This window comes from Catellatospora methionotrophica, assembly GCF_011297335.1.
Lineage (GTDB): Bacteria > Actinomycetota > Actinomycetes > Mycobacteriales > Micromonosporaceae > Catellatospora > Catellatospora methionotrophica.
Genome location: NZ_JAAOTJ010000013.1, coordinates 1 through 112102, shown reverse-complemented (window position 1 = coordinate 112102; position 112102 = coordinate 1). Strand labels below are relative to the sequence as shown.

The 112102-nt window shown below is 72.4% G+C and carries 104 protein-coding genes, 5 tRNA genes and 1 pseudogene (1 of these 110 cut by a window edge); 40 read left to right on the top strand and 70 right to left on the bottom strand.

Features of this window, described 5'->3' with window-relative positions:
- Nucleotides 1–364 carry the 5' portion of a DUF4236 domain-containing protein gene (locus HAV40_RS25660; protein WP_166385538.1) on the bottom strand. The gene continues 770 nt to the left of window position 1, outside the view, so the window shows 364 of its 1134 coding nt (coding positions 1–364); its start codon is at nucleotides 362–364; its stop codon lies off the left edge, out of view.
- Nucleotides 365–1361: 997 nt separating this feature from the next.
- Here HAV40_RS25660 and HAV40_RS25655 point away from each other — a divergent pair.
- Nucleotides 1362–3572, top strand: a complete 2211-nt coding sequence (locus tag HAV40_RS25655) for a LamG-like jellyroll fold domain-containing protein (protein ID WP_166385536.1) — start codon at nucleotides 1362–1364, stop codon at nucleotides 3570–3572.
- 321 nt (nucleotides 3573–3893) lie between these two features.
- Here HAV40_RS25655 and HAV40_RS25650 read toward each other — a convergent pair.
- Nucleotides 3894–3968: transfer RNA gene (locus HAV40_RS25650), tRNA-Val, on the bottom strand.
- 206 nt (nucleotides 3969–4174) lie between these two features.
- Nucleotides 4175–4606 carry an SsgA family sporulation/cell division regulator gene (locus tag HAV40_RS25645; protein WP_120318938.1) on the bottom strand — a complete coding sequence of 144 codons (432 nt, stop codon included), beginning with the start codon at nucleotides 4604–4606 and terminating at the stop codon, nucleotides 4175–4177.
- Between the two features lie 291 nt (nucleotides 4607–4897).
- Here HAV40_RS25645 and HAV40_RS25640 point away from each other — a divergent pair, with 291 nt between their 5' ends.
- Nucleotides 4898–5326: a TIGR02611 family protein gene (locus tag HAV40_RS25640; protein ID WP_166385534.1), complete on the top strand. Its 429-nt coding sequence runs from the start codon at nucleotides 4898–4900 to the stop codon at nucleotides 5324–5326.
- Nucleotides 5327–5525: 199 nt separating this feature from the next.
- Here the strand turns inward: HAV40_RS25640 and HAV40_RS25635 are convergent, their stop codons facing one another.
- From HAV40_RS25635 to HAV40_RS25610, 6 genes are all read right to left on the bottom strand, one after another.
- Nucleotides 5526–6677, bottom strand: coding sequence for a VWA domain-containing protein (locus HAV40_RS25635; protein WP_166385532.1), 1152 nt, complete (start codon nucleotides 6675–6677; stop codon nucleotides 5526–5528).
- The gene (locus HAV40_RS25630) at nucleotides 6674–8956 is read right to left on the bottom strand and encodes a DUF5682 family protein (protein ID WP_203671587.1); all 2283 of its coding nucleotides are present in this window, start codon (nucleotides 8954–8956) and stop codon (nucleotides 6674–6676) included. Before HAV40_RS25630 ends, HAV40_RS25635 begins: the two co-directional genes overlap by 4 nt.
- Nucleotides 8953–10041, bottom strand: coding sequence for an ATP-binding protein (locus HAV40_RS25625; RefSeq protein ID WP_166385530.1), 1089 nt, complete (start codon nucleotides 10039–10041; stop codon nucleotides 8953–8955). The genes HAV40_RS25630 and HAV40_RS25625 overlap by 4 nt, the downstream gene beginning before the upstream one ends.
- Entirely contained in the window at nucleotides 10038–11525 is a 1488-nt protein-coding gene (locus tag HAV40_RS25620) for a DUF5691 domain-containing protein (RefSeq protein WP_166385528.1), read from the bottom strand. The genes HAV40_RS25625 and HAV40_RS25620 overlap by 4 nt, the downstream gene beginning before the upstream one ends.
- A 37-nt stretch (nucleotides 11526–11562) precedes the next feature.
- Entirely contained in the window at nucleotides 11563–12888 is a 1326-nt protein-coding gene (locus HAV40_RS25615) for an SWIM zinc finger family protein (RefSeq protein WP_166385526.1), read from the bottom strand.
- Nucleotides 12889–12949: 61 nt separating this feature from the next.
- Nucleotides 12950–13750 (bottom strand): hypothetical protein, encoded by an 801-nt coding sequence (locus HAV40_RS25610; protein WP_166385524.1) that lies wholly within the window; start codon nucleotides 13748–13750, stop codon nucleotides 12950–12952.
- Nucleotides 13751–14086: 336 nt separating this feature from the next.
- Between HAV40_RS25610 and HAV40_RS25605 the strand changes: the two genes are divergently transcribed.
- Genes HAV40_RS25605 through HAV40_RS25590 form a run of 4 tightly spaced genes read left to right on the top strand, consistent with a single transcriptional unit; the run spans nucleotide 14087 to nucleotide 17686 of the window.
- A complete protein-coding gene (locus tag HAV40_RS25605) occupies nucleotides 14087–16327 on the top strand; it encodes a sensor histidine kinase (RefSeq protein ID WP_166385522.1) in 2241 nt (746 codons plus the stop codon).
- A gap of 1 nt (nucleotide 16328) precedes the next feature.
- Nucleotides 16329–16739, top strand: coding sequence for a roadblock/LC7 domain-containing protein (locus HAV40_RS25600; RefSeq protein ID WP_166385713.1), 411 nt, complete (start codon nucleotides 16329–16331; stop codon nucleotides 16737–16739).
- A complete protein-coding gene (locus tag HAV40_RS25595; RefSeq protein ID WP_166385520.1) occupies nucleotides 16729–17118 on the top strand; it encodes a DUF742 domain-containing protein in 390 nt (129 codons plus the stop codon). Before HAV40_RS25600 ends, HAV40_RS25595 begins: the two co-directional genes overlap by 11 nt.
- The gene (locus HAV40_RS25590) at nucleotides 17099–17686 is read left to right on the top strand and encodes a GTP-binding protein (protein WP_166385518.1); all 588 of its coding nucleotides are present in this window, start codon (nucleotides 17099–17101) and stop codon (nucleotides 17684–17686) included. The genes HAV40_RS25595 and HAV40_RS25590 overlap by 20 nt, the downstream gene beginning before the upstream one ends.
- A gap of 57 nt (nucleotides 17687–17743) precedes the next feature.
- Here HAV40_RS25590 and HAV40_RS25585 read toward each other — a convergent pair whose 3' ends face one another.
- The gene (locus tag HAV40_RS25585; protein ID WP_166385516.1) at nucleotides 17744–17968 is read right to left on the bottom strand and encodes a hypothetical protein; all 225 of its coding nucleotides are present in this window, start codon (nucleotides 17966–17968) and stop codon (nucleotides 17744–17746) included.
- A gap of 69 nt (nucleotides 17969–18037) precedes the next feature.
- Here HAV40_RS25585 and HAV40_RS25580 point away from each other — a divergent pair, with 69 nt between their 5' ends.
- Nucleotides 18038–18490 carry a GNAT family N-acetyltransferase gene (locus tag HAV40_RS25580; RefSeq protein WP_166385514.1) on the top strand — a complete coding sequence of 151 codons (453 nt, stop codon included), beginning with the start codon at nucleotides 18038–18040 and terminating at the stop codon, nucleotides 18488–18490.
- A complete protein-coding gene (locus HAV40_RS25575) occupies nucleotides 18487–18876 on the top strand; it encodes a PIN domain-containing protein (RefSeq protein ID WP_166385512.1) in 390 nt (129 codons plus the stop codon). Before HAV40_RS25580 ends, HAV40_RS25575 begins: the two co-directional genes overlap by 4 nt.
- Here the strand turns inward: HAV40_RS25575 and HAV40_RS25570 are convergent.
- Together HAV40_RS25570 and HAV40_RS25565 are read right to left on the bottom strand one after the other, a co-directional pair.
- Nucleotides 18811–20145, bottom strand: a complete 1335-nt coding sequence (locus HAV40_RS25570; RefSeq protein WP_166385510.1) for a PD40 domain-containing protein — start codon at nucleotides 20143–20145, stop codon at nucleotides 18811–18813. The two genes, HAV40_RS25575 and HAV40_RS25570, sit on opposite strands and share 66 nt — an antisense overlap.
- Complete coding sequence (locus HAV40_RS25565; RefSeq protein WP_166385508.1) at nucleotides 20142–20651, bottom strand: SigE family RNA polymerase sigma factor; 510 nt, start codon at nucleotides 20649–20651, stop codon at nucleotides 20142–20144. The genes HAV40_RS25570 and HAV40_RS25565 overlap by 4 nt, the downstream gene beginning before the upstream one ends.
- A 105-nt stretch (nucleotides 20652–20756) precedes the next feature.
- On the opposite strand from HAV40_RS25565, the gene HAV40_RS25560 reads away from it, so the two are divergent.
- Nucleotides 20757–21299, top strand: coding sequence for an RNA 2'-phosphotransferase (locus HAV40_RS25560; RefSeq protein ID WP_166385506.1), 543 nt, complete (start codon nucleotides 20757–20759; stop codon nucleotides 21297–21299).
- Nucleotides 21300–21484: 185 nt separating this feature from the next.
- Here the strand turns inward: HAV40_RS25560 and HAV40_RS25555 are convergent.
- Nucleotides 21485–21557, bottom strand: a tRNA-Gly gene (locus HAV40_RS25555).
- Nucleotides 21558–21710: 153 nt separating this feature from the next.
- Between HAV40_RS25555 and HAV40_RS25550 the strand changes: the two genes are divergently transcribed.
- The 5 genes from HAV40_RS25550 to HAV40_RS25530 all read left to right on the top strand — a co-directional run bounded on the left by HAV40_RS25550 (nucleotide 21711) and on the right by HAV40_RS25530 (nucleotide 23704).
- Complete coding sequence (locus HAV40_RS25550) at nucleotides 21711–22805, top strand: CapA family protein (protein ID WP_166385504.1); 1095 nt, start codon at nucleotides 21711–21713, stop codon at nucleotides 22803–22805.
- Between the two features lie 95 nt (nucleotides 22806–22900).
- A tRNA-Gly gene (locus HAV40_RS25545) sits at nucleotides 22901–22973 on the top strand.
- Nucleotides 22974–23000: 27 nt separating this feature from the next.
- Nucleotides 23001–23071, top strand: a tRNA-Cys gene (locus HAV40_RS25540).
- A gap of 21 nt (nucleotides 23072–23092) precedes the next feature.
- Nucleotides 23093–23167 (top strand) — tRNA-Val (locus HAV40_RS25535).
- A gap of 216 nt (nucleotides 23168–23383) precedes the next feature.
- Entirely contained in the window at nucleotides 23384–23704 is a 321-nt protein-coding gene (locus HAV40_RS25530) for a hypothetical protein (RefSeq protein ID WP_166385502.1), read from the top strand.
- A 160-nt stretch (nucleotides 23705–23864) separates the two neighbouring features.
- Here the strand turns inward: HAV40_RS25530 and HAV40_RS25525 are convergent, their stop codons facing one another.
- From HAV40_RS25525 to HAV40_RS25510, 4 genes are all read right to left on the bottom strand, one after another.
- Nucleotides 23865–25070 (bottom strand): vWA domain-containing protein, encoded by a 1206-nt coding sequence (locus HAV40_RS25525; RefSeq protein WP_166385500.1) that lies wholly within the window; start codon nucleotides 25068–25070, stop codon nucleotides 23865–23867.
- A gap of 1 nt (nucleotide 25071) precedes the next feature.
- Nucleotides 25072–26301, bottom strand: coding sequence for an AAA family ATPase (locus tag HAV40_RS25520; protein ID WP_166385498.1), 1230 nt, complete (start codon nucleotides 26299–26301; stop codon nucleotides 25072–25074).
- Nucleotides 26302–26544: 243 nt separating this feature from the next.
- Nucleotides 26545–27924 carry a hypothetical protein gene (locus HAV40_RS25515; RefSeq protein WP_166385496.1) on the bottom strand — a complete coding sequence of 460 codons (1380 nt, stop codon included), beginning with the start codon at nucleotides 27922–27924 and terminating at the stop codon, nucleotides 26545–26547.
- 120 nt (nucleotides 27925–28044) lie between these two features.
- A complete protein-coding gene (locus HAV40_RS25510) occupies nucleotides 28045–29244 on the bottom strand; it encodes an MFS transporter (RefSeq protein WP_166385494.1) in 1200 nt (399 codons plus the stop codon).
- Between the two features lie 255 nt (nucleotides 29245–29499).
- Between HAV40_RS25510 and HAV40_RS25505 the strand changes: the two genes are divergently transcribed.
- Together HAV40_RS25505 and manD are read left to right on the top strand one after the other, a co-directional pair.
- Nucleotides 29500–30465: an alpha/beta hydrolase gene (locus HAV40_RS25505; RefSeq protein WP_166385492.1), complete on the top strand. Its 966-nt coding sequence runs from the start codon at nucleotides 29500–29502 to the stop codon at nucleotides 30463–30465.
- 110 nt (nucleotides 30466–30575) lie between these two features.
- The gene (gene manD / locus HAV40_RS25500; protein WP_166385490.1) at nucleotides 30576–31799 is read left to right on the top strand and encodes a D-mannonate dehydratase ManD; all 1224 of its coding nucleotides are present in this window, start codon (nucleotides 30576–30578) and stop codon (nucleotides 31797–31799) included.
- Nucleotides 31800–31831: 32 nt separating this feature from the next.
- On the opposite strand, the gene HAV40_RS25495 is transcribed toward manD, so the two are convergent.
- Complete coding sequence (locus HAV40_RS25495; RefSeq protein ID WP_166385488.1) at nucleotides 31832–32413, bottom strand: DUF305 domain-containing protein; 582 nt, start codon at nucleotides 32411–32413, stop codon at nucleotides 31832–31834.
- 94 nt (nucleotides 32414–32507) lie between these two features.
- Nucleotides 32508–33323 (bottom strand): lytic polysaccharide monooxygenase, encoded by an 816-nt coding sequence (locus HAV40_RS25490; protein WP_166385486.1) that lies wholly within the window; start codon nucleotides 33321–33323, stop codon nucleotides 32508–32510.
- A gap of 217 nt (nucleotides 33324–33540) precedes the next feature.
- On the opposite strand from HAV40_RS25490, the gene HAV40_RS25485 reads away from it, so the two are divergent.
- The gene (locus tag HAV40_RS25485) at nucleotides 33541–34941 is read left to right on the top strand and encodes a serine/threonine-protein kinase (RefSeq protein WP_166385484.1); all 1401 of its coding nucleotides are present in this window, start codon (nucleotides 33541–33543) and stop codon (nucleotides 34939–34941) included.
- An 8-nt stretch (nucleotides 34942–34949) separates the two neighbouring features.
- On the opposite strand, the gene HAV40_RS25480 is transcribed toward HAV40_RS25485, so the two are convergent.
- Nucleotides 34950–35852: a LysR family transcriptional regulator gene (locus HAV40_RS25480; protein ID WP_166385482.1), complete on the bottom strand. Its 903-nt coding sequence runs from the start codon at nucleotides 35850–35852 to the stop codon at nucleotides 34950–34952.
- A 72-nt stretch (nucleotides 35853–35924) separates the two neighbouring features.
- Here HAV40_RS25480 and HAV40_RS25475 point away from each other — a divergent pair, with 72 nt between their 5' ends.
- Nucleotides 35925–36833, top strand: coding sequence for a cyclase family protein (locus tag HAV40_RS25475; protein WP_166385480.1), 909 nt, complete (start codon nucleotides 35925–35927; stop codon nucleotides 36831–36833).
- A gap of 13 nt (nucleotides 36834–36846) precedes the next feature.
- Nucleotides 36847–37140: a CBU_0592 family membrane protein gene (locus HAV40_RS25470; RefSeq protein WP_166385478.1), complete on the top strand. Its 294-nt coding sequence runs from the start codon at nucleotides 36847–36849 to the stop codon at nucleotides 37138–37140.
- Nucleotides 37141–37161: 21 nt separating this feature from the next.
- Here the strand turns inward: HAV40_RS25470 and HAV40_RS25465 are convergent, their stop codons facing one another.
- From HAV40_RS25465 to HAV40_RS25450, 4 genes are all read right to left on the bottom strand, one after another.
- The gene (locus HAV40_RS25465) at nucleotides 37162–38427 is read right to left on the bottom strand and encodes an RNA polymerase sigma factor (protein ID WP_203671586.1); all 1266 of its coding nucleotides are present in this window, start codon (nucleotides 38425–38427) and stop codon (nucleotides 37162–37164) included.
- Nucleotides 38424–38789: a YciI family protein gene (locus HAV40_RS25460; protein ID WP_166385476.1), complete on the bottom strand. Its 366-nt coding sequence runs from the start codon at nucleotides 38787–38789 to the stop codon at nucleotides 38424–38426. Before HAV40_RS25460 ends, HAV40_RS25465 begins: the two co-directional genes overlap by 4 nt.
- 124 nt (nucleotides 38790–38913) lie before the next feature.
- Complete coding sequence (locus HAV40_RS25455; protein ID WP_239086663.1) at nucleotides 38914–39417, bottom strand: GNAT family N-acetyltransferase; 504 nt, start codon at nucleotides 39415–39417, stop codon at nucleotides 38914–38916.
- A 33-nt stretch (nucleotides 39418–39450) separates the two neighbouring features.
- Nucleotides 39451–40170: a sulfite exporter TauE/SafE family protein gene (locus HAV40_RS25450; protein WP_166385471.1), complete on the bottom strand. Its 720-nt coding sequence runs from the start codon at nucleotides 40168–40170 to the stop codon at nucleotides 39451–39453.
- 136 nt (nucleotides 40171–40306) lie between these two features.
- On the opposite strand from HAV40_RS25450, the gene HAV40_RS25445 reads away from it, so the two are divergent.
- Nucleotides 40307–40525, top strand: a complete 219-nt coding sequence (locus tag HAV40_RS25445) for a hypothetical protein (protein WP_166385469.1) — start codon at nucleotides 40307–40309, stop codon at nucleotides 40523–40525.
- 138 nt (nucleotides 40526–40663) lie between these two features.
- Here the strand turns inward: HAV40_RS25445 and HAV40_RS25440 are convergent, their stop codons facing one another.
- From HAV40_RS25440 to HAV40_RS25415, 6 genes are all read right to left on the bottom strand, one after another.
- The gene (locus HAV40_RS25440) at nucleotides 40664–41731 is read right to left on the bottom strand and encodes a hypothetical protein (protein WP_166385467.1); all 1068 of its coding nucleotides are present in this window, start codon (nucleotides 41729–41731) and stop codon (nucleotides 40664–40666) included.
- An 86-nt stretch (nucleotides 41732–41817) separates the two neighbouring features.
- Nucleotides 41818–43575 (bottom strand): aldehyde ferredoxin oxidoreductase C-terminal domain-containing protein, encoded by a 1758-nt coding sequence (locus tag HAV40_RS25435; protein ID WP_166385465.1) that lies wholly within the window; start codon nucleotides 43573–43575, stop codon nucleotides 41818–41820.
- Nucleotides 43572–44567, bottom strand: coding sequence for an aldo/keto reductase (locus tag HAV40_RS25430; protein WP_166385463.1), 996 nt, complete (start codon nucleotides 44565–44567; stop codon nucleotides 43572–43574). Before HAV40_RS25430 ends, HAV40_RS25435 begins: the two co-directional genes overlap by 4 nt.
- 14 nt (nucleotides 44568–44581) lie before the next feature.
- The gene (locus HAV40_RS25425) at nucleotides 44582–45127 is read right to left on the bottom strand and encodes a LutC/YkgG family protein (RefSeq protein WP_166385461.1); all 546 of its coding nucleotides are present in this window, start codon (nucleotides 45125–45127) and stop codon (nucleotides 44582–44584) included.
- Nucleotides 45114–46547 carry a lactate utilization protein B gene (locus tag HAV40_RS25420; RefSeq protein ID WP_166385459.1) on the bottom strand — a complete coding sequence of 478 codons (1434 nt, stop codon included), beginning with the start codon at nucleotides 46545–46547 and terminating at the stop codon, nucleotides 45114–45116. Before HAV40_RS25420 ends, HAV40_RS25425 begins: the two co-directional genes overlap by 14 nt.
- Entirely contained in the window at nucleotides 46540–47223 is a 684-nt protein-coding gene (locus HAV40_RS25415; RefSeq protein ID WP_166385457.1) for a (Fe-S)-binding protein, read from the bottom strand. Before HAV40_RS25415 ends, HAV40_RS25420 begins: the two co-directional genes overlap by 8 nt.
- A gap of 124 nt (nucleotides 47224–47347) precedes the next feature.
- Between HAV40_RS25415 and HAV40_RS25410 the strand changes: the two genes are divergently transcribed.
- Both HAV40_RS25410 and HAV40_RS25405 read left to right on the top strand, forming a co-directional pair.
- Entirely contained in the window at nucleotides 47348–48655 is a 1308-nt protein-coding gene (locus HAV40_RS25410) for an enolase C-terminal domain-like protein (protein WP_166385455.1), read from the top strand.
- Nucleotides 48648–49385, top strand: a complete 738-nt coding sequence (locus HAV40_RS25405; protein ID WP_166385453.1) for an SDR family NAD(P)-dependent oxidoreductase — start codon at nucleotides 48648–48650, stop codon at nucleotides 49383–49385. Before HAV40_RS25410 ends, HAV40_RS25405 begins: the two co-directional genes overlap by 8 nt.
- Nucleotides 49386–49627: 242 nt before the next feature.
- On the opposite strand, the gene HAV40_RS25400 is transcribed toward HAV40_RS25405, so the two are convergent.
- Entirely contained in the window at nucleotides 49628–50470 is an 843-nt protein-coding gene (locus tag HAV40_RS25400; RefSeq protein WP_166385451.1) for a fumarylacetoacetate hydrolase family protein, read from the bottom strand.
- Nucleotides 50467–51309 (bottom strand): amidohydrolase family protein, encoded by an 843-nt coding sequence (locus HAV40_RS25395; protein WP_239086661.1) that lies wholly within the window; start codon nucleotides 51307–51309, stop codon nucleotides 50467–50469. The genes HAV40_RS25400 and HAV40_RS25395 overlap by 4 nt, the downstream gene beginning before the upstream one ends.
- A 101-nt stretch (nucleotides 51310–51410) precedes the next feature.
- Here HAV40_RS25395 and HAV40_RS25390 point away from each other — a divergent pair, with 101 nt between their 5' ends.
- Entirely contained in the window at nucleotides 51411–52094 is a 684-nt protein-coding gene (locus HAV40_RS25390; protein ID WP_166385447.1) for a GntR family transcriptional regulator, read from the top strand.
- Between the two features lie 149 nt (nucleotides 52095–52243).
- On the opposite strand, the gene HAV40_RS25385 is transcribed toward HAV40_RS25390, so the two are convergent.
- The gene (locus tag HAV40_RS25385; protein WP_166385445.1) at nucleotides 52244–52798 is read right to left on the bottom strand and encodes an NADAR family protein; all 555 of its coding nucleotides are present in this window, start codon (nucleotides 52796–52798) and stop codon (nucleotides 52244–52246) included.
- A 36-nt stretch (nucleotides 52799–52834) separates the two neighbouring features.
- The gene (locus HAV40_RS25380; RefSeq protein WP_166385443.1) at nucleotides 52835–53443 is read right to left on the bottom strand and encodes a DUF4291 domain-containing protein; all 609 of its coding nucleotides are present in this window, start codon (nucleotides 53441–53443) and stop codon (nucleotides 52835–52837) included.
- Between the two features lie 108 nt (nucleotides 53444–53551).
- Here HAV40_RS25380 and HAV40_RS25375 point away from each other — a divergent pair, with 108 nt between their 5' ends.
- A complete protein-coding gene (locus tag HAV40_RS25375) occupies nucleotides 53552–54241 on the top strand; it encodes a nucleotidyltransferase domain-containing protein (RefSeq protein ID WP_166385441.1) in 690 nt (229 codons plus the stop codon).
- Nucleotides 54242–54290: 49 nt separating this feature from the next.
- On the opposite strand, the gene ssuE is transcribed toward HAV40_RS25375, so the two are convergent.
- Nucleotides 54291–54824, bottom strand: coding sequence for an NADPH-dependent FMN reductase (gene ssuE, locus HAV40_RS25370; RefSeq protein ID WP_166385439.1), 534 nt, complete (start codon nucleotides 54822–54824; stop codon nucleotides 54291–54293).
- Between the two features lie 133 nt (nucleotides 54825–54957).
- Here ssuE and HAV40_RS25365 point away from each other — a divergent pair, with 133 nt between their 5' ends.
- From HAV40_RS25365 to HAV40_RS25350, 4 genes are read left to right on the top strand one after another with little or no spacing between them, the layout of a single operon-like run.
- Nucleotides 54958–55542: a winged helix-turn-helix domain-containing protein gene (locus HAV40_RS25365; RefSeq protein ID WP_166385437.1), complete on the top strand. Its 585-nt coding sequence runs from the start codon at nucleotides 54958–54960 to the stop codon at nucleotides 55540–55542.
- Nucleotides 55539–56900: an MFS transporter gene (locus HAV40_RS25360; RefSeq protein WP_203671583.1), complete on the top strand. Its 1362-nt coding sequence runs from the start codon at nucleotides 55539–55541 to the stop codon at nucleotides 56898–56900. The genes HAV40_RS25365 and HAV40_RS25360 overlap by 4 nt, the downstream gene beginning before the upstream one ends.
- The gene (locus HAV40_RS25355; RefSeq protein WP_166385435.1) at nucleotides 56839–57570 is read left to right on the top strand and encodes a lysophospholipid acyltransferase family protein; all 732 of its coding nucleotides are present in this window, start codon (nucleotides 56839–56841) and stop codon (nucleotides 57568–57570) included. Before HAV40_RS25360 ends, HAV40_RS25355 begins: the two co-directional genes overlap by 62 nt.
- Before the next feature lie 56 nt (nucleotides 57571–57626).
- Entirely contained in the window at nucleotides 57627–58568 is a 942-nt protein-coding gene (locus HAV40_RS25350) for an acyl-ACP desaturase (protein ID WP_239086658.1), read from the top strand.
- A 194-nt stretch (nucleotides 58569–58762) separates the two neighbouring features.
- Here HAV40_RS25350 and HAV40_RS25340 read toward each other — a convergent pair whose 3' ends face one another.
- The 4 genes and pseudogenes from HAV40_RS25340 to HAV40_RS38630 all read right to left on the bottom strand — a co-directional run.
- Nucleotides 58763–61519 (bottom strand): PQQ-dependent sugar dehydrogenase, encoded by a 2757-nt coding sequence (locus HAV40_RS25340; RefSeq protein ID WP_166385433.1) that lies wholly within the window; start codon nucleotides 61517–61519, stop codon nucleotides 58763–58765.
- A 205-nt stretch (nucleotides 61520–61724) separates the two neighbouring features.
- On the bottom strand, nucleotides 61725–63611 hold the full coding sequence (locus HAV40_RS25335; RefSeq protein WP_166385431.1) for a cellulase family glycosylhydrolase: 1887 nt from the start codon (nucleotides 63609–63611) through the stop codon (nucleotides 61725–61727).
- Between the two features lie 275 nt (nucleotides 63612–63886).
- Nucleotides 63887–65044 carry a saccharopine dehydrogenase family protein gene (locus HAV40_RS25330; RefSeq protein ID WP_166385709.1) on the bottom strand — a complete coding sequence of 386 codons (1158 nt, stop codon included), beginning with the start codon at nucleotides 65042–65044 and terminating at the stop codon, nucleotides 63887–63889.
- A gap of 654 nt (nucleotides 65045–65698) precedes the next feature.
- A pseudogene (locus tag HAV40_RS38630) lies at nucleotides 65699–66082 on the bottom strand (metallophosphoesterase); the annotation flags it as partial.
- Nucleotides 66083–66254: 172 nt separating this feature from the next.
- Between HAV40_RS38630 and HAV40_RS25320 the strand changes: the two are divergent.
- On the top strand, nucleotides 66255–69092 hold the full coding sequence (locus HAV40_RS25320; RefSeq protein WP_166385429.1) for an ATP-binding protein: 2838 nt from the start codon (nucleotides 66255–66257) through the stop codon (nucleotides 69090–69092).
- Between the two features lie 467 nt (nucleotides 69093–69559).
- Here the strand turns inward: HAV40_RS25320 and HAV40_RS25315 are convergent, their stop codons facing one another.
- From HAV40_RS25315 to HAV40_RS25305, 3 genes are all read right to left on the bottom strand, one after another.
- On the bottom strand, nucleotides 69560–70402 hold the full coding sequence (locus HAV40_RS25315) for an AbfB domain-containing protein (protein WP_166385427.1): 843 nt from the start codon (nucleotides 70400–70402) through the stop codon (nucleotides 69560–69562).
- A 53-nt stretch (nucleotides 70403–70455) separates the two neighbouring features.
- Nucleotides 70456–71193 carry a YidC/Oxa1 family membrane protein insertase gene (locus tag HAV40_RS25310; protein WP_166385425.1) on the bottom strand — a complete coding sequence of 246 codons (738 nt, stop codon included), beginning with the start codon at nucleotides 71191–71193 and terminating at the stop codon, nucleotides 70456–70458.
- Nucleotides 71194–71294: 101 nt separating this feature from the next.
- Nucleotides 71295–71597, bottom strand: a complete 303-nt coding sequence (locus tag HAV40_RS25305; protein WP_239086654.1) for a DUF6412 domain-containing protein — start codon at nucleotides 71595–71597, stop codon at nucleotides 71295–71297.
- Between the two features lie 340 nt (nucleotides 71598–71937).
- Between HAV40_RS25305 and HAV40_RS25300 the strand changes: the two genes are divergently transcribed.
- The gene (locus HAV40_RS25300) at nucleotides 71938–72078 is read left to right on the top strand and encodes a hypothetical protein (protein ID WP_166385423.1); all 141 of its coding nucleotides are present in this window, start codon (nucleotides 71938–71940) and stop codon (nucleotides 72076–72078) included.
- A gap of 114 nt (nucleotides 72079–72192) precedes the next feature.
- Here HAV40_RS25300 and HAV40_RS25295 read toward each other — a convergent pair whose 3' ends face one another.
- The 16 genes from HAV40_RS25295 to HAV40_RS25220 all read right to left on the bottom strand — a co-directional run bounded on the left by HAV40_RS25295 (nucleotide 72193) and on the right by HAV40_RS25220 (nucleotide 85825).
- Nucleotides 72193–72954: a putative protein N(5)-glutamine methyltransferase gene (locus tag HAV40_RS25295; protein ID WP_166385420.1), complete on the bottom strand. Its 762-nt coding sequence runs from the start codon at nucleotides 72952–72954 to the stop codon at nucleotides 72193–72195.
- Nucleotides 72955–72974: 20 nt separating this feature from the next.
- Nucleotides 72975–73517, bottom strand: a complete 543-nt coding sequence (locus HAV40_RS25290) for a hypothetical protein (RefSeq protein ID WP_166385417.1) — start codon at nucleotides 73515–73517, stop codon at nucleotides 72975–72977.
- On the bottom strand, nucleotides 73514–74677 hold the full coding sequence (locus HAV40_RS25285; RefSeq protein WP_166385415.1) for an ImmA/IrrE family metallo-endopeptidase: 1164 nt from the start codon (nucleotides 74675–74677) through the stop codon (nucleotides 73514–73516). Before HAV40_RS25285 ends, HAV40_RS25290 begins: the two co-directional genes overlap by 4 nt.
- Nucleotides 74678–74793: 116 nt before the next feature.
- Complete coding sequence (locus HAV40_RS25280; RefSeq protein ID WP_166385413.1) at nucleotides 74794–75735, bottom strand: S41 family peptidase; 942 nt, start codon at nucleotides 75733–75735, stop codon at nucleotides 74794–74796.
- A gap of 44 nt (nucleotides 75736–75779) precedes the next feature.
- Nucleotides 75780–77969, bottom strand: coding sequence for a LysM peptidoglycan-binding domain-containing protein (locus tag HAV40_RS25275; RefSeq protein WP_166385411.1), 2190 nt, complete (start codon nucleotides 77967–77969; stop codon nucleotides 75780–75782).
- Between the two features lie 41 nt (nucleotides 77970–78010).
- The gene (locus tag HAV40_RS25270) at nucleotides 78011–78421 is read right to left on the bottom strand and encodes a hypothetical protein (protein WP_166385409.1); all 411 of its coding nucleotides are present in this window, start codon (nucleotides 78419–78421) and stop codon (nucleotides 78011–78013) included.
- On the bottom strand, nucleotides 78418–78843 hold the full coding sequence (locus HAV40_RS25265; RefSeq protein ID WP_166385407.1) for a TadE family protein: 426 nt from the start codon (nucleotides 78841–78843) through the stop codon (nucleotides 78418–78420). Before HAV40_RS25265 ends, HAV40_RS25270 begins: the two co-directional genes overlap by 4 nt.
- A 2-nt stretch (nucleotides 78844–78845) precedes the next feature.
- A complete protein-coding gene (locus HAV40_RS25260) occupies nucleotides 78846–79271 on the bottom strand; it encodes a TadE/TadG family type IV pilus assembly protein (protein ID WP_166385405.1) in 426 nt (141 codons plus the stop codon).
- Nucleotides 79268–79489: a hypothetical protein gene (locus HAV40_RS25255; protein WP_166385403.1), complete on the bottom strand. Its 222-nt coding sequence runs from the start codon at nucleotides 79487–79489 to the stop codon at nucleotides 79268–79270. The genes HAV40_RS25260 and HAV40_RS25255 overlap by 4 nt, the downstream gene beginning before the upstream one ends.
- Before the next feature lie 14 nt (nucleotides 79490–79503).
- Nucleotides 79504–80385, bottom strand: coding sequence for a type II secretion system F family protein (locus HAV40_RS25250; RefSeq protein ID WP_166385401.1), 882 nt, complete (start codon nucleotides 80383–80385; stop codon nucleotides 79504–79506).
- On the bottom strand, nucleotides 80382–81278 hold the full coding sequence (locus tag HAV40_RS25245; RefSeq protein ID WP_166385399.1) for a type II secretion system F family protein: 897 nt from the start codon (nucleotides 81276–81278) through the stop codon (nucleotides 80382–80384). The genes HAV40_RS25250 and HAV40_RS25245 overlap by 4 nt, the downstream gene beginning before the upstream one ends.
- Nucleotides 81275–82777 (bottom strand): TadA family conjugal transfer-associated ATPase, encoded by a 1503-nt coding sequence (locus tag HAV40_RS25240; RefSeq protein ID WP_166385397.1) that lies wholly within the window; start codon nucleotides 82775–82777, stop codon nucleotides 81275–81277. Before HAV40_RS25240 ends, HAV40_RS25245 begins: the two co-directional genes overlap by 4 nt.
- A complete protein-coding gene (locus tag HAV40_RS25235) occupies nucleotides 82774–83568 on the bottom strand; it encodes a CpaE/TadZ family protein (RefSeq protein WP_166385395.1) in 795 nt (264 codons plus the stop codon). The genes HAV40_RS25240 and HAV40_RS25235 overlap by 4 nt, the downstream gene beginning before the upstream one ends.
- Before the next feature lie 10 nt (nucleotides 83569–83578).
- Nucleotides 83579–84244 carry an SAF domain-containing protein gene (locus HAV40_RS25230; RefSeq protein WP_166385393.1) on the bottom strand — a complete coding sequence of 222 codons (666 nt, stop codon included), beginning with the start codon at nucleotides 84242–84244 and terminating at the stop codon, nucleotides 83579–83581.
- Nucleotides 84245–84290: 46 nt separating this feature from the next.
- On the bottom strand, nucleotides 84291–85238 hold the full coding sequence (locus tag HAV40_RS25225; RefSeq protein WP_166385391.1) for a hypothetical protein: 948 nt from the start codon (nucleotides 85236–85238) through the stop codon (nucleotides 84291–84293).
- On the bottom strand, nucleotides 85232–85825 hold the full coding sequence (locus HAV40_RS25220) for a hypothetical protein (RefSeq protein ID WP_166385389.1): 594 nt from the start codon (nucleotides 85823–85825) through the stop codon (nucleotides 85232–85234). Before HAV40_RS25220 ends, HAV40_RS25225 begins: the two co-directional genes overlap by 7 nt.
- 438 nt (nucleotides 85826–86263) lie before the next feature.
- Between HAV40_RS25220 and HAV40_RS25215 the strand changes: the two genes are divergently transcribed.
- The gene (locus HAV40_RS25215) at nucleotides 86264–87466 is read left to right on the top strand and encodes a cytochrome P450 (RefSeq protein ID WP_203671579.1); all 1203 of its coding nucleotides are present in this window, start codon (nucleotides 86264–86266) and stop codon (nucleotides 87464–87466) included.
- Here HAV40_RS25215 and HAV40_RS25210 read toward each other — a convergent pair.
- From HAV40_RS25210 to HAV40_RS25195, 4 genes are all read right to left on the bottom strand, one after another.
- On the bottom strand, nucleotides 87446–90274 hold the full coding sequence (locus HAV40_RS25210; RefSeq protein WP_166385387.1) for a helix-turn-helix transcriptional regulator: 2829 nt from the start codon (nucleotides 90272–90274) through the stop codon (nucleotides 87446–87448). The two genes, HAV40_RS25215 and HAV40_RS25210, sit on opposite strands and share 21 nt — an antisense overlap.
- A 131-nt stretch (nucleotides 90275–90405) precedes the next feature.
- Entirely contained in the window at nucleotides 90406–90609 is a 204-nt protein-coding gene (locus tag HAV40_RS25205) for a hypothetical protein (protein WP_166385385.1), read from the bottom strand.
- A 246-nt stretch (nucleotides 90610–90855) separates the two neighbouring features.
- Nucleotides 90856–91116, bottom strand: coding sequence for a Prokaryotic metallothionein (locus tag HAV40_RS25200; RefSeq protein ID WP_155372406.1), 261 nt, complete (start codon nucleotides 91114–91116; stop codon nucleotides 90856–90858).
- Nucleotides 91117–91255: 139 nt separating this feature from the next.
- The gene (locus tag HAV40_RS25195) at nucleotides 91256–92356 is read right to left on the bottom strand and encodes a sulfite oxidase (RefSeq protein ID WP_166385703.1); all 1101 of its coding nucleotides are present in this window, start codon (nucleotides 92354–92356) and stop codon (nucleotides 91256–91258) included.
- A 112-nt stretch (nucleotides 92357–92468) separates the two neighbouring features.
- Between HAV40_RS25195 and HAV40_RS25190 the strand changes: the two genes are divergently transcribed.
- Nucleotides 92469–93365 (top strand): ADP-ribosylglycohydrolase family protein, encoded by an 897-nt coding sequence (locus HAV40_RS25190; RefSeq protein ID WP_239086651.1) that lies wholly within the window; start codon nucleotides 92469–92471, stop codon nucleotides 93363–93365.
- 68 nt (nucleotides 93366–93433) lie between these two features.
- Here HAV40_RS25190 and HAV40_RS25185 read toward each other — a convergent pair whose 3' ends face one another.
- The gene (locus tag HAV40_RS25185) at nucleotides 93434–94105 is read right to left on the bottom strand and encodes a hypothetical protein (protein WP_166385381.1); all 672 of its coding nucleotides are present in this window, start codon (nucleotides 94103–94105) and stop codon (nucleotides 93434–93436) included.
- Between the two features lie 199 nt (nucleotides 94106–94304).
- On the opposite strand from HAV40_RS25185, the gene HAV40_RS25180 reads away from it, so the two are divergent.
- From HAV40_RS25180 to HAV40_RS25160, 5 genes are all read left to right on the top strand, one after another.
- The gene (locus tag HAV40_RS25180; protein WP_239086646.1) at nucleotides 94305–96047 is read left to right on the top strand and encodes a VWA domain-containing protein; all 1743 of its coding nucleotides are present in this window, start codon (nucleotides 94305–94307) and stop codon (nucleotides 96045–96047) included.
- Between the two features lie 274 nt (nucleotides 96048–96321).
- Complete coding sequence (locus HAV40_RS25175; protein WP_166385379.1) at nucleotides 96322–96810, top strand: hypothetical protein; 489 nt, start codon at nucleotides 96322–96324, stop codon at nucleotides 96808–96810.
- A 44-nt stretch (nucleotides 96811–96854) separates the two neighbouring features.
- On the top strand, nucleotides 96855–98546 hold the full coding sequence (gene aspT, locus HAV40_RS25170; RefSeq protein ID WP_239086645.1) for an aspartate-alanine antiporter: 1692 nt from the start codon (nucleotides 96855–96857) through the stop codon (nucleotides 98544–98546).
- A gap of 90 nt (nucleotides 98547–98636) precedes the next feature.
- Nucleotides 98637–99857, top strand: a complete 1221-nt coding sequence (locus tag HAV40_RS25165; RefSeq protein WP_166385377.1) for an FIST signal transduction protein — start codon at nucleotides 98637–98639, stop codon at nucleotides 99855–99857.
- On the top strand, nucleotides 99854–102163 hold the full coding sequence (locus HAV40_RS25160; RefSeq protein WP_166385375.1) for a putative bifunctional diguanylate cyclase/phosphodiesterase: 2310 nt from the start codon (nucleotides 99854–99856) through the stop codon (nucleotides 102161–102163). Before HAV40_RS25165 ends, HAV40_RS25160 begins: the two co-directional genes overlap by 4 nt.
- Before the next feature lie 21 nt (nucleotides 102164–102184).
- Here HAV40_RS25160 and HAV40_RS25155 read toward each other — a convergent pair whose 3' ends face one another.
- Nucleotides 102185–102535 carry a DUF2203 domain-containing protein gene (locus HAV40_RS25155; RefSeq protein ID WP_166385373.1) on the bottom strand — a complete coding sequence of 117 codons (351 nt, stop codon included), beginning with the start codon at nucleotides 102533–102535 and terminating at the stop codon, nucleotides 102185–102187.
- Between the two features lie 220 nt (nucleotides 102536–102755).
- Between HAV40_RS25155 and HAV40_RS25150 the strand changes: the two genes are divergently transcribed.
- A complete protein-coding gene (locus HAV40_RS25150) occupies nucleotides 102756–103253 on the top strand; it encodes a DUF6232 family protein (protein WP_166385371.1) in 498 nt (165 codons plus the stop codon).
- Between the two features lie 38 nt (nucleotides 103254–103291).
- Here the strand turns inward: HAV40_RS25150 and egtD are convergent, their stop codons facing one another.
- From egtD to HAV40_RS25130, 4 genes are read right to left on the bottom strand one after another with little or no spacing between them, the layout of a single operon-like run.
- On the bottom strand, nucleotides 103292–104257 hold the full coding sequence (gene egtD, locus HAV40_RS25145) for an L-histidine N(alpha)-methyltransferase (protein WP_166385370.1): 966 nt from the start codon (nucleotides 104255–104257) through the stop codon (nucleotides 103292–103294).
- Nucleotides 104254–104988, bottom strand: a complete 735-nt coding sequence (egtC, locus tag HAV40_RS25140; protein WP_166385368.1) for an ergothioneine biosynthesis protein EgtC — start codon at nucleotides 104986–104988, stop codon at nucleotides 104254–104256. The genes egtD and egtC overlap by 4 nt, the downstream gene beginning before the upstream one ends.
- Nucleotides 104988–106289 carry an ergothioneine biosynthesis protein EgtB gene (egtB, locus tag HAV40_RS25135; protein WP_166385366.1) on the bottom strand — a complete coding sequence of 434 codons (1302 nt, stop codon included), beginning with the start codon at nucleotides 106287–106289 and terminating at the stop codon, nucleotides 104988–104990. The genes egtC and egtB overlap by 1 nt, the downstream gene beginning before the upstream one ends.
- A 31-nt stretch (nucleotides 106290–106320) precedes the next feature.
- Nucleotides 106321–107538: a glutamate-cysteine ligase family protein gene (locus tag HAV40_RS25130; RefSeq protein WP_239086638.1), complete on the bottom strand. Its 1218-nt coding sequence runs from the start codon at nucleotides 107536–107538 to the stop codon at nucleotides 106321–106323.
- Nucleotides 107539–107766: 228 nt separating this feature from the next.
- Here HAV40_RS25130 and HAV40_RS25125 point away from each other — a divergent pair, with 228 nt between their 5' ends.
- A complete protein-coding gene (locus HAV40_RS25125) occupies nucleotides 107767–107958 on the top strand; it encodes a hypothetical protein (RefSeq protein WP_166385365.1) in 192 nt (63 codons plus the stop codon).
- 68 nt (nucleotides 107959–108026) lie between these two features.
- Here HAV40_RS25125 and HAV40_RS39240 read toward each other — a convergent pair whose 3' ends face one another.
- Nucleotides 108027–110327, bottom strand: coding sequence for a glycoside hydrolase family 18 protein (locus HAV40_RS39240; protein ID WP_239086635.1), 2301 nt, complete (start codon nucleotides 110325–110327; stop codon nucleotides 108027–108029).
- A gap of 89 nt (nucleotides 110328–110416) precedes the next feature.
- On the bottom strand, nucleotides 110417–111298 hold the full coding sequence (locus tag HAV40_RS25115; RefSeq protein ID WP_166385363.1) for an urease accessory protein UreH domain-containing protein: 882 nt from the start codon (nucleotides 111296–111298) through the stop codon (nucleotides 110417–110419).
- Nucleotides 111299–111507: 209 nt separating this feature from the next.
- Between HAV40_RS25115 and HAV40_RS25110 the strand changes: the two genes are divergently transcribed.
- Entirely contained in the window at nucleotides 111508–112041 is a 534-nt protein-coding gene (locus HAV40_RS25110) for a hypothetical protein (protein WP_166385361.1), read from the top strand.
- The last annotated feature ends 61 nt before the right edge of the window (nucleotides 112042–112102 follow it).

Below are 112102 nucleotides of genomic sequence, written 5' to 3'. Positions count from 1 at the left end.
GTGCTGGCGCCACAGGACGTGCCGCGGGAGTGAAATCGGCACGGTGCAGGTTGAGGATGCGCAGGAACGCGTCAGCCAGACCACGCGCCCGATCGGCGCGCTCAACCTGGACTGCATGCCGTTGCTGAGCCGCGAGCTGTCGCTGATAGCCGGCTGCCGCAGAGACCCCGCTGCTGGTGCCTCCCCCTCGCCGGCGGCCGCCGCCCAGCGACGTGTAGAACCCGACCGGGCCAAGACCCGTGGAGACGCCGGTACGTCCCGCACCAACGTGAACCCGCGCGATCCGCGGTCCCACGCTCGTACGGATACCTCGGGACGACGCGCGGATCCGCACACCCGGCGCTAGCTTGATCGAGAACCCCATCATGCGAGCGTAGGACCGGCGATAGCTTGTCGTCGCCCTCCCAACAACCGCCGAGCGGGGCGAAATGGTGGATTACACGCAGCACGGTTGCCCACTGAGTTCGTACAACTGGTCACCCCGTCGCTACCGACTGACGCCTTCGGAGTCCCCACACGCACGAGCTCCACGGCACCTGCAGAGCAGCCGAACTCAACAGCCCTCCTTGCTGCCAGGTTGCCACCACTGGCAGCAAGGAGGTCAATTGCTTCGTCTAGCCGGGCCATCTCGCTTTGGCTGCAGCAGTGGTTCGCGCTGAGCTAATCGGGCGTTGCAACGCTATAGCCACTTACCGGACCCGAAGAACGGACGAAGTCCCAGCTCAACGAGCTTGGACTTCAAACGGCCATATGTCCGCATTGTATGGGTCGACCATGCCCCGAACAATCCGAACCGCGTCCCCGAGCTCAGGGGCCGGTTGTGACCGTCACCGCGGTGCGATCCCGGCGAATGTAGTCCGTCGGTGCCCGGCGTGCCGTGTATTGGTGTCGGAGGGGCCACACGACCCAAACAACGACGTCGATCGCACGACCTCGCGCAGGTCCCCGTCGCCGCCACGGTCATGGCCGGGCGGGTCACCCACGATCGCGCGGCAGCTGCCGGGCCTGCCGTCCGGCTGACGCAGACAACCGGCCCCGGCCCCGGCCACGACGCGTACGCCGCTGGAGCGTGCTGCTGCTCCATGAGCAGGGCGCTGCGTGGCGGAACCGACCTCAACACCAAGGAGTTCACATGAAGGCACGAACACTACCGCGCCGGTGAGACCGCCCGGGTCGTGACTCCATCGGCCGGTGCGGGGCACGCCTCCCGCAATACGGATTCGGGATTCGATTCACATATACGAACCTGTCGCAGTGATGTTCGAGTATATGGACGAGGTTCACTTACTTGTGTTAAGAAGTGTTTACGTTCAATCCCTCCGGTGGTGGTATCCGCCATGCCGAACCCCAAAGGACGTCTCATGAAGGTGCCCCGGTACTCCCCGCTCCCCGTCCTCGCACGTGCCGTTCGATGGCGGGTGTTCGCCCCGGCGTTCGTCGCGCTGGCGCTGGTCGCCGGGACGACGGCCTCCATCGCCGCCCCCACCGCAGCCCTCGCGGCACCCGGCGACGACGGTCGGCTCGCCGTACTGCTGTTCTACAAGTCCAATTTCCACGCCTCCCACGTGCAGGCCCGGCAGGCCGTGCGTGACCTGGCCACCCAGCTCGGCACGCAGTACAACCTGCCGGTGGACATCCAGGAGACCGAGGACCCCGCAGCCTTCACCACCGTGAACCTCGCCACCAAGGACGCCGTGGTCTTCGCGCAGACCGGTGGCGTGCTGTTCGACGCGGCCCAGCGCTCCGCCCTGGAGGCCTACATCCGCGGTGGCGGCGGCTACATGGGCATGCACTACGCCGGCTGGTCGGTCGGGCAGAGCGAGCACGACGTCAACCCGTTCTACTACCGCCTCGTCGGCGCCGTCTCCGAGGGACATCCGGAGAACCCCGGCGTTCGGCCCGGTCGCGTGTTCGTGCCGGACACCAGCCACCCGCTGACCCAGGGCGTGACCGCCTCGATCACCCGCAGCGACGAATGGTACGACTGGGTGGTCAACCCCGCACCCAACGTCCGCACCCTGATCGAGGCCGACGAGTCGTCCTACGGCGGTGGCGCCAACGGTTCCCCCCACCCGATCACCTGGTGCCAGAAGATCGACTCCGGCCGGTCCTGGTACACCGCGATGGGCCACGAGGGCTCTGCCTACTCCGAGGCCTACATGCGGGCCCAGATGAAGAACGGCCTCGCCTACGCCGCCGGGCTGCTGAGCGCCGACTGCTCACCGCCGCCGCCCCCGGCCGGTGTCCCGGTCCGCTATGAGTTCGAGGAGGGCACCGGCACCGTCGGCGCCAACTCCGGCAGCCTCGGCAGCATCGGCTCGGCCGTGCTGACCGGGACCACCGGCTGGTCAACCAACGGCATCCTCGGCAAGGCGGTCAACCTGCCCGGCGGCAGCACCGCCAACGCGGTCGACCTGCCGGACAACCTGCTGCAGAACGCGGCGAACTTCACCGTCGGGTTCTGGGTGCGTCCCGACACCAAGAGCAACTGGACCAGCATGTTCCACATCGGTGACGGCCTCGGCGGCACCGGGAGCTACTTCCACATCCAGATGCAGACCCAGGTCAGCGGCAACACCGGACTCGCCGCCAGCTTCAAGGCGAAGACCGGTCCCGAGGAGCGGGTGTACGCCAATCCCGTCCGGGACGTGGTCGCCAACCAGTGGAACCACGTCGCGTTCACCCGGCAGGGCTCGACCGGCACGCTGTACCTCAACGGCGCGGCGATCGCGAGCCGTTCCGACCTGACCGTCACCATGACCGGCATCGGCTCGACGGCCAACAACTGGCTGGGCCGCAACGGCTACGGCGACGCCGCCTTCGACGGGCTGATCGACGACGTCCGGGTGTACACGTCGTCGGCGCTGAACGGTTCGCAGGTGACGGCGATGTACAACGAGGGCAGCGCCGTGCGCTACACCTTCAACGAGAACACCGGCACCGCCGCCGGGAACTCGGGCGCGAAGGCGTCGATCGGTGCGGCCGCGCTGCAGGGTGCGACGTCCTGGGCGGCCGGTCGGTTCGGCAGCGCGGTGAACCTGCCGGGCGGCGCCGCGAGCTCCGGCAACCAGGTCAGGCTGCCCGACAACATCCAGGCCGGACTGACCAACCAGTTCGCGGTGTCCTTCTGGGCGCGTCCGGACACCCTCCCGAACTGGGTGCCACTGCTGCAGATCGGCAGCAGCACGGACACGTTCTTCCTGCTCCAGTCGGGCACGAACAGCGGAACCACCGGCTTCGGGGCCACCTTCAAAGCGGCGGGAAACCCGGCGCAGGAGCGCCTCACGCTCGGCTCCGGCCGGGACCTGCCGCTCAACCAGTGGACCCATGTGGTGTTCACGATGAACGGCTCTACCGGCAAGATCTACTTCAACGGCGTGCTCCAGGGCACCCGTACCAACTTTCCCATCGGCATCGGCAACGTGGGCGTAGGAGGCACCACCACGGCCAACTTCATCGGCGGAACGAGCTGGGGCGACCCTCGGTTCGACGGACTGATCGACGACTTCCGGCTATACGGCTACGAGCTCAGCGCCGAGCACGTGACGCAGCTGTACTCGGGTCGCCGGTGAACGCGCTGCGCTAGTCCCAACGCCGCTCGGTTAGAGCGGCGTTGGTTGTCAGGGTGACGTGTCGCGCGATTGAGAAAAGCGGAGTTCCGGTTTCGAGGTGAGTCATTCCAAGACACCCTCGAGACCAGGGACTCCGCTTTCGTCGATCAGGCCTCCGTGAGACGGGTTCGGGTGGGGTCGTAGAGGGTCTGAAAGTCAGCTGTCGGCAGGTCGGCTGCGCCGCTGTGAGGGTCGGGCACATCGACCTATCGACACCATCAACGAGCGAAGTCCCAGCCCATAGGGCCGGGACTTCGATACGGCGAAATGTCCGTATTGTATTGGTGGGCGATACTGGGATCGAACCAGTGACCTCTTCCGTGTGAAGGAAGCGCGCTCCCGCTGCGCCAATCGCCCGCAACGAGATGGAACTCTACAGCACCCGGGGCGGCTGACGCATCTCGGTACCCCTCCCGCGTGTCGAGTCCGACAAAACACCCGGACAGCACGAGACGAGGTGCTCAACGTGAGCACCTCGTCGGAGTGCTGACCGGGTGTCCGGCCGGAGTTCGCCTAGCTCAAGGGAGTGATCATCCTGCTGACCGCCGCTGGTCAGCAGTTGATCATCGTCCGGCGAGCAGCCGGTTGACCGCCGCGTCGACGTCGAGGTGGTCGGTCTCGCGACCGCGGGGAACCACGACGTAGGTGCGGCGCAGGAAGCGTACGAGCACGCTTCGCGGTACTTCGAAGAGCGCGTTGCCGTCGGGTGACGACAGGGCGAGCGCGACGAAGTCTCCGCGCGGGGTGGCCCAGGGCCAGACCCGCACGTCGCCGATGCCGGCCGGTTCGTCGAGTCCGGTGACCAGCAGTTCTCGGGCGAACGACCAGCTCACCGCCTCGCCACCGGCAGACTCGGCATGGAAGAGCACATGCACCGCGTACGGGTCGACCGGGTCGTAGCGAAGACTCGCCCGCACCGGAAGCGAGGTCGCGTCGGGCGCGACCAGCCGCAACGATGTCTCGACCTCGACGGTCGTAGGACGGATAGCACTCATGGACGTACTCCCCCCGGCACTGCGGCGGAGCTTGACCGCCCCGCCCCTCCCATACTCAAGGTGACCCTCCCCTATACGCTCCGTCATCGTTCGATCTCACCCGATAGCGGGAAGATCGATGATTACGGGGGCACGGACCTACCTACAGGGAGTAAGATGCCGTGCTTTTGCCGGTATTGCTGATATGCGATGCCGGCCAGGACCGTCGACACACTCCGGTAACGTCCAGTCATCGGGGTTGGTGACGGGTGATTCCGCGACCCTGGCGACATGGCTGACAAGGGTGGGGAGATGAGCGACAAACCGGACTTTCCTCAGGGCTCCAGCTCCTGGCGGGACCGGGCACGGATAGCGCATCAGACCGTTCGGGCTAATCCGACCGGGGCAGTAGCGCTCAAAGTGATCATCGGGGTGCTGGGCGCGGTCGTGGTCGCGATCGGGATCCTGCTCATCCCGCTGCCGGGGCCGGGCTGGCTGATCGTGATCGGCGGTCTGGCGATCTGGGCGATCGAGTTCGTGTGGGCACGCCACCTGCTGCAGTTCACCAAGGACAAGGTGCGCGGCTGGACCGGGTGGGTCACGCGCCAGTCGCTGCTGGTCCGCGTGCTGATCGGGCTGGCCGGGCTGGTGTTCGTGGCCGCCGTGCTGCTCACCACACTGCGGTACAGCTTCGGCATCAACGTGGTCAGCCAGGCGTGGGCCTACGTGAACACCCGTTGAGCGGGCGGCCGGACGTGCCGGACGCAGCACCGAGACCACCGGTGAGCGGGGCGGGCGAGCGCTCCGGACAGCAGGGCCCGTACGTCCGGAGGACTTGACCGGACGCGTGGCAGGCGGTGTGATCAGAGTGATCCGGCCGCGCCCGTCAACCTCCCCAGGTCAGCGCGGCCGGGTCCGTGCGTTGTGGCTGATCCGTGGCTCAGCGCCCCATCTTCTCGATGATCGGCTGGAGTTCCCGGCGTTCGATCGCGGCCGCCATCAGTTCCGGGAACGCGTCCGGTGTGCACGCGAACGAGGGGACCCCCATCGCGGCCAGGGCCGAGGCGTTGCTGTGGTCGTACGCCGGGGCACCTTCATCGGACAGTGCGAGCAGGACGATGACCTGCACCCCGGCGGCTTTCATGGTGGCGACGCGGCGCAGCATCTCCGCGCGCACCCCGCCCTCGTAGAGGTCGCTGATGAGGATGAAGATGCTGTCCCGGGGACGGGTGATCAGGCCCTGGCAGTAGGCGATGGCCCGGTTGATGTCGGTGCCGCCGCCCAGCTGTGTACCGAACAGCACCTCGACCGGGTCGTGCAGCTCGTCGGTGAGGTCCACGACCGCGGTGTCGAACACGACAAGCGACGTACGCAGGCATTTCATCGACGCCAGCACGGCGGCGAACACTCCGGAGTAGACCACCGACGCGGCCATCGAGCCGGACTGGTCCACGCACAGCACCACATCACGGTGCACGGACCGGGTCTGGCGGCCGTAGCCGATCAGCCGCTCCGGCACGACGGTGCGGTGTTCGGCCTGGTAGTGCTTGAGGTTGGCGCGGATGGTGCGGTTCCAGTCGATGTCGCGGTGACGCGGGCGGGTGATCCGGGCGGCGCGGTTGACGGCACCGGTGATCGCGGCCCGGGTGCGCTGCGCGACGCGGCGTTCCAGCTCCGCGACGACCTTCGCGACGACCATGCGGGCGGTGGTGCGGGCCTTGTCGGGCATCACCTTGTTCAGTGACAGCAGCGTGCCGACCAGGTGCACGTCGGGTTCGACGGCCTCCAGCATCTCCGGTTCGACCAGCAACCGGGTCAGGTTGAGCCGTTCGATCGCGTCGGCCTGCATGACCTGGACCACGGTGGAAGGGAAGTACTGCCGGATGTCGCCGAGCCAGCGGGCCACCTTCGGCGCGCTGCCGCCCAGCCCGGCGCTGCGGCCGGAGCCGCCCTCGCCGTCGCCGTCGCGGTAGAGGGCGGCCAGGGCCTCGTCCATGCCCTTGTCCGTCCCGGCCAGTGCGACGCCGGTGCCTTCGGCGCCCTCTCCGCCCAGGACCAGCCGCCAGCGGCGCAAACGCTCGTCGTCGCTCACCGTGCTCCCCTTCCCGCTGCCAGCAGCAGTTCCAGCGTCGGCAGCACCCGCGCGACCCGTGCCGGGTCCAGGTCGCCGAGTTCGTCCACTTCGGAGGCCGGGCGCGACGCGCCCGTGCCCAGGCGGCGGACCTGCTCGCCGACCGCGCGCCGCTCGGGGGCGGCGAACGCGGCGAAGGTGCGCCGCAGCAGCGGCAGCACCGCCGTGAACACGTCCGGGGCGAGCCCGGCCAGCCAGCGGTCGGTCAGTGTCAGCAGTGCCTCGTCGTGCACCAGCAGCAGGCCGCCGCCGGACAGGAAGCCTTCGACGTAGCCGGCCGCGGTCACCGGTGGCACGCCGACGGTCAGCGTGCGGGCCAGCCGCAGTTCGGCGGCGTCGGCGTCGAGGGTGCCCGCGTCGCGCAGCAGCCGCAGCAGCCGCCCGGCGAGCAGGCCGGGCAGGTCCGAGCGGTCGACGAGGCGGGACAGGGTGTCCAGCCACTCCGTACGCAGCGGCAGCCGGTCGGCGAGCAGGCCCAGCGCCTCGTGCGTGGCGTCGAGGTGGACGCGCATCGCGCGGGCGGCGTCGTCGTCGAGGCCGGTCAGCGCGCCGGGCAGGCCCAGCCGGATCCGGGTGACCAGGCCGGTCAGCACCTCGGCGAGCGCGTCGGTGCTGGTGGCGCGGACATCGCCGTAGCGCAGCGAGCGGGCCAGCGCCGGGACGGCTGCCATGAGCTGGGCGACGTCGGTGTCCAGGGCGGCCCGGTCGGACAGGTGGCGCAGCACGGCGGGCTGGGCGTCGGGCAGCTGCGCGAGCAGGCACGACTCCAGCAGGCCGGTCAGCGCCGCGAGGTCGGCTTCGGCGGCGGCCTCGATCGCCTTGGCGGTCGCGGCCTGTTCGACGGTCGTGCCGTAGCCGCTGGCCGCGATGAGGTCGACGGCGTACTCGGGGTGCCATTGCAGCTGCCAGGACTCCCAGAAGGTGCCCTTGCCCGTCTTGGGCGGCTTGGCGGTGCCCCAGCCGACGCCGAGCAGCCGCAGCCGGTGCAGCAGCCGGGAACGTTCCAGGTCAGTCGGTTTGCGCAGGTCGAGGTCGTGTTCGCTGATCAGGGCCTGCTGGGCGAGCTTCAGGCGGCGGGAGGTGGCGTCCAGGTCGCGGGCCAGCGGCACCGCGGGGGCGTCCGGGGGTACGGCGCCCAGCCGCTCCCCCACCACGACCTTGCGCTGGACCAGCTCCAGGCGGGTGTCGTCGCCGTCGCAGAGCACCGCCCGGGTCGCCTCGGTGACCTCGGCCAGGCCCGGCAGCGGCCGCCCCCGCAGCACCGCCAGGGTGTCGGCGAGCCGCGCCGACTCGATGACGTGCGCGCTGGAGACCGCCAGGTCCTCGGCGCGCAGCACCCCGGCGACGCCGACGAGCCAGCGCTCCACCGGCTGGTCCTCGGCGGTGAACAGGTGGTGGTACCAGCCGGGCGCGGTGACGCCCGCGCCGTAGCCGCTCCACGACGCCAGGCGCCCGTGCGTCCACGGCACCCAGGTCACCGTCGTCGGGGTGCTCGGCAGGCCCTTGAGCAGGGCCGCGTCGTCCCTGGCGGGTGGCAGGTCACCGGTCAGCGCGGGCACATGCCACGCGCCGCAGACCACCGCGACGCGCTGGTGGCCCTCCTTCAGGGCAGCGCGCAGCACCTGGCGCATGTGCGCCTCCCGGACCAGGTCCTCGGTGATCGCCGGGGCGACCTCGCGGACCGCCGCCATCGCCTCGGCCACGGCCGCGAACGGCGGCACGTCGCGCCGGTGCTCGATCACGTCCTCCCACCAGCGCTCCGGGTCGTCGTACCCGGCGGCGTGGGCGAGCCCGGCGATCGGGTCGACGCGCAGTTCCTCCTCGGTGTCCGTGACGGCCGCCGTGCCGCTGTCGTCGACCGGCCCGGCCGGTTCGGTGGCGGCGGGCTCGGCGGCGCGGGCCGCGAAGCGGTGGCCTGCGGGCAGGTCGCAGAAGCGCAGCGGCACGTCGTGGGTGACGGCCCAGCGCATCGCCTGCCATTCCGGGGAGAAGACCGCGAAGGGCCAGAACGATGCGGTACGCGCGTGCTCGCCCTTGGCCGCGCTGGTCGGATAGGCCAGCAGCGCCACCGGCGGCTCCAGCCGCTCGTCGGCCGCCAGCGCCACCAGACCGTCCGCCTCGGGCGGGCCCTCCACCAGGATGACGTCGGGTTTCAGCTCGTCCAGCGCCCGCACCAGCGCCCGGGCCGAACCCGGCCCGTGGTGGCGTACGCCGAAGACGTGCACCCGGTCGGTGCTCACTCCGCCTCCCGGGCGGCGCGGTAGAAGTCCTTCCAGCCGTCGCGCTCGCGCGCCACGGTCTCCAGGTACTCCCGCCACACGACCGCGTCGGAGACGGTGTCGCGGACCACCGCACCGCGGATGCCCGCGGCGACGTCGGCGGCCCGGACGGTGCCGTCGCCGAAGTGCGAGGCCAGGGCCATGCCGCTGGTCATCACCGAGATCGCCTCGGCGGTGGACAGGGTGCCGCTGGGGCTCTTGAGCTTGGTACGCCCGTCGGCGGTAAGCCCTTCGCGCAGCTCCCGGAACACGGTCACCACCCGCCGGATCTCGGTGATCGCGTCCGGCACCTCCGGCAGCTCCAGGGACCGGCCCAGCGACGCGACCCGCTGCGCGACGATCTCGACCTCCTCCTCGACGGTGCCCGGCACCGGCAGCACGACGGTGTTGAACCGCCGCCGCAGCGCGCTGGACAGCTCGTTGACGCCCCGGTCGCGGTCGTTGGCGGTGGCGATGACGTTGAAGCCCTTGACCGCCTGCACCTCCTCGCCGAGCTCCGGCACCGGCAGCGTCTTCTCCGACAGGATCGTCAGCAGCGTGTCCTGCACGTCGGAGGGCACCCGGGTCAGCTCCTCGATCCGGGCGATCGCCCCGGTGCGCATCGCGCGCATCACCGGGCTGGCCACCACCGCACCCGCGGTCGGGCCCTCGGCCAGCAGCCGGGCGTAGTTCCAGCCGTACCGCATGGCCTCCTCGGGCGTGCCCGCGGTGCCCTGGACCAGCAGCGTCGAGTCGCCGCTGATCGCCGCCGCCAGGTGCTCCGACACCCACGTCTTGGCGGTGCCGGGCACCCCGAGCAGCAGCAGCGCCCGGTCGGTGGCCAGCGTCGCCACGGCCACCTCCATCAGCCGCCGCGGCCCGATGTACTTGGCGCTGACGTCCTTGCCGTCGCCGAGCAGGTACGTCACGACGGCCTGGGGCGACATCCGCCAGCCGGGCGGGCGGGGCAGGTCGTCGGCGGCGGCCAGCGCCTCCAGCTCCGCGGCGTAGAGCTGCTCGGCGTGCGGGCGCAGCACCGTGGGCGTGGCGTCGATGGTGGAGGTCATGAAAGCTCCTGGTGGATGTCGAGGCGGATCTGCAGCATCGTGGTGAAGCGGACCAGCAGTTGCTGGTCCGCGGTCGGCAGGGAGTCGTGCAGGGCACGGGCCTTGCCCGCGTACGCCGGGTCGAAGCCCCACTCGGCGTGGCGCAGCAGCTGCCACCAGCCCGAACGGCGGCGCTCGGTGTCGGCCAGGCATTCGAGCACGGCGTCGGCGACCGGCGCGGGCCACGGCTGCGGCAGCACGTCGAGGAACCGGACCACCGCGTCGACCTTGCGGCGCAGCTGGGCGGCGATCAGCTCGGCAAGGTCCTGCTCGGGCATAACAGCGGCGAGTTCGCGCAGCTCGTTCATGTCGTGGCGGCCGATCCCGTCGAGGATCAGCACCGCGGCCCAGGCCGCGTGGCGCTGGGTGATCGCGGCGCGGGTCAGCCCGGCGCGCAGCACCGCGCCCCAGGTGTCGTCGAACTTGCGGCTGAGCAGCCCGGCCGGGGTCGGGTCGAACGCGGTCCAGCAGTCCAGCGGCGCGTACTCGATGATCTGGCGCAGCCAGTGGGTGCGCTCGCCGACGCCGGTCGACGGTTTGGCGCTGATCCCGTCGCGGCGCATCGTGTCGTCGTACTCGGCCGGTGGCGTCGCGACCAGCCGCCGGTCCGCGACGTGTACGCAGGCCAGCGCCCGGTCGGCCATCCGCTGCCGGTATGCCGAGCCCGGCAGCGCGCCGAGCAGCCGCGCCGCGGCCTCGCGGACCTGCGCGCGCCGGTCGTCGAGGGTGTGCTCCAGCCACGGCTCGTCGTCGGGCCCGAGCCCGGTGCCGCAGGCGGCGAGCAGCGCGGCCAGGTCGGACGCCTTCTCCTGCGGCCATGCCTGCGCCAGCAGGTCCCGCCCGGCGGCGGCGTCGCGGGCGCGCAGTTCGGTGAGGTAGCGGACGCGGTCGGCGAGCCGTCCGGTGTCCCAGTCGGCGGCCTGTGCCGGGGCGTCCTGCTGCACGGCCCAGGCCCAGCGGCCCGGTCCCTGCAGGGCCAGCCAGCCCAGCCGGGCCCCGCCGACCGAGCGCACCGCCGCGCGGGCGGCGGTGTCGGCGCTGCCCAGGTCGAGCAGCGCGACCAGGATCGCCGGTCCGGCCAGCAGGCCACGGTCGGCGGCCACGCGCAGCCACTCCCCGGCCAGTTCCCGGGTCGTGGTCCGGTCCAGTTCGACGCTGCCGCCGGACAGCAGTGCCGCGAGCCGCTGCTGCGCGGCGGGCGAGGCGTACGGCGCGGTCTCGGCGGTCGCGGGTTCGGGACGCGAGGTCCGGGCGGGGGTCTGCCCCGCGCGGCGGGCCACGGTCACCGCGGCCGCCGCCGACAGCAGCCCGTCGGGGCCGAGTTCGCCGCCCAGCGCCGCCAGCACGGTGGCCAGCGGACCGTCCGTGCCGGGCAGCACCAGTCTGCGCCGGTCGGTGCCGACGAGGGCGCTGGACATCAGATCGGACCAGATGCTCGTGCTCATGCCGACACCCCTGGCTGCGCGCCGTAGTAATAAGGCCTCATGCGCGGGACACCTCCGTGCCGTCGTACACGGCCAGCGGGCGCAGCCCGGCCGGTCCCCACTCGGCGGCGAGGGTGATCTCCTGTCCACCCGCGACGGCGGCCAGCCGCCACGGCTCGGCGAGCGCGGGGTCCAGCGGCAGCGCGTCGCCGTCGGGGTCGACCAGGTGCCAGGGGCTGCCGGGGGCGAGCACCCCGCGTACCAGCACCGGCCACTGGAACAGCCACGGGTCGGCGGCCAGCGCCGCGCCGACCTCGTCGAGGGCCTGCGCGACGGTCTGCGCCGGTCCGGGCACCGGGCAGGACCGGGGGGCGCCGTGCCGGGCCGCGACCACGGCCCGCAGCGGGGCCGCGCCGGGGTAGTAGGTCAGTTCGGCGTCGAGTTCGGTGCCGAGCACGAGGTCGACGGGCAGCGCCTGGCCGGGCATCGCGAACGACAGCACCAGCGCCGCGCGTCCGGTGTCGCGGCCGCGCAGCCATACCCGGCGGCTGGTCAGCTTGTCCTCGGTGTCGTCGCGGGTGCCGACGACTTGCCACCGGTCCCGCACCGGCTCGCCCGCCAGCACCTGTTCGGTGGTCACGGCCTGGCCGACGCGGCTGCTCACCGTCGCGGCCAGTTCCTCGGGCAGCGCGTCGGGGTTGGCGGCGGCACCGGCCAGCAGGTGCAGCAGCGACAGCTCGGCCAGCAGCCGCTGCTCCCAGCCGGGGCCGGAACTGGGCAACGGGGCGAGCCGTCGCACCGCGGCGGCCAGGCCGGGGGCCTGCGCGTCCACGAGCCGCGCCGCGACCTGCTCGAACGGCCGGTAACCGGCCTGGTCGAGCCCGGCGATGCCGTGCCGGACCTGATCGGACAGCCAGGTGCGCAGCTCGGCGATGCCCGCGGCGACGGACTCGGCGCGTTTGCCGGCGCGGCGCTGTGCGGCCCGCTCCTGGGCCTCGGTGCGCGGCGCGGCGGCCTGCTCGGCCTTCTTCGCCGCGCGTGAGCCGCGCGAGTCGGTCCACTCGGTCATCCACTGCGGCGGCTCGGTGTCCGCGACCTGGCCTGACGACCAGCGCAGCAGCAGCGCGAGCGCGTGCTTGCAGGGAAACTTGCGGCTCGGGCAGGAACAGCGGTAGGCGGGCTCGGTCAGATCGATGCAGATCTGGTACGGGTTGCTGCCGCTGCCCTTGCACAGCCCCCACAGGCCGGCCGGGGTGCCGCCGTGGCCGGTGGCGCTCCAGCCGGACGCCCCGGCGAGTTTGCGGGCCGCGGTGAACGACGACGCGTCGGGGGCCAGTCCCTGGACCTGTTCGGCGGTCCAGGGCGGCTCGGTCGGTTCGGACATGCGCGCCACCGTAGCCACCCCGTCCGACAACGACTGTCGCGGCCTGCCCGCGCGGGCACGCTCAGAGGGTGGCGGGGGCGGCCTGTGCGTCCTGTGGCTGGCCCGGCGGCACGGTCTCGTCCAGCTTGGCGCGGTCGTCGGGCAGGCGGGTGCGGGCCGGGTCGAGGAAGTCGATGAGGTCGATCAGCGCGTGCTGGGCGCGCAGCAGCCGCTCGTTGCCGGTCCGGTCGTGCGTCACGATCTCGGCGACGTCGTCGAGCAACCGGCGGAACCAGCGGCGGAACTCCAGGCTCTGGTCGAGCCGGGCGCAGAAGACCGGGTAGGTCATGCTGTCGGCGCGGCCGTTGGCGGACTCGATGAGCAGCTCGCCGATGGCCCGCTGCTGGCCCTTGAACAGCCGGAAGTGGGTGCCGGGCAGCTTCAGCGACGAGAACGCCGCGCCGACCGAGGTCAGGTGGCGGTTGAAGGTGCGGTTGCTGTCCTCGTCGCCCAGGTCCAGGAAGCGCAGGTCACGGCGGATGATCTCGACCCAGCACAGGTAGTCGGCCAGCACGTAGACGGTGTAGTCGCGGGCGTAGCGCCGCTCGTCCTCGTCCTCGTGATTGAGGTATTCGGCCAGGTAGGTGCCGCCGACGGCGTTGTGCAGCCGGGACTGCAGGTTGAACGCGGCCAGCAGCAGCGGCTCGCGGTACCGGCTGATCACCTCCTGGGCCTGCTCGGCCTTGGTGGCCTCGTGGCGCTCGGCGGCCAGGCGGTACTCGAACATGGCGTTGCGGCGGGCCGACCAGGTCGTCATCACACCGGCGACGATCGCGCCGAGCACGGACAGCGCCGCCGATACCACGGTGACGATATCGCCCATCGATGATCCTCCAGATCTGACGCCGCTGCCGTGCGACAGTGTGCCGGGCGGCCGGGTACGTGCCAAGCCCGTACACCCAGCGCAAGCACTCCATCGCCTTAAGTGACTTCGTCCACAATGGACATCCACCGCAGTGGACAGGAATGCCATCGCCGACTAGGTTCACTGCCCGGAGGCATTGTCAAATAGCGACCTGTGGCGTGTCATGGTTCCGTTTCGTGCTCCGGCTGGCCCCCGGACCACGATGTTGACGTCGCGGTGAGCCGTACCTTGGACGTGGTCAGTGTGAGAAACCGTGGCTGGAGCATTCGCGCCAAGATCATGACCCTGGCGGTGGTGCCATTGGTTGCCATCACCGGCCTTTCCGTCTTCGGAGTGGCGGTCAGCGCGGGCGACGCGCTCAACCTGCTCGCCGCCCGCGACTACGAACAGGTCTTCGGCGCATACGGCGAGCGCATGATGGTCGAGATGCAGAAGGAGCGGCGGATCTCGGTCGCCGAGAAGCCCGGCTCCCCCGTGCTCGCCGCCCAGCGGCGCGCCACCGACGAGCGCGAGCAGCAGTTCCACACCCGACTTGCCGACAGCAAACTGCGCGACGACCTGCCGCCGGACCAGCTCGCCGCAGTCGACGCGTTCCTGGCCAAGCTTGCCAAGCTGCCCGAACTGCGCACCGAGGTGGACGCCGGCGACCTCGACGCCGCGGCCGCCGTCCGCCGCTACTCCGAGATCATCGACACGCTCTACCAGGCGTTCACCCCGATGACCAAGCTGGCCGACCCCGAGCTGGCCGCGCTGGCGCACAGCATCTTCGCCATCAGCCGGGCCCGCGAGCTGCTGGCCCGCGAAGACGCCGTCATCACCGGCACCGTCGCCGACGGCAAGCTCACCCTGATCGAGCAGAACCATGTGCTGCGCGCCATCGGCGCCCGCCGCCAGGTGCACGACGAGGCGCTGGCCGCGCTGCCCGAGCCGCACCGCGAGCACTTCCGGCAGATCTTCGACAGCGACACCTACGGCACCCTGTTCGCGATGGAGGAGACGCTCAGCACCTCCCGCCCCGGCAAGGTCCTCGTCGACCCCGCCACCTGGCGCAGCACGAACGACGCCATCTACCAGCAGATGGACTCCACCGAGGGCGCGGCCGCCGCGGCCACCTCCAACCTGGCCAACGAGCTGGGCATCGCGGCCTTCGCGCAGACCATCGTCGCCGCCCTGCTCGGCCTGCTGTGCGCGGCGATCTCGCTGGTCCTGGCCCTGCGCACCGGCCGCTCGGTGGTCCGCCGCCTGGAGCGCCTGCGGGTGTCGGCCCTGGAGGTAGCCCACGAGCGGCTGCCCCGCGCCATCGCCGCCCTGCGCCAGCCCGGCGCGCTGGTCAACGACCCGTCGCTGACCGACGTGCCACTGGTGGCCGTCGGCACCGACGAGGTCGGCCAGGTCGGCCACGCGTTCGGCGCGGTGCAGCGCACCGCGGTGCGCGCCGCCGTCGACGAGGCGGTGCTGCGCCGCGGCATCAGCGAGGTCTTCCTCAACATCGCCCGCCGCTCGCAGGCGCTGCTGCACCGCCAGCTCACCCTGCTCGACCGGATGGAGCGGCGCACCACCGAGCCGCAGGAGCTCGAAGACCTGTTCCGGCTCGACCACATGGCCACCCGCATGCGCCGTCACGCCGAGGCGCTGGTCATCCTCGCCGGTGCCGCCCCGGGCCGCGGCTGGCGGCACCCGGTCCCGGTCATCGACGTCGTGCGCGGCGCGACGTCCGAGATCGAGGACTACCAGCGGGTCACCATCGACCGGCTGCCCGACGTGAAGGTCGTCGGCCGGGCCGTCGGCGACATCATCCACCTGCTGGCCGAACTGCTGGAGAACTCGACCTCGTTCGCCCCGCCGCACACCCGTGTGCGGGTGTTCGCCGAGCAGGTGAGCAACGGCCTGGCTCTGCACGTGGAGGACCGCGGCCTGGGCATGAGCGACGCCGAGCTGGCCGAGGCCAACACCAAGCTGGCCGAGCCGCCCGCATTCGACCCCGCCAGCAGCTCCCGCCTGGGTCTGCTGGTCGTCGCCCGGCTGGCTGCCCGGCAGGGCATCACCGTGCGGCTGCGCCCGTCGTCATACGGCGGCATCACCGCCGTCGTGCTCATCCCGACCGAGCTGGCGCTGACCGACCCGACCGACAAGGGCGAGCCGGTGGGCATCTTCGCCCCGCGCGCACCCCGCGCCGTCGAGGCGGCCCCGGCCGTCCCGGTCGAGGAGCAGACCGTCGACCTGGGCGGTCGCGGTGGCGACGAGACCACCACCGTGCTGCCCAAGCGGGTCCGCAAGGCGGCCGTGGAGACCGCCCCGGCCGCGTCCGAGGAGACCACCGCCGCGCTCGGTTCCGCCGAGCCCGCCGTGGTCCCCCGCCAGCGCAGCGCCGACCAGGTCCGGACGATGATGTCCGCGTTCCAGTCGGGTACCGTGCGCGGGCGCGCGAAGGCCTCCACCGAGAGCCTCGCGAGCGCGGACGAGCCCACCGCAGCACCCACCCCGCAAGACAGCGCCGGTATGGAAGACAGCTCCACCCTGGAAGGACGTGCCTGACGTGGTACCGACGACGACCCGACCCGCGACCGACTGGCTGCTCGACGACCTGCTCGCGCGTGTGCCACAGGCCCGCTGCGCCGTCGTGCTCTCCGTCGACGGCCTGCTCACCGGAGTCTCCAGCGGCCTGTCCCGCGACGACGCCGAGCACCTGGCCGCGATCGCGTCCGGGTTCTCCAGTCTCGCCACCGCCACCGGCCAGCGCTTCAAGGGCGGCCAGGTGCGCCAGACCATCGTCGAGATGGAAGAGGCGTTCCTCCTGGTGAGCACGGCCGGACAGGGCTCCTGCCTCGCGGTGCTCGCCGACCCCGACAGCGACCTGGGCATCCTCGCGTACGAGATGGCCATGCTGGCAACCCGCGTGGGCACGCACCTGTCCACGCCGTCGCGGACGGGCACCGATGTCCACTGACCCGCTCGACGGTGTCGAGGAAGGCCCGGCCTGGTGGGACCACGAGGCCGGCCCCGTGGTGCGCCCGTACATGGTCACCGGCGGGCGGGTCCGGCCCACCACCGTCGACTTCGACCTGATCACCTACCTGGTGGCCACGGCGACGCTCGCCGCGGACACCCCCAGCCCGGAGCACCAGGCGATCCTGGCGCTGACCCAGGAGCCGCGCGCGGTCGCCGAGGTCGCGTCCCGCGTCGATCTACCCCTGGGTGTCGTCCGCGTGCTGTTGTGTGATCTGCTTTCCGACGGGCTGATCGCCCGCTACGATCCTCCCTCCACAGACCATCTCCCCAACGTCGAAACCCTGCAGGCGGTGATCCATGGACTCCGTGCGCTCTGACACCGCACCGGTCCCCCAGGCTCTCAAGATCCTGGTCGCCGGGGGCTTCGGCGCCGGCAAGACGACCCTGGTCGGCGCGGTCAGCGAGATCGCTCCACTGCGGACCGAGGAGGTGCTGACCACGGCGGGCGTCGGCACCGACGACACCACGGGGGTCGCCACCAAGACCACCACGACGGTGGCGATGGACTTCGGCCGGATCACCATCAACCCGAGCCTGGTGCTGTACCTGTTCGGCACCCCGGGGCAGAACCGGTTCTGGTTCCTGTGGGACGAGCTGGCCACCGGCGCGCTGGGCGCGGTCGTGCTCGCCGACACCCGGCGGCTGGCCGACTCTTTCGCCGCGATCGACTACTTCGAGCAGCGCAACACGCCGTTCGTCATCGCGGTGAACTGCTTCGACAACGACCAGCGCTACACCGCCGAGCAGGTGCGCGAGGCGCTGGACGTGGACGGCCACGTGCCGGTGCTGCTCACCGATGCGCGCGACCGCATGTCGGTGAAGAACGTGCTGATCACGCTGGTCGAGCACGTGCTGACGATGGTCCGCAGCACCGTCCCCGCCTGACCTGCGACGACAGACGCCGGTGGACGCGCCCCGCGCGCGCCCACCGGCGTCTTCGCGTCACTTCTTGCGGCTGCGCATGACCAGGAAGACGACGCCGACGATGATCGCGACCACGACCAGGCAGCACAGCACGCTGAAGATGCCGCCGAAGCCGAAGCTGCTCTTCTTCTTGCGCACGATGTCGGCGACGCCCGACTCCTCCGCCCACGCGGTGGCCGGGATGAGCACGGTGGCGAGGAAGCCGGTGACGACAGCGGCCCAAACACGAGAGATACGTTCCATGCGCGCCAGCGTAGAGGGCGGCCGCCACGGTAGGTCCGTACATCGTCGGCATTCTGCTACCGTCGCGCTGTGAATGATCTTGAGATTCGCCGTGCCACCCTCGCTGACGTGCCCGTCATCGTCGCGATGCTCGCCGACGACCCGCTCGGCGCGACCCGTGAGGGCGACCCGGCCGACCCGGCGTACGCCCGAGCCTTCGCCCTGCTCGACGCGGACCCGCACCAACTGCTGGCCGTCGCCGAACGCGACGGTCAGGTCGTCGGCACGCTGCAGCTCACCGTCATCGCCGGGCTCAGCCGCCGCGGGATGAGCCGGGCCCTGATCGAGGCCGTGCGGGTACGCGCCGACCAGCGCGGCCACGGCACCGGACGGCAGCTGATCCAGTGGGCGATCGACCGCGCCCGCGCCGAGGGCTGCGGCCTGGTCCAGCTCACCACCGACCGGTCCCGCACCGACGCGCACCGCTTCTACGAGGGTCTGGGCTTCGCAGCGACCCACGTGGGCATGAAACTGGCACTGTGACCACACCCGCGCCCCGCCCGCTGCTCGTCGTCGACGCCGCCAACGTCGTCGGCTCCGTACCCGACGGCTGGTGGCGCGACCGCCACGGCGCCGCGACCCGGCTGCGCGACGCCGTCGCCCGAGTGGCCGAACCCGGCCTGCCGCAGCTGCCCGGCCCGATCGACGTCGTGCTCGTCGTCGAGGGCGCGGCCCGTGGCGTGGCGGCCACACCCGAGGTGCGCGTGCTCGCCGCGCCCCACAGCGGCGACGACGCGATCGTCGACCTGGTACGCGAGGAGGTCGCGGCACGGCCCGTCGTCGTCGCCACCGCCGACCGCGGGCTACGCGACCGTGTCACCGCCCTCGGCGCGCAGATCGTCGGGCCCCGCACCCTGCCCTACCCCTGAGTCCCGTAGCACCTGTACGGCCCGCCTGCGGCGGCGCAGCACCATGAACAGCAGCGCCGGTGGCGCCACGCACGCCAGCAGCACCCCGAACGCCCACGGCTGCGCGTCCACCGGATTCGCCGACCGGCTGCCGAGCGTCCCGTGCTCCACGACGCCCCGGGGCACGTTCAGCCCGCCAGCGCCGGAGGCCAGGGTCAACAGCACCCGCGCCGACCCGTCCGGCCTCGCGGCGACCAGCTTCGCGGTGTCCTCCGTGCCGCGCTGGTCGACGAAGACCGGCTCGCCGTCCCGCCAGCCCACCAGCCCGGTCGGCCGACCCTGCCGTGCGGTTGCCGCCTCGTCGACGGCCTTACCGGTCACCGGATCGACATACTGCATCCGCCAGCCCCACAGGCCGTCCGGGTACACGTCGCAGGCCGTCCAGACGCAACCGTCCGCGACCATCAGCACCACCGAGCGGCCGTCCGGCGTCCACGCCGCCTCCCCGGCCAGTCGCTGCCGGTCTGTCAGCTCGAACAGGATGTTGGGCGTCCCGCTGGTGAGGTCGACCACGGTCAGCGTCTGCGGCTGCCCGGCCCGGCCCGTGGTCACCGCGACCCGCTCCCCGTCCGGCGAGAACGCCGCCGCCGGGGTGTCCGCAACGGTGAACAGCACAGGCTTGACCGCGCCGGTGGCCAGCTCGAAGTACGCGACCGCGTCCCGATCGCCCGGGCGCTGCTCGATGACGCCGTCGTCACGGTCGAGCACCAGCAACAGCCGCCGGCCGTCGGGTGACCACGCCAGCGGCCTTGCCTTGTCCACCGTCTGCACGCTATGCCCGGTGACCAGGTCCACGATCTCGGACCGGCGCGCCAGGTGCCTGCCGTCCGGCGAAAGCAGGCCCAGGTCCGCGTCGGGATCCATCGGGAACAGGCGGTACGAGCCGTCGCGGCCGACCAGGACCCCGGCCCCCTCCAGATAGACCGTGTGCGCGTCGACGAACGCGGCTACCACCGGCCCGTTCGGATCCTGCTCGTAGGTCAGCTGCCACGGGTACGGCCGACCCAGCACCCCCGGCGCGGGGCCGTCGGCCGGTTGCGGGCCCGTCCCGCCCACTACCAGCCCCGGCAGCGCCGCCAAGCTCACGACCAGCAGCACCCCGGCCAGCGCCGTCGCCGCCCGGCGCACCCGCCGCCGACGGCGCCCCCGCCGCCACAACTGCTCGCCAAGCCGCGGCGCGGGCGCGGACTCAGCGGCCCGCCGCAGCGCCTCCCGCAACGCCTCGCTCACCCGTTCACCTCCGCCAGCGACCCCGACAACTCCGGGGCGATCACCCGCAGCCGCGCCAGCGCGTCCCTGGTCTGGCTCTTCACCGTGCCGACCGCGATGCCAAGCGCCGCGGCCGTCTCCACCTCACTCAGATCCTCGAAGTAGCGCAGCACCAGCACCGCCCGCTGTCTCGGGGCCAGCCGGGCCAGCGCCTGGCGCACCGCGAGCGCGGTCACCGTCTCGCCGGAGAAGTCCACGGCCGCCCGCTCGGGCAGCACCGCGACCGGCAGCGCCTCCCGGCGCACCCGCCGCCACCAGGACACATGTTGGGTGTAGAGGATGCGGCGCACGTATGCGTCCGGCTCACGGGCCTCGGACACGCGCTCCCAATGCGATGCCAGGCGCAGCAGCGTCAGCTGCACCAGATCGTCGGCCAGGAACGGATCGCCGGTGAGCAGGTACGCCACCCGGCCCAGCATGGGCAGCCGGGAGCGCACGTACTCGTCGAACGACGCGGCGTCGGTCATCAGCACCTCCGCCTCGTACACGCGGCGGCGCGGCCTCGCGGAGGGGTCCCGGTGCGGCCTATTCGATCGACGGCGGTGCCGCGCGCCGCTACGGTGGTCGGTGTCATGGACGTGAAGAAGATAAGCAAGCAGCTGGCGTACGTGCTGCGCCACCGCCCCGACACCATCGGCATCACCCTGGGCCCCGACGGCTGGGTGCCGATCGACACCCTGCTGGCCGCACTGCGCGCCCACGGCAAGGGCATCAGCCGTGCCACGCTGGACACCGTCGTGGCCGACAACGACAAGCAGCGCTTCGCCATCGACGGCGACCGCATCCGGGCCAGCCAGGGCCACTCCGTGCAGGTGGACCTCGGACTCACCCCGGTCACGCCGCCCGCGCGGCTCTACCACGGCACCGCCCGCCGCAACGTCGACTCGATCATGGCCGACGGCGTACACCGTGGCAGCCGCCACCACGTTCACCTGTCCGGCGACCCCGGCACCGCCCACACCGTCGGCAGCCGCCACGGCGCACCGGTGATCCTCATCGTCGACGCCGAAGCCATGGCCGCCGCCGGCCACACCTTCTACCGCAGCGCCAACGGCGTCTGGCTCACCGACGAGATCCCCCCGACCTACCTTCTCGGCCAAACCCCCACGCCCTGAGCCCCTCTCTCCCCCTTGCCGCAACTCTTAAAGAGTCGCGGCTACACGGCCGCCTGGTAGCCGCGACTCTTTAAGAGTTGCGGCAGGAAAGGGGCGGGGCCGGGCGGCGGGGTGGAGTGGGGTGGGGGTGGAGAAAGGCGAATCGCCGGTGACCCCGTGGGGTTCCGGCGATTGCGGTGGAAGAGAGCGGATGACGAGATTCGAACTCGCGACCCTCACCTTGGCAAGGTGATGCGCTACCAGCTGCGCTACATCCGCACGTCCGTCAGCCTGCCTCGCGGCCCGCTGCCTGACAGGACAGAACTTTAACGGATCGTTCCCGGGCCGCGCCACCGGGTATCCCCCCGGTCGCCGAGAACCCGGTCAAGACGGTGATGCGAAACGCCCTCACCTGCCCGTACCCTCGTGCCCGTGACCTCCCCCCGCGCCCCTCGCGCCGCGCGTCTCACGCTGGCCCTCGCCCTCGCCGCGGCCCTGGCTGCCTGCTCCGCCGACCCGCCCGCCGTCTGGCAGCCCCCCGCGGCCAGCGCGCCGGTGCCCGCCCCCGCCGACAGCGCCGCCCCCAGCAGCACCCCGCCCGCCGAGGAGATCACCCTGGCCTTCGCCGGGGACGTGCACTTCACCGGCCGCACCCTGCCCCTGCTCAAGGACCCGGACACCGCCGTCGGCCCCTACGCCGAGCAGCTGCGCGCCGCCGACTTCGCCATGGTCAACCTGGAGACCGCGGTCACCGACCGGGGCACCCCGCAGCCCAAGGAGTTCCACTTCCGCGCGCCGACGACCGCGTACGCGGCGATCCAGGCCGCCGGAATCGACCTTGTCTCCATCGCCAACAACCACACCCTCGACTACGGCCAGGTCGGCCTGCTCGACACCCTCGACTCGGCCAAGACCGCCGGAATGTCGATCGTCGGCGCGGGACACAACACCACCGAGGCGTACGCCCCGCACCTGGTCACCGTGAAGGGCGTCCGGCTGGGGATCGTCGGGCTGTCCCAGGTCCACGAGCTCAAGGAGCAGTGGAAGCCCACCGCCACCCGCCCCGGCATCGCCATGGCGTTCGACCGGAAACTGTCCGTCGCCGCGATCAAGCAGGCCCGCGCGCAGGCCGACGTGGTGATCGCCTTCATGCACTGGGGCACCGAGGGCCAGGGCTGCCCCAACGGCGACCAGAAGTCGATCGCCAAGGCCCTGTCCGACGCGGGCGCTGACCTGATCATCGGCACGCACGCCCACGTACTGCTCGCCGACGGCTTCCTGGGCGGCGCCTACGTGCACTACGGCCTGGGCAACTTCCTCTGGTACTCGACCTCCAAGAGCACCGACACCGGCCTGCTGACCGTGACGATCAAGGACGGGAAGGTCAAAACCCGGAAATTCACCCCCGGTGTCGTATCGAACAACGGCCAGCCCAAGCCCGTCACCGGAGCCGCGCTGACCGCCGTGCAGGGCAGGCTCGAACAGGCCGCACGCTGCACTGGACTGGCCAAGAGCCCCGCCACGTGACGCGCCGGGGGACCCCGGTTTGTCAAGACCTCGCCGGACCGGCTAAAGTTCTCAACCGTTGGGCAAGCACGCCGGAAGGCGGGCGAAACTGACAAGCGGATGTAGCGCAGCTGGTAGCGCATCACCTTGCCAAGGTGAGGGTCGCGAGTTCGAATCTCGTCATCCGCTCGGAGAACCGCCGCAAGGCGTCACCACGGTGGAGTGGCCGAGAGGCGAGGCAACGGCCTGCAAAGCCGTGTACACGGGTTCAAATCCCGTCTCCACCTCGTAGTACCGCAGTACCGCACGGGCGATTGGCGCAGTGGGAGCGCGCTTCCTTGACACGGAAGAGGTCACTGGTTCAAACCCAGTATCGCCCACCAGCAAAGAGGGCCTGTCCGATCATCGGACAGGCCCTCTTTCGTCTTCCTGTGGAGAGGCTCAGCAGAGATCGACTAGCTGATCAGGCGGTGTCCGCGACGGTCGTCAGGTCCTACGGTGGTGCCGTGAGAGTGCGGAAACGGGCACGGACGACCGCAGTGGCTGGCCTTGTCCTGGCGGTTTGCGGGCTGGTCGAGTTGCCGCTGACAATGAACGCCGTGATGCCGCCGGTGACCCTGGTGTTCACCCTGCCGGTCGCGCTGTACTACGCGGTGTTCGTGGCGCTGCCAGGTGAGCGCTACGGCATGGGAACTTGGCGGCCGGTACGGCGTATGCCGTTCTGGGCGAGGGCCACGTTCGCGGTAACTCTCCTGGCCCCGTTGGCGTTCCTACTGCTCTCGTCGCCGCCGGGCCCCCGGCGCGAGACCGCGACGACAGCTCCGTTCTCCCTTCTCGCGGTGCAGTTCGGCGTCTTATTCGCGTTGCTGTCCTGGGACCGTCTGCGTCGACTCGGCAGCGCCCAGGACTCTGGCTCATGACCGAGCCCCCGGATTGCCGCTGACCTAGCCGCCTCCGGTTCAGACCATCACGAAGGCGTGCGGCGGGTGAGCACGATCGGCATCGCGTTCCCCCACCCTCGACCAGTGGAATCAGGGTGGATACGACCGCCCGTGGGCACCGGAGGTTCGCCGGAACCGATCATCCGATCTCGACCACCCGCGCCCAGTCCGGCGGCAGGTCCGGCACGTACTCCGAGTCCTCGTCCCAACTGCTCTCGCGGGGGAACAGGCCCACCACCGTCCGGCAGGGCGGCTCTGCGGACGGCCAGGGGGTCTGGCCGTCGGTCAGGACGACGATGACGTCCGGGCGCGGGGTCAGGCGCAGCGCCTTGGCGAATCCGGCCCGCAGGTCCGTGCCACCACCGCCGGTCAGCGGAATCCCCTCGGCCCGGCACAGCGCGTACGCGACCCCCGCTGCCGCGTCGCAGGACAGCACGGTGACCAGGTCCCGCCGCCCACCGACGGCGCGGGCGATGGCGGTGACCTCCAGCAGGGCGCTGCCCAGTTCGGCGTCGCTGACCGAACCGGACGTGTCGATGACCACCACGACCCGGGGCGGCCTGCGCCGCAGGCTCGGCAGCACGATGCCGGGCAGGCTAGCGGACCTGCGTGACGGGCGGCCGTAGCTGTAGTCGTCGCCCGCGCCGGGGGCGGTCGCCGCCGAGCGGACCGCCGCGCCGAGCAGTTCCCGCCACGGCTGCGGCGGGTGGAACGCCTCGTCGGCCCAGCGCTTCCAGCCTTTCGAGGCGTGGCCGGGTGACCCGACCAGGCCCTGAGCGACCCGGAACCGGACCGCGTCGCATTGCTGGTCGTCTAGCCCGTGCGCGCCGTTGGGCCCGAGGTCCCACTCCCGGTCCATGCCGTCGGCCCCGCTGCCGCAGTCGAGCCAGACCAGATTCTGGGTACGCGGCCCGAGGCGGAACTGGCGCAGGTAGTCCTCCATCAGTTCGCCGTCGGACAGGCCGAGCAGTTGCGGGTCGACGGCGTCGGCGGGGCGGGCCAGACCGTCGCCGTACACGTCGTCGTTGATCTCGCAGTCGGCGGCGATGTTGATCCGCAGCCGCTCCCCCGGGCCGGTCAGGCCGCGTTCGGCGGCCACCCGGTCGCCGCGCCGGTGGTGGTCGCGCAGCAGGTGGGAGACTTCGTGGACCCATACGCCGGCGAGTTCGTCCAGTGGGGTGCGGTCGACGAACGCCGGGGACACGTAGCAGCGCCAGTGCCGGTCGACGGCCATCGTCGGCACCCGTGACGATGCGACCGGGTGCAGTGCGAACAGGGCCGTGGCCAGGTAGGGGCGGACCCGGGCGGCGTGCAGGCGGGCGGCGTACAGCTTCTCGGTGTCCATGTCAGGCACCGGTGAGTGCGGCGGCCTGGTCGGCGCGGCGGGACAGGGACACCGCACCGGCGAGGCGTTCGATGTCGGCGGGCAGTGTCCAGTCGTCGGTGCGCAGCGCGGCGAGCGTGGACGCGGGTACGACGACCAGGTCGGGTGCCCCGGTCTCCAGGGCGCGCACGAGCACCGCCCAGGCGGCGTCCCAGCGGGACTGGTCGGGCTGCCTGCGGACCGCTTCGACGACGCCGTCGAGCACGGCCTGGCGCAGGTCGCCGCGGTCGGGCAGGACGGCCGAGGCCGGGTCGGCCAGCAGGGTCTCCGGGTCGGGCAGGTCGAGTCTGTCCAGGCCGGCCAGCAGTTCCAGGCCGGGGCCGTCGCCGACGGTGCCGCGGACCAGCATGGACAGCACCTCGCGGGAGGTGCCCGCCGCGGTCGCGAACGCGATCAGGCGCAGGGTCATGTCCCAGCTGCGGGGTGAGGGCCACGCTCCGCCGCGGCGGGTCTCGCTGTTGGGCAGCCGGTGGACGAGCGCGGGGCGGGTAGTCAGCAGCGCGCACACGGCCCGGCGGGCGTACGCGACGGATGCGGCGAGCCGTTCGGGGTCGAGCCGGGGCAGGGTCGCGCGGGGCCAGGTGCCGCCGAGGCCGCGTACCACGACGTCGTGGTCGTGGACCCACTGCAGGTGGACGAACCGGTTGGCGAGGGGCGCGCTCAGTTCCCAGCCGTCGGCGGCCGACGAGCGCGGGTTCGCGGCGGCGACGATCCGCACGCCGGGCGGCAGCTGCAGGGCGCCGACCCGGCGTTCGAGCACCAGCCGCAGCAGCGCGGCCTGCACGGCGGGCGGGGCGGTCGACAGCTCGTCCAGGAACAGCAGCCCCCGTCCGGCCCGCACCAGGCGTACGGCCCAGTCCGGCGGGGCCATCGGCACGCCCTGCACGGCGGGGTCGTCGCCGACGACGGGCAGGCCGGAGAAGTCCGACGGCTCGTGCACGCTGGCGATGACCGTGGTCAGCGGCAGGTCGAGGGAGGCGGCGAGCTGGGTCAGCGCGGCGGTCTTGCCGATGCCGGGCTCGCCCCACAGCAGCACCGGCAGGTCGGCGGCCACGGCGAGGGTCAGCGCCTCCAGCTGGGTGTCGGGGCGCGGCTCGGTCGCGGTGTCGCCGAGCAGGGCGAGCAGGTCGGCAGCCACGTCGAGCTGCCGGACGGTCGCGTCGGAGATGGCGGGTTCAGCGATAACGGTCATGTTTGATCACCTTGGGTTTGTCGGTGCCGCGGGACGGCATTGGTCGAGCGGGGATGGGGCGTGCGCTGGTAGGCCGGGTGGTGGTGCGGGTGGCACACGCGAGTGCGGCGCACAGTCGGGGGCGCTGCGGCGGGTCGCCGCCGACCGGTGGCTGCGGCCGACGGCGCGGCACGGTGGGCAAGGAGGCGGCTTGGCCACCGTGGAGGCCGCTCGGAGCAGCGGGCAGGGAACGGCGACGCGGTGTCAGCGGCCCGTGGTGTGGCGTGGACGGAAGCGGGTAGCGCGCCGCTCGCGGCGGCGGCCGACGCCTCGTGAGGTGGGATGAGGTCCGGTGCCGGCCAGCCCGGCCCGGAACAGCCCGTGCGTGACCCGGCCCTGGGCGGCCGCCTCCAGCTCGTCGCGGAGCGCGCCGCTGCGCAGCAGCGCGTCCGGTCCGAGCAGGCCCTCGACGGCGGCGAGGGCACCAGCGGCGTCGCCGTGGTCGAGCCGGGCACGCACGTCGACGAGGCTCTCCGGGTGGCGGTGGGTCTCGTCGATCGCCCGCAGGCACGGCAGCGGCGGGCCGCCGAGTGCGGTCAGCAGCTCCTCGCGCCTGATCTCGGCCGGGTCGTGGTCGAGTGCGGTGAGTACGCCGTCCACCAGGGCGATCCGGTGCCGTTGGCCACGGCAGTCGACGTGTCGCGGGCCGCCCGGCTGGTGGGTCGGCGGCCGCAGGGGCGGCGGGTGGTCCGGCGCGAGCGCCGCCGCGACCAGCGGATGCAGGTTGTCGGCGTCGACGAGCCCGTGGTGCAGCAGCTCCAGGTCGGGCAGCAGCCACGTCGCGGCGTCGGGCAGCACCAGGGTCGCGGCGCTCCGGTCCCGGGACGGCACGGCTGAGATCCGTGCCGTGTCCTGTTCGGAGCAGACGTCCACCCGGAACCGCTGCCTGCTGTCGACTCGTACCGTGACCGTGCCGCCGGTGTGGCCGTCCGCGTGGACGACCAGCGCCGCTTCGGCTGCCCACCGGTGCACTGCGCAGCCGCCGGGCAGCGGGCCTGCCGACGCGTGGTCGACGGCCCACCGGTCGGGGCTGACGGCAGAACCTGCTGTGTCCGGCCAGGTGTCCGCGCCGCAGCGGTGGGCCAGTTCGGGAGCCCGGCGCACGTCCCACAGGTGGCGGTGCAGGTCGAGGCGGAAACGCCGGTCGGGCTGCGGATGCGGGTGCAGGCGCGGCGCGTCGCCGGACCGGTCCCACAGCGCGAGACTGATCCGCTGCCCGGCGTCGGCCCACGCGGGTGGCGTACGGACCACGAGCTGGGGGCCGCCGTAGCGGGCCAGGGAGATGGTCAGGCCCGGGCGCAGCAGTCCGTCCGGGGCGATCCTCGGCATGTGTGAGCGCAGCAGATCGGGCGCGAGATGCCGCAGGTCGTCACGGACCTGGGCGGCGAGTTCCCGGCCGTGGGCGTGTGCCACGGCGCGCAGGTTCAGATCGACGTCGACACGTGCGGCGGCGCAGGCCCCGGCCCAGTCACCGGCGGCCCGGCGGGCGGTCGCACTTTCGATCATCGAAGGCGGCACGGCGAACTCGCGCACGCGCAGCCACAGGGCAAGACGGGTATCCGTCGTCGCAGCAGAAGAGCGCATCAGCACTCACCTTTTGCGGACGGGACCCCCGATCTGATCGCGAAGGTAGTCATCGCGGGGAAGCGTACAACGCCGCGCCACCGTTGTCAGGTCCCATCGGCGCACCGGGTTCGGGAAGGGTCATCCCGGCTCACCGGTCTGCGCGGCGATCGCCCGCCGCTCGGCCGCGACGGGCACGATCGCTGCGGCGACCAGCGGAAAGGCGGCTACCACGGCGAAGCTCGGGGCGAAGTCGACGGCGGCGATCGTCACCGCCAGGACCGGCGGAACGGCGGCGGCGAGGGTGTTCTGTCCCGTGGTCTGGATGCCCAGCGCCCGGCCCGCCCACGCGGATCCCGCGTACTCGGCGACGGCGGTGAAGGACAGGCCGTTGCTGCTCACGGCGACCACGGCCAGGAACAGCAGGAGCGGCACCGCCAGGCCCGATCCGGCTACGGCGGCGGCGGCCAGCGCCAGCATCCCGGCGCCGGTGGTGACCGCGATGAGCCGCATCGGCCGCAGCCTGCTGCCGGTGCGGTCGGACCAGTAGCCCGCGCCGAGCCGGCTCAGCGCGCCGCACAGTTGCGCCCCGGCCAGCAGGTGCCCGGCGTCCAGGGCGGCCCAGCCCCGGGCGTCGGTGAGGAAGACGAGCGCGAACGTGGTGATCGTGAACTGGGGGATGACCAGCAGCGCGCTGGCGGCGTGGATGCGCCACAGTCCCGAGGTGCGGTAGGGCGAGGCCGGCCGCGTGCCGGGGGTCGGCGGGGCGGCGGACGGCGGTGGCGGGGCCGGGTCGCGTACCAGCAGGAAGGACGCTGCCGCGGCGGCCAGGAACAGGGCCGCGAGGAACAGCAGCGGGGAGCCGATGCCGCCCGTGGCCAGGGCGGGCAGGGTCGCGGCGGCCAGCGCCAGGCCCAGCGGCCCTGCGCTCTGCCGCAGGCCCATCGCCAGGGCCCGTTCGTGCCGGGCGAACCAGCCGAGGATGAGCCGCCCGCTCGCCAGCACCGAGGCCCCGAACGCGCCGGACAGCGCCAGGCACACGCCCAGTCCGAGCGTGCCGGGCACCCACCGGGCGGCGAGCAGGACCAGCCCGGCCAGCCCGAGGCCGGTCGACAGCACGATGCGCTCGCCCCACCGGTCGGCCGCCGCGCCCCAGGCGATGAGGGTGAGCATGACGCCGATGGTGGGGCAGGCGACCAGGACTCCGGCCTGTTCCAGGGTCAGTCCCTGGTCCCGGAACGCGGGGATCAGGTACGCGATGCCGTACTGGGCCGTGCTTCCGGCGGTCATCGCCAGCATGCCGACGACCAGCATCAGCCAGCGCCATCGCGCGTTCTCCATCGGTCGGCCCGTCCCGTCTCGGCACGCGGCGCGGCGCTGCCTTCGCGGAGCCGGCCGAGCGTGCGGTGTCCCATCCGCACCGATGATGATCCTCGACAAGCCGCCGTCGCGCTGCCCGCCCCTGGCCGTGCGCGGTGCGGGCCGCGTCGCGGTGTCGTCCAATGTGGCACGTTCCAGGCCTTGACCTGGCGTCAGCCGACCTCCTTAATCTTCCCTAAGGGAAACGCTGTTCCACTAAGGGAAACCGGAGGCACCATGTCGTTCCGCAGAGCCGCCCTCGCCCTGGCCCTGGCCGCCACGATCCTCGCCGCACCCGCGCCCGCGACCGCCGCACCCGGCGTCGTCGAGGTCAGCAACACCGTCGACATCCGCTGCGCCTTCTACACGATGAAGGCCGACGCCGACTGGTACTTCCCCGCCGGGACCCCGCGCGGGCTCGTCTACCTGCAGCACGGCTTCTCCCGCAGCAACGGCAACCTGCAGGACCTCGCCGAGCACTACGCCACCGCGGGTTTCGTGGTCTTCGCGCCGACCCTGCCGTCGGCGAACCTCTACGGCTGCACGGTCAACAACATCGGCAACAACACCGGATTCCTCGACAACGTCGCCGACCTGCTCGGCAAGGCCGCCGACAGCGGTGACAAGCTCGGCCGCAGCTTCGCCGACGCGCGCGCCAGGGCCGGCCGCACCGGGCTGGCGCTGCCGACCAGCTACGTGATCTCCGGCCACTCGGCCGGCGGCGAGGTCGCCGCCTACGTCGCCAACCGGCTGCGCACCTCGTACGCCGCCCAGTTCGCCAAGGTGAAGGCGCTGGTGCTGCTCGACCCGGTGAAGTCGCCGGTCGGGCAGAGCATGGCCGACGCGTTCAACGGCCTCAGGAACACCGCCCTGCCGATGTACGCGATCTCGTCCCCGCCGTACCTGGCCAACAGCAACGCCAGCGGCACCGTCGCGCTGACCTCCGCCGTGTCCCGCCCGTTCCTGGGCGTACGGCTGAGCACGGGCTGCCACTGCGACGCCGAGGGCGGCAGCACCGACGGCCTGTGCACGCTGACCTCGGGCACGCCACAGGCGCGCAACGTCGCCGCGTTGCAGACCCTGGCCGTCGGCTGGGCCGTGGACGGCGTCACCGGCACGAGCACCGCCGCGTACTACCCCGGCGGCGCGTACTACGACGGCCTGCTGGCCGACGGCGTGGTGCAGACCCTCAGCGGCGCCTGACGCGCGGCTCTCGACGGGTAGGGCGCGGCGGATGAGGGCACGTCGGGGTCGCGGCGCCGGGTCGCCTGGGCCTAGCATTTCGGCGAGCCAGCGTCCAGAAAGGCCACCTCGTGCAGATCGCCGCCGCTGAAGTCATCGTCACCAGCCCGGGCCGCAACTTCGTCACCTTGAAGATCACGACGGAGGACGGCATCACCGGCCTGGGCGACGCCACGCTCAACGGCCGCGAGCTGTCCGTCGCGTCCTACCTGACCGACCACGTCGTGCCGCTGCTGCTCGGCCGCGACGCGCACCGCATCGAGGACACCTGGCAGTACCTGTACCGCTCGGCCTACTGGCGGCGCGGCCCGGTCACCATGGCCGCCATCGCCGCCGTCGACGTGGCCCTGTGGGACATCAAGGCCAAGGCAGCCGGGATGCCGCTCTACCAGCTGCTCGGCGGCGCGTCCCGCAACGGGATCATGGCGTACGGGCACGCCTCCGGCCGGGACCTGCCCGAACTGTTCGACTCCGTACGCAAGCACCTCGCGCTCGGCTTCCGGTCCATCCGCATCCAGACCTCCGTGCCCGGCATCGACGCGGTCTACGGCGTCGCCGCGGTCACCGAGGGCGCCCGCTACGACTACGAACCCGCCCGGCGCACCCCGCTGCCCGTCGAGGAGGACTGGGACACCCGCGCCTACCTGCGCCACCTGCCCGGCGTCTTCGAGGCCGTACGCAACGAGTTCGGCCCCGAGCTGCCGCTGCTGCACGACGGCCACCACCGGATGACCCCCATCCAGGCCGCCCGGCTCGGCAGGGACCTGGAACCGTACGACCTGTTCTGGCTGGAGGACTGCACCCCGGCCGAGAACCAGGACGCGCTGCGCCTGGTCCGCCAGCACACCACCACGCCGCTGGCCATCGGCGAGGTCTTCAACACCGTCTGGGACTACCAGACCCTGATCCGCGAACAGCTCATCGACTACGTACGCAGCGCGGTCACCCACACCGGCGGCATCACCGCCATGCGCAAGCTGCTCGACTTCGCCGCCCAGTACCAGATCAAGTCGGGCATCCACGGGCCGACCGACATCTCGCCGGTCGGCATGGCCGCCGCGCTGCACCTGGACCTGGCCATCCACAACTTCGGCATCCAGGAGTACATGCAGCACAGCCCGCTGACCGACGAGGTGTTCCGGCAGTCGTTCACCTTCACCGACGGCTACCTGCACCCCGGCGAGCAGCCCGGCCTCGGCGTCGAACTCGACGAGCAGGCCGCCGCGCGTTTCCCGTACGTGGCCGCGTACCTGCCGGTCAACCGGCTCAAGGACGGCACCGTCCACGACTGGTGAACCCACGGATCATCCGCCGGGCGGGCGCGGCGTCAGGCGGCGACCAGAGCGAGCATCTGCTTGATCTGCTCGTCGCGGGACAGCGTGATGCGGTTCGCCAGGTCCTTGACCTGCGGGTTCGCGCCACCGTCGGTCTCCGTGCGGGCCATCTCGACGGCGTTGTGCTGGTGACCGATCAGCAGGTTCAGGAACGTCGTCTGGAACCGCGCGCCGGTGGCCGCGCGCAGCGCCGCCATCTCGTCCGCGCCGGTGATCGGGAGACCGCCGTGCGAGGCGTGCGCGTTCGGGTCGTGACCCGCGCTGACGGGCTCACCCCAGCTGTTCAGCCAGCCCCGCATGACCTCCAGCTCGGTGGTCTGGGTGACCTCGATCGCGCCCGCGAGCATGGCCACCTCCTCGCTGGTCTGCCTGGTCCGGGCGAGCTTGACCATCTCCAGCCCCTGCGTGTGGTGGGTGACCATCATCTGCAGGAACATCACGTCGGTCGCGTTGAACGTCGCGTCCGCGCGCGGCGGGCCGGGCGGCTGGTAGGCCACCGGCTCCGGCGCGGCGGTGCCGCACGCGGCCAGCAGGGTCAGCGCGGCGGCCGCCAGCGCGAAACCGATCCTTCTCATCGTCATGTTCCTGTTCGCAGGCGGCGTCATCGCCGGGGTGGACGAGCGGGGACGGCGGAACCGGCGGGCCGGGGGACGGCCCGCCGGGGTCCGGTCAGACCGGCAGCCAGAGCGCCAGCGTGTAGTACGACGGCTCCCAGGTGACGATCGAGGTGTGCGACTGCCGGCAGCGGTAGCGCAGTCCCTGATAGGTCACCTCGGCACCGGTCCGGTAGGTCGTGCCCGCCGCCCACTCCGTACCGGGCACGGTGCCCGTCGGGCGGCTCGACGGCGAAGCGGCCGGGCCCGACGGGCGCACCGTCGGCCGGGAGCTCGGCCCGGTGCTAGGCCGAGCGGTCGGCGACGCGGTCGGCCGGGCCGTCGGCGACGGGGCGGCGGTCGGCGACGGGGCCGGGCCGCCCCCGCCGATCTGCAGGTCGATGCAGTTGTAGAAGGCCATCGGGGTGTCGCCGATGTTCCAGATCTCCAGCAGCGTCTGCCGGCCGCTGAACCCGGCCAGGCTCACCTGGTGCGACACCGTCGCACTCGGCTGGCGTCCGCCGTCGGAGAAGAACGCGATCCGCCTGCCGCCGATGAGATACTCCCAGCTGCTCGTGGAGTGCCGGGCGGTGAGCACCCAGCTGAAGGTGACCGCGGTGCCGACCGAGGTCGCGGGCCAGTTGCGGCCGTTGTCGTTCAGCACCGCGAACTGCGCCAGGCCGCCGTGACAGTTGCGCTGGCCCTTCGGGCCCTCGACGCTCTGCGGCTCGTACTGGATCGGGCCGCAGTCACCGACCCGGCCCGCCGCGCACAGGGCCTGGCGGCTCGGCGGGGACGACACGTACCCGTGGGCGGACGCGGGCGACCCGATCATCAGGGACGCGGTCACGAGTCCCAGCGCCGCCAGCGGATAGGCGATCAGTCTGCGCATGCGGTGAACTCCGATCAGGGCGGGGGCGTGCGGCGGCCGCGATCCGGCCGACGCCCCGAACGCTACGGAGAACTCCCTTGTGGAGACCTTAAACGGCCCCCAAGATCCGCCTAAACCTCGGCGGAACCGGGTCGCCTGCGCGACACAGCGCCCGACGCGGACGGGTGACATCGCCGCGAATCGGTTTGCGGGCCGCCGCCACGGGTAGGACCGGATAATGGGCAGACTGCTGGGTGCCCGGTACCGGGTCGACGAGGAGATCGGGCACGGTGGCATGGCCACCGTCTGGAGCGGACAGGACCTGCGCCTGCGCCGCCCTGTCGCGGTCAAGATCCTCGACCCGGCCCGGTTCGCCGACACCGCCATGCGCCAGCGCTTCTGGCGGGAGGCACAGGCCGTCGCGGCCCTGCCGCACCCGCACATCGTCGCCGTCTACGACGTGGCCGTCGAGACCGAGGACGCCTACGTCGTGATGGAACTGGTCGACGGCCCCAGCGTGCACACGCTGCTCCAGGACGGCCCGCTGCACCGCGACCAGGCCGTCGGCATCGCCGTGCAGACCTGCGCCGCGCTCGCCGCCGCGCACTCCGCCGGGATCGTGCACCGCGACGTGACCGCCGCGAACCTGCTGGTCAACTCGTCGGGCACGGTCAAGGTCTGCGACTTCGGCATCGCCGCCTGGCAGGAGGCCGCCTACCCGTCGCTGGTCGCGGGCACCCGTGGCTACACCGCACCCGAGCAGGCCGCGGGCGGCCCCGTCGACGCCCGCACCGACGTGTACGGGCTCGGCTGCTCGCTGTACGCGATGCTCACCGGAGCACCACCGCCGACCGGGCGCGACGGCGACGGCGTACGCGAAGACCTGCTGCGTGCCGGGGTCCCCGAGCCGCTCGCCGCGCTCACCGGCCAGCTGACCTCCGCCGACCCGCGCCACCGCCCGCGCAGCGCCGAGCAGGTCGCCGCGCAACTGCTGGCGATCGGCGAGACGATCCCCGACCCGCACACCACCGCCCAGCTCACCGACACCCTCATCGCCGCACCGGTGTCCCCGGCCCGGTCGGGCACGCTGGTCGGGGTGGCCTCCGTGCCGCCTCCCCTGCCCGCCCGGCCGACACCGGTCAGGTCCGCCCGGCCCGCGCGGCCCGACCGCTGGCTGCGCCCGGTCCTGTGGGGCACGATCGCGGTCGTCGCCATCGTGGCGGGGCTGATCCTGATCGCGTTCGCCTCGGCCAGTGCGCCCCCGGGCAACGCGGCGGCAGAGCCGTCGAGCGCCGGCAGCGCGGCGAGCGCCACCCGTCCCGCCGCCGCCAAACCGTCGGCCAAACCGTCGCCCGCCCGGCCTGCCGATCCGCTCGGCGAGTTGCGCCAGCAGATCGACCGGCTGGCGCGGTCCGGCGGCATCGCCGGTAAGGAAGCCGCCGAGCTGCGCAAACAGGTCCAGGACGTCGAGAAGCGGTTACGCCGCGACGGCAACGCCGACGCCGCCGACGAGGCCCGCGAGCTGCTGACCAAGCTGCGCGACATGCGCGGCGACGGCGACCTGTCCGCCGGTGCGTACCAGGTGCTGGAACCGCTCGCCAACCGGCTCGCCACCGCCTTGGACGGCGGAACCGCCTGATCGCCGACTCACCACCGGGCCTTGGCGGTGAGCGCGGCGGCGACCAGGCGGGCCGCCGGGCTGGGTTCGTGGCGACCGCGCCGGTGCATGAGGTCGAGGCGGCGCGCGCCGACCAGCGGGGTGGTGATGGCGCGGACCGCCGGATGCTGTTCGGGCAGGGCCAGCGCGGGCACCACGGCGGCGGCCAGGCCCGCGGCGACGACCGCGAGCGCGGCCGGGAACTCCAGGCACTCGTGGCGGCGGTCCAGGGTCACGCCGTGCTGGGCGCTGACCCGGTCGAGCACCCGGCGCACCGCCGTGTCCGGCGGGCCGTCCACCCAGGGCCGGTCGCGCAGCACGTCGAGGTCGCTGACCGGACCCCAGCGGCGGGGCACCACGATGCGGTACGGGTCGTCGAACAGTTTCACCGTGCGCAGCCCCGCCGGGTCGCGGGCCGGGGTGGCCGCGTCGGACTCGGTGATCAGCAGATCCAGCTCGCCGGCGCGCAGTGCCGCGCGGCCGGGCTCCGGCTCGTACTGCCGGATGCGCAGCCCGACCGCTGGCGCGCTCTCCCCCAGTTCGGCGGCGACCGGCACCAGCAGATGCCGGATCGCCGTCGGGAAGGCTCCCACGGTCACCGGCCCGGCGACCTGCCCGGTGAACGCGGCCAGGTCGTGCTCGGCGGCGGCGAGCACCTGGCCGAGCTTGGCGGCGTGCCCGGCCAGCAGTCGCCCGGCGGCGGTGAGTCCGGCGGCGCGCCGACCGCCGAGCCGCGATCGGTCGAGCAGGGTCACGCCGGTCTCGGCCTCCAGCCGCGCGATGTGCTGCGAGACCGCCGACGGGGTCAGGTGCAGCACGGACGCGGCGGCGAGCACCCCGCCCGCGTCGGCGACGGCGCGCAGCACGGCGAGGCGGCGCGGGTCGATCTGCATGCAGTCAGGCTACATGCCGTATGAAGAGATCGTCGCTTGTGCTGTATGCCGACCGAGGCGGATCATCAAGCCATGACCGAGTACCGGGCGTCCTTCGACGCGGACGTGACCTTCCTCAACGGCGGCGGCATGCAGGCCCAGGGCTTCCGCCTCGACGTGCCCGGCCCGGCCGTCAGCGCCGATGACCTTGCCGGCCTGTTCGTCGGCCACCTCGGCCTGCTGATGGTGGACCAGGTGCGGCTGTCGGGCGTCGAGGTCTTCGCCGAGGCGCACAAGGGTTCGCGCGGCGGCCCGTCGGCGGACGCGCCCACCGGGCAGGGCACCCGGCTGGTCGACCTCAGCCACGTGATCGAGGCCGGGATGACGACATACCCGGGGCTGCCGGGGCCGGAGATCCTGCCGCACCTGACCCGCGCCGACTCGCGCGGCGTCTACGCCGAGGGCACCGAGTTCACCATCGACCGGATCAGCATGGTCAGCAACACGGGCACCTACGTGGACAGCCCGTTCCACCGGTATGAGGGCGGCACCGACCTGGCCGGGCTGCCCCTGGAGTCGCTGGCAGACCTGCCGGTCGTCGTGGTCCGCACGACCGGCGCGGCCGAGCGGGCGATCACCGCACAGGCCCTCGCGCCCTACGACGTCGCCGGTAGGGCGGTGCTGCTGCACACCGGCTGGGACCGGCACTGGCGCACGGCCGCGTACGGCGTGGGAGCCCCGTATCTGACCGAGGACGGCGCGAAGCACCTGGTCGAGGCCGGCGCCACGCTGGTCGGCACGGACAGTGTCAACATCGACTGCACCGACGGCAGGACCCGGCCCGCGCACTCGATCCTGCTGCACGCGGGCATCCCGGTGCTGGAGCACCTGACCGGGCTGGACCGGCTGCCCGTGCACGGGGCCCGGCTGCACGCGGTGCCCGCGCCGGTGCGCGACTTCGGCACGTTCCCGGTGCGGGCGTACGCGCTGGTGCCGCGATGAGCGGGCCACGGACGTGAGCGCCGACCTGCTGGTGGAGGTGTTCGGCTGGCTCGGCGCGGCGGCGCTGCTGGTGGCGTACGGGCTGCTGTCCAGCGGGCGGATCGCCGCCGGGACGACGTACCAGCTGCTCAACCTGGCCGGGGCGGTGGCGCTGGCGGTCAACGGGATCGTGCACCGGGCGCTGCCGTCGGTGGCGGTCAACGTCGTCTGGCTCGTGATCGGCCTGGCCGCCCTGCGCGGCCTCGCCGGACGCCGCCACGCCCGCCGCGACGGCGGGCACCACGACGAGCCTGCCCAGCCGCGTTAGGGACGAAGGAAGGTTCACCTGCTACCTCGCGGAGCGATGGGAAGGTGCCCTTCCTTCGTTCTCGATCGCGCGGGCGGTGAGGTGGCGGCGCTCGGGCAGGTTCGTGGCGAGGGCTGCGGCGGCACGGTAGGCGGTGGCCGCAGCGGGGTGGTCGCCGGACTGTTCGAGCAGGTGGGCACGGGTCGCCCGGAGCCGGTGGTGGTTGGCCATGCGGGAGTCGGCGTCGAGGGTGGCCAGCAGGTCCAGGCCCGCCTGCGGGCCGTGCACGTGGCCGACGGCGACAGCGCGGTTGAGGGTGACGGCGGGGCTCGGCGCGACCTGTTCGAGCAGGCCGTACAGGGCGAGGATCTGGGGCCAGTCGGTGTCGGCCAGGGTCGGCGCCTCGTCGTGCAGGGCGGCGATGGCGGCCTGGAGCTGGTACGGCCCGACCGCCCCGCGGGGCAGCGCCTCGCTGAGCAGGGCCACGCCTTCGGTGATGCGCGCACGGTCCCACCGGGCACGGTCCTGCTCGGCCAGCGGAACGAGGTTGCCGTCGGGGGTGGTGCGGGCGGCGCGGCGGGCGTCGGTGAGCAGCATCAGCGCGAGCAGCCCGGCCACCTCGGGATCACCGGGCAGCAGGTGGCGCAGCCAGCGGGTCAGCCGGATCGCCTCGCCGGACAGCTGCGGGGCGGTGAGGTCGGGACCGGCCGTGGCGGCGTACCCCTCATTGAAGATCAGGTAGAGCACCTGCAGCACGGCCCGCAGCCGAGCGTCCCGGTCGGCGGGACCCGGCAGCGGGAACGTCGCGCCCGCCGCCTTGACGCTCAGTTTGGCCCGGGTGATGCGCTGCGCCATGGTCGCGGTCGGCACCAGGAACGCCGTGGCGATCTGCTCGGTGCTCAGGCCGCCGACCGCGCGCAGGGTCAGCGCGACCTGGCTCGGCGCGGCCAGCGCCGGATGGCAGCACAGGAACAGCAGCCGCAGCGAGTCGTCGGTGTCGAGTTCGGCGTCGGCGGGCGCGCCCAGCAGCGCCGACTGGGGCGTGGCCAGCGCGATCGCGTCCTCGCGGCGGCGGCGCGCGGACTCGCTGCGGACCTCGTCGAGCAGCCGGTGCGCGCCCACCGTGATCAGCCAGCCGCGCGGGTTGTCCGGCAGCCCGTCGACCGGCCACTTCTGGGCCGCCACCAGCAGCGCCTCCTGCACCGCGTCCTCGCAGGCGTCGAACATGCCGTAGCGGCGCACCAGCGCGCCGAGGACCTGCGGCGCGAGTTCGCGCAGCAGTGCCTCGACGCGCCGGTCGGCGATCACAGGTCGTTGACCGGCGACTCGTGCAGCACCGGCCACAGCTCGACCGGGTCCTGGTCGGCCCACGGCAGGTCCGCCGCGAGCTGCTCCGCGCGCTGCTGGCTCTCGCAGTCCAGCAGGTAGAAGCTCGCGATGTACTCCTTGGTCTCCAGGTAGGGGCCGTCGGTCACCGCGGGCTGCCCGTCGGCGCGCCGCACCAGCCTCGCCGCGGCCGCGTCGGCCAGCCCGTACGCGCCCAGCAGCTCGCCGGTCTCCTTGTACTTCGCGTTCCAGGCCTCCTGCTTGGCGACCTCCGCCGGGAAGACCTCCGGCGGGATCGAGGCCCACTTCTCCTGGTTGCCGTAGATCATCAGCAGGTACTTCACGATGTCTTCCCTCCGGTCCGGCAGGCCCGCTCGGCCCGCCCCCACCACACGGTCGGAGCCGGCACGCCGGGCTCTACATCCGCCGGGAGGATTCTTCCAAGATTTTTTACCGGATCGCCGAGGATCACGATTTCCGCAGGTCGAAACGCCAGTCGTTGCTGCGCATGAGGCTGCCGGGCGGGTACTCGAAGTCGTACGGCCCGACGAGCTCGAACCCGGCCCTGCGGCAGATCGCGTTCGACGGCACGTTGTCCACCCCCGGATAGGCGTGCAGCCAGCGGTGCCGCCCGTCGGCGCGGGCCGCCTCGACCAGCGCGCGGGCCGCCGCCACGGCCAGCCCCCGGCCCTGGAACTCGGGCAGCACGCTCCAGCCCGTCTCGTACACCTGCTCGCCCTGCCACTCCCGGTCCCAGTGCCCGATGGTGCCGACCGGCTCACCCGTCGCCGCCAGCGCGACCCGGAACATGCGGCCGTTCGGCAGGTCCAGGTAACGCTGGTGCCGGGAGAGCACCTTCTCCTCGGTCTCCGGGCCGCCGAGGTGCTGCTTCATCTCCGGCGTGTTGACCCGGCGCAGCAGGTCGAGGTCGGCGTCGGACCAGGGTACGAGGGTCACCAGTCGATCAGTCACGCCGTCCACCCTGCCTCAGCGGTCCGACATCGGCTACAGGGCCGCCTTCGCCAGCGCCGCCGCCGAGCTGACCACGAGCGCGCCGAGCACCATCCGCCGGAACATGCCCGCGTCGAACCGGTCGAACAGCCGGTTGCCCAGCCAGCCGCCCAGCGCCGCCGCGGGCAGCCCGACCACGGCGACCAGCACCGCCCGCATGCCGAGCAGCCCCGCGATGCCGAAACCGACCAGTGCGATCGGCGACACCACCGCGAACAGCAGCGCCAGCGTGGCCCGGAACGCGCGCGGCTCCAGCCGCATCGCCTGCAGCGCCGCCACCAGCGGCGGCCCGTTGGTCGCGGTGGCGGTCGTGAGCACCCCCGACAGCAGGCCCGCTCCGCGCAGCGTCCAGCCGCCGGGCGCGATGCGCCAGCCTCGCCAGACGACCACCGTGCAGGCCAGCGTCACCAGCGCGATCACCGCGACCAGCGCGCCCGAGGGCAGCAGCCGCAGCGCCAGCACCCCCAGCGGCAGCCCCGGCAGCGCCCACAGCAGCAGCCGCCGGGTCGCGCCGAGGTCGATGTGCGTGCGGTGGTGGTACGCGTTGGCGGAGTTCAGGCCCATGCTCACGATCGTGGCGGCGATCACCGCGGGCTGCGGGTCGACGATCATCGCCAGCAGCGGCACGGCTACCAGCGAGAAGCCGAAGCCCGAGATGGCCTGGGCGAAGGCCGCGACGGCGATCACCGCGAAGGCGAGCAGGTACAGGGTCACGCGCGGCACCGTACCCGCGGCGTCACCCCGGCTGGGCATCCCGTGAACAGAATGTGAATCAGTACCCACCGGTGACCGGCCCCTGGCGGCGGAAACTCGCGGGACGTCGACCGTGATCGCTGCTACCGTCGCCGCCATGACAACGCTGGTTCAGGTCGACCTGAGATCCGGAAACCGGATGCTGACGTGCTGGGTGGAGCCCAAGGTCAGAGTCGGTGACCGGATCACGCTGAAGAGCTCCGAGGAGCCGCGCCGCCACTGGGACGTGCTCCGCGTCGGCACCCCGCACGCCGCCACCGACATCAGGCGCGGCTGGAACGCCGACCTCAAGCGCGGCTGGCGCGAAACCCGCTGACCACCGCCGCTCCGGCTCCGGCTCCGGCTCCGGCTCCGGCTCCGGCTCCGGGGCGATGATCACTGTTTCGTGCCATGATCTGCGGTTGGACCGCAGATCATGGCACGAAACGACGATCTTCGTGAGAGGGGCGGCGGTTCAGGGCCGCTTGGCGGGCAGGGTGTCGGCGGGGTCGGGCGTCACCGACGGCTGTACGCCGGGCGGGTTGGCGCGCTGGTTACGGGTCCGCTTGCGGCGCGACTTGTTCGACCCGTTGTGGAACCGCTCGACCGGCTCCTCGATGACCGGATACTCGTCCTCCAGCACCTCAGGCACCGCCCGCGCCGCGACCTCAGGCTCGGCACGCTGCACCGCCGCATCGTGCTCGGCACGCGGTACCACGACGTCAGTATCGGCACGCTGCAACGCTGCGTCGGAGGCGGCATACGGCACCGGCGGCTCGGGTTCGTCGCGTCGCGCGCCGGGCCCGACCGGCTCCGGGGCTGCGGTCACCGGGGCCACGGGCGCGGGCCCAGGCACCGGCTTGCGACCAGCCACCGACTTGGGACCGGCCACAGGCTTGGCACCGGCCACGGCCTTGGGGCCGACCGCAGGGGCGGCTTCGCGGTCCGGTGCGGGATCCGGGTCCGGTCCGGGTTCCGCCGCCGCTGCGGCGACAGGTTCCTTGCGCTCCGGCTTGCGGTTGTTGGCGGCCGCGAACAGCTCGCGCATCCCCGCCGCGGCACGCTCGGACTGCGGTTCGGCGCTCGCGGCTTCAGCCTGGAGGCTGGCGAGCAGTTCGTCGCGGTCATGCTGGCGGCGGTGCGCCAGGGCCATCTCGTAGTCACGTTTGGCCTGGTAGGCCTCGTCCTCGGCCTTCTGCCGGACTTCGCGCGCCTCCTCGTAGGCCTTGCGCAGGACCTCGAACGCCGTCCGGCGCAGCGTCTCGCCCTCCCGTTCGGCCATCCGCAGGATCGCCTGTACGCGGGGGCCGACGCCGGCCAGCGGCCGTGCCTCGGCGAGTTCGGAGGTCAGTTTGGAGATCTCGATCCGGGCGGCGCCGAGCTGGTTCTCCGCGATGGACAGCCGTTGGATCTCGGCGGCGAGCCGGCGCAGGCGCCGGGCGGTGTCCTCGACGTAGGCGTCCACCTCGTCCATGGAGTATCCCCACAGCGCGGTGGTGAACAAGTCTTCACTGCGCACCTGGTCAGCGGCGGTACGAGCCATGACGTAAGCCTAGGCAACGACCCCCGTCCCGCCGAGCCGAATCCAGTGATTCGCGCATTCCGGTCAGGACCCGGCCGTGGCGTGGGTCAACGGGTCCGCCAGTGGGTGCGCAGCGTCTCGACGGCGGTGGTGAACGCCGTACGGTCGAGGACCGCGCCGCGGTGGGGGCCGGTGGTGACGGGTTCGTCGAAGAAGCGGGCGGGCAGGGTCGCGGCGGCCACGCCGAGGCGGTCGTTGATCTCCTGCTGGGCGCGCAGCCGGTCCCGGCCGAGGGCGAACACTCCCTCGGGGTTGATCGGGCGGCCGGAGGTGGCCCGGACCAGCGCGCAGATCCGGTCGAGGGTCAGCGGGCGGGTCGGGGTGCTGGCGTACGGGCAGATCAGCAGCGCGTCCAGGCCGCTCCACAGGTCGGCCAGGCGCGACGTGCGGGCGACGTCCAGAGTGGACGCCGGTGCGGGCACGGACAGCCCGATCCGCTCGGCCTCGTCGTAGCAGTGCGGCAGGCCGTACACCGGATCGAAGTCGAGGTCGTGCTCGACGGCGTCGTAGCGCGGGCCGAACGGCGCGGCCGCGTACATCAGGCCCAGGCCGGGCTGGACGCGCGGATCGAACGGCGGCAGTTCGACGCCCCGGCACGTCATCGCCAGCTCGGGCACGCCGAGCCGGGCGGCCAGCGCGGTGGCCCCCTGCCCCAGCGGATGACCGGGACGTGCGGCACGTTCGACCAGCTCGGCCAGCAGGTCCGCCGCCCCGAACCCGGCTCCTGCGGGCAGGTCGAGCCAGGACGGCAGCGGCCCGCGCGCAGCCGCCTCGAACACGCACGCCAGCGTGCCGCCGAGCGACACCGGGTCGAGCCCCAGCTCCTGGCACCGGGCGTTGGCGGCGAGGATGGCGCCGAGGTCGCCGATGCCGAGGTTCGGGCCGAGCATCGCCACGGCCTCCTGGTGCAGCCCCGCGCCCGCGTACCCCTTGACGCAGTCGTTGGGGCAGCCCGGACAGCCACCGGACCAGTTCAGGAATGCCGCGTATCGGTCGGGGTGCAGGCCGGGCCAGGACGCGGGGGCGGTCGCGGTGTCGGCGAAGTTGCGTACGGCGGCCGTGCCCGGTGCGGCCGACGTGCCCGGCCAGGCCCCGAAACCCGGGACCGCGAACTGCCATCCGGCCAGCGGGTGGTCCGGCATCTCCCGGCGGTACGCCGTGAACAGCGCCTGCGCCGCGAGCACGTCGTGCGGCCACGGGGCGCGTCCGGCGGTCTCGCTGCCGGGCGGCACGCACACGACGGCCTTGATCCGCCGGGCTCCGAGGACCGCCCCGAACCCGAGCCGGGGCAGCGGAAACGACCGGCAGGTGACCACATTGGCGTAGCGCGCACCGGCCTGCCCCGCGGGCCCGATCACGGCGACGGCGGCGTCGGGCCCGTGCCTGGCCAGCAGCAGATCGGTGGCCTGTCCGGTCGTCATGCCCCACAGCTCGCCCGCTGGGAGCACGGCGGCCCGCCCGGCCTCCACGACGACGTACGAGGGCTGCTCGGCGGCCCCGGTCAGGCTGATGCCGGTGATGCCCGCCGCGCGCAGTCCCGCCGCGAAGGGGCCTTCGGCCCGGGTCTCGGCGACCGCGCCGGACAGCGGCGACACGCCGACGGCCGCGCACCGCGCGGTGCCGACCGCGCCCAGCCCCGCGACGGTGCTGGTGACCAGCGCGACCGGCAGCCGTGGATCGGCGGGGTCGACCGGCCCGTCGATCGCCTTGCGCAAGGTGGACAGTGCCTGCAGCGGCCCGCCCCAGCCGACCTCCGGCTCGCTGTACTGGCCGCCGCCGGCCAGGTCCAGGTGCAGACAGGTCATGCCGGGACGGGAGCGTCCGGCCGTAGCAGGCCCGTCTCCACCAGTTCCGCCCACAGCTGCGGCGGCGGCGCGGGCAGGGCGAACCAGGCGGCGCTGCGGTCGACGTGGTCGGGTTTGCCCGCCCCGACCACGATCGACGCCACGGCCGGGTGCGCCGCGGCGAACGCGAGCGCCGCCTGCGGCAGGGTCACGCCGTGGCGGCGGCACGCGGCGGCGATGCCCTGGGCGCGGGCCAGGACGCCGGCGGGCGCGGTGCCGTACTCATACGGCCGGGACTCGTCGGGCCACTCGACGGCGAGCAGGCCGCTGTTGAACACGCCCACGTTGAGCACCGCGACGCCGCGCGCGGCGCAGGCGGGCAGGATGTCGTCGAGTGCGGGCTGCTCCAGCAGCGTGTAGCGGCCCGCGACCATCAGCGCGTCCACGTCGGTCCGGGTGGCGAACCGGGCCAGGGTCGCCGGGTCCTTGGAGCCGACGCCGATCGCGCCGACGGCGCCCTCGGCGCGCAGCGCGGCCAGCGCCGGGTACGCCTCGCGCAGCACCTGGTCCGGGTCCGGGCTCTCCTCCGGGTCGTGCATGAGCACGAGGTCGATCCGGTCCAGCCCGAGCCGGGTCAGGCTGTGCTCGATGCTGCGCCGCACCCCGGCGGCGGTGTAGTCCCACACCCGCCGCCGGGTCGCGGGCACCGCGAAGCCGTTGGCCAGGTCGTCGCCCACGCCGCCCGGCTCGTCGACGAGGATCCGGCCGACCTTGGTGGAGACGGCGTACTGCTCACGCGGACGCCCGGCCAGGGCCCGGCCCAGCCGCTGCTCGGACAGGCCCAGGCCGTAGTGCGGTGCGGTGTCGAAGTAGCGGATGCCCGCCTGCCAGGCGGCCTCGACGGTGGCGGCGGCCTGCTCGTCCGGGACGGCCCGGTAGAGGTTGCCGATGGAGGCCGCGCCGAAACCGAGCGCGCTGACCGCGACCGCGGAGCCGCCGAGCAGGTGGGTCATGGTGGGACTGCCTCTCAGATCGCGGGGTGTACGCAGACGATGTCGAGGCGGCGCGGCCCGTGTACGCCCTCGACCCGGTTGAGCTCGATGTCGCTGGTCGCCGACGGCCCCGAGATCATCGTCAGGGGACGGGTGGGATCGGGCAGCGCGGTGATCATGTCGGGCACGTCGGCCACGATCTGCTCGTCGCGTACGACGCAGACGTGGTGGTCCGGGACCAGCGTCAGCAGCCGCCTGCCCTGCCCCGGCCCGGCGTCGAGCACGATCGTGCCGGTCTCGGCGACCGCCACCGCGCACCCGGTGAGCACGGACAGCCCCGCCTCGTCGAGGTCCGCGGCGGTCAGCCCGCGATCGTCGAGCAGGGTCGGCACGGCCAGGCCGCTGGTCCACGCCGCGGGCACACCCGGCGGCAGGACCACCTTGGCGGCGGCAGCCAGCAGCCCGGCCAGCACGCCGGGCAGTTCGTCCTCGGTGCAGTGGTGCATCCCGGCGCGGTAGTCGCCCGCCCGCTCGGCGAACAGGCCGGGCAGCCCCGGAGCCGCGTGGTCAGGACTGTTCATGGGTGCGCCTCCACCAGTCGCGGAAGGACTCGGCCGCGGGCAGCGGCGCGTCCCGGTGTGCCGTCCACGCCGACAGCGGCCACGGTGCGCGGCGCAGCGTGCCGCCGTGGCGGCGGGCGATCAGCCGCAGGGGGGCGCTGCCCGAGCGGGCTGCCCGCAGCGCGGCCCGCCACCTGCGGCGGTCGCGCATCACCCAGCTCAGCGTCGACATCGCGGCCCGTTCGGCGGCCGGTTTCGGGCCGGTCTGACGTAGGTGTACCAGGATCTCCGGGATATTGATCTTCACGGGGCAGACGTCGTAACACGCCCCACACAGCGTGGAGGCGAACGGCAGCGTCTTGTTGAAGCCCGCGTCCTGCCCGGTGAGCTGCGGCGACAGGATCGCCCCGATCGGACCGGGATAGACCGAGCCGTAGGCGTGCCCGCCCGCGCGCTCGTACACCGGGCACACGTTCAGGCAGGCCGAGCAGCGAATGCAGCGCAGCGCAGCGCGCCCGGCCGGGTCCTGCGCGACCTGCGTGCGGCCGTTGTCCAGCAGCACGATGTGCAGCCGCTGCGGCCCGTCGCCCGCCGTCACCCCGGTGAAGATCGAGGTGTACGGGTTCATCCGCTCGCCGGTCGACGAGCGCGGCAGCAGCCGCAGGAAGTCGCCGAGGTCGGCGAAGCGCGGCAGCAGCTTCTCCACGCCGACGACCGCGATCAGCGTCTCCGGCAGCGTCAGGCACATCCGCCCGTTGCCCTCCGACTCGACGATCACCAGCGATCCGGTCTCCGCGATGGCGAAGTTGGCCCCGCACACCGCGACCTTCGCCGCGAGGAACGTCCGCCGCAGGTACTCGCGCGCCGCCCCCGCCAGCACCGCGGGCTCGTCGGACGTCGCGGTGAACCCCGGCATCCGCCGCGCGAACAGCTCCCGGATCTGGCTGCGGTTGTAGTGGATCGCCGGGACCAGGATGTGCGACGGGGTGTCGTCGGCGAGCTGCACGATCAGCTCGGCGAGGTCGGTCTCGATCGGCGTGATGCCCGCGGCCTCCAGCGCCTCGTTGAGCCCGATCTCCTGGGTCGCCATCGACTTGATCTTCACGACGTGGTCGGCCTGCTGTTCCTGCACCAGCTCGGTGACGATCGCGTTGGCCCGCGCCGCGTCGGCGGCATGGTGCACCGTCGCTCCGGCCGCGACCGCCGCCGCCTCGAACCGCGCCAGCAGCTCGTCCAGGTTGTCCAGCACCTCGTCCTTGACGGCCGCGGCCCGGTCCCGCATCGGTTCCCAGTCGGCGACCTCGGCGACCACCCGCGCCCGCTTGTCGCGAATGGTCCGCGTGGCCCGCCCCAGGTTGGCCCGCAACTGTGTGTCGGCCAGTTCGTGCGCGGCCGCCTGCGGGAACGGCGTGATCGCGACGATCGGCAGCTGTCTACTCACGGATGCCTCCGGTGGCCGCGAGGATCTCGGCGTAGTGGATCGGCTTCGGCGCGCCGGGATGGCGGGCCAGGCCGCCGCCGATGTGGGCCAGGCAGGAGTTGTCGGCCGCCGCCAGGTACTCCGCGCCGGTCGACGCGGCGCTGGCGCACTTGTCGGCGAGCATCGCGCCGGAGACGGCGGCGTTCTTGAGGGCGAAGGTGCCGCCGAAGCCGCAGCACTGCTCGGGTTCGGGCAGGTCCACCAGGTCGAGGCCCCTGACGGCGCGCAGCAGCGCGGTGGGGCGGTCGCCGAGGCGGAGCATGCGCAGGCCGTGGCAGGTGGGGTGATAGGTGACCCGGTGCGGGAAGGTCGCGCCCACGTCGGTCACGCCGAGCACGTCGACGAGCAGTTCGGACAGTTCGTAGACGGGCAGTGCGGTGTGCGCGCGCAGGTGGGCGACGCAGGAGCCGGACGGCGAGACGATGGCGTCCTGACCGGCGAACGCGTCCTCGGTGAGGCGTTCGAGCTGCCGGGCGGGGGCGGCGTAGCCGGTGTTGGCGTGCATCTGGCCGCAGCAGGACTGCGCGGCCGGGAACGCGACCGTGTGGCCGAGCCGTTCCAGCACCGTCACCGTGGCGATCCCGGCCTGCGGGAACAGCGCGTCGTTAAGACAGGTGACGAACAGTGCGATCCGCACGGGGCCGGTCCTCCTTCCGCGACGACACCTTGCTCTTGAGGCTAGATCCTATAGGATCCAGGATGTAGCCGGAAGGAGCCAAACACATGCCGAACCACCACTCCCCACCCCGGGGCGGGGCGCGATGAAGATCATTGATCTGCGCGTACGCGACATCCGCTTCCCCACCTCCCGTCACCTCGACGGATCTGACGCGATGAACCCGGATCCCGACTACTCGGCCGCCTACGTCGAGCTCGTCACCGACGGCGACACCGCCGGGCACGGCTTCACCTTCACCATCGGGCGGGGCAACGACGTCTGCGCCGCGGCGATCGAAGCGCTTCGACCGTACGTGGTGGGCCAGGACCTGGACACCCTCGACCTCGGCGAGTTCGGCCGCCGGCTCACGCACGACTCGCAACTGCGCTGGCTCGGCCCGGAGAAGGGCGTCATGCACCTGGCCGCCGGGGCCGTCGTCAACGCCGCCTGGGACCTGGCCGCGCGCCGGGCCGGGCTGCCCCTGTGGCGCTACCTGACCGACCTGACGCCGGACACCGTCGTGGACTGCGTCGACTGGCGCTACCTCACCGACGCGCTCACCCCCGACGCCGCCCGCGACCTGCTCACCGACCGCGCCACGGGCAAGACCGCCCGCGCCGAACAGATCACCGCCACCGGCTTTCCGGCGTACACCACCTCGGCGGGCTGGCTCGGCTACGACGACGCGAAGGTCACCCGGCGCGCGCTGCGCGCCGTGGCCGACGGCTTCTCCATGGTCAAGCTGAAGGTCGGCGCGGACCTGAACGACGACCTGCGCCGGTTCACCGCCGCCCGCGAGGCGCTGGGACCGGACTTCCCTATCGGCATCGACGCCAACCAGCGGTGGGGCGTCGACGAGGCGATCGGCTGGGTCAGCGCCCTGGGCCACCTCGACCCGTACTGGATCGAGGAGCCGACCAGCCCCGACGAGATCCTCGGCCACGCCGCGATCCGCACCGGGCTGTCCCGGTCCGGCCCCGGCGGCACGCCGATCCGGGTCGCCACCGGCGAGCACGTGCACAACCGCATCATGTTCAAGCAGCTGCTGCAGGCCGACGCGATCGACGTGGTGCAGATCGACTCCGCCCGCGTCGGCGGCGTCAACGAGAACCTGGCGATCCTGCTGCTGGCCGCCGCGTACGGCAAGCCGGTCTGCCCGCACGCGGGCGGTGTCGGGCTGTGTGAGCTGGTGCAGCACCTGTCGTTCTTCGACTACACCTCGGTGGCCGCCACGCTGGACGGCCGGATGATCGAATATGTGGACCACCTCCACGAGCACTTCGCTGACCCGGTCCGCATCGTGAACGGCCGCTACGCCGCTCCCGAAGCGCCCGGCTTCTCGGCCAGAATGCACGAGGAGTCCCTGGCCCGCTATACCTTCCCCGACGGCCCGGAGTGGAAAATTGACTGAGTACACAGGCCTGGTCGCCGCCGTGACCGGTGGCGCGTCCGGCATCGGCGCGGCAGTCGCCGACCTGCTCGCCGACCGCGGCGCGGCGGTCGCCGTGCTCGACCGCACCCCCGCCGGGGGCGGCCGCCACCTGGCCGTCACCGCCGACGTGACCGCTCCCATGGACGACGCCATGGCCCTGGTCGCCGGCACGCTGGGCGGCCTCGACATCCTCGTCAACTGCGCCGGGATCAGCGCGGTCGGCACGGTCGAGCAGGCCGCCGACGACGATTGGCAACGTTGCCTCGACGTCAACGTCGTCGGCATCGCCCGCGCCAGCCGCGCCGCGCTGCCGTACCTGCGCGGCTCGAACAGCGGCGTGATCGTCAACATCTCCTCGATCGCCGCCACGGCCGGGCTCGTGAACCGCGCCGTGTACTCCGCGACCAAGGGCGCGGTGCACGCGCTGACCCTGGCCATGGCCGCCGACCTGGTCGGCGAGGGCATCCGCGTGGTCAGCGTCGCCCCCGGCACCGTCGACACCCCGTGGGTGGCCCGCCTGCTCGCCGGTGCCGACGACCCCGCCGAGGAGAAGCGCCGACTAGCCGCCCGCCAGCCCACCGGCCGCCTGGTCACCGCCGACCAGGTCGCCGAGGCCGTCGCCTACCTCGCCTCCCCCCGCTCCGGCGCGACGACGGGCACCTCCCTCGCGGTGGACGGCGGCATGAGCGGCCTCCGCCTCATCCGCTGACCCCCACGCCCCACCACGCCCCACCCCACCCCACCCCAGCCCACCCGCCCGCACCCGACCCCGCTCCGCACCCGGCCCCGCTCCGTGCCCCGCCGCCCGTCCAGCATCCCGTCCCGAATAGACGCTGGCCTATCTCATCGAAAATCAGCCGCGATTTTTCGGTGGGATAGGCCAGCGTCTATGGAAAACGGGGGTGGAACCGGGGCAGTCGGGCAGCTGGTCGCCCCGAGAAGCGGGGCGGGTCAGGCTTGGGTCATGGTTACGCGCTGGCGGCCGAGGCCGTCGATCTCGACCTCGACGACGTCGCCCTCGGCCAGGTACGGGAACCGGCCGGACAGGCCCACGCCCTGCGGGGTGCCCGTGTTCACGACGTCACCCGGGTCCAGCACCGTGTACTGGGACAGGTGCCAGACCAGATACGCCACGTCGAAGATCATGTCCTTGGTGTTCGAGTCCTGCCGGACCTCGCCGTTGACCCACGACCGCAGCCCGAGCCCCTGCACGTCGCCGACCTCCTCCGGGGTGACCAGCCACGGCCCCAGCGGCTGGAACGTCTCGCACGACTTGCCCTTGGACCACTGCCCACCCGACTGGTGCAGCTGGAAGTCCCGCTCGGACACGTCGTTGGACAGCACGTACCCGGCGATGTGCTCCAGCGCCTGCGCGGGCGAGTCCAGGTAGCGCGCCCGCCGCCCGATCACCACGGCCAGCTCCACCTCCCAGTCCGTGGTCGTCGAACCACGCGGGATCAGCACCTCGTCGTACGGGCCGACGACGCTGTTGGGGGCCTTGTAGAACACGATCGGGGTGGTCGGCGGTGTCGCGCCGGACTCGGCGGCGTGCGCCGCGTAGTTCTGCCCCACGCACAGCACCACGCCCGGCCGGGCCACCGGCGCGCCGACCCGTAGCCCGGTGACGTCGATCTCGGGCAGTTCCGCCGTGGCGGCCCGGACCCGGTCGACGCCGCCGCCGGCCAGGAACGCGCCGTCGATGTCGGGCGTGATCGCGGACAGGTCGTAGTGCCGGCCGCCGGACAGCAGCACCGGCTTCTCCGCGCCCGGGGCGCCGACCCGCATGAACTTCATTGATTGATCTCCAGACCGTAGGTGCGAATGGCGGTGCCGCCCTCCACGGCGGCCCGCTCCGAGGGCGACAGCGCCGACAGGCAGGAACCGACCGCACCCAGCGCGTCGGCGTACGAGGCGACCAGTTCGCAGACGGGCCAGTCCGAGCCGATCAGCAGCCGGTCGGGGCCGAACAGCTCCAGCGCGGTGTGCACGAACGGCTCGATCGCCTCGACCGTCCAGTCCGGACCGGCTTCGGTGAGCAGCCCCGACAGTTTGGCGGCGGCGTTGTCGCAGGCCGCCAGCGGCTCGACCGCGTCCCGCCATGCGCGCAGCCCGTCCGGCGTGATCGCGGGTTTGCCCAGGTGGTCCAGCACGAACATGGTGTTCGGGGTGGCGGCGACGGCCGTGGCGGCCGACGGCAGTTGGTCGGCGCGTATGACGAGGTCGAAGGTGAGCCCGGCGGAGCCGATCGCGCGCAGCGCGCCGCGTACGTCGGGGCGGGCCAGGTAGCCGGGGTCGGTCATACCCTGGACCTGGTCGCGCAGGCCGACGAGCAGGTCGCCGCCGTCCCCGGACAGGAACGTGGCGATGGTGCCGGGCAGGTCGGGATCGGTCAGCGAGGCCCAGCCGACCACCCCGGCGATCTCGGGCGCGTCCTGGGCGAGCGCCAGGAAACGCACGGTCTCGTCGTGGTGGCACAGTCCGGCTTCCACCAGCACGGTAGCGTCGACCTTGCCGGTCGGCAGCTCGCGGCGCAGATCGTCGACGGTGTAGTCGCGGCGCAGCGGCTCCAGCCCGGGTGCGGCCAGCCAGCCGTAGTCGGCGGTCCACAGGTGGTGGTGCGCGTCGATCCGCACGTGACTGCCCCCTGTCAGGTCCAGATTAATCATAGATCCTATATCATCGGCGTATCGGTAAGGTGTACTCGCTCACGACGGTGACAGTCAAGGGGTGTCTGATGGCCATTACGCCCATCTCCGGCCGGGTCCGGCCCGCGCAGCGGCTCACGTTGACCGACGACGTCTACGAGTCGCTGAAAACGCTGATCATGGAGCACGCCATCGAACCCGGCGAGCGGGTGAGCATCGACGGCCTTGCCCGTACGCTCGAAGTCTCCCCCACCCCCGTGCGGGAGGCGCTGGCCCGCCTGGAGTCCGACGGCCTGGTGCGCAAGCGCGCCATGTCGGGCTACACCACGACGCCGCTGCTCACCCGCACCGAGTTCGACGAGCTGTTCGAGATGCGGCTGCTGCTGGAGACCGCCGCCGCCCGCCGCGCCGCCGGGCACGCCGACGCCGAGCAGCGCCGCCGGGTACGCGAGGAGGCCGCCGCCACCGTCGCCGTCGAAGCCGGAGACGGCTACCGCCGCCACGCCGCGTTCACCGCACTCGACGCTCGCTTCCATGACCTGGTTGCCGAGGTCTCCGGCAGCGGCCTGCTCCGCGAGTCCATCATCCGCCTGCACTCCCACCTGCACCTGCACCGCCTGTACTTCCCCTCCGCAGGCACCGGCGACACCGTCGGCGAGCACAAGCGCATCGCCACCGCCATCGCCAAGGGCGACGCCGACGCCGCCGCCACCGCCATGCACCAACACCTCATCTCCGCCCGCGACCGCCACCTCCCCGCCTTCCCAGCCTGACCGCCCTCCCACCCACCGACCCACCCCCAGCCCCCTCCGCCGCAACTCTTAAAGAGTCGCGGCATCAGGGTGCCCAGAAGGCCGCGACTCTTTAAGAGTTGCGGCAGGGCTGGGGGGTCCGGCGGGGCGGGAGAGGGCTGGCGGGGCGGTCAGGAGGAGGCGAGGTGGTCGCGGGCCTGCATGAGGGCGAAGCCGAGGAGGTTCAGGCCGCGCCAGCGTTGGGGATACCATGCGTCGGCGTCCTTGGCCGACAGGCCGATGCCCCAGATCGCGTCGAGCGGGCTCGCCTCGACCAGCACCCGGTCACCCGTCGACAGCAGATAGGCCCGCAGCGCGTCGTCCTGGCCGAATTTCGCGACACTGCCCGCCAGCACGACGGCGTACCGCTCCCGCTCCCAGACCGCCTGGTCGAAGCCGCGCACCTCGCGCCCGAGGCCCTTGGCCTGCTGCGGGTGGCCCGCCGCCAGCACGCGCGACGCGACATCGGCGTCGCCGAACAGCGTCGCCTTGCGCCACATCATGTAGTGCTCGGCGGTCGCGAACGCGATCCCGTCGACGGTGAACGCCGACTCCCACCACTGGCTCAGGCAGCTCGGGCCGATGCTGCCGTCGGCCTTGGGCTGGTGGCCCCAGAACATCAGGTACTTCACCCGCCGCCCGCGCTCGGCGAGGGTGACGAGTTCGGTGACGCTGCGAGGTGACATGCCTGCCAGTGTGGCCCAGCGCGGCCGGACCGCGCGTCACGATTTCAGGTCGACCGGCGTCGCACCCCGGCAGAGTGCCGGGCCTAGGTCGTACGGCTGCTCGTCCGGCAGCAGGCGGCGGGCAGCGTCCAGGTCGTGGGCGGTGACCAGGGCGTGGATCTCGTGGGCGAGCGCGGTCACGTCGGTGATGCCGACGGTCCACTCGTCGACGTAGCCGTCGACCGCCGAGCCGGACAGGCCGATCTGGATCGCGCGGTGCTCCAGTGGACGCAGGTGCAGGTCGCGTTCGGGGTCCCACTGCACGCGCACCGGGGAGCGTTTCAGGGCGCGCTGCCAGGAGGCCTGGTCGGCGTACACGTCGCGGTCGTGGTGACTCGGTACTGCCTGGCGCACGGCGCTGTCGAACCCGGCCCGGCGCAGGCGTACGGCGAGCACCCGTTCCTGGCCCTCCTTCGTCGCCCAGCCGCAGCGGTACATCATCCACAGGAAGGAGGGTTTGATCCAGGTCATGCGATCGCGGCGGTACCAGTCCGGGAAGCGTCCCAGCGAGGCTGCGGCCTCGCCTATCTCCGGCCGGTACGCCTGGTAGACGGTGATCGTCTCGTCGTCGTGCAGCGCCCGGATCTGTCTGGTCGGCACTGTCATACCCGGCATGATCCGGCGTCGGCGCGCTGCCGTCGACCGGGTTTGCGGGTAATGCGGTTGTCGGGCCGCGTCACCTGGGCAACCCTGGCAGCTGTGCATGATGATCCCGTGGCCGCCGCGCGCCGCCTCGTCGAGGACCGCTTCCCCGCCGCCCGGTGGGCGATGCTGACCGGCAGCGTGCTGACGGCGGCGCGTACGCCCGGATCCGATCTCGACATCCTGGTCTTCCACGACGAGGGTGACGGGCTGCCGTTTCGCGAGTGGCGGCGGTGGGAGGGGTTCAACGTCGACCTGTTCGCCTACGACCAGGCCGGGCTGGACCGCTATCTCGCCAACGACCTGCGCGACGGGCGGCCCGCGCTGCACCGCATGCTCAGCGGCGGACAGCTGCTCACGGGTGACGACGAGCAAGCGGCCCGTTTGCGGTCGCACTGCGCGGATGTGCTCGCGGCTGGGCCGAGGCCGCTCACCGTGGATCAGCTGAACATGACGCGTTACGGCCTCGCGGACCTGTCGGACGACCTGGTGCACGCGACCGACCCGGTCGAGGTCGCAGCGACCGCAGCGGTGCTGTGGCAGGCGGTGGCCGACGCGGCATGCGCTACCGCGTCGCCGCCGCACTGGCGCGGCACGGGCAAGTGGCGGGCTCGGGAGCTGCTCGCCTGGAACCCGGCGTACGCCGGCCGCTGGCTGGATGCCCGGCACGATCCGCGGACGCTGCTGGCCATGGCGGCGGAGCTGATCACCTCGACCGGCGGGCCACTGGTCGAGGGCTTCCGCGTCGCCGGTGAGCGCTGACCGGAGGCGGCTGCGCACGCTCGTCCACGAGGTGCGTCCCGGGCACCCGCTAGACGATGACCTTCGTGGTCAGGGCGGCGGCGAAGGCGGCGACGACACCGTCGAGCAGGGTGCGGGCGGGCTCGGCGATGACGATCTCGCCGTCGGGGCCGTCGCTGATCAGCTGGTCGTGCACGAAGTAGCCGGGCAGCACGTGGGTCGCGCCCATCGTGGTCAGCACGGGCCGCAGCGCGTAGTCGATGGCCAGCACGTGGGCCACGGTGCCGCCGGTGGCCAGCGGCAGCACGGTCTTGCCCGCGAGGGCGTACTGCGGCAGCAGGTCGAGCAGCGCCTTGAGGATGCCGCTGTAGGCGGCCTTGTAGACGGGCGTCGCGACGATCACGCCGTCGGCGGCCTGGAGGCGCTCGGCGATGTCGCGGATCACCGGATGCGACGGGTCGCAGCCGAGCAGCACCTCGGCGGGCAGGTCCCGCACGGCGATGGTGTCGATGTCGGCGTCGATCGCCCCGGCCACGCTGGCCAGCACGAGCGCGGTCCGCGAGGTCGGTGACGGCGAGCCGCTGATCGCGACCACAACTGCCACGTCCATCTCCCCTGTCTCCGCCGGTGCCGCAGCCACCGTATCGCGCCGGTACCCGTGCCCGCACCGCCGAGGGCGCTCGATGCTTGCAGAATAATGTTTGCAAAGAAAATTCTGTATTGGTACCGTGCCAGGCATGGATGAGAATGCAGGTACGGCTAAGGGTGTTCGCCAGGTCGGCGAGATCGAGGAGTTCAAGGCGCTGGCGCATCCGCTGCGCGCGCGGCTGCTGGGGGCGCTGCGCGAGCACGGGCCCGCGACCGCCACCGAGCTGGCGCGCAGGTTCGCCACCGACACCGGCTCGACCAGTTACCACCTGCGCAAACTGGCGCAGGCGGGGTTCATCGCGGAGGCCGGGGAACCGGGCCACCCGCGCGCCCGGCGCTGGCAGGCCGTGCACCGGGTCAACGAGTGGAGCGCCGTCGACATGGCGGCCACCGCCGAGGGCCGGGAGGCGTCCGCGATCATGCGCCGCCAGCAGGTCGACATCCTGATCAGAGACGTCGAGGCGTACGAGGCTGCGCTCAGCTCGCTGCCCACCGCGTGGGTCGACGCGTCCGGCGTCGGCGACCTGCTGGTCCGGCTCACGCCCGACTCGGTGAATACGCTCTGGGCGCGCTTCTACGCCCACGTCGACGAGCTCGTCGCCCAGGACGCCACCGACCCGGCCGCACGCCCGGTCAGCATCGTCGTGGCCGGACTGCCCCGGAACGCGTCGTGACGACCGCGGCGGCGGCGCGCCGCCGCTACGTGCTGATCACGTTCCTGACCTGGCTGCCCGCCGGTCTCTACTCCGCTCCCCTGGTGCTGCTCCTGCTCGACCGGGGGCTGAGCCTGGGCACGATCGCGGCCATCGGGGCGGTGTACTCGGTCGCCGTGGTGGTGCTGGAACTGCCGACCGGAGGCCTGTCCGATGTGCTCGGGCGCCGTCCGGTGCTCGCCGCGTCCGCCGTCGCGGGCCTGGCCGGGCTGGCCCTGCTCGGGCTGGCCGGGGCGGTGTGGCTGCTGATGGCGTCGGCGGTGCTGCGCGGCGTCGCCCGCGCGCTGTCGTCGGGACCGGCCGAAGCCTGGTACGTCGACGCGGTCCACGCGGCGCAGGGGCGCGACGCCGACCTCGGTCCGGGCCTGGCGCGCGGCGGCATGGCCGCATCGGCGGCGCTCGCCCTGGGCGTGCTCGCGGGCGGGGTGATCCCGTTCGCCTGGCCGGGTGGGGCGACGGTGACGGACGCGGGCGGCTCCGGCGGGCTCGCCGGGCTCGCGGTGCCGGTGTTGCTGGCGGCGGCGTGCGAGCTGGTGCTGCTGCTGGTCGTCGTGTTCGCGATGACGGAGACGCGGGGGCCCCGGCCGGGGTTCGGGGAGGTGCTGCGCGGGGTGCCCGCGACCGTGGCGACCGGGCTGCGGCTGGCCGGGCGGGACCATGTGCTGGTGCGGGTGCTGCTGGTGGCCGCCGCGACGGGTGTCGGGCTGGCGGTCGTCGAGCTGCTGACCCCGGCGTGGATGGCGGTGCTGTCGGGCGGGGCGGGACGCGGGGTGCTCGCGTACGCGCTGGTGGCGGCGGTCGGCTTCGCGGCGGACGCGGCCGGCAGCGCGCTCGGGGTGCCGTTGACGCGGTGGCTCGGGTCGCCGGGGCGGGCCGCGTGCGCCGGCACGCTGCTGGCGGCGCTGGCGCTGGGTGGGCTCGCGGGCACGGCCAGGCTGGCCGGGTGGCTCGGGCTGGGCGCGGCCGGGGTGGCGTACCTGCTGATGTTCCTGGGGTTGGGGGCGGCGGTGGCGCCGATAGGGCGGCTGCTGCACGACCGGGTCGAGGCGGCCGAGCGCGCTACCGTGCTGTCGGTGCAGTCGCTGCTGCTGCAGCTCGGCGCGGCCGGGGGCTCCGTCGCGCTGGGCGCGCTGGCCGCGGCGCGCGGTCCGGGAGCGGCGTTCGCCGTGTCCGGGGTGCTGCTCGCGGCGGCGGCGCTGACCGTGTGGGGGCTGCCGCGCCGTCGCGACGTTCAGCCGAGGGCTCTACTGTTACGCCATGTCGGACCGCATATACCCACCCGTGATCGCCCTCGCGAAGACCGCATTTCGCGTTCTTGACCTGCGCATCGACGTGCAGGGGGCCGAGCACGTGCCCACCACCGGGGGCGCGGTCATCGCCTGCAACCACATCAGCTACCTGGACTTCATCCTGTGCGGGTTCGCCGCGCAACCGTCGAAGCGACTGGTCCGGTTCATGGCGAAGCAGGAGATCTTCGCCAACAGCGTCGCCGGGCCGCTGATGCGTGGAATGCATCACATCCCGGTGGACCGCGAGGCGGGGCTGTCGTCGTACAAGGCGGCCCTGGAGGCGCTGAAGCAGGGCGAGGTCATCGGCGTCTTCCCCGAGGCGACGATCAGCCAGTCGTTCACGGTCAAGGAGCTCAAGGGCGGTTCGGGCCGGATGGCGGCGGCGACCGGGGTGCCGCTGATCCCGATGGCCCTGTGGGGGCCGCACCGCCTGTGGACGAAAGGACGGCCGCGCAACCTGACCCAGCGGCATGTGGCGGTCAAGATCCTGGTCGGCGAGCCGATGTATCCCAGCAAGCGAGACAAGTCCGACATTGTCACAGCCGAGCTGCACCGCCGTATGCAGGAACTTCTGGACAGGGCACAGCAGGAGTATCCGGACAAACCTCGGGGTACCCAGGACTCATGGTGGCTTCCCGCGCACCTCGGCGGCACTGCTCCCGCTCCGGCCCAGGTCAGTGACTCCGACGACGAGGACTAGTTACGGTGCCGTAGGTTACGGTACCGTAGTTACCAGCCCATCTCAGGAGGACTGCGTTGACGACCGAGACCACCGACACCCTGGTGCTGCTGCGCGAGCTTGAGCCGGTGGTGGAGACCAACCTCAACCGCCACCTCTCCACCGCGAAGGAGTGGTTCCCGCACGAGTTCGTGCCGTGGAGCCAGGGCAGCGACTTCGACGGCCCGCTCGGCGGCCAGGCCTGGGAGCCCAGCCAGTCGAAGCTGTCGGAGGTCGCCCGCACCTCGCTGATCGTCAACCTGCTCACCGAGGACAACCTGCCCAGCTACCACCACGAGATCGCGACGCTGTACGGCCGCGACGGCGCGTGGGGCACCTGGGTGCACCGCTGGACGGCCGAGGAGGGCCGGCACGGCACGGCGATCCGCGACTACCTGCTGACCACGCGCGCGGTCGACCCGATCGCCCTGGAGCGGGCCCGCATGACGCACATGGAGACCGGTTTCACCGCCGACCACCCGGACGTGCTCGGCTCCCTGTCGTACGTCTCCATGCAGGAGCTGGCCACCCGCGTGGCGCACCGCAACACCGGGCGCGTCAGCGGCGACCCGATCTGTGACGCGCTGCTGGCCAAGGTCGCCAACGACGAGAACCTGCACATGCTCTTCTACCGCAACCTGCTGATGGCCTCGTTCGACCTGGTGCCGAACGCGACCATGGAAGCGATCCTGCGCGTGGTGAAGTCGTTCCAGATGCCCGGCCACACCATCGAGAACTTCGGCCGCAAGTCGGTCCAGATCGCCATGGCGGGCATCTACGACCTGCGCATCCACCACGACGAGGTGGTCATGCCGGTGCTGCGCCAGCTCAAGGTGCTGGAGCGCACGGGCCTGTCCGCCGAGGGCGAGCGCGCCCGCGAGGAGCTGGTCGAGGTCCTCGGCAAGCTCGACACCGCGGCCTCCCGCTTCGAGGACAAGCGCGCCGCCCACCAGGCCCGCGCCGCCGCCCGCGCCGCCTGACCCGGCTCCGGCTCCGGCTCCGGCTCCGGCTCCGGCTCCGGCTCCGGCTCCGGCATGATCGCCGTTTCCGGTCAGAATCTGCGCTCAGACCACAGGTTTTGACCGGAAACGGCGATCAACGCCGGGTCTTTCACCCGCTGGCGGGGGACGGCGAAGCGCCGCCGACCGGGGGTCGGCGGCGCTTCGGGCGACTTCTACTTGGCGATGGCCACCAGGGAGATGTCGTCGTTCAGGTCCGCCCCGACGTACTTCTGGTCGCCGGTGTACAGGCGGCACGGGTTGATGTCGGCCTCGCCCTTGGCGCTGTCGTGGCGGCAGACCACGGCCTCGTGGTCGGCGGCCACCTTCAGCGAGCTGATCTTGTCGTTGCCGACCGGGCCGATCTCCGCCGACTCGTAGAGGCCGATGCCGTACTTGTTGGACAGGCCCTTGAAGTCACGGTCGCGGTAGACGGTCATCCGCGCGCCGTTGCTCGGCCCGGCCAGCACCGCCATCAGCGAGATCTTGTTGTCGAGCGTGCTGCCCTGCAGGGTGTGGTCGCCCGCGCCGAAGGTGCGGCAGGGGCCGAGGTCACCCTTGTTGGTCAGCGTCTTGCCGTCGTTGGAGCAGACCACGGCGCGGTAGCCGGGCTCGACCCGGAACGAGGTGATCGCGTCGTTGCCGACGATGCTCAGGTTGCCCAGGTAGGCCTGGTGGATGCCGGGCGCGAACAGCTGCGAGTTGCCGGCCAGCCCTGCTTCGCTGTACGCCGTCATCGCCGGGCCGCCGACCGCGATCAGGTGGACGTTGTCCTCGAAGTTCGCGCCGAGCGCCGGGTGGTCACCGGCGGTGAAGAAGCGGCACGGGCCGACCTGGCCGCTGTTGACGCCCGCGTCGCGGTCGTGCTGGCAGACGATCGCCTCGTGGCCGGTGGCCACCTTCATCGAGGTGGTCTCGGTGTCGACCTTGTTCAGCTCGCCCGCGCTGGCCTCGAAACCGCCGACGCCGAGCGGCTGGGAGTCGCCGGAGAAGTTCGGTCCGGTGTACGCCGTGACGCCCTTGCCCTTGGCGGGGCCGGACAGGACGGCGATCATCGACGCCTGGTCGTTGAGGTCCGCGCCGACGAACTCGTGCTGGCCGGGGCCGTAGTAGCGGCACAGGCCGAGGTTGAGCGCGTTGGTGCGGCCCTGCGAGCTGTCGTCCTGGCAGACCACGACGCGGTAGCCGGGGCCGACCCTCATCGAGCTCATCTTGTCGTTGCCGACCGAACCCAGCTCGCCCTTGGCGTTGTCGTGCACACCCGCGCCGAGCGCCTGGAAGGAGCCCTTGAAGTCGCGGTCGCCGTAGATCATGACCGGTGACGCGGCCTGCGACGGCGCGTACCGCACCCGGTAGATCTTCGCACCGGCCTTGGTCGGGTCCCCGGCGTCGGGGTAGAGGCCGGTGAAGTAGAGGCCGTCCTGGCCGACGGCGAGGCCGGCGACCGTGGTCTTGCCACCGCCGTTGTACTCGACCAGCGTCTTCGGGGCGGTGACGGAGCCGTCGCCGTTGAACCCGAACTCGACGATGCGCTTGCCCTTCTCCTGCGGGCCCGTGGCGTACGTCGGGCCGCTCTCGGAGACGAAGGCGTGGCCCCACTTGTCCTCGGGGAAGCCGCCCGCGTGGTGGTCGCTCTGCTCGGTGAAGGTGATGTTCACCGGCGCGTGCGTGCGCTCCCAGTAGTAGAGCGCGTTCTTCTTCATGTCGTTGACGCTGCCGCCCCAGCCGTAGTCGGTGCCCTTGGTGATGCGGGCGAGGCGGTCGTTGGCGCCGGGGCCGTTCTCGACGGAGTAGTGCTGGCCGTCGGTCGCGCGCCACGCGCCGCCGAACGGGTTGCGCAGGCCGTACGCGAAGATCATGTCGCGGGCGCTGATGCCGTCGTCGTCGTCGAAGAACGGGTTGTCGCCGGGCACCGTTCCGTCCAGGTTCAGCCGCAGCACCTTGCCCCGGGCCGAGTCCTTGTCCTGCGCGGTGTCGGGCTCGAAGCCGTCACCCAGGTGTACGTAGAGCTTGCCGTCAGGGCCGATGCTCAGGTTGGAGATCTGGTGCGAGGCGCTCTGCGGCTCGTCGTCGAAGTCGAGGATCGTCTTCTTCGTCGAGACCGTCTTGCCGCCGTCGGTGCTGTGGAAGCGGACGACCTTCGGGTAGTAGTTGTTGCCGTCCTTGTAGACCATGGACGCGAACAGGTCGCCGCTCGCAGGGTCGATGGCCAGACCGGCCAGGCCCATCTCGCCGCTGCCGGGGAAGACCTTGGACGGGTCGTAGTTGAGCAGGTCGTCGGCGTAGGTGGACACCGAGTAGTCGGCCTTGACCACCTTGATCTTGCCGTACAGCTCGGTCACGTAGAACATCGGCTTGGACGGGTCGGCGACGTGGCCGGGCACCATGGCGATGTTGACCGGCAGCGAGAAGCCGCCCGCCACCTCCTCGACCTTGTAGCCGTCCTGCTTGACGACCCATTCGGGCGCGTCGGGGCGGGGCTTGAGCTCCTTGGCCGTACGGAACGGGCGCTCGGTCCAGACACTCCACTCGGTGCCCGGGTCGCCGCTGTTGTCCTTGAACCGGACCCGCAGCTCGTAGTCCTTGTCGGGGATCAGGTCCCCGCGTCCGGCGTGCGAGTTCTCGAACACGCCGTCGCCCATGTGGATGTGGTTGCGCAGCACGCCGCCGGTGCAGCCGCTGGCCCAGACCCGCTCACCGCCGGTGAGGATCTCCCACTCGCTGCACAGGTGCGCGTCGCCGTCGGGGTCGCTGAACGGGGCGGCCTCCATGTGTACGTCGGCGGCGCTGACCAGGGTGTTGTCGGCACCTGGCTCGGTGATGGTCGGCGCGGCGGGCGGCGCGGCGGCATGTGCGGCCGGGGCGGGCATGGCGACCGACAGCAGTCCTGACATCAGCGCCGCACCGACGGGCAGCGATCTCCGATGACCCATAGCGTGAAAGCCCTCCATCTCGTGTGGTGTCGCTGACAGTGCGCCAGGCTAACGAGCGGAATGCATAATTCAGCCTCTTACACGCTGATGACTCCAAATAAGCCCGAATTTCCCCAATACGCGTTGAGAAAGGATTTGTCGGGAACTAAACAGCCGCGCCCGCCCCTCGGGTACGGGGCGGGCGCGGCTGTTCGCAAAGCGGGTCTCAGCTACGCGTACAGGTCAGCACCGGCACCGCGTTGGTCGTGTTGTTCCAGGTCGCGTTGAAACCGAACGACGTGGACGCGTTCGGGCCCAGGTTGCCGTTGTAGCCCACGTTGCGCGCGGTGTGGCTCGCGCCGCTCGCGGTGTCCGTCGCGCTCCAGATCTGGGTGATGGTCTGTCCGTTCGCGAACGTCCAGGTCACCGCCCAGCCAGTGCTGGCGGTGGCGCCGTTGGTCACGGTCACGTTCGCCCCGAAGCCGCCGGGCCACTGGTTGGTGATCGCGTACACCGCCGTGCAGCCACCCGAGCCGCCGCCGGTCTGCGTGGTCACGCTGACCGTGGCCGAGCGCGCCGAGCGGTTGCCCGCGGCGTCCTTGGCGTACACCGCCAGGGTGTACTGCGTCGCGGCGCTCAGACCGGTCAGCGAGGCGGAGTTGCTGCTCGGCGAGGCCAGCACCGTCTCGGTCGAACCCGACACCCGGACCACGTCGTAGCCGGTCACGCCCACGTTGTCGGTCGACGCCGACCACGACAGGCTCAGCGACGACGAGGTCACGCCCGACGCCGACGGCGTACCCGGCGTGGATGGGGCCTGCGTGTCGCCCCCGGTGCCCGAGGTCGTGACGCTGACCGTCGACGAGCGGGACGAGCGGTTGCCCGCCGCGTCCTTGGCGTACACGGCCAGGGTGTACTGCGTGCCCGCCGACAGGCCGGTCAGCGACGCGGAGTTAGCGCTCGGCGAGGCGAGCACGGTCTCCGTCGAACCCGACACCCGCACGACGTCATACCCGGTCACGCCCACGTTGTCGGTCGAGGCCGACCAGGACAGGCTCAGCGAGGAGGAGGTCACGTTCGACGCCGACGGGGTGCCCGGCGTCGACGGGGCCTGCGTGTCGCCGCCGGTGTTGTAGATGGTCGCCTGGGTCGAGGTGGTGGACAGGCCGTTCGCCCCGGTGATGTAGCGGTTGCCCCAGGTGCTGCGCTGGGCCGGGTTGAAGCTCGTCACCATGTCGAGGTACTCGACGCCGCCGCCGTTGCCGCTCCACGACCAGCCCATGTTGCCGATACCGGCGGACTGGGTCTTGGCCAGGATGGTGTCCTCGTCGGGGTTGCCGTCGGAGTGCATGTCACCGAACTCGCACACGCACAGCGCCAGGTTGCGGCTGGTGAACGAGTCGACGTACGCGGTGACCTCGGCGGCGGTGTCGAACACGCCGTACATGTGCACGCTGAAGATGGTGTTGCCGGTGGTGTCGGCGGCCAGCACGCTCGGCGCGTTGTCGCGCATCGTGAACGACCAGTCCTGACCCCAGTTCGGCGCGTCGACCATGATGGTGTGCTGGAAACCGGCGTTGCGCAGCCGGACGATGGCACTCTTGGTGGCGTCGGTCCAGTTCGGGGTGGTCGCGTTGTTGCCGATCGGCTCGTTGCCGATGTTGAGGATGACGTAGTTCTCCTGGCCGGTCAGCGCGCTCTGCACGCTGATCCAGTAGTTCACCGCCGCGTCCAGGCTGACCGCGCCGCTCTGCTCGCCGAACCCGGTCGTGTCGTGGTTCTCCAGCACGCAGATCAGCTTGTTGGTCTTGCACAGCCCGATGACGTTCGCGACGTCGGACGCGGTGTTGGTGGTCCAGCGCCCGCCGGACAGCACCACCCGCACGGAGTTGGCCCCGGCCGCCTTGATGTTGGCGAACGAGCTGGTCTGGGTGGCGTACCAGGCGTGCGGGTGGTTGATGCCGCGCAGCTTGAGGGCGGTGCCGTTGGCCTCGACGAGTTTGCCGTTGGACACCCGGATGCCGGTGGCGGCCTGGGCCGGCTGACTGAACGCCACCACGGCGGCGGCGAGCGTCAACAGGGACGCAGCGGCCAGCGCGATCTTTCTTTTCATCTTCACCTCGGAGGGAGCAGCCCCGTCGGCGTCGCCGACGCGGGGGACGGACACCAGGAATCGGAAATGACGCAGCCCGACGGCTCCCTACAAGCGTCGGCATCAGCATAGGTGGATGCCGCGATGGGCGCAACCGGTTAAGGTGCCTCTTCCGGCCTACGCACGCCCTGGCGACACATACCGCTGAACCGGTTCATCGTGGTGCTCGACCCGGGCACCGAGACCAGGGCGAAGCTCGGCCACACCAAATCTCCGCGCCGGTGGCGTTGACCAACTCAGGCCTGTTCGACCTCGAACTTCAGTCCGGCCGCGACCAGCCGCGCGGTCAGCGCCTCCCCCATCGCCACCGCCGTGGTGACCTGACCCGAGGTCGGCGGCAGCTCGTCGAAGGCGAGGCACAGCGCGGACTCGGCGAGCATCTTCGCGGTCTCGCCGTAGCCGGGATCACCACCCGACACCTCGGTGACCACGCGCCTCCCGCCGCCCTCGCCGACGAACCGGACACTGAACCAGTTCTTCTCCCGCTGCGTGGGGCCGGGACCCTGCCCGCCCGGCAGCCGCCGCATCAGCCAGCGCCGCACCGGGCCGAGCTGCGCGAGCACGAACAGCACCGCCGCCCCGGCGAGCGCCGCCAGCGCCACCGGCAGCCGCCGGACCACCGCGCTGTGGGTGTACGCGAAGTCGGGTCCGTAACGCTCCAGCGCTGTCGCGGACCGCCCCACGAGCTGCGGGTCGATGGTCGGCAGCGGCACCGCCCAGCCCTGCAGGCCGCTGCCCGGGTGGACCCGGCGCAGCCCGCCGAGCGGGGTGCGGACGCGCCGGTCCGCCGGGCGCGGGTCGAGCGGGCGGCGGGCGCGGGCCGCCCGCGCGGTCTGGCCGCGGCGCGAGAACGCCAGCAGGGCCGAGGCCAGCGTGCCGCCGGAGATCGAGCCGCGCGCGCGGACGTGGCCGTCGACGCGGATCGGCGCGTCGGCGGGCAGCCGCCCGACCGTCAGCAACACGCCCAGGTCGTGCGGCACCGAGTCGAAGCCGCACGCGTGCACGAGCCGGGCCCCGCTGGCCACGGCCGCAGCGTGGTGGCGCACGTACATGTCGTCGACGAACTCGGGCTCGCCGGTCAGGTCCACGTAGTCGGTGCCCGCCGCCGCGCACGCGGCCACCAGCGGCTCGCCGTGCAGCACGTACGGGCCGACGGTGCTGATCACGACCCGGGTCGCGGCGGCCAGCGCGGCCAGCGACGCCGGGTCGGCGCTGTCGGCGTGCAGCAGCGGCAGGTCGGCACAGCCGGGCACGGTCGCGGCGAGCCGATCGCGCACCGCCGCGAGCCTGGCTTCGTCCCGCCCGGCCAGCGCCCACCGGCATCCCTGCGGCACGTGCCGCGCCAGGTAGTCGGCGGTCAGCCCGCCGGTGAACCCGGTCGCCCCGAAAAGCACGACGTCGTACGGCCGGTCGGCCCGCGCCCGTCTGCTCGATTCGCCCGACGCCCCGGCTCCGGCGGGTTCGGACCGTGCACCGCCCGAAACCGCGCCGGCGGCCGTCGGCTCGCCGCCCGAAACCGCGCTGTCGGCGGCCGCCGGGCCTCCGGTCGCCGCCGGGCCGGCCGGTCGCGTCGCGCCGAGTGGCGTGGCCCGCGCGGTTCCGGTCGGCGGGTGACCGGTCAACAGCACCGTCGCGCCGTCGAACGCCAGGGGCCGCCACGACGGCGCGCCGTTGCGGCCGTGCTTGGGGTCGACGCCGATGAGCACCCGCCCGCCCGCGCGCACCCGGACGTGCCGGGCCTCCCAGTCGACGGTGGCCCGCTGCCGGATCCGGCCGGTGACCCGCCAACTGCGGTCGCGGAAGCCCACGATCTGCGAGTGCCCGTGGACCTGCCCGAACGGCACGAACCCGCCGGTGGCGTAGAAGTCGAGCCATTCGCCGTACAGTTCGGAGCCCGCCTCGGCCCACAGCGGCCCCGACTTGCCGTCGGCGCCGGTGTCGAAGCCGCGCCACAGCATCGGCTCGGGCCGCTCGTCGAGCAGCCGCGCGGCGGCCGCGGCGGTGGCCGGCTCGCCCAGCTCCTGCCAGCAGGCCACGGTCAGCCCGGCGTGGCTGAGCAGGTAGTCGTCGTCGTCCGCGGTGCGCACCGCCGCCGCGACCCGCAGCCGACCGTCCTCCCACCAGGTACGCAACAACCGGGCGTCGGCTTTGGACAGGCGCTCGGGGAAGAACTGTTCACCGCCGGGCAGGTACTGCGACTCGTGGTTGCCCAGCAGCTGGATCCACTGGTCCGGCTGGTCGTCGAGGCGCTCGCCGACGATGCGCAGCACGCCGGAGCTGTCCGGGCCGCGGTCGACCAGGTCGCCGACCTGGATGACGGTCAGGTCGGCGGGCAGCCGCAGATCCTTCCTGCGTGCCCCGGCCGCGATCAGCGCCGCCCGGAGCTGATCCGGGAAACCGCCGACGTCCCCGATGACGATGACCCGGCCCATGCGCCCGCCCTCCTCAGCCTCGCGCCGCAAACATTACCCACGGTCCGCCCGGCGAACCGCGCCGCCGGTGACCCGGTCGGGACCGGACCCGAGGACGGCGTCATGGCATGGGTGTCCGCTCGCGGACCGGGATGACTTGGCGTCGATGGCCGACAACGGCGAAGATACGGGCGTGCAGACAGACCGCGCGTTCGTCGGGCGCACCGAGACTCTGCAACGCTTCCTGCACGCCGTGGCGCAGGCGCCCGCGGTGCTGTTCGTCGCGGGTGAGGCGGGCAGCGGCAAGACCCGGCTGATCAACGAGTGGCGGCGGCAGGCCACCGGGACGGTGCTCGCCGCCGCCTGCCCGCCCATCCGGCCGCCGCTGCCCCTGGCCGCGGCGACCGGGCTGCTGCTGAGCGCCGAACCGCACCTGGCCCCGGCGTCCGCGTTGAACCCCCTGCTCGGTGCGCTGCGCCCGCTGCTGCCCGAACTCGCCGACCGGATGCCGCCGGACCTGCCACACCTGGCCGACCCGGCCGAGGACCGGCACCGGATGCTACGCGCGATCCGGGCGCTGCTGGGCTCGCTGGGCCAGGTCACGCTGGTCGTCGAGGATCTGCAGTGGATCGACCCGGACTCGCGGGACCTGCTGTCGCTGCTGCTGTCCGCGCCGCTGCACGACGTGTGCCTGGTGCTGTCGTACCGGCCGGAGGAGCTGGCCGTGTCCGGGCTGCCGCTCGGCGTCGCCGCCGCGTACGCGCCGCAGATGCGCTCGGCGACCGTGCGCGTGCACCCGCTGCAGCCCGACGACGTGCGCCGCCTGGTGCGCCAGGTCCGGCGGACCGATCCCCCGGCCGACTTCACGGCCCGGCTCACCGCGCTCACCGGCGGCGTGCCGCGTGTCATCGAGGACGTGCTCGACCAGTTGCGTGTGCCCGGCGAGGAGAGCGACGGCAACAGCTTCGGGCGGTTCGCCCCGCCCGCGCGGCTGCGCGAACTGACCAACGCCCGGGTCGCCGCGCTGTCGGCGGCCGGGCGGCGCATCGCCGAGGCAGCCGCGGTGCTGGACGAGCCCGTCGCCGAGGAGCTGCTGACCGAGGTGTCCGGGATGGACGCCGGGCAGGGCCGCGACGCCCTGGTCGAGGTGCTGACCGGGGCGGTGCTCGCCGAGGCCGAGGACGGCCGCTACGGCTACCGGATCCCGCTGGCCGCCCGTGCCGTGTACGAGGTGATGCCCGGCCCTTGGCGGCGTGAGCTGCACAGCCGCGCCGCGGTCGCGCTCGCCCAAGGCAACGCGGCCCCGCAGCTGGCCCGGCTGGCCCACCACCACCGCCGCTCCGGCCAGCACAAGGCGTGGATGCGCCACGCCGAGGCGGCCGCCGAACGCTACATCGCCGACGGCGACAACGAGTCCGCGATCGCCACCCTGGAGGAGGTGCTCGCCGACCAGACCGTGCCGCGCAACGTGCGCACCCGCCTGACGATCCGGCTGGCGCAGACCGCCGAGGTCGGCCGCCGCTCCGACCAGACCGTGGCCCTGCTGCGGCGCATCATCGCCGACGACCGGCTGCCTGTCGCGGCCCGTGGCGAGCTGCGGCTCAAGCTGGGGCTGGTGCTGATGAACCAGGCCGGGGAGTACGCCGAGGGCGCGGCCGAGGTCGAACAGGCCGTCGAGGAGCTGCACGAGCGCCCCGCGCTGGCCGCCCGTGCGATGGCCGTGCTGTCCTGGCCGGTGCTGCACTTCTCCTCGTTCAGCAACGACCTCGGCTGGCTCGAACGCGCCGAGGAGGCCGCCGCGGCCTGCGACGACGACGCGATCAAGATGGCCGTGCTGGCCAACCGGGCGACCCTGCTGATGAACCGCGGTGACCCGGCGGCCTGGACGGTGGCCCAGCGGCTGGCCACCGAGGGCGGCTCCCACCTGGCCGTACGCCAGCAGGTCGCCCGCGGCCTGCAGAACCTCGCCGACGCGACGACCCTGCTCGGCCGCCACCGCGCCGCCGAGGACTTCCTGCGCCAGGCCACCGACCTCGCCGATCAGGTCGGCGCGTCGGTCACCAGCACCACGGCCCGGTGCACGATGCTGCGCCTGGACTGGGCGATGGGCCGCTGGGCGGGCCTGGCCGAGCGGGCCGTCGAGTTCACCGTGCCGGACGGTCCCACCACGGCGGTCGAGGGCCACCTGGTGACCGGTCAGCTCGCGATGGCCCGGGGCGACTGGGACACCGCCGAGTCCTCACTGGCCGCCGCGGGCGTCGCCGCGCCGTACACCAGCACCGTGCCGGTCGTCGCCGCGGCGTCCGGGGCCCACATCCGGGTGCTGGCCGCCCGGGGGCAGCTCGACGAGGCCGTCGCGGAGACCCGCCGGGCCGTGGCCCGGGTGCGCGCCAAGGCCATCTGGAACTGGGCCGCCGAACTGGCCCCGTACGCGGTGCACGTGCTGGGCCAGGCCGGGCTGACCGGGGAGGCGCGCGAACTGGCCGAGGAGTTCGCCGCAGGCATGCGCGGGCTGGAGTCGCCGCTGGCCGAAGCCGCGCTGGAGCTGTGCCGGGGGCACCTGCTCGCCGCCGAGGACCGTCCTGCCGAGGCGGCGGTCCACTTCGCGGACGCGGCCAAGGTCTTCGCGGCGCAGCCGCGCCCGTACGAGGCGGCCCAGGCCGAGGAGGGCCGGGCCCGCAGCGCACTGGCGATACGGCCGGGCGACGGCGACGCGCTGTCCGCGCTGTCCGCGGCGGGCAGCGCGTTCACGGCCCTGGGCGCGAGCTGGGATGCCGCCCGCTGCCAGCACACGCTGCGCGAGCACGGGGTCGTGGCGAAGGGCGGGCGGCCCGGCTACGGCGGCGGCCTCACCCCCCGCGAACGGGAGGTGGCCAGGCTGGCCGCGCAGGGGCGCACCAACCGCGAGATCGCCCAGATGCTGTTCCTGTCACCGCGCACCGTCGAGCAGCACGTGGCGCGGGCGCTGCACAAACTCGGCGTCCATTCCCGGGCGGAACTCGCCGGGGTGGAGCTGGACCTGCCCGGTTGATGCGAGCGGCCTCCGGAACCGTTGCCGGCACCGGAGGCCACCTCCTCCCCAGGCCCCGTCGGCGGCCCTGGCACTGACCGGACGACGGTGGATCGAGCCTGTTGTTCGTGCTGGTGGTGAGGGAGCGACGATCGGCCGCTCCCCCACCTCAGGGTCGTACGCCGTCAGCTCTGGATGACGACGCATCTCCCTGCCACACCGCTCAGCGAGAGCATTGGTTCCGACCGGCGGTGACCGGCCGTTACCGCAAACCGTTCGGGAACCCCCGACGGGGGTGCGAGTCCACCCAGCGGCACGGAGACTAGGTCACGTGCCGCTGGGGAGTCGCTCGGCGGTTCCCAGGTGGTCCACCCATGTGCATAACGATCGCTGAGTACGCCTGTGGCGACAATCCGTAGAGCGCTACGTAGCCATACGCAAGTAACCGTGAATACCTACGGATGCCCGTGTTTCCTGCAAATTGCAGGTCAGCCCCAGGGTGCGGTGACCGCGAACGCGCACTCGCGCTCGAAGCGGTGGTCCCGGTCGCGCCACCGGTCGATCCACAGCTCGTCGCCGCGCAGGTGGATGTAGTAGCCCCGGTAGTTGTACGACTCCAGGTAGAGCGTGTCGGGCGTGGAGCCCGGCCGGACGCAGAACGTCGCGTCGGCCCGGAACAGCGCCGACCCGTCGTTCTTGTCGTGGCGGATGCGCCAGTCACGGTGCCGCAGGTAGCCGCCGTCGACGCCGACGAACGAGAAGCAGTTCGCGTCGGCCAGCCCCTTCGCCACCGTGAACGTCGCCTCCTGGCGCACCCCGCCGGCGCTGGTCAGCGTGACGCTGACCAGCGAGGCCAGCCCGCCGCTCTGCCGCACGAACCGGTCGGGCCGGTCGGCCGCGCGCAGCGACCGCTGGCTGCCCGCGAGCAGCTCCGTGGAGGCCAGCGGCTGGCCCGGCGAGGCGAGCACCGACGGCGCACCGGCCGCCGACGGGCGCGCCGACGGCCGGGCCGCCGGGCTGCGCGGCCACGACCGCGACGGCGGCTCCGCCGACGCGCTGACCTCGCCGAACCCGTCGACGAAACTGCGTGAGCCCGCAGTCGGCAACGCCCCCGGCACCGGCGTCGACTGGTCCGCGGGCTGGGCCAGCGCCCAGCCGGTCGCCGCGGTGGTGAGCACGGCCGTGACCGCGGCGACGATCACGACCGGCCGCCGGGACCGCCGGGACCGCGGCGCGCGCTCGGCCGCCGCCAGCTCCTCGACGGTCTCCGGCAGGCTCACCCGAGGGATGATCGTCGTCGCGTCGTCCTCGTTCAGCCGATGCTTGGTCACGCCAGGACGCTACCCACGCGCCCCGTCGATCGCGATCGGCTGTCCGACTGACGTCACGCCACCGCCCCGCCCGAGGCCTTCAGCGGGGCCACCGCACGGGCCGGGAAGCCGCGCCGCAGCAGCGCGTTCTCGGCGACCGTCCACGCCGTCGACGTGACCAGGTAGAGCACCGCTGCCAGCGGCAACACCACGGCACTGATCAGGATGGCGTACGGCAGCACCCGTGGCAGCGCCGCCAGCAGGCCCACCGGCGGCGTCTCCTGCAACGCCGCCAGCCGCACCGCCCGCTGTGACGAGACGCACGCCAGCGCCGTCAGCACCGCCACCACCCCACCGAACACGGCCAGGTGCGGCAGCCACGCCGCCGCCGGGACGACCAGGTGCGCGCTCAGCGGCACCCCGAACAGGGTGCTGTCCAGCAGCACGTTGGCCTGCCCGGCGACGGTGGCACTGGCGAACAGCTGGTACAGCACGATGAAGACCGGCATCTGCAGCAGCATCGGCAGCAGCCCCGCCAGCGGCGACACCCCCGCCTCACGATGCATCTCGGTCATGGCCTGGGCGAGGGCCGTGGTGTCCTTGCCGTGCTTCTTACGCAGGACGGCCAGCTGCGGGGCGAGCGCGGCACGGGCCCGCTCGCCGCGTACGGCGGCCCGGGTCAGCGGGTGCACCAGCAGGCGGACCCCCATCGTGACGGCGACGACGGCAGCGGCCGTGCCGCCGACGGGCGCGAGCAGCGTGGACAGGTGGACGACCGCCGCGTGGGCGGCGTGGAACAACGCGTCGAACATGGAAGAAGAACCCCTCTGCGGGTACGGCTGCCCGGCCGGGACGTCGGTCTACCGGCGGGGCGAGGACGAGGACCGTGTGCCCGTGCCCGGTGAAGTCCGGGTCAGCAGGCGAGAGGGGTCAGTCCGGGTGCTCGGGGGCGGGGACGGCCCGCCGCGTCGGGGTCCCGCTGGCGCAGGACACCGGTGTGCTTGGACAGCTCGCGCAGCGCGAGGTCGAGCGCCGCCCGGCCGGCAGGCTGACGGCCGAGGCCGTGCGCTGCCGCCACGGCCAGAGCGGTGACGAGCAGCAGCGCCGCCGCACCGGCGAGCATCGCACCGAGGCTGGACCGGTCAGCCGCCGCGCCGGTGCACAGCACGGCTACCCACAGGGTCAAGGCCCAGCTGGACGCAGCGGCGATCGGCACGCGCCAAACGGTACCCCCGTCACGCAAACGAACCCGCTTGCGGTGGTCGCAGCGGGCAGGTGCGCCTGTAGACGGCTTGTACGCGGCATATACGCCCGTCTCTGTAGCCTCTCGGCGACCTTGATCGATCCAGTGAGGAGAACGGCTGTGAAACGTCACCGCCTGTCCCGCGCCCTGCCACCGTCGCCGCCGCTGGAATGCTGAGCACCGCCGCCATCGTGGGCCTGGCCAGCCCCGCAGCCGCGGCATACCCGAGCTGCATCACGTCGGTCGAAGGCCCGACGGTGACCGCCTACTGCGCCCCGAACGGCTCAGCCTTCCTGTGGAAGCTCGCGGTCAAGTGCGCCTCGGCGCGATCATCATCGTCGGCAACCGCGAGTACTACACCTACAGCGCCCTGATGGGCCCCGGCCAGACCACGTCACTCTCCTGCAAGAACCCCGGCCAGGCCCTCTGGCGCAACGTCATCATCACCGGCTGACCCCTCCGGCTTGGCCCGGCAGCCGCCACCTTCGAAGATCGCTGTTTCGGGTCGAAACCTGTGGTTGAGCCCGAGGTCTCGACCCGAAACAGCGATCTTCCTCTGGTCGCGCCGTCAGTCGCGCCGGCCGACTACCGCGACCGCCCCGCGATCGTCGCAGCGGGCGACGCGGGGGCCGAGGCCGGCGGCCCGAAACAGTTCGCAGGACTCAGCGAGCTGTTCGTCGCTGGTCTCCAGCAGCAGGTGACCCTGCGGGGCGAGCCAATCCCCCGCGCCTGCCAGCATGCGCCGGGCGATGTCCAGCCCGTCGGCACCGCCGTCCAGGGCGACGGCAGGCTCGTGCAGCCGCGCCTCCGGCGGCATCAGGGCGATCGCTTCCGTCGGGACGTACGGCACGTTGACCACGAGCACGTCGACCCGGCCACGCAGGGAGCTGGGCAGGGGTTCGTAGAGGTCGCCCTCGTACACGTGGCCGCCGAGCGGTTCCAGGTTGCGCCGGGCGCAGGCCACGGCGGCGGGTTCGATGTCGGCCGCGTGCACCTCGTAGTCGCCGTACCCGGCCAGCACGGTCGCGGCCGCGCCCGACCCGCAGCACAGGTCCAGCACCACCGACCCCTGCCGCAGTAGCTTCGCGGCCTCCTCGACCAGCAGCTCGGTACGCCGACGCGGCACGAACACGCCCGGATCCACCGCGATGCGCCGGCCGCAGAACTCGGCGAAGCCGACGATGTGCTCCAGCGGCAGCCCGCCGACTCGGCGCGTGATCATCACGTCCAGCTCGTCCGGGCCAGCCGCCGACGCGATCAGCAGGTCGGCCTCGTCCTCGGCGAACACGCAGCCCGCCGCCCGCAACCTGGTGATCACATCTGCTCGCATCCACACGTCCGACCCGCTTTTCATCTGCGCAGTTCTTCTGGTCGACGAGGCAGACTCAATAAGGATCTATCGGCGGCTGCCATTGCGTGAAGCAACCGCAGACCCTCTTCTGCGGTGACCACAGCGTCCGCGACGGCATGCCGCATCACATCCACCGTGTCTTTCGTCATTACGCCTTGGCGCTTTGCGTAGGCATGAGCTTCTCGGTCGTCCGTTACCCAGATCGACGATCGGAACTCCGCTCGGTTCTGGAGCACATAGAGGGTCTGGGCTTCCCCAAGATGCTTCCTCGGCTCCGTCGCCTGGCCACCGAAAACGGTTCTGCGGATCACATCGACTGCGCGGATCTCATGAATGTGATCGATCTCGATGGGATCCCCGAGCCAGCCGCCACGAACGATCTCGTCCAGCCCAGGAACAACCTGCGCCGATCGGCCGGCCTCGTATGCGACGGCCTCGGTCCACCGCCCGCGGCTGGCAAGCGTCTTTTCGAGGACATCGACGCGACGAACAGCCGCATAGCTGCAAAGCACCGTGTTGTCCGGGAACCACCACAACGTCACAGCGAGTACACCAACTCGCTGTTCGATTCGCGATCACCCTGCTGGTCGATGAACTCAGGTGTGCCAGACAGGACCTCATGAAGACCACCGACGTCGACACTCAGCAGATTCGCGAGTGGTCGCAGAGTGGTCCGACCGTCCCGGTAGGCCTCGAAAAGCGACTGCACCAGCCGCGACGGCAGGCGTGCCGCAATCGATCCGTTCACCTGAGCGACGTAGTCCTCCAGGTTACCCGCCAACTCATGGCAGTCCAGCGAAGTCAATCTTCGCAGCGCCTCGAAGGACTCCTTCTGCAGCAGCCCGAGCGATCGCAATCTCGCAGCCATCGCACTCGGCGAAACCTTGAAGCTCACCACGAGCTCCGCGAAGGCGTCGCGATCAATTCGCCCCGAAACCAGGCCCCTGAGCTCCTTGGCAGGCATCAGAAATGCTGCGGCAAAGCTGTTCGCCCGCCGCTCGGATGGATGTGCATCCTTTCCCGGAGACAGATTCTGGTCAACCAGAATCTGTTGCGCGTCTCCCGCGAGTACGTGACAGAGCTCATGCGCGAAGGTGAACCGCTGTCTGGTCCATTGGCGAGTAGACGGTAGAAATATCAGTCTTCTGCCGTCTTTTTGCCACGCGAGACCATCCAAACCGTCGGGAAGGCTGCCGACCACGACATCAATGCCGAACAACTGTTCGACACTGTTCGCCAATACCGCAAACTCGAGCTTGTGGACCGTCAGGCCACTGCCGTACATCCGCTCCAAAGCATGGGTAGCCAGTGCCTCACCCTGCTCCCACAGCTGCAACTCCTCAGACACGGGCGGAAGTTCCGAGACGACAGACCCCTCTCCCAGCAGGTCCAACACGTCGAAGGCCGCCATGTGCCTATCGACGAGCTCAGTAATCGATGCGATGTCGAGTGACGCCTTGTCGATCGTGCGGGCGGCAACCATCGGTCGGGCCGGCGCCTTCCCGGAAAGCAGCCAGTCCACAGAAACCCTGCCGACTTCTGCGACCAGTGCCAATTCAAGAGAGGTGAAGCGGCGAGTGCCCTTCAAGGACTTTGACAGCTTGTCCTCGGTCATTCCGACCATCGACGCGAACGATGACTGATTTTCCCCCACCTGCTCGATCACGACGCGTACACGATCAATGATTGAGTCACCGGTCATGGCATCGATGCTAACGCGCTTCTTGCGATTATCGCAAACACTTCCCACGTGTCAGGACATAGACGCTCGCCATGCTCACCATTCCAGGTGAGGCGGGCATCCCACCGTGGAACTGCTCAGTCCAGTCCCGCCATCGCTTCGCGGGCCTCGTCGCGTACCACCGGGGAAGCCGACGTGGTCAGCACGTGCTCCAGGGCCATGCGGTAGGCGACGGCGTGGGCCTTCTCGGCCGGGACGGCGATGTCGGGGACGACGCCGACGCCCTCCCAGTTCGTGCCGGTCACCGGGTTGATGGAGCGGGCCAGCGGGACGGTGATCTCCAGGGTGGGGGTGATCGAGAAGCGGTCGGTGGGGTGGGCTCCGCCACGGGTGGTCTCGCCGATCAGCGTCGCCCGGCCCTGGGACTGCAGGTTGTAGCTGACCTCCTCGCCTGCGGAGAAGGTGCGGTCACTGGTCAGCACGTACACGGGGCGGTCGAGGTAGCGCTCGCCGGGCAGGTAGGCGACGCTCCAGTACTGCCGTAGCGAGGTGCCCGCGCCGGACTCGATGCTGTTGAGATGGGTCTCGCCGTCGGGGAAGAACCAGCTGGTCCAGAAGATCGCGCCGTCGGGTGAGCCGCCCCGGTTGCGGCGCAGGTCGAGGATCAGCGCCTCGGTCTGCGAGACCAGTTCCATGGCCGCCGTGATCGCCCGGCCGCCGAGTCCCGCCGCGGTGACGCCGCGCAGGTCGATGCAGCCGACGTTGCCGTCGAGGCGTTCCACGCGGGCGATGCCGTGGTTGGTGACCCGCAGGTGCTCCCGGTACACCGCGTCGGCCTCGGCGGGGTCGACGGTGACGTGCAGGCGGGGGTCGCGGGTGCGTACGCGCAGGTGCTTGTCGGCGCAGTGCTCGGCCAGGGTCAGGGTGAGCGCGTCGGCCAGCGCCGCCTCGTCCATGCCGTCGTACTCGCCGTCGGTCAGGCGGCGGCGGATGTCGGCGGCGGCCGGGACCGCGCGTTCGGGGAACACGTAATGCGTGCACAGCAGTTCCATGGCACGTTCGACCAGAGCTCTCGGCATGGCCGCCACCGTAGACGATCTCCCCCGCGCCCCGCTGCCGCCTTTCAGCGCAGCCGGTGGCGCGGGCCGCTGGTCGTCTGCACCGGCACCCGTGCGACCTGGGCCAGCCCGGCCACGTGCGCGGCGAGCCGGGCGCTGGTCAGCTCGCACGCGGTGATGTCGGTGACGGCCAGCCAGGACATGTGTACGCCGCCGTCGGAGGAGATGGTCGCCGACCAGCGGGTGCCGGTGGGGTGGGTGGCGATGACGGCGATGCCGACGCGGCCGAGGTCGGCCAGCAGCGCGTCGAGGTCGCGCAGCTGCTCGGTGTGCTCGCCCCACGGGTCGGCGATGAACAGCAGCTGGATGCCCCACGCGTCGCCGGTGACGTTGTTGATGCGGGCGGTGGGCATGTCGGCGGTCTGCGAGTCGTGCAGCACGGCGGCGTTGGCGGCGGCCCGTCGCCCGATGCGCGACAGGGCGTCGCTGACCGATGAGCTGGTGCGTACCCGGTCGCTGAGCGAGCCGAGCGCGCGCATGTCGGCGTTGCTCAGCCCGGCGACGGTCACCGTGGCCTCGTCGGTCCAGGTGGCTGTGGCCGCTTCGGCGACCAGGTAGCGGAGCAGGTCGTCGCAGCGCTGCGGGTCGCCGAGCAGGGTCAGCAGGCCGGTGCGCTCGCCGTCGACGAACAGCTCGCCGCCCTGCGGCCAGCTACCGATCTTGAGCAGGCCGGGCAGCAGGGACGGGGTGTCGACGCGGTCGGGCAGCCAGGACGAGGCCGCCAGCGACCAGGTGTTGGGCCACTGCACGTCGAACGGCTCGGGCGGGTCCGCGCACGGGGCGGCCAGGATGATCGCGAGGTCGCCACCGTGTTCCCAGGCGGCGGCGATGTCCGGCATCTCCCACGGGGAGCGGCCGCGCAGTCCGGCGGTGAGCTGGCGCAGCCCGGCGTCGAGGCGTTCGGTGGCGCGGTGGCGCGGCGGGACCTCGCGGGAGCGGTAGCCGAGCGGGCTGCGTACGCCGCCGACGCCGCGTCGGCGGCCCACCCGCATCCGGTGCAGGCGGCGGATCCGGCGGCGCACCACGACGTGCCCGGCGAGCACCCCGGCCAGCGCCAGCCCGGCACCGGCGGCGAGCACCTTGACCTTGCCGGTGCCGGGGTCGGTCTCGTCCAGCGGCACGATGTTCGGCCGGGTCGCCGGGGCGGGCACCACGGACGGCGACGGGGCTGCGGCCGACGGTGCCGCGGCGGGCGGCGCGGCCTTGGTCGGCGCGGCCTTGCTCGGCGCGGGAGACGCCGGAGGCGGACTGGCCTGGGCGGACGGGGTGACCGGTGGCGGGGTCGCGGGCGACGGCGGGGTCGCTGGCGGTGGCGGGGTCGCGGGCTGCTGCGGGGCGGGGGTCTCCACGGCGGGCAGCAGGAGCCGCCCGGTCGCGTGGCGGATCTGGCCGCGGTCGTGCGCGTCGGCGGGCAGCACGATCCGCCAGCCGGGCTCGATCTGGTTCGGGTTGCGGATCAGCTGCGGGTTAAGCGCCACGAGCTGCTGGTAGCGGTCGAAGTCACCGGTGAAGCGCTGCGCGATGCAGCCGAGGTAGTCGCCCTTCTTGACGACGTACACGGCGCGCTCGACGCGCTGGCGGGGCGGCGGGGCCTGGTACCGCTGATAGAGCGCGGCTGCGGTCACGGCGGCGGGGGCCGGGGCGGCGGCGGCCGGGGCGGCCAGAGCGGCGGGTGCGGCCTGGGGCAGGGCCGGTGGGGCGTACGCCAGCGCGGGCGCGACCCGGGGCACGGCCACCACTCCGGCGTACGGTGCGGCCGCGACGGCGCGGGTGGGACTCGGGCCGGGCAGCGCGGGCAGGGCCGCGGTCGCCACGCTCGCCCCGGCGAACACCGCGATGAGCGCGCCGACGAGCACGGTGGCGGCCCGCTGTTGCAGGCCGAGGCCGGGCAGCCGGGCGGCGCGGCGGCCGCTGATGCGCGCGCCGATCTCGATCAGGATGCTGAGGGTGAAGGTGGCCCAGGCTGCCCAGCCCGCGAGCGTGAGCACGCGCAGGAACAGGTCGCCGTTGTCGGGCGAGGTCAGCGCGGTGCCGAGCTCGTCGAGCGTGGGCAGGTGCCGGGGCAGCGGGTTGCCTGCGAGCTCCACCAGCAGCACGGGCACACCCGCGACGATCGCCACGATCCCGGTCAGCGCTGCGAGGCCGGCGAACAGGCGCAGCGTCCAGTGGGGCCGGTTACGCCGGACTGGTGCCATGGTTGCGCCCTTTCGTGTGGCTGCTCGACCGGCGAGCAGGTCTATCCGATGAGGAGTGTCGCGGTGGCCTCGCCGGTGGCGCGCCAGGTTGCCCCGCCAAGGAAGGCCAGGCCGGAAGGGTTCTGGTAGGTGATGGTGGCGCGTACGGTGACCGATTCGCCGTCGGGTGCGACGGTGATCGTGCCGGTGGCGCCGACGCTGTTCAGGTAGGCCTGCGCGGCGGCGGTCGCCAGGGTGCTGTCGATGGTCTTGTCGTGGCCCTGGATGGCCTCGGCCGGGTCGATGGCCTGCCCCGCGCTGCGCGCGGCTTCGGCGGCGACATTGTCGGCGCGCTGGTAGGCACGCAGCCGCCCGCCGCCGACGACGACCATGCCGAACATGAAGACCCAGGCCTGCGCCATGATCACCACGAACACGGTCGCCTTGCCCGCGTCACCGCGCCACCTGGTCATCGGCGGCTCCGGTAGGTGTCGAGCGGGCTGGTGAACGAGGACTCGATGAGGAAGCTGCCCGGCACACCCGGCATCGAGATGTCGGCGAACTGCACCTGACAGCTCACCCGTACGGTGACGGTCGCGGCCACGCCCACCGGCTGCAGGAACCCCGACGCGTCGACCTGCGCGTCCAGTGGCTCACAGCGCAGGCCCGCGGCGTTGTAGGAGGCCATGGCGGCGTCGTAGGCCTCGGCGCGGGCGGCGGACTCGGACCGGGCCAGGCTCGCGGTGCGCGCGGCGTCGTACGCGGCCGCCTCCCCCGCCTGGCGGGCCAGGCTGTACCGGCCGCCGACGACGACCGCGGCGAAGAACAGCAGCACGGAGGGCACCAGGATGGCCAGCTCGATGGCGGCCGAGCCGCGGTCCCCACGCCGGCGCATGATCACGGCACCCACCTCTCGACCGGTCCGTGCGCCTGCTGCCGGATCTCGAACGGGTTCACGAACGGGAGCACGCTGACCGCCCGTCCGGTGACGACGACGGTGACCTCGGTGTTGGCGGCGTCGCGGGTCACCACGACCACGGGGTTCTGCAGTCCCGGCCCGATCCGGCCGAGGAAGTCGTTGGCGTTGGCCCTGGCCGCGTCGTTCGTGCTGCCGTGCTGGCGGCCCGCGTTGGCACCCTGCGTCGCCGCGGCGAGCGCGACCGAGCGGGCGTAGAAGTACAGCCCCGTCTGCACCACCATCAGGGAGACCAGCAGCAGCGGCGCGGCGATGATGGCGAACTCGACGGCGCTGCCGCCGCGGTCCGGGCACGCCCGTGACCGGCTCCGTCGCCGGAGCCGGTCACGGAACGCGCGGAAGATCACGGGGCGCCGCCACCCGGGCCGGCCGGAGCGTCGGTGGGGACCTGGTCCATCCAGCCTTCGGCGATGCCCCACACCGCCGTGGCGATCGCGACCGCGGCGAGCGCCATGATGGCGACCAGCACGATGTGCGGGACGGGGCCCTCGCCCCGATCCCGGGCGTCGGAAGCGAGAAGGGCACGCAGGCGGACCTCGGCCGCCGCGTAAAGGGTCATGAACATGTCGTGACTACTCCTCATCGTTGGTTGAACAGGCTCATCATCAGCGGATAGCCGACCAGGACCAGCAAGATCATGATCATCATCGTCGATGGGATGTCCAGCTTGGAGGTACGCGTCTTCGCCACCTCCAGGGCACGGACCCGGATCTGGTCGCGCAGCGACGCCGACTGGGCGCGCAGCGTCTGGTACACCTGGGCGCCGTCGTTGCCGGCGCTGCCCATGATGTCGGCGAAACTGGTCAGCTCGACCACGCCGATGGCCGTCGCCAGCCCCTTCAGCTCGTCCCAGGGCGCGCGCATCTGCAACTGCGCGCTGAGCAGTGCGCTGCGCAGCCGCACGTACGGCCAGCCATCGCAGATGCGCGCCGAGCGCTCCATCGCCTCGACCGCGCCATGCCCGGAACGCACCTGGTGCGCGGTCAGCGTGGCGTAGGTGCACAGCGCCCGGACGAACTCGGCCCGCGCGGACTTCGCCTTGGCCAGCATGTCGTAGTGGGCCAGCGCGCCCATGCCCAGCGCCAGCAGCAGGGTCACCGCCACCGGCACGGCCACCGGCAGCGAGCGGCCCGTCACGACCAGCACCACCGACACCAGCACCGGCAGCACCAGGCCCAGCAGACCCGACAGCGCGACCGCGGACACGTGCCGCTCCGGGGTCTTGTCCAGGATCGCCAGGTCGGCCATGGGCAGTTTCAGTTTCGAGATCCAGTCACCGTCGACGACCGGCAGGTCGGCCGGGGACGCGTAGTGCGGGTCGACGCCCGGGTGCAGCCGCCGCAGCGCCGGGCCGAGCGCGGGTGTGACCGGCACGAACTGGGCGATCAGCAGGTACACGCCGAACCCGGCGATCGCGCCGCCGGTGATGCCCAGCGCCAGCCACAGGTTGCCGCCGATCATGACCGCACCTCCGCCGGGCCGGTCTCCGAGCGCAGCAGGCGCGGCAGGCGCTCCGGCAGCGACAGACCGCGGATCCACATCATCAGCGCCACGTACAGGCCCGCGAGCAGGGCGAGGATCAGCTGGCCGAGCACGGTGCGGTAGGGCGCGGCGTAGCCGGGGTTCAGCACGCCGAACAACACCAGCGCCACGGTCACGCCGGTCAGGAAGCGCACCGTGAACCGGGCCGACGAGCGCTCGCTGTCCACGGTGGCCCGGGACACGATCTCCTCGCCGAGGCCGTTCGCGATGTCCAGCAGGGCCAGGTGCAGGCCCTCCCCGCCGTCCGCCGACTGCAGGATGAGCGGGGCCACGACCTCGTCGCAGCTGGGGTCGTCGAGCTCGTCGGCGAACTGGCGCAGCGCGATCGCCAGACCGGTGCCCGCCTGGACCCGTGCGGCCAGCGTGCGCACCTCGGTCGCCAGCAGCGGCGGCGCCGTGCGGGCCGTGGCGACGATGGCGGCCTGCAGGCCGATGCCGTTGCGCACGTAGTCGCTGACCCGCCGGGTCCACGCCTCCAGCGCCGCCAGCCGGGCCAGCGCCTTCTTCTCGGCGGTGGCCGCGGAGAACAGCCACGGCACCCCCGGCACGGCCAGCGCGACGATGACACCGCCCACCGGCCATCCGGTGATCAGCCACGCCGCCGCGCCCGCGCACACCGCGAAGATCAGCACCCCCTGGTGCGTACGCCGCTGCGCCACGGTGCGCCCCTGACCGCGCCAGAACCGGCGCAGCCACAGCCGCGACGGTGACGCCGGACCGGCCGGACGGCGGGTGCCGATCAGGAACAGCACCGCCAGCACGATGCCGGTGCCAGCCGTGATCACGGACAGCGCCGCGAGGATCTGGGTCATTGGCGCACCCGCTTGACGTGCAGCTCCCTGGTCCACGAGCCCCGGTTGTGCGGCCCCGCCTCGATGTAGGGCACCAGTTCGCGCGGGTCGTAGCCGACATCCATCAGGTCGTCGCGGATGCGCTCGGGCAGGTGGCGCGGCACGGCCCGGCCGTCCGGCCCCGGCCCGAACACGACCGTGGTGACCACCCGGTCCTCGCGCATGCCGCCGACCTCGATGACGTGCGAGACGAACCGGTGCTCGCCGCCGCCGATGGCGCGCTCGTCGACCACCGCCGTGTACACGATCAGGTCGATGCCCTGCGCCGCCATACGCAGCGCCTGCTCAGCCCCGATGTCGTTGCCGTACGAGCAGGCCAGCTGGACGATGGAGTCCATCACCTCGCGGGCCTGCCGCGCGTGGATGGTGCACATCGCGCCCCGGCTGACCGTCATCGCGCGCAGCATCGGCACGATCTCGCGGCCACGCGTCTCACCGACGATGACCCGCCGCACCCCGAGCCGCTGGGTGATCGGCATCATGTCGTGCAGGGTCTTCTCGCCGCGGCGCTTGCCGCTGTTGTCGTACTCGCCGTGGCCCTGCAGCGCTTCGAGGCTGATCACCCAGTTCTCGTCCGACGGGTGCAGCGACTCGTGCAGGCCCAGCTCGCGCGACTCCTCCAGGGTGATGTACGGCTCGCCGGCCGGGATGGTGCGTCCCAGCGCGCGCAGCAGCGTCGTCTTGCCCGACGCCGCCAGCCCCGCGATCATGATGTTCGCGCCGGACTCCAGCGCCTTGATCAGGAACCGGTACAGCAGCAGGTCGATCATGCCCCAGCGGTCGCGCAGCTCGTCCAGCGTCGCCGTGAACAGGCTGTGTTTGCGGATGTAGACGATCGGGCGCGGCGACACCTTGTACAGCACCGTCATCCGGGAACCGTCGGGCAGCTGCATGTCGAGTTCGGGATTGGACTCCGACAGCTGCCGCTCGGTCGCCGCCACCCGCATGGCCAGCACCTGCAGCATGCCGATGAGCTCGTCGTCGGTGTCGGCGACCGGCTCGCCCCGGCTGCGGCTGCCGTCGGCGTGGTGCAGCAGCACCTGGTCGCAGCCGATGATGTGCACGTTGGTGATCTTCGGATCGTCCAGCAGCCGCTGCAGCCGCCCGGCCCCGAACATCCCGGCCACGACCGCGTCCATCAGCGCCTGCTCGTACGCGGGGCTCACCGGCTGGCCCGCGTGCGCCATCGCCACCACGTAGTCGGCGATGACCTCGCGGCCGATGCGCGCCGCCGTCTCCCGCCGGTAGGCCGCGGTGACGTTGGCCGAGTCCTCCAGCAGCCGGGTCAGCGTCTCGGTGACCCGGCCCTGCAGCTGGCGCACCACCGCGTAGTCGACCGGAGCCGCGGGCGCGGCGTGCGCCCCGGGCGGCTGAGCCGGATAGGACCCACGGTGGTGGCCGTTGGCCCGGGGCACCGCCGCGGCCTCGGGCGGGATCGGGATGAACCGGGGGGCGGTCACGGCAACACCGGCAGCGGCTCGGTGTCGCGCCGCGACAGCGCGCTGTCCATGCGGCGGGCCGCGATCAGCGAGGTGACGTTCTCGTACGCCGCGGCGGACTTGCGCATCAGCGCGGCCCGGCGGCGGCCCCTGCCGTCACCGCACAGCGCGCCCGCGGTCGCCGGATCCCACGGCAGGCTCGCCACCACGGGCACGCCCAGGTGCCGGGAGACCTCCCGGCCGCCGATACCGCCCCCGATCAGCAGCAGGCCCAGACTGTTCTCCACGAAACCGGCCGGCAGCTGCCGGCGCATCGCGGTGACCGCCGAGACGGCCGGCGACACCGAGCGCAGCGAGTGCGGCCGCACCGCCAGCAGCACCAGGTCGGCCTGCGCCAGCAGCGCCCACGGCGGATGCGCCGCCGACAGCCGCCCGCAGTCGGCGATCACCAGCTGCGTGGTCATCCGCGCGAAGAACTCGCCGAGGCTGGTCCAGGCCAGGCTCAGGGTGGCGGCCTGCGCGGGCTCGGTCAGGCCGGGCAGCGCCATCCGCTGCTGGCGCGGGGCGTCCAGGTCGATCAGGTTGCCCGCGAGTTCGGCGTCGGCCGACCCACGCAGCGCGGCCGACGCCAGCGGCAGCACCCCGCGGTTGGCGGGCAGCTCGTAGCGGGCCAGGTAACCGGCCAGCAGGTCACCGCCGGCCGGGTCGCACTCGGCCAGCAGCACCGGCGACGGCCAGGTCAGGGTGAACGCCAGGGCGGCCGTGGAGGCCCCCGGCGAGCCCTTGGCGGAGACGATCGCGATCAGGGTCATCGGCGTCCGCTCACGATCCGTCGAGGACGAGCACGATGCGGTCGCCCGCGGCCAGGGCGGCGACGGTGGGCGCGTCCACGGTGGCCACCTCGACGTTGATCACCCACTGGCCGGACCTGCTGCCCGCGGCCAGCTGGACGATCGTGGCGGTGATGGTGCGCGGCGGGACCAGGTCCGGGCCGTCGCCGGTGCTGCGTTCGGGCACCACCACGAGCAGCACCTCCGCGCCGACGGCCAGCCGGGACGCCGAGGGCATCCGGTCCTCGCCGAGCGCGATGCCGATCAGCTGGTGGCCCGGCGCGGGCACGGGCGTCTCGGTGACCTGGTCCAGGGTCAGCAGCGTGCCGGGCACCAGCGCCATGACCGCGCGCTTGCCGATCACCTGCCCGGCGTTCGCGGCGGGGATCGGGCGCAGGCCCACGGCCTGGTTGATCCGCACCACGACCAGGTCGTCGCGGGTGATCTGCGCGCCCTTGCCGACCGGCCGGGCCAGCCCGAGGTAGTCGTGCGTGCTGCCGATGCGCTGTGCGACGTACGCCGCGGTCAGTGCACCGACGATGATCAGGAGCACGGCGAGCGCGCCCTGGGCCACCGACCGCCGCCGGGGAGCGGTGCGGGGCACCGCGATCGGCGCCGCGGGCAGTGCCCTGGCCGGTGCGCTCGTGTTGACGCTCATGCCGCCTTGCCTCGTTTCTCGACACTCCGGCCGCCGTGCCGCCGGTTCATGAGTTCACTACCTGCATCTCGTCGATCCGGACCTGGGCCGTCGCGGACCGCTCGATGTCGATGTCGCCGCTCGCGCCGCCGCCGGCCACGCGCCACTCGACGTGCCAGGTGGTGACGGCGGTGATGTGGTAAACGCCGCCTTCCTCACCGCGGGAGGGCTCGGTGTACCGGTGCCCGCACGTCGGCGACGGCTCGTTGCCCCGGGCGGGGTCGTATGCGGTGCCCGGCGACCGGCACACCACCGTGGCCCCGTCGCCCATGCTCCAGCGGATCTGCGTGGAGACGGCGGTGGCGATCACGCGCAGTCCGGGCACCTCCGCATCCCGCGTGACCGTGCCCCAGGCGAGGTCGCCCGTCGCGGTGACCGCCGGGGTCCACATCCAGACCGGCAGGCCGACCAGGCCCGCGCTCCCGGCGGCGATCTCGGGCACCATGGTGATCTGCGGTTTGGTGATCGGCATAGCCCTGATCGCCCGCACGGCCAGCGCCATCGGCGAGGGCATCGCGCCGTATCCCGGCGGCGGGTCCTCCAGGTATTCGGTGCTGCCCTGCTGCCAGCCCGCCGACAGGCCGCCCCAGCACCAGACCGCGTACATGAAGCCGTCGGCGGGGTCGTTGCCGCCCCACAGCGGGTCGTCGGCGGTCAGGTCCAGGCGGTTGTAGTAGCAGCTGTCGGTGTGGTTGAACCAGCCCATGCTCAGGTCGTGGCAGGGGATCGGGCCGAGGTCCTCGTGCTCGCAGTCGATGCCGTCACCGCCGCCTCCGCCGCCGCCACCACCGCCGCCTCCCCCGCCGCCACCGGTGACGACGAGGATGCAGGGGCCGTTGTTCGGCGGGCAGTAGATGTAGTCGGCGTGGGCCGGGCTCTGCACGACCAGGGTCAGCGCCAGCGTGCACACGACGGTGGCGAGCGCGGCCAGCAGCGCGCGGGGCCGGGTCAGCATGACGCCGCCCGGTCGGTGTGCGAGTCCACCCAGCGCCAGACGCTGTCGGGGTAGAGCCCGGCGCGCAGGGTCACCGGGTAGCGCTTGTTCTGCCCCGGGGCCGCGACGGATTTGCGGGTCTTCTTGTTGACGGTGTCCGTGCCGGCGTCGTCCACGCAGGCCTCCACGACGATCGAGGTGGCGCTGACCGAGACGACCCGGCGCAGCGTGACGGTGGGTGTTCCGGTGCGTATCAGGCCCTGCTCGGACAGCAGCCCGAGGTCGCGCTCCAGCAGGGCCATGTAGCGGCCACCGGCGTACCGGTAGAGCGGGCGGCGGGTGGCGTCCTTGTTCCAGTCGTACCTGCCGGTCTGGACCGCTTTGAGGTAGATGCCGTTGAGCTTCTCGAAGGACGTCCAGGCGGTGTCGACGGTGCGCTGCTGGTCGCCGCTGAGCGCCGGTCCCGGAGACGGCTTGGTCACAGCGTGCGTCGGCAGCGCCGCGGGCTGCGGCACCTCGGCCGAGCACGCGGCGAGCGCCAGACAAGAGACAGCGGCCGACAGGGCCACGGCGGCGGCCGACCGTCCTCTTCGGCTGTACGGAATCATGCGCCCCCCTCGTCCACGACGAGCCTCGCTGAGTCCTTCACCTGCCAGAAGTTGTTGCCTGACAACCGGACCCCCCCGTGCCAGACGGCCGATCGTACGATGAACTCCGCCGATATAACAAGGGGTGAGGAATGACCACACGGACAGTGTTTGTCATCGGATCTTCCATTTACGACTCACGATCGTTCCGATCTCCACGGCCCGTATGCGTGTACGCAATCCACCTGCCAGCAGCCCGTTATAAATCGACCGACACAAATGGTAAGCCTGGTTCCCCGAGTCGTTAATGTGACGGCACCGGACGGCCTGGCACACCGCCCCACCGCCGACGAAAAGCATGCGGAAACCGGACCAACCAGCCTGGATAGTAAAATCCGTCAAATCACCCGTGATACCCCGCTAAGATGACAAAGTTATCGACGGGGAGTGATGGCTGTGGTGGCGGTCGACAGGAGCACGGGCTTCGCCGAGGTGCCCGGACGATGGGACGACGTTCTCGACTGGTACGCGCGGATGCGCGAGGACGACCCGGTCAGCTGGGACGAGCGCTACGGCGCCTACCACGTCTTCCGGTACGCCGACATCGCCAGGGTGCTGTCCGACCCCGCGGTCTTCTCCTCCGACCTGACCGGGCTGGTCCCGCCGCAGGAGGAGGTCGACCTGTTCAGCCGGGGCAACTTCGTACGCATGGACCCGCCCCAGCACACCACGATGCGCCGCATCGTGAGCAGGGCGTTCACCCCGCGCGTCGTCGCCGGGCTGGCCCCGCGCATCGAGACGATCACCAACGAGCTGCTCGACCAGGTGGCCGGGCAGGACCGCGCCGACCTGGTGCAGGCGCTGGCCTACCCGCTGCCGGTCACCGTGATCGCCGAACTCATCGGCGTGCCCGCCGCTGACCGCGACACCTTCCGCCGCTGGGCCGACGGACTGCTCAGCGCGCAGGTGCCGGAGACCGTGATCCCGGACGAGAAGACGATGCAGCAGGCCGGAGCCCGGCTGCGCGGCATGATCGACTACCTGCTGGCGCACATCCGGCAGCGCCGCGCGTCTCCCGCCGACGACCTCACCAACGCGCTGATCGAAGCCGAGGTCGACGGCGCACGCCTCACCGACGAGGAGATCGTCGGCTTCCTCGGCGTGCTGCTCATCGCCGGGCACATCACCACCACCACGCTGCTCACCAACACTTTGCTCTGCCTGGACGCCAACCCCGGTGCCGCCGCGGCACTGCGCGCCGACCCCGAGCGCATCCCGGCCGCGCTGGAGGAGGTGCTGCGCTACCGCTCGCCGTTCCCCCGGCTGGCCCGGCTCACCACCACCGACACCCAGGTCGGCGACCGGCAGGTGCCCGCGGGCAAGGTGCTGATGCTGTGGGTCGCCTCGGCCAACCGGGACGCCGCCCAGTTCGCCGAGCCGGACACCTTCGACCTCACGCGTACGCCGAACCCGCACCTGAGCTTCGGCCACGGCATCCACTTCTGCATCGGCGCGCCGCTGGCCCGCCTCGAAGGCCGCATCGCCGTGCAGACCCTGCTGCGGCGCTGCCCCGACCTGGCCGTCGACGACGGCGTGGAACTCTACGACCCGCGCATCATGACCGGGGCCCGCGTCCTGCCCCTACGCCTGCGCTGGTCCTGAAGCCGGGCCGGTGCGCTGGTGGGCGCTGACGGCGAGCTCGACGCGGGAGTGGACGCCGAGTTTGGCGAGGATGCTCGACACGTGTGACTGCACGGTGCGCCGGGACAGGAACAGCCGCGCCGCGATGTCGGGGTTGGACATGCCCGAGGCGACCAGCAGCGCGACCCGGTGCTCGGTCTGGGTGAGCGCGTCCCAGCCGTGCTTGGGGCGCTTGCGCGGGCCCTGGCGGCCACGGCGTACGCCCAGGCGGCGCAGCCGCGCGTCGGCGCGGAAGATGTCGCGGCTGGCGTCCATCGCGGTATAGAGGTCCAGTGCCCGGGTCAGCGCCGCCCGCGCCAGGTCGAGGTCGCCCCGCGCGGCCAGGGCCACCGCGGCGTCCTCGTCGGCCTGAGCCTGGTACAGCCGCCAGCCGCAGTCGCGGTAGGACGCGGCGGCCGACAGCAGCAGGTCGGCGTCATCCTCGGCGAGGCCCCGGCACAGCAGCGCGGTCGCCGTCAGGCTCAGCGCGGGCTGCGCGGCGGCCAGCTCCTCGGTCTTGGCGACCAGCGCCGCGGCGCGCTCCCGGTCCCCCGCCGTGGCGGCCAGCCGGGCCAGGTCGGGGCAGAGGTGGTACATCACCCGGTGCGGCAGGTGTTCCAGCGCGGAGGCGTGTTCCCAGAACGGGTAGAGCAGGTCCAGGCTGTGCTTCGCCCGCGCGGGCTCCTCCTGCAGCACCCGCGCCCAGGTGTCGAGGTAGACGTACTGCGCCTCGGCGGAGCCGCCCTGCCCCTGCGCCACGATGGTGGCCCCGGGCTGCGGCTCGCCGCGGTGGATCGCGATGAGCCTGCCCAGGCCGCGCAGCCACGGCTCGTCGCCCAGCGGATCGGGATACTCCAGCCCCGCCTCGATCTCGGCGCGCGCGTCGTCCCAGGCCCCGGTGAGGAAGCGCAGCTGCGCACGCAGCGCGTGGACCAGCGTCAGGTACGGCCCGCCGTAGCGCTGGTTGCTCTCCAGCGCGTCGGCCAGCACCCGCTCGGCCTCGTCGAGCCGGTCGAGTTGCAGCAGGCAGTAGCCGCGCAGCACGGACTGGCCCGCGGGCATGTCGGGCAGCACGCTGTGGCCCAGGTCGGCGATGGCCTGCTCGCTCAGCGCCAGGCCGCGCACCACGTCGCCCTCGACGAACCGCAGCCCACCCTGCACCAGCCTGCCCAGCCCCACCGCGTACCCGTCATCGGCCCGGGTGCCGTGCTCGATCGCCAGCGCGGCCGCCGACGCCGCGGCCTCGTGCTGGCGCAGGAAGAACCGGCACTTGGCGCAGAACCCGTGGAAGCGCCCGACGTCGGCCGCCGGCAGGTCGGCGGCGGCCAGCGCCACCGTCGCGACCTGCACCGCCTCGGCCTGCCGCCCCTGCCGGAACAGCGCGTCCATCAGCAGCCAGTAGAGGGCGCCGCGCCGCTGCGGGTCCGGGTCGCGGCCGATCGCCTCGCGGGCCTCCCACTCCGCCTCGGGCAGGCTGCTCTCCCAGATCAGCGCCCGCACCAGGTGGAACCGCAGCTCGGCGGCGCGGTCGTCGGCGACCGCCGCCAGCGCCCGGCGCAGCAGCCGCACGGCCGCGCCCGGCGCGCGGGTGATCAGCTCGTCGGCCGAGGACACCAGCCAGTCCAGCGTCGCGGCGTCCAGGGTGGTGCCCGCGACCAGGTGTTCGGCGACCCGCTCCACCGGGGCTCCGGACGCGGTGAGCACCTGCCCGGCGCGCAGGTGCAGGGCGGTGCGCATCTGCTCGGGTACGCCGTCGCTGAGCGCCTGGCGGATCAGCGCGTGGCGGAACTCCAGGTGCGGCCCGGCGTCGACGACCACCCCGGCGTCCAGCGCCGCGAACATCACCTCCGACAGCGCCATCACCGGCATGTCCAGCACCGCCGCCAGTTCGGGCACGTCGATGGCGCGGCCCAGCACGGCGGCCTGCCGCAGCGTCTCGCGCTCCTTGCGGGGCAGGAAGGCCAGCCGCCGCACGACCATGTCCAGCAGCGAGCGCGGCATCCCCGCACCGTCCACGCCCGGGGTCAGCTCGGCGCTGCCGCCGGTCACCCGGATCCGGCCCTCCCGTTGCAGCGCGGCCAGCAGCTCGGTGAGGTAGAACGGGTGCCCGCCCGCGCCGTCGGCCAGCCGGGCCAACCGTGGGCCGGGTGGTGCGCCCAGCCGCTCGGTGACCAGCGCGGTCACCGCGTCGTCCGGCAGGGCGGTCAGCTCGACCAGGTCCGCCCCGCGCGAGCGCAGGCTGCGCAGCAGCCCGGCGGCCTCGGCCCGGCCGGTGGGCCGGGCGGCCACCGCCACCAGCAGCGGGTACTCCTCGATGCCACGGCCCAGCCGGTGCAGCACCACCAGGCTGGCCGGGTCGGCCCACTGCACGTCGTCGACGAGCACGGCCACGGGTCCCGCCGCGCACCAGGCGTCGACCAGGTCGAGGATCGCCTCGGTGACCGCGAGCTGGTGGTTGGCCGCGGCCACGGTCAGCGCCAGCGCGCCCTCGCCGCGCAGCAGCCGGGCGACTTTGGCCTGAGCCGGGTCGGCGGTGACGACCAGCAGGCCGAGGCACGCGCCGATGGCGGAGAAGGGCAGCCGCTGTTCGAGGTCCTCGGCCGCGCCGCGGCAGACCCGCATGCCCAGCCGCCCGCACTCCTCGGCGGCCGCGTCGAGCAGGCTGGTCTTGCCGATGCCGGGTTCGCCCTCGACGAGGACGGCGGCACCGGCTCCGGCGGCCGCCGCCCGGGCCATCGCGCGCAGGCGCCCGACCTCGGGATCGCGGCCCACGAAAACAGGCGCCGCCATGGGACAAGCCTAGTCTTCAGGCAGGTCCCAGGCGGCGCCATGGGGCCGAACGTGGGGCGTCCCTGCTCTCCCGCGGGGGCGGGACAGGGACACACCGTGTCCGGGATGGGGTGGGATGGGTGCGAGGAACGTCAGTGGTCCGCGCGTCCGGCGTACATCTCGTTGACGACGGTGATCACGTCATGGATGGAGGTGCGGGCACGGGTGGCGATGTGTTCGACGGGCGCGTTGCTGGCGAACGCCTCCCGGATCGCCGCGCGCAGCGAGCCGGCGTCGCGGCCGGTGGACAGGGCCTGGTCGATCAGGCACAGCGCGTGGTCCGCGGTGACGTACATGCTCGATCTCCCAGCTGCGGCTCGTCGGTCAAGATCCGGTGCGGGCGCACCCGCCGCCGATCGACCCGCTCTCGCGGCCGGGAGGCGACGGTGCTTCCGTGTCCTCCACGATCCGGCACCCGGCCACCCCGAAACATCCGCCATTCGGCGGTACTGAACGCCCGAGTTCATACCGTTTTAAGGAAAAAGCTCCGCTCGCGCCGATATTTCGGGCGAGAACGGAGCTCACGATCATGGACCACGGACCTAGCCGGGATGCACGCCCACCGCGTCCCGGATCTTGAAGCCCTCCCGCGCGTCGGCCGACCGGGCGCAGTGCGCGCAGCAGTAGAAGTGCCCCGACACCTCGACCCCGTGCCCGATGATCTTGCAGGCGCAGTGCTCACACACCGGCGCGAGCAGGTGCACCGCGCACTCGAACGAGTCGAAGACGTGCACCGCACCCCCCGCGGTGTGCACCTCGAACGACAGCCAGTAGTCGTTCTTGCAAACCTCACACGTGCCCACAGACAACCCCTCCCATCGGCGTATCCACGAACAGTGTCGGCCCCGCCACCCCCCACCAGCAGCGAAACAACCTATTTCGCAGGAAGGGCGCCCTCTTGACGCCAGGCGTTGTAGAAGGCGCCCTTGCTTCGTCGCAGGGTCAGTGCAGGCAGGCGACGGGGATCTGCTGCACCGCGTTGTTGGCGAAGCCGCCACGGTTCCAGGCCTGGTCGATCGGCTGCTCGCCGCCCAGGGCGTCGACGGCGCGGGCGGTCAGCAGGTGGCTGCCCGGCACCGCGTCCCAGGCGTACGTGAAGCGCCGCCACGCCCACCGGTGACCCGTGTCCGGCTCCAGGTCGGCGGCCGACCAGGTCTGCCCGCCGTCGACACTCACCTCCACCGACGTCACCGGGGCCCGGCCCGACCAGGCCCGCCCCTCCACCAGCACCGGACCCGGGCGCACCACCCGGTTGCGGGACATGAAGTCGGGGAAGCCGGGCGGGGCCACCAGCGCCCGCGGCGCGATCCGGGTCACCGGCACGCCCGGGTCGTCCGCGTCGCGCCGCACCCGGTAGGCGACCGCCTGCTGGTAGCCCTCGAACGGCCGGTCGGTCAGCGTGATCCCGCGCAGCCACTTCACGTGCGCCATGCCGTACCAGCCCGGCACCACCAGCCGCACCGGGAAACCATGCTGCGGCAGCAGCGAGGAGCCGTTCATCGCGTACGCCAGCAGCACGTCCTCGCCGAGCGCCTCGTCCAACGCCAGGCTGCGCTGGTAGTCCTGCTCGACCCCGCGCTCCACCCCGTGGTCCGCGCCGGTGAACACCACCTCGACCGCGGCCGGGTCGACCCCGGCCGCCGCCAGCACGTCACGTAGCGGCACGCCCGTCCACTCCGCGGTGCCGACGGCCTCCACCAGCCACGGCTGGCTGACCGGGCGGGGCAGCAGCCGGGCCCGGCCGTTGCCCGCGCACTCCATCGTCACCCGCACCGTGCGCGACGGCATCGCCCGCAGCGCGGCCAGGTCCAGCGTCAGTGGCCGGTCCACCAGCCCGTCGACGGCGATCCGCCAGGACTCCTCCTCGGCGTACGGGATGTCGTAGTGGATCAGCAGGTAGTGCAGTCCAGCCGGGGTCACGTCGTAGCGCAGAGCCTCCAGCGGCATGCCGTGGTTGCGGGCGGCCAGCGCCAGCTCCTCGGCACTGATGCCCTCATCAGGCTCGGCCAGGCGACCGGGGCGGCTGACGTCGTTCAGAGTCATGTCCACCCGACCAGCATCTCCCTTCACCCCCCGCACACGGAACCCACCCCGTGCCCAGCGCTCCGCCCATCGGGCTGCGGAATCCGGTTGTGGGGCACGAGATCATCTAATGATGACTCCGAACCGCGCCGCGGCGCTGCGCTCGCTGCGCGGGCTGGCCCTGGGTGACGCCTTCGGCGAGACCTGGTTCTTCCAACCCGCTGACAAGTTCGCGTGGCTGGTCTCCGAGCGGCAGGCCCGCTCCGGGCCCTGGCCGTGGACCGACGACACCGCGATGGCCCTGTCCCTGACCCGCATGCTGCTCGAACACGGCGAGGTACGGCAGGACGAGCTGGCGGCGGCGTTCGCGAACGCGTACGACGCCGACCCGTACCGCAACTACGGGCCGTCGATGCACGGGGTGCTGCGCGCGATCTTCGAGGGTGAGCACTGGCGCGAGGTCACCGGGCGGCAGTTCGGCGGCCAGGGCTCGTGGGGCAACGGGGCCGCGATGCGTGTCGCGCCGCTGGGCGCCTGGTTCAGCGGTGACCTCGACCTGGTCGTGGCGCAGGCCAGTGCCTCGGCCGAGGTCACCCACGCCCACCCCGAGGCGGTGGCGGGCGCGGTCGCGGTCGCCGTCGCGGCCGCCCTGGCCGTCGCCGGGACCGCGCCGGGTGAGCTGATCGGGGGCGTGCTCGCGCGGACCCCGGACGGCGAGGTCGCCGCCGGGCTGCGCCGGGTCGCGCGGCTGCCGTTCGACCGGCACCAGTCCTGGGTCGCCGGTGAGGTGGGCTGCGGCCTGCGCATCTCCGCGCCGGACACCGTGCCGTACGCGGTGTGGTGCGCCGCGCGCCACCTCGACGACCTGCCCGAGGCCCTCTGGACCACGGCCTCGGTCGGCGGCGACATCGACACGACCTGCGCCATCGTCGGCGGCATCGTGGCGGCCCGCACCGGCCTCGCCGCGGCCCCCGCCACCTGGCTGGAGGCCTGCGAACCGCTACCGGAGTGGGTGGCCGCCGCACACTGAGCCCATGATCGCCGTTTCGTGCCGATACCTCGGCTCAGAGCCCAGGTTCGGACCCGAAACGGCGATCATCACGGCCGGAAGGGGCGCAGGGTGCCGGTGGGTGGGAGGCCGGCGGAGGCCGTGACGTGTACGGCGGTGGTCCACCAGCGGCTGTCCAGGCGGCCCGCGGCGGTCCAGTCGATGACCCAGTCGAGCATGCACAGCGGCGGCTCGTCGTAGGCCTCGGGCAGCGGGACCAGCGTGATGCCGCCGTCCGGTTCGACGTAACCGTCCAGCGGGAGCTGCTGGGGCATCGCCAGCCGGGACGGCAGCAGCTTCCACGCCCGGTGTGCCGGGTAGCTGTGGTCGGTGGCCCAGGTGTCGATGATGCCCGCCCGGACCAGCGGCCGCAGCAGCGACGCGGTGTCGGTGCACAGCCGGTCCCGCTTGGGCTGGTACGGCGTGAAGCTCAGCAGCCGGGCCCGGGTCAGCTCGCTGCCCGCCCGCTCATCCCAGGACGCCGTGTCGGCCGGGTCGCCGTCCCACGGCTCGCCCCCGTCGCCGGGCTCGGCGTACGCCCGCCGCCCGCCGCGCACCTGCCGGTCGTAGGACTCGGCGAGCGCCGCCTGCTCGGCCGACCCGAGGTCAGCGCCGTGCCGGGCGCGGCGCGGCGCGTCGGTGTACGGCAGCTCCTCGACGGCGGCGGGCACGGGATCGTCCTCGGGCCGCACGGCCGGGTCTCGCTGTCGCGTCGCCCACATCGGCGCACCTCCTGAGGTCCCGGTGAAGGGGACGGGACGGGATGAATTCCTGTCCTTCAGAAGGAGTAACGGCTGATCTTTCCGCCGGGTTAGCGGTGATCAGGCAGTACAGAAGGCCGGTGTGAGAAGTTTCTCTTCGGTAACATTCGTCCGAACGTATGTGGCGAGACGCCTTCACGTTGACGAAACATAGCTTCTTGTGCCGGGCCGCCATCGCAACGTACGCCGTATCCACCCCGTCACCAGCGCCATTGCCGCAGTCTTCGCGGTCGCGCTGGTGGTCTCCGGGGCCTTTCTCATCTATCGCCAGGTCTCCGACCCAGCCTGTTCCGGACAGGCGCCGCTGACCGTGGCCGCGCCCGCGGAGCTCGCGCCGGCGCTGCAGGAGACGGCCTCGGCGCTGACCGCCGAGAAGGCAGAGGTCGACGGGGCCTGCATCGCCGTCCAGGTGACCGCGGCCGACCCCGCCGACGTCGCGGCCGCCGTGGCCGCGCTGCGCGGGCTCTCGCTGACCGGCGTCGGCCAGCCCAGCGGCAGCACCCAGGTGCCCGACGTGTGGATCCCGGACTCCGCGACCTGGCTGTCCCGGGTCAGTGCGGCCGCGCCCAACACCGCGGTCCAGGAAGCGCCCTCGATCGCGCGCAGCCCGATCGTGATCGCCATGCCGGAACCGGCCGCGACCGGCCTGGGCTGGCCGTCGGCGAAGCTGACCTGGCCCGCCCTGCTCCAGCAGATGACCGCGGGCACCAAGCTGCACGTCGGCATCGTCGAGCCGACCCGCGACTCCGCCGGGCTGTCCGGCCTGCTCGCCATGGCGTCGGCGGCGAGCACGTCACCCAACGCCCAGGCGGCCACCACCGGCGCGCTGCGCACCCTGGCCGCGGGCCGCTCCGTGCTGCGCCAGGACCTGCTGGCGAAGTTCCCGCGGGCCAACGACCCCGCCGCGATCGCGTCCGCGCTCGGCGCGGCCCCGCTGTCCGAGCAGGCCGTCATCGCCTACAACGCGGCGAAGCCGCCGGTGCCGCTGGCCGGGCTCTACCTGGAGCCCGCGCCGATCGCCCTGGACTACCCGTACGCCGTCATGCCGGGCATCGAGCCCGCGCGCCAGGCCACCGCGACCCGCCTGCTGGAGGCGCTGCAGAGCCCGGCGTTCCGCGACCGGCTCGCCAAGGTCGGCCTGCGCGGTCCCGACGGCGGCTTCGGCACGGGCGCGACGACCCCGCGCGGCGCGCCCGACGTGATGGGCGCCCCGGCCCCGTCCGCCTCGCCCACCGCGGCGACGACCACGGCCGCCGTCGAGCGGCTGCTGTCCACCTGGGTGGCCGTGACGCTGCCCGCGCGCATGCTCGCCGTGATCGACGTCTCCGGTTCGATGCTCCAGCAGGTCGCCACCGCGGGCGGCGCGACCCGCGCCCAGGTCACCCTGGAGGCGGCGCGGCGCGGCCTGGGGCTGTTCGACGACTCGTGGGCGGTCGGCCTGTGGACCTTCTCCACCGAACTGGTCGGCAGCAAGGACTACAAGCAGCTGATGCCGATCGGCCCGCTGGCGGCCAACCGCACCAAGATGCTGTCGACGCTGGCCGCCATCCAGCCGAAGCCGACCGGTGACACGGGCCTCTACGACACGATCCTCGCCGCGTACCAGACGGTGCAGAAGGACTGGGATCCCGGCCGCGTCAACTCCGTGGTGCTGATGACCGACGGCGACAACGACGACAAGAACGGCATCTCCGAGACCGCGCTGCTGGCCAAGCTCAAGGAGATCGCCGACCCGGCCCGCCCGATCCAGGTCGTCATCCTCACCATCGGCGAGGTCAGCACCGACCCCCTCAACAAGATCACCAAGGTCACCGGCGGCGGCGTCTTCTCCGCCAAGGACCCCGCCAAGATCGGCGAGATCTTCCTGAAGGCCATCTCCCTCCGCTCCACCCAACCGAGCTGACCCGTAGCGAGTGCTCCGCGGGTCGATCCGACCGGTCGGCCCACCGCCACCCCGCATAGACGCTGGCCTATCACGATGAATTCGAGCGCCGAATTTTCAACGTGATAGGCCAGCGTCTATTGCAGAGGGCGCGAGGCGCGACGCGGCGCGGCGCACGGAGCGACGCGAAGCGGGGCGGCGCGGGTGGGACGGAGCGGTGGGACGGAGCGGTGGGACGGAGCGGTGGGCGAGTCGGCGGGTGGGGAGGGTCGGTGGGGCGTGGGAGTATGCGGGGATGGTGGGTCAGGAGCTGCGGCGGTTGCCGGGGGTGGCGAGGGGGATCGCCGAGGCGGCGGTGGACGCCGTGGACGCGGCGCGGGCGCGGGATGCCGAAGGGCTGCGGGAGGCGGCCGACCGGCTCGCGGCGGCGGACTCGGAGCACGTCGAGGTGGTGCTGGGCAGCGTGGTGCGGGCGCTGCTGGAGGACCTGCACCCGGACGGGCTGGCCGGCGAGGACGTCCAGGACGTGCTGGAGCAGTGCGTACGCGACACGCTCGCGTGGACCGATGAGTTGGACGTCGACACCCTCGTCCTGGTGCTGACGGGCGCGCTGGGCGTGCACCAGCAGGAGGACGGGGCGCCCCGGCCCGATCCGCGGCTGCTGGCCTGGCACGCGCCGGTGCTGCTGGCGTACCTGTTGACGCTGTCGGGGCGGCGGCTGGAGCCTTACCTGGTGGCCGCGTTCGCGGAGATCATGCGAGCTGAGACGGTGGAGATGCCGTAAGGCGGCGCACCCTTTGTCCTAATATGAGGCGCGGGGGTGCGTGGATGCTCGACTGGCTGGGCGACCTGCTGCGCAGCACCCCGGGACTGGCCCTGTTCGGCTGCCTGGCGGCCGGGTTCGCGCTGGGCCGGGTGCGCTTCTGGAGGATCACCCTCGGCGGCGTGGCGGGCACCCTGCTGGTCGCGCTGATCGTCGGCCTGCTGGACGTCACGCTGACTCCCGAGCTGCGCAACGTCGCGTTCGCCCTGTTCATCTTCACCCTGGGCTACCTGGCCGGACCGTCGTTCTTCGCCAGCCTCAACCGCAGGGCGCTGCGGTATGCCGTGTTCACCGTGATCCAGGTGACGACCCTGGTCGCGCTGGTCTGCGTGGCGACCGTGGCGCTCGGACTGGACCAGGGCACCGCCGCCGGGCTGCTGGCCGGGGGCACGACCTCGTCGTCGGTGCTCGGCACCGCCGGGGAGGCGATCGGCGCACTGCCCGTCGGCCCCGAGCGGGTTCGCGAGCTGCAGTCCAACCTGGCCACGGCGTACTCGATCGCCTATATCTTCAGCCTGGTCACCCTGATCCTGTTCACCAGCCAGTTCGTGCCCATGCTGATGCGGGTCGACCTGCGCGAGCAGGCCCGCGAGCTGTGGCGCAAGCTCGGCGGCGAACCGGAGCGCTCGGAGAGCACGGCTCGCGCGGTGCCCGGCGTCGTGGGCCGGGTGTACGTGGTCGACGCCGCACACGGGCTCACCCTCGCGCAGCTGACGGAGGCGCTGGGCACGGAGGCGGCGGTGGAGCGGCTGCGCCGTGACGGCGAGATCACCGAGGCCGCGCCGGAGACGGTGCTGCGGGCCGGGGACCGGCTGGTCGTGGTCGGCGAGCGGGAGGCGCTGCTGCGGGCGGAGCGGCTGATCGGGCCGGAGACGCTGGGCACCGGCAACGATCCGCTGAGCCTGGACGTGGCGGAGGTCGTCATCACCGACCGGCGCTACCGGGGCTGGACGCTGGAGCAGCTGCACCGGCAGGTCCCGCCGCGCGGCGTGTTCGTGACGGGGCTGTCCCGGATGGAGCACGCCCTGCCGGTCAAGCCGTGGACCGACATCACCACCGGCGACACGGTACGGCTGACCGGCGCGGGGCCGGACCTCGACGCGTACACCCCGCTGCTCGGGATCCGGATCAACCCGGCGGTCAAGGCGGACCTGAGCTTCATCGCGCTCGGGGTGGTCGTGGGGATGCTGATCGGCAGGCTGTCGATGCCGGTCGGCGGGGTGCCGCTGTCGCTGGGCATCGGCGGGGGCTGCCTGTTCAGCGGGTTGTTCTTCGGCTGGCTGCGGGCCCGGCACCCGACCTACGGGCAGTACCACCCGGCGGCGGCGCAGGTGATCCAGCAGTTCGGGCTGGCCACGTTCGTGTGCGCGGTCGGCCTCGGCGCGGGCCCGGGCGCGCTCACCCTGATCGAGCGGTACGGCGTGCTGCTGCCGCTGGTCGCGGTGCTGGTCACGGCGATTCCGGCGCTGCTGAGCCTGTGGGCGGGCAGCCGCCTGATGAGGCTGCCCGCGCCGCTGGTGGCAGGCGCCATCGCGGGTCAGCAGTGCAGCACGCCCGCGGTCGACGCGGTGCGCGAGGCGGCGGGAAACACCACACCCCTGTTGTCGTACACCATCGTCTATGCCTTTTCCGCGGTGCTCCTGCCGCTGCTCGGGCCACTGATCGTGGCCCTGTCCAGTGCGCTGGTCGCGGCGTGAACTTTGGCAGACTGCCCGGTTAGCGCGTTATGGTCGCTTTGTGAAGTGCCAGGTCAGGCGGCCCCACCGGGCCGGATGCCGGGAGTGATCATGCCTGTGGAGATACCCGCGCCCCGGCCCGCCGCCGCCACCGCCACCGAGCCGCTGCGGACGGGCGTCGGCTACAGCGACGCCGCCGACGCGGTCGAGGCCGGGCGGGCCGCCGCCGCCGAGGCCCTGGCCGGGCTCCAGGGCTACCCGCCAGAACTGATCATCGTGTACACCTCCGTCTCCTACGACCTGATCGCGCTGCTGCACGCGGTGCGCCGGGCCACCGGCAAGGCGCCCCTGGTCGGGGCGACGACCAGCGGGCAGTTCCACGACGGCAGGCTCATCGACCCCGGCCTCGGGGTGTCGGTGCTCGCCCTGTCCGCCGGGCGGTACCGCTTCGGCGTCGCCTCGGTCACCGGGGTCACCGAGGACGGCGACGACGCCGGTCAGCGGCTGGCCCGCGCGGCCCGCGCCGCCGCCGGGCCGGAGCCCACCCCGCACGCCGCCCTGCTGCTGCTCACCACCGGGCTGGCCGGGCACCAGCAGGAACTGCTCAACGGCGTACACAGGGTGCTCGGCGCGCCGGTGCCCGTGGTCGGCGGCAGCGCCGGGGACGACCGGCTGCTCATCCGCACCTGCGTCTTCGAGAACGACAACGTGCTCACCGACGGCGGCGCGGCCGGGGTCTGGATCGCCTCGCCCGATCCGCTGTCGGTCGTCGCCGAGCACGGCTGGTACGACGTGGGCCTGCCGCTGCTGGTCACCAAGTCCGACGGCCTGGTGATCCAGGAGATCGCCGGCCGCCCCGCCGCCGAGGTGTTCCGCGAGCACTTCCACGACGACGTCGACTTCGAACGGCCCGGCCTGATCAAGCCCGCGCCCGGCTACCTGTCGGCGTACGCGTTCGGGCTCATCCAGCCCGACGGCAGCAAACTGGTGCGCGGCGCGTACATCGACGAGGACGGGCAGCTCAAGACGTTCAGCCCGCTGCCGCTTTACGCCCCGGTCCAGATCGTGTCCTGCCGGGCCGAGGACCTGCTGCGCGTCACCGGCGACGTGGTCCGCCGCAGCCTCGCGGGCCGCGACGCGTCGGTGCTGCTCGCGTTCAGCTGCGTCGCCCGGCTCGACGTGCTCGCCGAGCAGGGGGCGCGGGAGGCGGCGCTGATCCAGGACGCCGCCGGGGAGGTGACGACGTTCGGCTTCTACACCTACGGCGAGTTCGCCCGGACCACGCGCGTCGCCGGATACCACAACGCGACCCTGACCGCGATCGCGCTGTGACGGCCGCCGTGCCCGCAGCCGTGCCCGACGAAGGCGAGACCGAGCAGCTCAGGCAGCAGCTCGCGGCAGCCGTCGACGCGGCCCGCGACGCCTACCGCGACACGACCCGGCTCATCCAGGTGCTTGACCTGCTGGGCCGCCCGGCCGGATCCGCGGAGCTGATCGGCGACATGCTCAACGTGCTGTCCGACGCGTTCTTCGCCGACGTCGTCTGCATGGCCCGGGTCGCCGGGGAGCGGCTGGTCGTGGCCGCCTCGTGCGGGCTGCCCGAGGACGACCCGGCGTACGCCCAGGGCTGGCCCGTGGGCGAGGCCGCCCGCCGCACCCTGGCCACCACCGAGCCGACCGCACGGCACGGCACCATGCCCGACGACGACGCCCCGGGCTCGGTGACCGGCCTGGGCATCCGGTCGGCCGCCTGGATCCCGCTGTCCACCGAGCCGTACGCCGACACCCTGCTCATCCTGTTCCGCAGCCTCGACCAGCCGTTCGCCATGTCCGACCTGCGCATGCTGACCTCGGTCGCGGCCCGCCTGCAGATGGCGCTGCAGGAACGCGAGCGCCACGCGGTCATCGAGCAGCTCGCCCACTACGGCCACCTGCTGGCCCGCCACCTGGAGGTGGACCCGCTGCTCGACGAGGCCGCCGAGCTGCTGCTGCGGCTCACCGGCGCGGACCGCGCGTGGGTGGTCACCGTCGAGGGCGGGCAGGGGCGGCTGCGCGCCCACCGTGGTCTGCCGCCCGCGCTGCTCGCCGCCTGGCCGGTGCCCGCCCGGAGCCTCGACGACCTGCCCGCCTGCGACGCCGGGCTTTCCGAGGTGCTCAAGGTCGCCGTCTCCCGCGAGAACGGCGCCACCGCCCTGCTGTACGCCGGCCGCGAGCGCCCCCGCCCGTTCGCCCAGGGCACCCTGGAGATCATGACGATCTTCGCGAACTATCTCGGGGTCGCCCTCACCAACGCCGAGCTGTACCTCGCGCTCACCGACCGGGCCACCCGCGACCCGCTCACCCGCCTGGCCAACCGCAGCGCGCTCGTGTCGCACCTGGACACCCTGCTGTCGGCCGCCGACCCGACGCGCATCGGTGTGCTGTTCTGCGACCTCGACGGGTTCAAGTCCGTCAACGACCTGTTCGGCCACGAGGCCGGCGACGAGCTGCTGATGCAGGTCGCCGACCGGCTGCGCAGCAGCGTACGCCCCGACGACCTGCTCGCCCGCTTCGGCGGCGACGAGTTCGTGATCGTGCTCGACCGGGTCAAGCAGCTGTCCGAGGTCGCCGAGATCGGGGCCCGGATCTGCGCCGACCTCGACGACCGGCTCGTCGTCTGCGGCGAGCAGGTGCACGTCTCGGCCAGCATCGGCGGCGTGCTCGGCATCCGCGGCGAGGCCACCCCGAGCACCATGCTGCGCGACGCCGACGCCGCCATGTACGTCGCCAAGGCCCGCGGCAGCGGCCAGGTCGAGGTGTTCGACGAGGACGCCTCGCACCGTTCCCGCGACCGGCTCGACCTGCGCGCCGAACTGCTGCTCGCGCGCACCCGCGGCCAGCTGCACCTGGCGTACCAGCCGATCTTCGCCCTGGACAGCCGGGCCGTCGTCGCCTTCGAGGCGCTGCTGCGCTGGACCCACCCGCACCACGGCACGGTCCCACCGGACGTGTTCATTCCGCTGGCCGAGGAGACCGGGGCCATCGTCGAGATCGGCCAGTGGGTGCTGGCGCAGGCCTGCCGCCAGCTCGCCCACTGGCACCGCCTGCCCGAGGGCCGCGGCCTGGGCATGAGCGTCAACCTGTCCCCCGTGCAGCTGCACCAGTCCCAGGCCGCCGAACGCACCCTCGACACCATCCGGACCGCCGGGCTGCACCCCGCCGACATCTGGCTGGAGATCACCGAACACAGCTACCTGCGCCACGAGGTCACCGAGTACGCCGGGGCGCTCGGCGCAGCCGGGGTGCACCTGGTGCTCGACGACTTCGGCACGGCGTACTCGAACCTGAGCTACCTCAAGCGGCTGCCGATCGAGATCCTCAAGATCGACAAGTCGTTCGTCAGCGGGGTGACGGGCCCCGGGGGCGGGCAGATCGATCTGAGCATCGTGCGGGCGATCCTGGCGATCGCGGACTCGCTCGGGCTGGTCGCGATCGCGGAGGGCATCGAGACCGAGGACCAGCGCGCCGCCCTGCGCGCCCTGGGCTGCCGGCTCGGGCAGGGCTACCTGCTGTCGCGGCCCCTGCCGGCCGCACAGGCCGGACTGCTCCTACGCCCCCAGCCCCAGATGCCCGCCCGCGCCGCCCAGCGCGGCGCCTGACCGCCTCGCGCTGGACGGGCGTCAGCAGGGGCGGCGGCCGGCGAAGCCGGTGTCGGTGCGGTGGTACCAGTCGATGCCGTCGTCGCCTTCGAGCCAGCACCAGCGCACCGGGCGGCCGTCGAGCTCGCCGGGGAAGTCCAGCAGCAGCGGGGCGAAGCCCTTGACCTCGATGTCGGCGTCGGCGATCTCCTCCAGCGCGGCGTAGAGCCGTGCTTCCAGGGCCTTGGCCTCGGGCAGCCCGCCCAGTGCGCTGTGCCCGCCGGTGTCCAGGTCGGCGCGCAGTTCGGCGAGGTCGGCGCGTACGCCGATGAGCTCGTCGAGCCGCGGCATCAGCGCGGCCAGCCGGGAGCGCGCTTCGTCCAGGGTGAACATCATCCCAGTATGTCGGCCTCCCGCCCGCCCACCGCACCAGGGCCGCCCGTCCCGCGCCAGGCGGCAGGATCGCTCGACGTGCCTGGCAGACGGTCGAAGCGGGACCACGCTACGCACACGTGCCCGGCAAGTCCGGTGACCGAGGGCGAGCCGGATTCACTCACGGACGATTTGGTCACTCTGCGCGATCCTAAGACAACGCTGAAGCGTCGGAGGTGTCGTGATCACCTACTATCGTGATGAGACGGTGGCGGTGACCTCGACGTACGTGCAGGTCGAGGACCGCCGGTACCGCCTCTCCGAACTGCGCTACATCTGGCACCGCCAGGAGCGCCCGGACTGGCGGGTGCGCCGCCGTACGGCCGGACGCGGGATCCTCAACATCCTGATGATCCTGTCCGCCTTCGCCGGTTTCATCGCGCTGATCGGATTGATCGCATCCGCGTACGGCGAGTCCCGCGTCGCCGCCGCGCTCGGCAAACTGCCGTTCCCCCGCGACACCCTGCTGCTCGTCGCGGTACTGCTGCTCGCCCTCGGCCTCGTGCCGCTGCTCTGGGAGTGGGCCCTGCACCGCGTCGACGACAGCTACGACCGCGGCAACGCCATCTACGAGGTATGGGCCGAAACCCAGGGCACCCAGGTCCTCCTCATCCGCATAGACGACGCCACCCGCTTCGGCAAGATCTACCGCGCCCTCCAACGCGCCCACGGCCAATGACCGCCCGCCTCCCCGCCACGCGGCCCGCCGCCACCCGGCTACTCCACGGCCCGCGCCAGCGTCACCGCGAAGCGGCCCTGCGGGTCGGTCCACCAGCGCGCCGCCTTGAACCCGGCCCGGCCCAGCTCCGCCTCGACCCGGACCCGGTCGAACTTCGCCGAGACCTCGGTGCGCAGCTCCTCCCCGGCCTTGAAGTCCACGTCCAGCTCCAGCGCGGGCACCTCGACCCGCATGTCCCGGGTCGCCCGCAGCCGCATCTCGATCCAGTTGTGCTTCGGGTCCCACAGCGCCACGTGCTCGAACGCGGTGAGGTCGAAGTCCGCGCCCAGCTTGCGGTTGAGCACCCGCAGCACGTTCAGGTTGAACTCGGCGGTCACCCCCGCCGCGTCGTCATACGCCGCGACCAGGGTCTGCGGGTCCTTGACCAGGTCCGTGCCGAGCAGCAGCCACTCGCCCTCGTGCAGCACGTCGCGCAGCTCCTCCAGGAACGCGGCCCGCTCCACCGGGGGCAGGTTGCCGATGGTGCCGCCCAGGAACACCACCATGCGGCGGCCGCCCTCCGGGATGCGGTGCAGGTCGTGGCTGAAGTCGCCGACGATGCCGTGCACCTCCAGGTCCGGGTAGTCGCCGTCGATCGCCTTCGCGGCCGAGCGCAGCGCCGTCTCGGACACGTCCAGCGGCACGAACTGGGCCAGCGTGCCCGTGTCGTGCATGGCGTCCAGCAGCAGCCGGGTCTTGTCCGACGACCCGGAACCCAGCTCCACCAGCGTCTTCACACCCGTCTCGGCGGCGATGTCGGCGGCGTGCTCGGCCAGCACGGCGCGTTCGGCCCGGGTCGGGTAGTACTCGGGCAGCTGCGTGATGCGTTCGAACAGGTCGCTGCCGTACGCGTCGTAGAAGTACTTCGGCGGCAGCCACTTCGGGGACGACGTCAGCCCTTCGCGGGCGTCGGTGCGCAGCTGCTCGCTCAGGTCGTCGGGTGTGAGGTAGACGTCGAGCTTCATAGCTCCTCCACGGTGTATGTAGCCGGGTGCGCCACCACCAGTCGGCGGTCGGGCACCTGCACCCAGCCGGGGTCGTCATCGAAGGGCTCGGAGGCGACCACCACCCTGCCGGGCGAGTGGTGCACCGCCAGCGCGTGCCCGTAGGTCGTCGCGTATGCCTTGTCGCCCTCGGTGAGCAGCAGGTTCAGCCGCGAGCCGGGGGCCGCCGCGCTCACCTCCGCCACCGTGGCGCGCAGTGCCTCGGCAGGGCCGTACCCGGCGCGCAGCCGGTTGCGGACCAGCGTCCACACGAACGCCGCGTCGGTCGGCGCGTCCATCGTCATCAGGTCCGTCACGGGCAGGCGCTCGGCGAGCTTCGCCACCGTGTCCGGCCAGCCCGCGACGAAGCCGTTGTGGCTGAAGAACCAGCCGTCCCCGCTGAACGGGGCACAGGCGTCGTCGGTGACCGTCAGGCCGGGGGTCGCCGAGCGCACCGCGGCCAGCAGCGAGCCGGTGACGGTGACCCGCGCGAGCGCGGCGAAGTTGCGGTCGGTCCACATCGGCACCGCCCGCCGGTAGCGCACCGGACCGGCCGAGGTGAACCAGCCCGCGCCGAAGCCGTCCGCGTTGATAGTCCCGCCGCCGCGCATGTCGCGGGGGGCCCAAGACTGGTGCTGCAGCCCGTACGGCGGCTCGACCAGCAGCGCCGCCAGCGGCACCGGCGGACCGAGATAGACCAGGTGGCGGCACATCAGTCGGCCAGCTCCCCCGGTCGCGGGTCGCGGGCGCAGCGGAAGCCGCTGAAGATCTGCCGCCGGATCGGGTAGTCCCAGTTGCGGAACGTGCCCCGGCAGGCCGCCGCGTCGGTGCCGAACGAGCCGCCGCGCAGCACCCGGTAGTCGTCGCCGAAGAAGACCTCGGAGTACTCCCGGTACGGGAACGCCCGGAAGCCGGGGTAGCCGTACAGCGGGGAGCTGGTCCACTCCCAGACGTCGCCCATGAGCTGGTGTACGCCCGCCGGTGACGCCCCTGCCGGATACGCCCCGGCCGGGGCCGGGGACAGGTGCCGCTGGCCCAGGTTCGCGTGCTCGGGCGTCGGATCGTCGTCGCCCCACGGGAAGCGGCGCGAGCGCCCGGTCGCCGGGTCGAAGCGGGCCGCCTTCTCCCACTCGGCCTCGGTGGGCAGCCGCCGACCGGCCCAGGCGGCGTACGCGCTGGCCTCGTACCAGTCAACGTGCACCACCGGCTCGTCGCCGACGATCGGCTCGCGCCGCCCGAACCGGGTGTACGTGCCGTCGCCGTGCCAGTGCGCCGGCCCGGACAGCCCGGCCTCCTGCCGGTGCGCCCAGCCGTCGGCGCTCCACCAGCGCGGGTCGCCGTAGCCACCCGCGTCGATGAACGCCTGGTACATGGCGTTGGTGACCGGGGCGCGGTCGAGGAAGAACGGCGGCACGTCGACCGGGTGCGCGGGCCGTTCGTTGTCCAGCGCCCACGGCTCCAGCGAGGTGCCCATTTCGAACGGGCCGCCGGGGATCAGCGCCTCGCCCGCCACGATCGCCCGCGAGCGCGGTGGCGGCTCGGCGACCAGCACCGGCTCACCGACGCGTAGCTGGTGGGTGGCCAGCATGGTCTCGTCGTGCTGCTGCTCGTGCTGGATGATCATGCCGAACGCGAAGCCCTGCTCGACCAGCGGGCGGCCCTCCAGCTCGACGGTGTCCAGCAGGTCCAGCACCTTCTCGCGTACCTCGCGCACGTAGGCCCGCGCCTGCGCCGGACTCAGCAGCGGCAGGGCCGGGCGCTCCCCGCGCGGGTGCTTGAAGGCGTCGTAGAGCTGGTCGATGTCGGCGCGCACCGGCTCGCGGCCGCCGACGTCGCGGACCAGCCACAGCTCCTCCTGGTTGCCGACGTGCGCCAGGTCCCACACCAGCGGCGACATCAGCCGCGAGTGCTGGCGCACCAGGTCGTCGTCGTCGACCGCGTCGGTCAGCCCGACGCTGCGCTGCCGCGTCCGGGCCAGTTCCGCCGCGGCCCGCTCCCGCAGTCCGGTGCTCATGCCGTCACCTCACTCCGCTCGTCGCGCCGGTTCAACCCAGGCCGCCTTCCCGTAGCCGCCGCCCGACCACGGCCCGCACCGCCTCGACGGTCGCGGGTGGCAGATCCGTGTCGTCCAGCGCGTCGCAGGCCAGGCCCAGCAGGGGCGGGGCGGCGGCCGCGATCGCCGGGTCGGCCAGGCCGTGCCGGGCCGCCTGTATCCAGCGCCCCGCGGCGGGTGCGGCCAGCGCCGCCGCCACGTCGACGGTCTCCTCGCGGGCGAACAGCGCGGCCAGCACCGCCACCGGGGCCACCCAGTCCAGACCGGACTGCATGTCCAGGTAGCGCACCTCGAAGTAGCCCCGGGCCCGGACCGGCGGGAAGATCGTGCTCAGGTGGTAGTCGAGGTCGGCATAGGTCGGTCCGGGTGTGATCGCGCCGCCGATCCAGTCGGCGAACGTCACCCCCGCCGGGGCCTCCCACGAGCCGTCGCGGCGTACGCACAGCAGCGGCGTGTCCAGCACCCGCCGTGCCCAGCCCGCGACCGGATCGGCGGCGTCGGCGGGCGGCCCGTTGCGCATCGGGTCGGCGGCCAGGCAGGCCCGCATCCGCGCCGACGCCCAGCCGGTGTCCACCCCGGCCTGCCGGGAGGAGTTCGCGAACGCGGCGACCAGCGCCGGTCCCACCGCGTGCAGGGCGTTCCAGCGCGGCGCGACCCGCTCGGGCAGCCCGGCGTCGAGGCACACCTGCACGCTGGCCGTCCCGCACATCCACTGCCTGCCGTACGGGCCGAAACGGTCGAAGACGCGCTCCATGGCCGCGTACCGCGGGGTGTCGAGGATGCGGCCCGGCTGCCGGTGGGCGTCGCAGCCCCGCCCGTCCAGTGCCAGGCCCGCGCCGTCGAGGAGGCCGGTCAGCTGCTCCAGATCCGCCATCGTGGCGTCGAGCAGCCCGGCAAGGGAGTCGCTGGTGTCGGTGGAGATCTCCACCTGCCCGCCCGGTTCGAGGGTGACCCGGCCGCCGTGCGGCAGCGGAGTCTGCGGGCTGTCCGGCACCAGGTTGCGGGGGGCGTGCTCGCCCAGCGCCGAACCCAGTGCTCCCGGATCGACCGGCCGCGCCGGATCATCCAGGTGGTGCGTGGTCCATTCCAGTTCGATGCCCACCCGCCCCGGCGGCCCGGTCTTGAAGCACACCTTGGCCACGTAACCCTCGGCCTCGGCCCGCCCCGCGATCCGCACCGCCGCGTCGCGCGCCATCTCCTGCTGCACCATCACTTCACCCCCGTCCACCGGTACGTGAGACCGCCCAACCTACTCCCCCAATTCCACCCCTACCCCGTGATTCCCCCTCACTCACCCACCCCGCACGGTTCGATCATGAACTTGACGGCGTGTCGGCGCCCCTGCCTTCATGATCGACGTCCGGTGCCGGGATGGGGCTGACAGGGGGATTCCCCGATCGGCCGATCTCGAACCATCGGGCGGGCGGACAATTGCTACATGCAGCCCGAACCCCGCGATTCGACGAGCCTGCTGGAAGAGGTGCTGGCCGAGGAGGCCGACTTCGCCAGCGAACACGCACGCCTCAACACCAGCGACGCGGTCAGCGCGGGCGAGGATCTGCACTCGGATCCCGACATACCACGCGGCCTGGGCGGCATGGACATGAAACGCCTCCGCCTGCTCGACTGAGGTCCCGATGTGGCGCACAGGCGAGCCCCGCCTGCCCGGTGGGGCCGGCGGGGCTCGGGGTGACGCGGTTACGGCAGCGAGTTGAGGAACGGCTCGTGGGAGTTGCTGAACTCCCAGTTGTAGTAGCGGTCCCAGTTGATCGACCAGGTCATCAGGCCGCGGAAGTCGGGGCTGGTGCCGCCCCGCAGCGTGTACCCACCGCAGTTCTGGTTTTTGACCAGGCAGTTGACGGCCTGCTGTACCTGGGCGGGGGTGGTGTAGCCGCCACCGGCGCTGACCGCGGCGGGAACGCCGAAGGCGATCTGGTCCTCGCGCAGAGCGGGGAACGTGACGCCCGTGTTGGCCACCGGGAAGCCCGCGGCCAGCATGTCGGTCATGGCGATGTGGAAGTCCGCCGCGCCCATGTTGTGGTACTGGTTGTCCAGCCCCATGATCGGGCCCGAGTTGTAGTCCTGCACGTGCAGCACGGTGATGTCGTTGCGCAGCGCGTAGATGACCGGCAGGTACGACCCGGCCCGGTTGTCGCAGCCACTGCACGTGCCGCCGTAGAACTGGTACCCGAGCTGCACGAAGAACGTCTCCGGGGCCATCGTCAGCACGAAGCCCGAGCCGTAGCGCGCCTTCAGCGTGCGCAGCGCCGAGATCAGGTTGACCACGACCGGGGTGGTGGGGTTGCGGATGTCGCCGTCACCGGCGTTGAGGTACAGCGAGTGGCCCTCGAAGTCGATGTCGAGGCCGTTCAGGCCGTACTTGTCGATGATGGCGCTGACCGAGCTGACGAACGTGTCCCGGGCGGCGGTCGAGGTGAGCTGGACCTGCCCGTTCGCGCCGCCGATGGAGATCAGCACCTTCTTGCCCTGGGCCTGCTTGGCCCGGATGGCGGCGATGAAGTCGGCCTCGCTCTCCACATTGGGGCACTCGGCGACCGGGCACTGCCGGAACCGGATGTCACCCGAGGTCGCCGAGGTCGGCTCGCCGAAGGCCAGGTTGATGATGTCCCACGAGGACGGCACGTCGGCCATCCGCATGTACCCGGACCCGTTGGCGAAGCTGGCGTGCAGGTAGCCGATGAGCGCGTGCTTGGGCAGCCCGGTGTTGACGCAGCCCGTGGTGGTCGCGCTGACCGCACCGGACTTGGCCGACTCGCCGGAGGCGTTGTACGCCGCGACCGTGTACGCGTGCGCCGAGCAGGTGCCCAGGCCGCTGATCGTGGCCGTGGTGCCGCTGCCGGAGGCGACCTGGGTGGAGCCCTCGTACACGCGGTAGCCGGTCGCGCCGGACGACGCCGACCAGGACAGCGACACGGCGGTGTTGGTCGTGCCGGTGACCGTCAGGCCGCTCGGCGTCGCCGGGACCGTGGTGCAGCCCGTGGTCGTCGCGCTTACCCCGCCGCTCTTGGCGGACTCGCCGGAGGCGTTGTACGCGGCGACCGTGTAGGTGTGCGCCGAGCACGCGGCCAGGCCGGTGATCGTCGTCGAGGTGCCGGTGACGGTCGCCCGCACGGTCGTGCCCTCGTACACCCGGTAGCCGGTCGCGCCCGAGGACGCGTTCCAGGACAGCGCGATCGACGTGTTGGCGATCGTGCCGACGGTCAGGCCGCCCGGGGTCGGCGGCACCGAGGTGCAGCCGGTGGTGGTGGCGGTCGCCGCCGACGTCTTGGCGGACTCGCCGGTGGCGTTGTATGCCGCGACCGTGTAGCTGTGCGCCGAGCACGTCGCCAGACCGGTGATCGTCGTCGAGGTGCCGGTGACGGTCGCCCGCACGGTCGTGCCCTCGTACACCCGGTAGCCGGTGACGGTCCCGCTGGACGCGCCCCACGACAGGGCGATCGAGCTGTTGGTGATCGTGCCGACCGACGGGTTGCCGGGCACACCGGGCACGCCCGTGCCGCCGGGGCCGTCGAGGCTGACGTCGTCGGCGAAGTAGGTGCCCTGGCCGTACCAGCCGTGCGTGTAGACGACCACGCTGGTCTGCGACGCGCCGGTGGTGAAGTTGACGGTGAGCTGCGTGTACGCGGCCGCACCGGGGGTCCAGGTGGACGCGCCGCCGTCGACGCCGAGGTAGACGTAGTTGCCGCGCACCCAGCCGGTCAGCGCGTACGCCGTGTTCGGCTGCACCGCGACGGTCTGGCTGCACTTGGCGTTGTCCGACGCCGACGCCGCCGCCTGCAGCGCCTTGGTGCCGGAACGCACCGGGGTGCCCACCACGGAGCCGAGGCCGCCGGTGCAGCTCCACGGGGACAGCGTGCCGGTCTCGAAACCGGGGTTGGCCAGCAGGTTGGCCGCCGAGGCCGGGGTGGCGACGGCGAGGACGCCGACCGCGACCAGCAGTGACAGGGCGGCGGATATGGCAAGTGGTCTTCTGGTCACGGGCCCTCCTCAAGGATGGATGGCCCTGATTATTAACTCTCTTAACTGTTAATGTCCATGCCAGATTGATGAAGCTCCACACCCGACGGTCAGGCCAGCAGCGCGCTCGTCGCCACGCCGACCCCGACCACGATCACCGCCGACGACGTGACCAGCGGCAACAGCCGCCAGGCGCGGTGCGACAGCCAGGCGCGCGGCACCCGGTCGAGGCGGTCGCGCAGCCGGGTCAGCAGCAGGCCGAGGCCGAGCAGCGACACCGCCATGCCCGCCCCGTACGCCACCACCAGCAGCACCCCGTACCAGGCCCGCCCCAGCGCCACCGCGCCCAGCAGCACCACCACCGCCGACGGGCTCGGCATCAGCCCACCCGCCAGTCCCATCGCGACGATCCCCCGGCCGCCCGGCCGCCGCTGCCCGTGCCCGGCACAGTCCTCGTGCCCGTGCCCCGCGTGCCCGCCGTCGCGGTCGCGCCAGGCCCGGCGCAGCAGCGACAGCCCCACCGAGACCACCAGCGCGCCGCTCAGCACGGTCAGCAGCGTGTAGACCCGGTGCGGGACGAAGTGCAGCCCGGCGGCCAGCACCACCCCCAACATCAGGACCCCGGCGGTATGGGTGAGCGCCACCGTCCCCGCCACCGACACCGCCTGCCGCAGCGACCCCCGCTCGTTGACCAGGTACGTCGCCATCAGCAGCTTGCCGTGCCCCGGAGCCAGCGCGTGGCCCGCGCCGAGCGCCAGCGCGACCGCCATGGCCAGCAGCGCGAACCCCGGCGTCAGCTCCTGCCGCCCGACCAGCGCGGCGAACTCGGCGCTCAGCCGCCCCAGCAGCACCCCGTGCTCGTGCTCCTCGACGGGCAGGCCCGCCGCACCACCGCCGTCACCGGTCGCCCACCAGACGGCCAGCCCCAGACCGGTCAGCCCGGCGGCGGCCGCCAGGGCGGGCCCGGCGCGCAGGCGGCGTCGCGCCGTCATCACTGGTTCCGTCATCACCCGTGCCTCTCGCTCTGCGGGGTCAACGGGGTGGGCACCGGCCGGGAAACGCGATCCCGCATGCCCGTTAGATCGTGTATGCCCAGCTCATGCGTATCCGGTCGGGTACATCCGCGTTGACCATGTGGTGCCGCCGCCCGGCCAGCCCTCCTACCCGCCGCCCGCCCGGACGGCCAGAGAAGGACTCACCCATGCGCATGTCCCGAGAGCAGTCCCGTCTGGCCTGCCTCGCCGCCCTCGCGACCGCGGTCACCGCGATGGTGGTGGCCTCCGTGATGTTCCTGTTCGTCGCGCCCGGCTACTCCGCCGCAGGCCCCGACGACCGGGGCAAGCACCGCGGCTACGGCTCGCACAGCCCCTCCGCGATCCCCAGCGAGGCGCCCTCCCAGTGGCCCTCCGACGGCCCTACGGAGTCGGCGGCCCCGTCGACCGGCGTCTCGGGCACCTTCCAGACCGACGACGGTGACGACGGCGGCGATGACGGTGACGACGACGGTGACGACCACGACGGCGGCGGTGACGACGAGCTGCCACGCACCGGCACTACGGGTCCGTCCACGGCGACGCTGGTGCTGACCGGCCTCACCGTGCTGCTGCTCGGCGCGGGCGCGCTGTGGCTGGCCGCCGCGCTGTCCCGCCGTCTGGAGGGCACCCGCCTGCGGGCCCAGGCTGCCGGCGCCGTCGCCGCCCTGCGCCGCCGCCCCTCCCCACGCCCTCGCGACTGACCCACCCACCCAGCCCCTCACCCCACCCACCCAACACCCCACCCCGCGCCGAGCTCCCCGC

What these genes read in the sequence shown, in the direction of transcription:
- HAV40_RS25655 (WP_166385536.1), top strand. Translation starts at nt 1,362, where the DNA reads ATGAAGGTGCCCCGGTACTCCCCGCTCCCCGTCCTCGCACGTGCCGTT.
- HAV40_RS25645 (WP_120318938.1), bottom strand. Translation starts at nt 4,606, where the DNA reads ATGAGTGCTATCCGTCCTACGACCGTCGAGGTCGAGACATCGTTGCGG.
- HAV40_RS25640 (WP_166385534.1), top strand. Translation starts at nt 4,898, where the DNA reads ATGAGCGACAAACCGGACTTTCCTCAGGGCTCCAGCTCCTGGCGGGAC.
- HAV40_RS25625 (WP_166385530.1), bottom strand. Translation starts at nt 10,041, where the DNA reads ATGACCTCCACCATCGACGCCACGCCCACGGTGCTGCGCCCGCACGCC.
- HAV40_RS25620 (WP_166385528.1), bottom strand. Translation starts at nt 11,525, where the DNA reads ATGAGCACGAGCATCTGGTCCGATCTGATGTCCAGCGCCCTCGTCGGC.
- HAV40_RS25615 (WP_166385526.1), bottom strand. Translation starts at nt 12,888, where the DNA reads ATGTCCGAACCGACCGAGCCGCCCTGGACCGCCGAACAGGTCCAGGGA.
- HAV40_RS25610 (WP_166385524.1), bottom strand. Translation starts at nt 13,750, where the DNA reads ATGGGCGATATCGTCACCGTGGTATCGGCGGCGCTGTCCGTGCTCGGC.
- HAV40_RS25595 (WP_166385520.1), top strand. Translation starts at nt 16,729, where the DNA reads ATGTCCACTGACCCGCTCGACGGTGTCGAGGAAGGCCCGGCCTGGTGG.
- HAV40_RS25590 (WP_166385518.1), top strand. Translation starts at nt 17,099, where the DNA reads ATGGACTCCGTGCGCTCTGACACCGCACCGGTCCCCCAGGCTCTCAAG.
- HAV40_RS25585 (WP_166385516.1), bottom strand. Translation starts at nt 17,968, where the DNA reads ATGGAACGTATCTCTCGTGTTTGGGCCGCTGTCGTCACCGGCTTCCTC.
- HAV40_RS25565 (WP_166385508.1), bottom strand. Translation starts at nt 20,651, where the DNA reads ATGACCGACGCCGCGTCGTTCGACGAGTACGTGCGCTCCCGGCTGCCC.
- HAV40_RS25560 (WP_166385506.1), top strand. Translation starts at nt 20,757, where the DNA reads ATGGACGTGAAGAAGATAAGCAAGCAGCTGGCGTACGTGCTGCGCCAC.
- HAV40_RS25525 (WP_166385500.1), bottom strand. Translation starts at nt 25,070, where the DNA reads ATGGACACCGAGAAGCTGTACGCCGCCCGCCTGCACGCCGCCCGGGTC.
- HAV40_RS25520 (WP_166385498.1), bottom strand. Translation starts at nt 26,301, where the DNA reads ATGACCGTTATCGCTGAACCCGCCATCTCCGACGCGACCGTCCGGCAG.
- HAV40_RS25515 (WP_166385496.1), bottom strand. Translation starts at nt 27,924, where the DNA reads ATGCGCTCTTCTGCTGCGACGACGGATACCCGTCTTGCCCTGTGGCTG.
- HAV40_RS25510 (WP_166385494.1), bottom strand. Translation starts at nt 29,244, where the DNA reads ATGGAGAACGCGCGATGGCGCTGGCTGATGCTGGTCGTCGGCATGCTG.
- HAV40_RS25505 (WP_166385492.1), top strand. Translation starts at nt 29,500, where the DNA reads ATGTCGTTCCGCAGAGCCGCCCTCGCCCTGGCCCTGGCCGCCACGATC.
- HAV40_RS25495 (WP_166385488.1), bottom strand. Translation starts at nt 32,413, where the DNA reads ATGAGAAGGATCGGTTTCGCGCTGGCGGCCGCCGCGCTGACCCTGCTG.
- HAV40_RS25490 (WP_166385486.1), bottom strand. Translation starts at nt 33,323, where the DNA reads ATGCGCAGACTGATCGCCTATCCGCTGGCGGCGCTGGGACTCGTGACC.
- HAV40_RS25485 (WP_166385484.1), top strand. Translation starts at nt 33,541, where the DNA reads ATGGGCAGACTGCTGGGTGCCCGGTACCGGGTCGACGAGGAGATCGGG.
- HAV40_RS25480 (WP_166385482.1), bottom strand. Translation starts at nt 35,852, where the DNA reads ATGCAGATCGACCCGCGCCGCCTCGCCGTGCTGCGCGCCGTCGCCGAC.
- HAV40_RS25475 (WP_166385480.1), top strand. Translation starts at nt 35,925, where the DNA reads ATGACCGAGTACCGGGCGTCCTTCGACGCGGACGTGACCTTCCTCAAC.
- HAV40_RS25445 (WP_166385469.1), top strand. Translation starts at nt 40,307, where the DNA reads ATGACAACGCTGGTTCAGGTCGACCTGAGATCCGGAAACCGGATGCTG.
- HAV40_RS25440 (WP_166385467.1), bottom strand. Translation starts at nt 41,731, where the DNA reads ATGGCTCGTACCGCCGCTGACCAGGTGCGCAGTGAAGACTTGTTCACC.
- HAV40_RS25435 (WP_166385465.1), bottom strand. Translation starts at nt 43,575, where the DNA reads ATGACCTGTCTGCACCTGGACCTGGCCGGCGGCGGCCAGTACAGCGAG.
- HAV40_RS25430 (WP_166385463.1), bottom strand. Translation starts at nt 44,567, where the DNA reads ATGACCCACCTGCTCGGCGGCTCCGCGGTCGCGGTCAGCGCGCTCGGT.
- HAV40_RS25425 (WP_166385461.1), bottom strand. Translation starts at nt 45,127, where the DNA reads ATGAACAGTCCTGACCACGCGGCTCCGGGGCTGCCCGGCCTGTTCGCC.
- HAV40_RS25410 (WP_166385455.1), top strand. Translation starts at nt 47,348, where the DNA reads ATGAAGATCATTGATCTGCGCGTACGCGACATCCGCTTCCCCACCTCC.
- HAV40_RS25400 (WP_166385451.1), bottom strand. Translation starts at nt 50,470, where the DNA reads ATGAAGTTCATGCGGGTCGGCGCCCCGGGCGCGGAGAAGCCGGTGCTG.
- HAV40_RS25390 (WP_166385447.1), top strand. Translation starts at nt 51,411, where the DNA reads ATGGCCATTACGCCCATCTCCGGCCGGGTCCGGCCCGCGCAGCGGCTC.
- HAV40_RS25385 (WP_166385445.1), bottom strand. Translation starts at nt 52,798, where the DNA reads ATGTCACCTCGCAGCGTCACCGAACTCGTCACCCTCGCCGAGCGCGGG.
- HAV40_RS25380 (WP_166385443.1), bottom strand. Translation starts at nt 53,443, where the DNA reads ATGACAGTGCCGACCAGACAGATCCGGGCGCTGCACGACGACGAGACG.
- HAV40_RS25365 (WP_166385437.1), top strand. Translation starts at nt 54,958, where the DNA reads ATGGATGAGAATGCAGGTACGGCTAAGGGTGTTCGCCAGGTCGGCGAG.
- HAV40_RS25355 (WP_166385435.1), top strand. Translation starts at nt 56,839, where the DNA reads ATGTCGGACCGCATATACCCACCCGTGATCGCCCTCGCGAAGACCGCA.
- HAV40_RS25340 (WP_166385433.1), bottom strand. Translation starts at nt 61,519, where the DNA reads ATGGGTCATCGGAGATCGCTGCCCGTCGGTGCGGCGCTGATGTCAGGA.
- HAV40_RS25335 (WP_166385431.1), bottom strand. Translation starts at nt 63,611, where the DNA reads ATGAAAAGAAAGATCGCGCTGGCCGCTGCGTCCCTGTTGACGCTCGCC.
- HAV40_RS25310 (WP_166385425.1), bottom strand. Translation starts at nt 71,193, where the DNA reads ATGTTCGACGCGTTGTTCCACGCCGCCCACGCGGCGGTCGTCCACCTG.
- HAV40_RS25295 (WP_166385420.1), bottom strand. Translation starts at nt 72,954, where the DNA reads ATGCGAGCAGATGTGATCACCAGGTTGCGGGCGGCGGGCTGCGTGTTC.
- HAV40_RS25285 (WP_166385415.1), bottom strand. Translation starts at nt 74,677, where the DNA reads ATGACCGGTGACTCAATCATTGATCGTGTACGCGTCGTGATCGAGCAG.
- HAV40_RS25280 (WP_166385413.1), bottom strand. Translation starts at nt 75,735, where the DNA reads ATGCCGAGAGCTCTGGTCGAACGTGCCATGGAACTGCTGTGCACGCAT.
- HAV40_RS25275 (WP_166385411.1), bottom strand. Translation starts at nt 77,969, where the DNA reads ATGGCACCAGTCCGGCGTAACCGGCCCCACTGGACGCTGCGCCTGTTC.
- HAV40_RS25270 (WP_166385409.1), bottom strand. Translation starts at nt 78,421, where the DNA reads ATGACCAGGTGGCGCGGTGACGCGGGCAAGGCGACCGTGTTCGTGGTG.
- HAV40_RS25265 (WP_166385407.1), bottom strand. Translation starts at nt 78,843, where the DNA reads ATGCGCCGGCGTGGGGACCGCGGCTCGGCCGCCATCGAGCTGGCCATC.
- HAV40_RS25255 (WP_166385403.1), bottom strand. Translation starts at nt 79,489, where the DNA reads ATGTTCATGACCCTTTACGCGGCGGCCGAGGTCCGCCTGCGTGCCCTT.
- HAV40_RS25250 (WP_166385401.1), bottom strand. Translation starts at nt 80,385, where the DNA reads ATGATCGGCGGCAACCTGTGGCTGGCGCTGGGCATCACCGGCGGCGCG.
- HAV40_RS25245 (WP_166385399.1), bottom strand. Translation starts at nt 81,278, where the DNA reads ATGACCCAGATCCTCGCGGCGCTGTCCGTGATCACGGCTGGCACCGGC.
- HAV40_RS25235 (WP_166385395.1), bottom strand. Translation starts at nt 83,568, where the DNA reads ATGACCCTGATCGCGATCGTCTCCGCCAAGGGCTCGCCGGGGGCCTCC.
- HAV40_RS25230 (WP_166385393.1), bottom strand. Translation starts at nt 84,244, where the DNA reads ATGAGCGTCAACACGAGCGCACCGGCCAGGGCACTGCCCGCGGCGCCG.
- HAV40_RS25225 (WP_166385391.1), bottom strand. Translation starts at nt 85,238, where the DNA reads ATGCTGACCCGGCCCCGCGCGCTGCTGGCCGCGCTCGCCACCGTCGTG.
- HAV40_RS25220 (WP_166385389.1), bottom strand. Translation starts at nt 85,825, where the DNA reads ATGATTCCGTACAGCCGAAGAGGACGGTCGGCCGCCGCCGTGGCCCTG.
- HAV40_RS25210 (WP_166385387.1), bottom strand. Translation starts at nt 90,274, where the DNA reads ATGGCGGCGCCTGTTTTCGTGGGCCGCGATCCCGAGGTCGGGCGCCTG.
- HAV40_RS25205 (WP_166385385.1), bottom strand. Translation starts at nt 90,609, where the DNA reads ATGTACGTCACCGCGGACCACGCGCTGTGCCTGATCGACCAGGCCCTG.
- HAV40_RS25195 (WP_166385703.1), bottom strand. Translation starts at nt 92,356, where the DNA reads ATGACTCTGAACGACGTCAGCCGCCCCGGTCGCCTGGCCGAGCCTGAT.
- HAV40_RS25190 (WP_239086651.1), top strand. Translation starts at nt 92,469, where the DNA reads ATGACTCCGAACCGCGCCGCGGCGCTGCGCTCGCTGCGCGGGCTGGCC.
- HAV40_RS25185 (WP_166385381.1), bottom strand. Translation starts at nt 94,105, where the DNA reads ATGTGGGCGACGCGACAGCGAGACCCGGCCGTGCGGCCCGAGGACGAT.
- HAV40_RS25175 (WP_166385379.1), top strand. Translation starts at nt 96,322, where the DNA reads ATGGTGGGTCAGGAGCTGCGGCGGTTGCCGGGGGTGGCGAGGGGGATC.
- aspT (WP_239086645.1), top strand. Translation starts at nt 96,855, where the DNA reads ATGCTCGACTGGCTGGGCGACCTGCTGCGCAGCACCCCGGGACTGGCC.
- HAV40_RS25165 (WP_166385377.1), top strand. Translation starts at nt 98,637, where the DNA reads ATGCCTGTGGAGATACCCGCGCCCCGGCCCGCCGCCGCCACCGCCACC.
- HAV40_RS25155 (WP_166385373.1), bottom strand. Translation starts at nt 102,535, where the DNA reads ATGTTCACCCTGGACGAAGCGCGCTCCCGGCTGGCCGCGCTGATGCCG.
- egtD (WP_166385370.1), bottom strand. Translation starts at nt 104,257, where the DNA reads ATGAAGCTCGACGTCTACCTCACACCCGACGACCTGAGCGAGCAGCTG.
- egtC (WP_166385368.1), bottom strand. Translation starts at nt 104,988, where the DNA reads ATGTGCCGCCACCTGGTCTATCTCGGTCCGCCGGTGCCGCTGGCGGCG.
- egtB (WP_166385366.1), bottom strand. Translation starts at nt 106,289, where the DNA reads ATGAGCACCGGACTGCGGGAGCGGGCCGCGGCGGAACTGGCCCGGACG.
- HAV40_RS25130 (WP_239086638.1), bottom strand. Translation starts at nt 107,538, where the DNA reads ATGGTGCAGCAGGAGATGGCGCGCGACGCGGCGGTGCGGATCGCGGGG.
- HAV40_RS25125 (WP_166385365.1), top strand. Translation starts at nt 107,767, where the DNA reads ATGCAGCCCGAACCCCGCGATTCGACGAGCCTGCTGGAAGAGGTGCTG.
- HAV40_RS25115 (WP_166385363.1), bottom strand. Translation starts at nt 111,298, where the DNA reads ATGACGGCGCGACGCCGCCTGCGCGCCGGGCCCGCCCTGGCGGCCGCC.
- HAV40_RS25110 (WP_166385361.1), top strand. Translation starts at nt 111,508, where the DNA reads ATGCGCATGTCCCGAGAGCAGTCCCGTCTGGCCTGCCTCGCCGCCCTC.